Genomic DNA, 107567 nt, shown 5'->3' with positions numbered 1-107567 from the left:
TTCCATCTAAAAGATGTGTAAGCTTACTATTTTTCTTTTCATCATCTTTGCCATGATCAGCAACAAAAGCATTAGCTTCCTTGCTCCATAATAAGGCATCGCCTTGAACTTGTTGCGTAATATTCGTTATGTTTTGAGTAAAATCATTGAATTTATTCGTTATATCGTTGGTAATTTTGTTTTGAACATTCGTGATAGAAGTACCAACGCCTTCAAAAGCTTCCTCTACATTTTTATAAGCCTTATTTTCTTCCTTGCCATCATCAGTTACAGTTTTAACTGTAAAAGTTGGATCGATCCAACCGCCATCTTTATAACCAGCTCCACCGCCTAAGTAAGCAGCAACCTTATTATTTGTTTCGAAAAGCTGTGAACCATTAATAGCTTCTGTTGAAGCTGCAGAAATTTCTCCAGCAGCAAGAAATTTAACTTTACTATTCGTTTTTTGACCTTCTTTTTCATGCTGAGCGACAAAAGCATTGTCTTCATTGCTCCATAGCAAAGCATCGCCTTTAACTTCTTTGTTAATGTTGTCTACTTTTTTATTAAAGTCTTCAACAATGTTCGTCAGATGATTGTTTACATTTGTGAAATTTGCATCAATCCCTGCAAAGGCTGAACCAACATCATTATATGTCTTGTTTTCAACTTTCTTACCATCTTCACTGAAAGTTTTCAGCTTAAAGCTTGGAGCTGTCCAGTTTCCATCCTTATACTCAGCTCCACCACCTAAGTAAGTAGCAACCTTATTATTTGTCTCGAAAAGCTGTGAACCATTAATAGCTTCCGTCGAGTCTTTCGTAATATCTCCGGTAGCAAGGAATTTAATTTTGCTATTGGTTTTTTCTTCTTCACCATGTTGCGCACTAAAGGCATTGGCATCCTTGCTCCACGATAAAGAATCCTGCGCAACACCTTCAGAGACTTCTTTAATACGTTGATTCACATGCTTGATATTCGTATCAAGAGCTGCAAAAGCTGTTCCAACACCATCAAGAGAACTTTCTGTTACGACTCCATCCTTGGCAATGTACGATAATTTATAAGTTGGACCTGTAAAGGCTCCATTGTTAAAAGCTGCATTTCCACCCAAGGATTTCGCTATATCTTCGCCGATTTTATTAATCTGCTTACCATTGATTGCATCATGAGATTCTGAAGAAATCGTACCATCAGCAATATTGTGAAGTGCTGTGAGGGTTTTATCTTTCCCACCAAACGTTACACTCGCATAATCAATGGCTCCATTCTTTTGTTTATCATAATGAACAACCGCTGAATCATCTGATTGAAGATGATTAATCTGGTTGGTTATTTCATTGGTAATTTTATTCTGAACATTCGTGATAGACGTACCAACACCTTCAAAAGCAGCTGATACATTGCTATAGTTCTTCTCCTCAGAGTTACCATCAGCCTTAACTGTTTTTACCTTAAAGCTTGGCGCTTTCCAGTTTCCTTTTTCATCATAGCCAGCACCGCCACCTAAATAGGTCGCAAACTTCTCGTTCATCGAATAGAGTTGTTTACCCGTTATGGCATCCGTTGAATCTTTTGAAATAANATTTTCTCATCCACCTCATTATGAATATTCGTGAATGATTGATTTACACCTTCAAAGGCGTCAGCTACAGTTTTATATTCTTGCTCTGTTGCTTTGCCACTATCATCGAATTTCTTAACCTTAAAGACAGGAGCACTCCACTTGCCTTTCTCATCATAACCTGCTCCTCCACCTAAATAGCTCGCTAACGTATTGCTCATAGAATAAAGCTGGGAACCATTTACCGCTTCTGTCGATTTGGATGAAAGATTTCCTTCTTTAACTCCAGAAAGAACCCGTTCTGTACCATCAGTATTGGCAAAACTTACTTGAGTACCATTCGTTTCACCACCAACCGATATGACATGCGTCTTTTCATTTTGCTTAACAAGGCTGTCCCCTACAACTTGGTTAATTTTCTCATCCACCTCATTATGAATATTCGTGAATGATTGATTCACACCTTCAAAGGCGTCAGCTACAGTTTTATATTCTTGCTCTGTTGCTTTGCCACTATCATCGAACTTCTTAACCTTAAAGACAGGAGCACTCCATTTGCCTTTATCATCATAGCCTGCTCCACCGCCTAAATATTTTGCAAACTGATCCTGTAAGGAATAAAGCTGAGAACCATTGATCGCATCCGTGGAATCCACAGTAATGTCTCCGGCCTTAAGGTGCGTAATTTTGCGATCTGCCTTTTCATCACCTTCGCCATGCTGAGCACTAAAGGCTTTGTCAGTCTTGCTCCACAATAAAGCATCTCCTTGAACGTGTTGTGTAACATTTGTTATGTTTTCAGTCAGTTCGTTAAACTTATTCGTTAGATTATTATTTACTTCATTGATGTTTGTATCAAGCTGAGCTTTGTTAACAGCTTCATTATCATTGACTGCTGCCTTAACACCTGAAAGAGTGCGATCTGCTTTATCTTTGTTGGCAATATTGATTGCACCGCCCTCTTTTTCTGCACCTATCTTGATAAGACCTGTCTCATCCTGCTTGACAAGACTATCACTAATAATATTGGTGATTTGGTTATTCACCTCATTATGAACATCTGTAATAGAAGTGCTAATGCCTGCAAATGCATCCGCTACATTATTATAGGCAATTTCTTCAACTTCATTACTATCCTTTTTAACTGTTTTGACTTTAAAGGTAGGCGCTTTCCAGTTGCCTTGCGTATCATAGCCGGCGCCACCACCAAAATAGGTCGCAAACTTCTCGTTCATCGAATAGAGTTGTTTGCCCGTTATGGCATCCGTTGAATCTTTTGAAATAGTTCCATCTAAAAGAAACGTAATTTTACTGTTTTCTAGGATTTCTTTGCCTTTTTCTTCTTTGCTTTTTTCATGACGCGCTACAAACGCTTGCGCATCATCGTTCCATAACAAAGCATCTTTCTCAATATGTTGTGTAACTTCATTGTTATTTTTATTAATCTCTTCATGAAGTTTTGTAAAAGAACTATCAACACCTTCAAATGCTTCACCAACACTATGATAGTCCTTATTCTGGACCGAAAAAGTTGGTGCGATACCACTTAAAACATCAGCATTACCACCTAAGTACTGGGATGTATTATTAGAAACTGTATTTAAATCATTTTTTACTGCTGTAACATTTTTATTGGTTGCAAAAAGTTGAGCACCATTGATTGCATCCGTTGAATCCGCAGTAACGTCTCCAGCCTTAAGGTGCGTAATCTTGCTATCTACCTTTTCATCACCTTCGCTATGCTGAGCACTAAAGGCTTTGTCAGTCTTGCTCCACAGTAAAGCATCACCTTGAACGTGTTGTGTAACATTTGTTATGTTTTCAGTAAACTCGTTAACCGCATTCTTTAGTTGATCTTCAACTTTCTTGATATTTGTATCCAATTGCGCTTTGTTGACAGCTTCATTACCATTCACTGCTTCCTTAACACCTGAAAGAGTGCGATCTGCTTTATCTTTGTTGGCAATATTGATTGCACCACCCTCTTTTTCTGCACCTATCTTGATAAGACCTGTCTCATCCTGCTTGACAAGACTATCACTAACAATATTGGTGATTTGGTTATTCACCTCATTATGAACATCTGTAATAGAAGTGCTAATACCTGCAAATGCATCCGCTACATTATCATAGGCAATTTCTTCAACTTCATTACTATCCTTTTTAACTGTTTTGACTTTAAAGGTAGGCGCTTTCCAGTTGCCTTCTGTATCATAGCCGGCGCCACCACCAAAATAGGTCGCAAACTTCTCGTTCATCGAATAGAGTTGTCCACCTGTAACCGCATCCGTAGAACCAAAAGCAATATTTCCATCTAAAATGTGGGTAATTTTACTAGACCCTCTTTCCTGATCTGCTCCATGAAGAGCACTAAAGGCTTTATCCGTGTCACTCCATGATAAAGAATCCTGTGCAACGCCTTCTGATACTTCTTTAATACGTTGATTCACATTCTTGATATTTGTATCAAGTCCTGCAAAAGCCGTTCCAACACCTTGATAAGAGCTCTTGGTTACTTTTCCATCTGTAGCAACGTAAGATAATTTATAGGTTGGCTCTGTAAAAGCTCCATCTTTAAAGGATGCTTCTCCACCCAAGAACTTAGCAATATCCTCACCGATTTTGTTAATCTGACCACCATTGATTGCATCATGGGATTCTGAAGAAATCGCACCATCAGCAATATTGTGAAGCGCTGTGAGGGTCTTCTCTTTACCACCAAAAGTTACACTCGCATAATTAATGGTGCCATCTTCTTGTTTATCATAATGCACAACTGCAGAATCATCTGACTGAAGATCCTTAGAAAGACCTTTCAAACTGTCTTCGAGTTGTTTTTTATTAACTGCTTCATTATCATTGACTGCTGCCTTAACACCTGAAAGGGTACGTGCCTCATCCATGTTGTTGGCAATATTAATTTCATCGCCTCCTACTTCTTTACCAATGGTAATATGTTTCGTTACAGGATCTTGTTTCACAAAACTATTGGCCGCCACTTGCTTTTCGACTTCTTGAACCTGTTTTTGTATTTGTTCTTGGACTTCTTGCTTGGTTTTATTTAATTGTCCAAAATTTACTGCATCGGTCTCGTTAGTAGCCTCTAATATTCCTGTTATCTTTTTACCACCAGCATGAATACCATCAGTCGTTATTTGAGGACCATTCGCAATTTTCAAGCCCGTTGTATCTAAAGTATTCGTACCAGTCGTTACGCTACCCAGCGTAATGTCCTTTGCGAGATCAAATTTTACCTTATTGTCACCCTCACCTTTGGTAATTTCAAAATTTTTACTTCCAGCTGCAAAATCTACCGTATCCTTTATCCCTACAGCTTTAGCATTTTTACCGTCAACAGATAATTTCCAGCCTTGATCCACATATTTTCTCAAGTACTTCAACTGTGCAACATTCACCGCATCGGTATCTTGAAGACCAGCTGCTACCCCCGTAATCTGCCGAGAAAACTTATTAGTATTATCACCAAAACTAACGGCACCTAATGTACTTCTCCATTCATAAGTTATTTTATCTGTTGTATCATCTGAAAAAGGGTCATAACCACCTTTAGCACCTTCAATATCCGCTATAGAATACGCTCCTAGAGCAACTCCTTCATTCACTTTTGCTTGCGACTTCGCCCCCAAAGCTACAGTGTTAGGAGCAGATGCAGATGTAGATGCCCCAGAGCCTATAGCAAGTGAAGCCAACCCATCAGCTATAGCATCTTTGAAATCGCCGCCAGTCGTGTTAATTTTCCATCCTTCGGCCAATTCTTTTAGCTGTGCAAAATTTACAGCGTCGGTGCTTTTAGTACCAGCTTTTACACCAGAAAGGATTCGGGCCTCGTTCTCTCTATTGGTAATATTGATTTCACTGCCTGATACTTCTTTACCAATCGTGATGAGATTTGTTTCTTTATCTTTCTTAATAAGGCTATCACCTTGTACATTGGTAATCGCATTATTAATCTGATTGGTAATCTCCTTGGTAAATTTATTCTGAACGTTTGTAAAAGAAGTACCAACACCTTCAAAAGCAGCTGCGACATTCTTATAAGTCTTCTCTTCTTCCTCACCCTCTCCGTTAACAGTTTTCACTGTAAAAGTTGGCGCACTCCATTTGCCATTCTCATAACGAGCACCGCCACCGAAAGACTTGGCGACATTGTCACCTAAATTATAAAGCTGAGAGCCATTGATTGCATCGGTAGAGGTAGCGTTAATATCACCTTGTGAGAGAAAGGTGATCTTGCTTGCAGTTTTTGCTTTACCTTCTTCATCTCCTGCCTTTTTATGCTTAGCTACAAAAGCTTCGGCATCATCACTCCATAACAAGGAATCGTCCTGAGCCGTTTTGACGACATCTGCTACTTTTTTATCAAAATGGTTGAGAACATTTTCAAAGCTTTGACCAATCCCCTCAAGTGCAGACGAAACAGTTTGATAGCCAACTTTGGTTATATTTCCATCAGCGTCAACAACATTAGAATAGTAACCGCTGCTTACAGCAATCCCATTTTCATTGATCTGTACATTATCACTACCAAGAGTAGCAGCAATCGAATTAGCAAGAGTGTAAAGCTGGTAGCCATTGATTGCATCTTTTGAACTTGGAGAAATTTTTCCATCTGCAACAGCTGTGATTATTTTTTCTCCGGCATTAATACCATCAGTCGTTATTTGCGGACCATTCGCAATTTTGAAACCTGTTGCATCTAGAGTATTAGATCCTAGTGTTATCTTATTAAGTGCAATATCCTTCGCGAGATCAAATTTTACCTTATTGTCGCCCTCACCTTTGGTAATTTCAAAATTTTTACTTCCAGCTGCAAAATCTACCGTATCATCTATGCCCACAACCTTAGCATTTTTACCGTCAACAGATAGTTTCCAACCTTTGTCTACATAGGTTTGTAATGACTTTAGCTGCGCAACATTCACTGCATCAGTATTCGCACTACCCGCCGCGACTCCTCCAATTTGTCGTGTTTTACTGTTAGCAAGATCACCAACACTCACGGCACCATAAGTACTTTTCCATGTAAAATGAGTACTTGTTGCTTGCCCTTTCAAAGAAGGAGCATAACCCGCAACACCAGCAGCAACGTTTGCTATAGAATCAGCACCTAAAGCAATAGCATGATCTGTATTTGCTCTCGAATAAAACCCTATAGAAACTGCGTCTTTTTCTGTTGCATAGGCACGATGACCAACTGCCGTTGAACCATACCCCAAAGCTTTAGAAATAGCACCTACAGCTGTTGAATAATCACCCTTGGCGGTTGTATAATCTTCCTTGCCACTTGCATTATATTCGGAACCGATTGCAGTACTGCTTTTCCCCAAAGCATGTGCCATATGGCCTATGGCTATGCCGTCTTCTCTTGCCACCTGTGCCTGAGGACCAAAAGCTATAGCGTAATTTCCATTCACTTGTGTATTAGAACCTACAGCTATAGATGCCATATTATTCGTCTTAGCACGACGTCCAATAGCAATAGATTCTTCGCCACCTGCTATTGTACGCGCGCCCGGAGGAAGTGGATTATCACCTTTCCTACCTTCGCTACCTATTGCAATGCTGCCTTTACCTACACTATGAGCCAAATGGCCGACAGCAACAGAAAATTCTTTTTCTGTCTCCGAACCATAACCAACTGCAACTGAATCTACAGCTTTTACTTTTACATCGTGACCAACAGCAACAACATCAGTTTGTGTACCGCTTATTTGGGGGATTGTCCCATTACCAACCACAACACTCGTTCCATCTGTGTTGCGTGGCAATCCCGCATTACGCGGCATTCTCGTGATTAAATTATTTCGCGAAAAATCAGATACATCAATGACCTCTGTATCTTTATTATTATCTACAAAAGGCTGTGAACTGATAAGAGATTTCTTATATTGCTTCTCGGAATCTAATGTTTTTTCCGTTAGATTTGTACTCTCTGCTACCGAAACATTCACTTTTTCTGCTTTTACTGTATTCAGCGCCGTGAGATTATTTGCCTTGGATAAATGAGAACCATGAGAATTGCTACGACTATCATAAGCAGAAACAATCGTTTTATCCTTACCTTGAGAATAAACTGCTGTTGCTTTCTCTATACTTTGGAGGACTTGTTCTATTATATCAAAACTTTTCGCATAAACAGGCGAACTATTTGATAAAAATGTAGCCGCTGCGGCTAATGAAAGCGCTTTAACAAAAGAAAAACGAGAAACTTTTAAATGACTCGCTCTTTGTGTGGCATATAATTTTTTCATAACAAACTCTCCAATGAAAAAATCTGAAAACACATCCAAAACATAAAAAAGACATATTTTTCTGTTAGCCACTCGGTTGGGTATAATTGGAAGTTGAGAGTGCCTCTTTGAATAAAGACGTTTTGAGTGTTTTGTGTGTGCTTTCTGTAATGAAGTCTAAATGAGAAGTTTGGGAAATATGTTTATAAAAACATAAAAAGGCACATTTAGATTCTAATGGAATTGGACCTGTGGTTTATCACCTAGGCTTTTAAAAGAAATCTTTAAGAAATTTAAATATTACAGGCGTTTTATTTTTTAGATGATTAATCACGTGATAAGACCACAAAGGATGCTGTTTTCTGTAAATTTCTTCATATTTAGAAGTGTTTTTTTTGTGATTTATAAATAAAGAGCCGCAATACTTAAGAGAATCCTAGATTATGTAAAAAGATGGGAATCTTTTAGCTAGTATGCTCTTTTATTCAGCATAATGCAGTAATATAAATATTGTTTTTTTATATATTTCTGATCTTTACGCATTACTTCCCCCCTTTTGAATTGTTTTAATCAAAATGAGTCTTACTAATATACCTTATGAGTCATATTCTTTCTGTAATAAAATAGCAACAAAAAAATAACAATTTTTATCTATTTAAATATTTTTTACAGAAATATGTGATCTTTTTTCAACAATTTAAGTAAAAAATTTTAGAAAAATAATGAGAATTCATAAGTATGTTGCTCTATAAAGCTCATTCTAAAGCTAAAATATTCCTTATTTTGCATAAGTGTAAATTTAGAACGCATCAGAAATCTTAACTTATCATTATCAATTCAGTTTCACTCTTAAATCTTCTCCTATACCCTATGCCTACTAGAACTCATTACGGATATATTAGAGTGCATTCTGCCATTTTCAGACATATAACCTGCTCCAACAGTAAAAGCTGATTGATTGCGCCATGTCCCCGTTCCTATCGATAAACTTAAAGAACCTAGCGTATCTTCATAACTCAAATTCGATGCCGTTAAACCTATCGCTGCTGTCCGCCTAGATTCTTTGCGAACTTCCTTAATTTCATACCTTAACGCTTCAAACTTTACATCGGTATAAGATTTTACCTCATTAATAATATTATTGACCGTATTATTGACAATATCGTTAAAGCATTCATCCGTATAATCATACAAAGGATCTCGAGTGAAAATAGCAACTGATAATACTTGCCCCCTGTAATTTAACCATTAGCAACATTATAAATAACGTATTGCATATTTTTATCAGCAAAAATTATACCCTTATGATTAAGGGCACTATTTTATTTCTTTCTTTGTTATAAAGAAAATATTTGACAAAAAGACAACCTTTAAAGTTCCAAGGAATACTCTTTATACAACAATAAAAGTCAGAGAAAATACAGCATACTCAAATCGCTCCACTTTAATATGATAATTGATTTTTTCACAACGCACTTACCAGTGAAAAAGTAAAATAAGCATATCTGTTGATAATACTCCTTTATTCTCTATCGGTATTCGTAAGTATTTAAAGAAATTTCCCTTCATCTTAGTTTTAAAAGAAGGGAAATTTATTTTTGAGTTTTTTACTGTTAGTTCAATGTGATCCTAAATCCAGCACCTACACCCCAATGACCCCCAGCACTCGTTGCTGACACATTAGAACGAATTTTTCCATTTTCAGACATATAACCAGCACCGATGGCAAAGGCAGATTGGCTGCGCCATACACCCGTACCAAATGAAAAGCTTAATTTTCCTGGCGTATCATCATAACTCAAATTAGATACCGCCAAACCAATAGCTGCCGATTGTCTTGCTTCCTTGCGGACATCCTCAACGGCATAATTTAACGTCTCAAACTTCATATCTGTATAAGCTTTGGACTCACTAACACCATTGTTGACTATATCAGTAACATGTTCATCCGTATACTTCTTCGCATCTTCAAGAACTAGCTTCATCTGCTGTTCCGTGTAATCATGCAATTGACCGCCATTGATCGCTTCCTTCGAACCACTCTCAATCCGACCTTCCGCTACATTATCTATCAATACAGGATCACTTTCATTGCCTCCAACTAATGTGATTTTGTTCGTCTTATTACCAGCCTCGTCCTTATCATACTTAACTGAGCCATCCGTTGCTAGCGCAATATCTTGTACCTGCTTGTCAATACCATCTACACGCTTCTCAACCGCTGATACTTTCTGCTCCGTCTTCCAAAGCTGACCCCCATTCACAACTTCCTTCGAACCTTTCGATACATCTCCATCCTCTACATGCGTAATCTTACTGTCCTTACCATCATGACGACCATCATAGCCTCCTAAATCATCATTCCAGTTCAAACTGTTCGAGCTAACATTCTGCGCTACATTATTAATCCGATCGTTAATACCTGACAAACTTCCATTAACCCCTTCAAATGCACCAGCTACATTATCATAGCTCTTACTCTCTGAAGAACTGCCATCACTCTTGAACTGCGTTATTTGGAATTGAGGTGCTGTCCATTGTCCTCCCTGATAGCTCGCGCCTCCTCCTAAATAAGCCGCTAACGTCTGATTCAACTGATACAATTGGTTACCCGTAATCGCTTCTGTCGAACCCGCAGAAATATCTCCATCAACAAGATGGCTCAGCTTGCTATTGTGCTTCTCTGAACCTTTGCCATGAAGGGCAACAAAGGATTCATCCGCATCACTCCATAACAACGCATTCTGCTCAACAGTCTCTGAAAGCTCATGATGAAGCTTCGTGAATGATTGATTCACACCCGCAAAAGCTGCAGAAACATTATTATAACTCGTTTCTTCAGAACTTCCATCATCGTTAAAGCTCAATATCTTAAAGCTTGGAGCAATCCACTGACCATTCTCAAACTTAGCACCACCACCAAAATAGCTCGCAAGTGTATTGTTCATCGAATATAGCTGAGAACCATTTACAGCTTCTGTTGAATCTGCTGAAAGGGTCCCTGCTTTTACACCAGAAAGACTACGTACTGCACCATCACTATTGGCTATGGTGATTTCTGTTCCCTCTTTTTCTGCACCGATCTTAATAACCTTACTCTCTTCATCCTGCTTAACAAGACTATCACTGACAACTTGGCTAATCTGATTGTTAATATTCGTAACAGCATTCGTCATTTCATTATGAAGATTGCTGAAAGATGTACCAACACTCGCAAAGGCTTTTGCTACATCATCATAGCTCTTCTCTTCAACCTTGCTACCATCCTCGCTGACAGTGTTAACCTTAAAGCTTGGAGCAATCCACTGACCATTCTCAAACTTAGCACCACCACCAAAATAGGTCGCAAGCGTATTGTTCATCGAATAAAGTTGAGAACCATTGATCGCATCCGTGGAGTTTGCAGTAATATCTCCATTCGCAAGAGATGTGATCTTACTATTCTTCTTCTCAGCATCAATGCCATGGGTCGCTACAAATGCCTCTTTATCTTCACTCCACAACAACGCATCACCTTTAACCTCTTGAGTAATATCCGTGATTTGTTGAGTAAAGTCTTGAACAACATTCGTGAGATGATTGTTCACATTCTTGATATTCGTATCAAGACCAGTAAACGCAGAACCTACATCTTTAAACTCTGCCTGCTTCGCTTCTCCCTTTTCATCAACCTGAGATAACTTATAGGTTGGTCCTGTAAAGGTACCATCTTTAAAGGATGTTTCTCCACCTAAGAACTTTGCAACATCTTGAGAGAGGGTATTAATCTGACCTCCCGTAACCGCATCATGCGAATTCTTTGCAATCTGACCATCTGCAACATTATGCAATGCAACAGGGGCTGCATTTGAGCCTTTTCCAAGCGTTACATTTGTATAATCAGTCTCACCATTTTCCTTCTTATCGTAAAGAACAACCGCTGAATCATCTGACTGAAGACTGTTAGAAAGCTGATCCAAACTTTGATCAAGCTGAGCTTTATTAACCGCTTCATTATCATTTACGGCTGCCTTAACACCAGAAAGTGTACGATCCTTACTATCCTTGTTGGCAATATTGATTTCAGTGCCGGCTACTTCTTTACCAATGTTGATGAGGCTCGTTGTAGCATCCTGCTTAACAAGACTATCACTGACAACTTGGCTAATCTGATTGTTAATATTCGTAACAGCATTCGTCATTTCATTATGAAGATTGCTGAAAGATGTACCAACACTCGCAAAGGCTTTTGCTACATCATCATAGCTCTTCTCTTCAACCTTGCTACCATCCTCGCTGACAGTGTTAACCTTAAAGCTTGGAGCAATCCACTGACCATTCTCAAACTTAGCACCACCACCAAAATAGGTCGCAAGCGTATTGTTCATCGAATAAAGTTGAGAACCATTGATCGCATCCGTGGAATCTTCAGTAACACTACCATTCGCAAGTGAAGTGATCTTGCTAGAGGTTCTGTCTTTGCCTTCTCCATGCTGAGCACTAAAGGCTTTGTCAGATTCACTCCATAACAACGCATTCTGCTTAATATTTTCACTAACCTCATTCGTATTCTTTGAAATCTCTTCATGAAGCTGTGTGAATGAACGATCAACACCACCAAATGCTTCCGCTACACTCTGATAACTCTTATCCTGAACCGTATAAGTCGGTGCAACACCTTTCAATACATCGGCTCCACCTCCTAAGTACTTCGAAGTATTCTCAGAAACTGTTTTAAGATCATTCCTTACTGTCGTAACGTTCTGATTGGTCGCAAAAAGCTGACTACCATTTACTGCGTCTGTCGATGTTTCGGTGAGCACTCCGGCTTTTACACCTGTGAGGCTCCGTGACGCTCCATCGGTATTCGCAAACGTAACTTCAGTTCCGCTCTTTTCACCTCCAACCGCAATAACATGGGTCTTCTCATCTTGCTTAACAAGACTGTCTCCAACAACTTGGTTAATCTCATTCTTAAGCTCTTTATGAATATTCGTGAAAGAACTTCCAACTCCAGCAAACGCTTCCGCTACTGTCTTATAGCTATGCTCTTCAACCTTGCTACCATCAGAACTTACTGTATGAACCTTGAAGCTTGGAGCTACCCAGTTGCCTTCTTTATATTCAGCACCGCCACCTAAATAGCTCGCTAACGTATTATTCATCGAATAAAGCTGAGAGCCATTCACAGCATCGGTCGATGCTTCTGTAAGCGATCCGGCTTTTACGCCTGTGAGGGTCCGAGCGGCATCACCACTGTTGGCAATGTTAATGCTGGTACCACCTCTTTCCGCACCGATCTTGATCACCTTGCTCTCAGTATCCTGCTTAACAAGACTATCACTCACAACATTGTTAATATGATTGTTAATATTCGTAACGGCATTCGTCACTTCATTATGAAGATTCGTGAAAGAACTTCCTACTCCTTCAAAAGCTGCTGCAACATTATCATAGCTCTTCTCTTCAACCTTATCACCAGCAGTATTAACTGTATTAACTTTGAAGCTTGGAGCTACCCAGTTGCCTTCTTTGTATTCAGCTCCACCACCCAAATAGCTCGCCAATGTATTGTTCATTGAATAAAGTTGGGAACCATTAACTGCATCCGTAGAGCCCTTAGTAACATTACCATCCAAAATGTGGGTAATCTTGCTGGCTGTTCTGTCTTTGCCTTCTCCATGTTGCGCACTAAAGGCATTGTCATCTTGGCTCCATGATAAAGAATCTTGAGCAACTCCCTCTGAGACTTCCTTAATTCGATCATTCACATTCTTGATATTCGTATCAAGACCTGAAAAGGCTGAACCTACATCTTTAAACTCTGTCGATTTTACCTGACCATGTCTATCAACACTCGATAATTTATAGCTTGGTCCTGTAAAGACACCTTTCTCAAAACTTGTATCTCCACCTAAGAACTTTGCAACATCTTGAGAGATCGTGTTAATCTGACCTCCGGTAACCGCATCATGTGATTTGTCAGCAATCTGACCATCTGCAACATTATGAAGACCAACAGCTGTAGAATTCTTACCTTTACCGAAAGTTACACTCGTATAATCAATTTCATCTTTTTCTTTTTTATCATAATGAACAACCGCTGAATCATCTGACTGAAGATGATTAATCTGATTGGTGATCTCATTCTTAATATTCGTGAAAGAAGTGCCAACTCCTGTCAAAGCTTCTGCTACATTCTTATACTCTTGCTCTTCAGATTCACCATTATCCTTAACTGTTTTAACTTTAAAGCTTGGTGCTTTCCAGTTGCCTTCCTTATACTCAGCGCCACCACCAAAGTACTGTGCAACATTGCGACCCAAAGCATAAACCTGAGAACCATTTACCGCATCCGTGGAATCCGCAGTAATGTCTCCATTCGCCAGAAAGGTGATCTTACTATTTTCTTTTTTACCTTCTTTTTCTCCATGTTGGGCGATAAAGGCTTTACTTTCCTTATCCCACAACAGCGCATCACCTTGAACTTCTTGAGTAATATTCGTAACTTGCTCAGTAAAGTTATTAACGACATTTGTAAAATTAGAATCAATATCGGAAAATGCATCCGCTACATTATGATAAGTCTTTGTTCCATTTTCCTTACCATCTTTGAAACTTTTAAGCGTAAAGCTCGGAGCTGTCCAGTTGCCATTTTCATACTTAGTACCACCGCCAAAGTACTGCGCAACCGTTTGATTTAATGAATAAAGTTGGGAACCATTTACTGCTTCTGTTGAAGCAGTAGAAATATCTCCTGCAGCAAGAGACTTAATCTTGCTATTCGTTTTTTTGCCGTCTTTTTCACCATGCTGCGCTACAAATGCACCTTCAGTACTACTCCAATTTAAAGAATCTTGTGCTACTCCCTCTGAGACTTCCTTAATACGATCATTTACATTCTTGATATTCTTATCAAGACCAGTAAACGCTGAACCAACATCGGTAAACGTCTTATCCGTTACCTTACCTTCTGTAGAAACATCAGATAATTTATAGGTTGGCTGTGTAAGACCGCCATCTTTAAAGGATGCTTCACCTCCTAAAAACTTAGCGATACTCTCACCAATGGTATTGATCTGACCTCCAGTGATTGCATCATGTGAACCATTGGCAATCTGACCATTTGCAACATTATGAAGACCAACAGCTGTAGAATTCTTACCCTTACCTAAAGTTACACTCGTATAATCAATTTCATCTTTTTCTTTTTTATCATAATGAACAACCGCTGAATCATCTGACTGAAGATGATTAATCTGATTGGTTATTTCATTTTTTATATTTGTGAAAGAAGTACCGACGCCAGTTAAAGCTTCTGCTACATTCTTATACTCGTGTTCTTCAGATTCACCATTATCCTTAACTGTTTTAACTTTAAAGCTCGGAGCTGTCCAGTTGCCATCCTTATATTCAGCGCCACCACCAAAGTACTGTGCAACATTGCTACCCAAAGCATAAACCTGAGAACCATTTACCGCTTCTTTTGATTTGGCTGAAAGATCACCTGCTTTTACTCCAGAAAGGACACGCTCTATACCATCACTGTTGGCAAAACTTACTTGTATACCGTTCGTTTCACCACCAACTGATATGACATGTGTCTTTTCATTTTGTTTAACAAGGCTGTCCCCTACAACTTGGTTAATTTTCTCATCCACCTCATTATGAATATTCGTGAATGATTGATTTACACCTTCAAAGGCGTCAGCTACAGTTTTATATTCTTGCTCTGTTGCTTTGCCACTATCATCGAATTTCTTAACCTTAAAGACAGGAGCACTCCACTTGCCTTTCTCATCATAACCTGCTCCTCCACCTAAATAGCTCGCTAACGTATTGCTCATAGAATAAAGCTGGGAACCATTTACTGCTTCTGTTGAAGCAGTAGAAATATCTCCTGCAGCAAGAGACTTAATCTTGCTATTCGTTTTTTTGCCGTCTTTTTCACCATGCTGCGCTACAAAAGCACCCTCAGTATTACTCCAATTTAAAGAATCTTGTGCAACACCCTCTGAGACTTCCTTAATACGATCATTTACATTCTTAATATTCTTATCAAGACCTGCAAAGGCTGAACCAACATCATTGAAAGACTTATCTGTGACCTGTCCTGCTTTAGAAACTTCAGATAATTGATAAATAGGACCTGTAAAGGCTCCATTGTTAATGGCTGCTTTCCCACCCAAAAATTTAGCTATATCATCACCAATTTTATAAATCTGTCCGCCAGTGATTGCTTCATGCGACTTATCAGAAATACTACCATCAGCAACATTGCGGAGAGTTGTAGGAGTTTGATCTTTACCGCCAAAAGTGACACTTGCATAATTAATAGTGTCATCCTTCTGTTTATCATAATGAACAACCGCTGAATCATCTGACTGAAGATGATTAATCTGGTTGGTAATCTCATTGGTGATTGTGTTTTGAACATTCGTAATAGAAGTTCCAACACCTTCAAAAGCTTCTGCTACATTCTGATAAGTCTTATCTTCTTTACCACCATCAGCATTAACTGTTTTAACCTTAAAGCTTGGTGCTTTCAAGTTTCCTTTTTCATCATAGCCAGCACCGCCACCAAAATAGGTCGCAAAGGTATTGCTCATAGAATAGAGTTGTTTACCCGTTATGGCATCCGTTGAATCTTTTGAAATAGTTCCATCTAAAAGATGTGTAAGCTTACTATTTTTCTTTTCATCATCTTTGCCATGATCAGCAACAAAAGCATTAGCTTCCTTGCTCCATAATAAGGCATCGCCTTGAACTTGTTGCGTAATATTCGTTATGTTTTGAGTAAAATCATTGAATTTATTCGTTATATCGTTGGTAATTTTGTTTTGAACATTCGTGATAGAAGTACCAACGCCTTCAAAAGCTTCCTCTACATTTTTATAAGCCTTATTTTCTTCCTTGCCATCATTAGTTACAGTTTTAACTGTAAAAGTTGGATCGATCCAACCGCCATCTTTATAACCAGCTCCACCACCTAAGTAAGTAGCAACCTTATTATTTGTCTCGAAAAGCTGTGAACCATTAATAGCTTCCGTCGAGTCTTTCGTAATATCTCCGGTAGCAAGGAATTTAATTTTGCTATTGGTTTTTTCTTCTTCGCCATGTTGCGCACTAAAGGCATTGGCATCCTTGCTCCACGATAAAGAATCCTGCGCAACACCTTCAGAGACTTCTTTAATACGTTGATTCACATGCTTGATATTCGTATCAAGAGCTGCAAAAGCTGTTCCAACACCATCAAGAGAACTTTCTGTTACGACTCCATCCTTGGCAATGTACGATAATTTATAAGTTGGACCTGTAAAGGCTCCATTGTTAAAAGCTGCATTTCCACCCAAGGATTTCGCTATATCTTCGCCGATTTTATTAATCTGCTTACCATTGATTGCATCGTGAGATTCTGAAGAAATCGTACCATCAGCAATATTGTGAAGTGCTGTGAGGGTTTTATCTTTCCCACCAAACGTTACACTCGCATAATCAATGGCTCCATTCTTTTGTTTATCATAATGAACAACCGCTGAATCATCTGATTGAAGATGATTAATCTGGTTGGTTATTTCATTGGTAATTTTATTCTGAACATTCGTGATAGACGTACCAACACCTTCAAAAGCAGCTGATACATTGCTATAGTTCTTCTCCTCAGAGTTACCATCAGCCTTAACTGTTTTTACCTTAAAGCTTGGCGCTTTCCAGTTTCCTTTTTCATCATAGCCAGCACCGCCACCTAAATAGGTCGCAAGCTGCTCGTTCATCGAATAAAGTTGTCCACCTGTAACTGCATCTGTAGAGCCAGAAGCAATATTACCGTCCGAAAGATGGGTAATCTTACTCTTTGTTTTTGCTCCATCCTTCTTATGATCGGCAACAAATGCGTTATCAGTACTGCTCCACAATAAAGCATCGCCTTGAACTTGTTGTGTCACATTACCAACTGCCTCTGCTAATTTCTCCTCAACTTTCTTGATATTTGTATCAAGCTGAGCTTTGTTAACAGCTTCATTATTCTTTGTCGCTTCCTTCACACCGGAAAGTGCACGATCTTCATTATTCTTGTTGGCAATATTGATTTCACTGCCTTCTTCTTTTGCTCCAATGGTTATACGCTTTGTTGTATCATCTTGTTGTACAAAGCTATTGGCGGCAACTTGAGAAACCACATTATTAATCTGTTCAGTAACTTTATTTTGAACGTTCGTGATAGACGTACCAACTCCCGTTAAAGCTTCGGATACATTATGATAAGTCTCTTCTTTTTCCTCACCCTCTCCGTTAACAGTTTTAATTTTAAACGTTGGAGATGTCCATTCACCATTCTCATAACGAGCATCGCCACCGAAAGACTGAGCAACCTTATCACCCAAAGTGTAAAGCTGTTTACCTGTAATGGCATCTGTTGAGTCAGAAGCAATATTACCATCTAAAAGATGTGTAATTTTGCTATTGGTCTTTGCATCATCCTTGCCATGATCTGCTACAAAGGCATTGGCTTCCTCATTCCATAATAAGGCATCGCCTTGAACTTGTTGCGTAACATTCGTTATGTTTTCAGTAAATTCGTTGAATTTATTCGTGATGTCTTTACTGACATTTTCGATACCTTTATCAAACTGCCCCTTGTTGACAGCTTCATTATTTTTCACCGCATCCTTCACACCGGAAAGGGTTCGTGCTTCGTTTGCGTTGTTGGCAATATTGATTTCACCACCAGCTACTTCTTTACCAATCGTGATGTAATTTGTCTTTGGGTCTTTCTTAATAAGGCTATCACCTTGTACATTGGTAATCGCATTATTAATCTGGTTGGTCATTTCATTTTTTATATTCGTGAAAGCAGTACCAACACCTTCAAAAGCTGCGGCTACATTCGTATAGCTTTGCTCTTCCTCTTCACCATCAGCTTTAACGCGTTTAATTTTAAAGGTTGGACCGTTTGAATTTCCATTTCCAAAGTCAGCACCACCACCCAGATAATTAGCAAAATTGGTACCCAATGTGTATATTTGACCACCATTGACAGCTTCTTCTGAGTTAGCCAATAAATCTCCACCAGAAACAAACTTAATTTTGCTACTTCTTCTGTCTTTTCCTTCTCCATGCTGAGCACTAAAGGCTTGATCATCTGTACTCCACAATAAGGAATCGCCTTTAACAGTGTTAATCGTATTATTAACCTCTTTGGTAATCTCATTTTTAACATTCGTAATAGACGTTCCAACCCCTGTTAAAGCTTCAGCTACATTATGATAAGTTGCATTCTCTTCTTTGCCTTCATCGGTAACAGTTTTCACTGTAAAAGTTGGATCGGTCCATTTGCCATCTTTATATCCAGCCCCACCACCAAAGGACTTGGCTATATCTGTGGCAGCAGTTTGGAGATTACTGGAAACAGTATTTACATTTTGATTTGTCTCAAAAAGCTGTGAACCAGTGACAGCTTCTTTTGAATCTTTTGAGATATCACCATTCTTTATACCCGTAAGCGTACGTGTCTCTTTGTTATTATTGGTAATATCAATTTTATCACCACCTGTATCTTTACCAATGGTGATGTGTTGTGTCTCAGCATCTTGTTTTACAAAGCTATTGGCAGCAACTTGTTCTGTAACTTCTTTTTGAATTTTCTGCAGCTGTCCAAAGTTGACTGCATCAGTTTCTTCAGTACCAGCGTTCACACCAGAAATAGTCCGAGCACTACCATCTTTATTGGTAATATCAATTTTATCACCACCTGTATCTTTACCAATGGTGATGTGTTGTGTCACAGTATCCTGTTTTACAAAGCTATTGGCAGCGACTTGCTCAGTAACTTCTTTTTGAATTTTCTGCAGCTGTCCAAAATTCACCGCATCAGTTTCTTCAGTACCAGCGTTCACACCAGAAATAGTCCGAGCACCACCATCTTTATTGGTAATATCAATTTTATCACCGTCTGTTTCCTTACCAATGGTGATGTGCCTTGTTTCGGAATTTTGTTTTACAAAACTATTGGATGCAATTTGCTTTTCGACTTCTTGAACTTGTTTTTCTACTTGTTCTTGAACTTCTTTTTTTGCTTTGTCTAATTGTCCAAAATTCACCGCATCGGTCGTATTTGTACCATCGGCTACATTGATAATCTTTTCACTGCCTGCATCAATACCAGAAGTAGTGATTTGGGGACCATCTGCAATTTTCAAGCCCGTAGTATCAAAAATGTTCTGTCCTGCTTTTACACTATCTAGCGTAATTCCTCTCGCCAGATCAAACTTAACCTCATTCTCTTTATCACCTTTTGTAACATTAAAATTATCACTTCCAGCAGAAAATTTCATTTCACTGTCATAAGAGAAAGTTATAGGATCATCTTTGTCAAAAGCCACACGCCAAGCATGTTTTCTTACAAAGACCTCTAAATCTTTTAACTGTGCAACATTTACCGCATCAGTAGCTGCACTACCTGCTGCGACTCCCCCAATTTGTCGTGTTCTATTATTAGCAATATCACCAACACTCACAGCGCCGTAAGTGCTTTTCCATGTAGAACTAGTATTTGTCGCTGCCCCATTCAAAGAAGGAGCATAACCTGCAACACCAGCAGCAACATTTGCTATAGAATTAGCACCTAAAGCAATAGCATGATCTGCATTTGCTCTTGAATAAAATCCTATAGAAACAGCATCTTTTTGCGTTGCATAGGCACGATGACCAACGGCCGTTGAACCATACCCCAAAGCTTTAGAAACAGCACCCAAAGCTGTTGAATAATCACCCTGAGCAGTGGTATAATCATTATCCCCATGTTCACTCTTTACGTTATATTCGGAACCTAGTGCGGTGCTACTTTTCCCCAAAGCATGCGCCATGCGACCTATAGCCAAGCTATCTTCTTTTGTCGCCTGCGCCTGATCACCCATAGTGATGGCGAATTTTCCTGTTGATTGAGCCTTATGACCAATAGCAACACTTATCTCCCCTGCTGCATTTGCCAGCCCACCTAAAGCAACAGAAGAATCTCCTTTTGCTTCCGATCCTACGCCCACAGCAATGCTCACCTTTCCAGCGGCAAGCGACGCAACACCAAAGGCTAGTGACCCTCCCGTACGGGCCGTTGCATTTGCACCAAATGCTGTTGAATAACTCCCCTGTGCCGAAGATCCACAACCGGTGGCAAAAGAATAAACACCAAAAGCCTCAGGCAATATATTCGTATCACCACTAGTCAAACCTCCCATATAACCAATATTCCCACTGGTTTGCCCATTACCAGTCCAAACTTGTTGCTTATCGCTGTGACTATAAGGAGAAAAATTTCCAAACTTTACTTCTTCGAGAAATCTCCGATATTCTTCTTCTGCAGTTATTTTCTTCCCACCACGACCAGCGGTTCCTCCCCGATCAATAACATTATCCGCACCGCAAAAATCATCATCACCAGAAAGAACAACACTGCCATGACTGCCTTTAGGATAAGCTACCGCTGGATCATCTTTACTCAAAATCTTTGCTCCTGTTATTGCAAGATTCGAAGCAAATACAGGCGAAATATTTGATAAAAATGTAGTCGCTGTGGCTAATGAAAGCGCTTTCACAAAAGAAAAACGAAAAACTTTCAAAGTACGCGCTCTTTGTGTGGCATATAATTTTTTCATAACAAACTCTCCAATGAAAAAATCTGAAAACCCATCCAAAACATAAAAAAGACATATTTTTCTGTTAGCCACTCGCTCAGGTAGATTTGGAAATTGAGAGCGGCTCTTTGAATAAAGACGTTTTGAGTCTTTTGTTGTGTTTTGTGTGTGCTTTCTGTAACGAGATCTAAATAAGAAATTTTGGAAATATGTTTATAAGGACATAAAAAAGACACATTTAGACTCTAATAAAAATTTGGTTGCGATTTACTGTATAGACTTGGAAAAAGATCTTTGAGGGTTTTAAACATTAGGAGCATTTTATTTAGTAGGTGTTTGGTTATACTCAATAAAATTTTTAGCAATATTTTTATTGCTGGGGTTTTTGCCTTTTTTTATTAAGGAACGCTATTTTTTTCGTATTCAATAAATGAAAAGCTAAATATTTAAAAAAACCTTAAATTTCTTTAGAAATATGAAATTTTTCTAGCTGGGTTATTGTTTTGTTAAATGTAATGCAGTGATGTAAATTCGTTTTTCGGGTATTTACAATTTATACACTACCTCTTCCCCCCTTTTGAATTGTTATTTCGATCAAAATGAGTCTTACTAATATACTTTATGTTGCACTACCCCCTCTATAATAAAATAGCAACAAAAAAATAAAAATTTTTATCTATTTAAATATTTTTTACAGAAATATGTGATCTTTTTTCAACAATTTAAGTAAAAAATTTTAGGAAAATAATTGAAAATTTATAACTATGTTGCTCTATAAAGCTTGTGGGAGCAATAAAGTATTCCTCATTCTTTATAAAAAAGTATAAATGCAGAACGCAGCAATAATCTTAACGACTTTCTATCAATTCAATTTTACTCTTAAACCCGCTCCTATGCCCCAATGCCTACCAGAACTCGTAGCGGATATATTAGAACGAATTCTGCCATCTTCAGACATATAACCTGCTCCAACAGCAAAAGCGGATTGATTACGCCATGTCCCCGTTCCTATCGATAAACTTAAAGAACCTGGCGTATCTTCATAACTCAAATTCGATACCGCTAAACCTACCGCTGCTGCTTTTTTGGATTCTTTGCGAACTTCCTTAATTTCATACCTTAACGCTTCAAACTTTACATCTGTATAAGATTTTGTCTCATGAATAACATTGTGGACCGTGTTATTGACAATGTCCTTGAAACGCTCATCCGTATATCTCTTCGCATCAGAAAGAACGAGATTCATCTGCTTATTCGTATAATCATGCAATTGACCGCCTGTGACAGCTTCTTTTGAGTCACTTTCAATGCGACCATCCGCTACATTGTCTATCAATACTGGATCACTCTCACTCATACCAATTAATGTTACTTTATTCGTTTTCTTGCCATCATTCCCTTTATCATACTTAACAGCAATATCTGCCACACTAGCAATATCTTTTACTTGCTTATCAATCATATTGACATGGCTTTCAACCTCTTTAACTTTCTTATTCGTCTGCCAAAGTTGTCTGCCATTAACAGCCTCTTTCGAGCCTTCTGATATTTCACCATCCGCTACATGCTTAATCTTACTGTCTTGACCTTTATGACGCGCATCAAAAGCTTTTTCTGTCTCACTCCAATTTAAACCACCCGAGAAAATACTCTGTTCAACATCATGAATACGATTGTTGATATTGGTCATGCTTTCGTTAACAGCTTCAATCGCCGACGCAATATTGGTATATTCCTCCCTTTTACTCACAACACCAGCAGCAGTAAATTGTGCCACCTTAAAGTTTGGCGCGAGCCATTTTCCATCCTTATATCCCGCATCCCCACTAAAATATCTAGAAAGTACATTGATTACCGAATAAAGCTGAGAACCATTGATCGCTTCCGTGGATTCTTCTGTCAGAAGCCCTGCCTTTACACCAGAAAGGCTACGTACACCATTCGCACTATTTGCAATACTGATTTCACTCCCGTCCTTCTCTCCACCAATCGTGATACGCTTTGTCTTTTCATCCTGCTTAACAAGATTCTCACTTTCTATTTTGTTTATCTCATGGGTAATTCTATGCTGAATATTCGTGAAAGAATTTCCAACCCCACTCAACGCATCAGCAATATTGCTATAGCTCTTTTCTTCAGAGCCTCCATCTTCACCAAACTGCTTAATCTTAAAATTTGGAGCTTGCCAATTTCCTTGCTGATCATAACCAGCGCCACCACCTAAATAGCTTGCTAGTTGCTCGTTTAAAGAATAAAGCTGAGACCCATTTACTGCATCACTTGAGCTTGCTGTAACATCACCAGCCTTCAGATAAGTAATTTTGCTGTTTGTTCTTGTTTTGCCCTCCCCATGAAGAGCAACAAAGGCTTCGTTATCCTTATCCCATAACAAAGAATCATCGCTAATGCCTTGCGAAACTTCCTTAATACGCTTGTTGACATTCTTTATATTTGTATCAAGACCTTCAAAGGCTGAAACAATATTATCATGCGCTTTTTGTCCTACCTCCCCATCTTCAGAAATACTAAGTAATTTATAAATTGGTCCTGTAAAAATACCCTCTTTAAAAGCTGCACTGCCACCAAAATACTTCACTACCTGCTGGAATATTTTTGTAATTTGACCACCATTCATTGCATCGTGCGATTCTTGCGTAAGTTCACCATCAGCAACATTATGCAAAGCAACGGGTTCTTTATTTTTACCACCAAAAGTTACACTCTTATAATTAACAGTACCATCCGACTGTTTATCATAAAAAACTGCAAAAGAATCCGTAGACTCAATTTTCTTATCCAACTTATCAAGCTGTGCTTTGTTAACCGCCTCATTATCTTGTGTCGCCGCCTTTACACCAGAAAGTGTTCTATCCTCTTTATCCTTGTTGGCTATATTAATTTCACTTCCGTCCTTCTCTCCACCAACCGTGATAAGCTTTGTCTTGTCATCTTGTTTGACAAGACTATCACTAACAATATTGGTGATTTGGTTATTCATCTCATTATGAATATTCGTGAGAGAATTACTTAAACCTAACAAAGCATCCGAAACAGTTTTATAATCTTCTTGCGTTGTATTACCTTTAATATCAAAATTGTTCACTGTAAAAGTTGGAGTAGTCCAGCGTCCCTCTTCATAGCTTGCTCCACCGCCTAAAGAAGCAGAAACCCCGCTCCCCATTGAATAAAGCTGTCTGCCCGTAATCGCATCCGTAGAATCAGAAGAAATAGCGCCATCTAAAAGGTGAGTGATTTTGCTGTTTGTTTTTGAACTCCCCTCTCCATGATCAGCAGTAAACGCTTTATCAGCCTCACTCCACAATAAAGCATCGCCTTTAACTTGTTGCGTAATATTCGTTATGTTTTTGGTAAAATCGTTAAACTTATTTGTTATTTTGTTATTTGCATCTTTAATACTTGTATCAAGCTGACTTTTGTTAACCGCTTCATTATCTTTTGTTGCTGTCTTCACACCAGAAAGCGTCCGAGCTTCATCATTTTTGTTGGCAATATTGATTTCAATACCGTCTGTTGCTTTACCAATGGTGATCAGATCTGTTGCTTTTTCTTGCTTTACAAGACTATCTCTTACTACTTGGCTAATCTGATTCGTAATTTTATCATGCATATTCGTGACAGAATTATTTACACCTTCAAAAGCAGCCGCAACATCATGATACGTCTTCTCCTCAGACTTGCCATTCTCACCAAATTGCTGAATTTTGAAATCTGGAGCCTTCCATCCTTTATCTTTATTATACTCAGAACCACCACCTAAATACGTCGCTAACGTCTGATGCAGTTCATAAAGCTGTTTGCCAATGACTGCATCCGTAGAAACAGCCGTAATATCTCCAGCTGAAATATGCGTAATCTTGCTATCTTTTCTCGTATCACCTGCCCCATGAGAAGCTACAAAAGCACCATCCTGTTTACTCCATAATAAAGAATCTTGGGCAATTTCCTGAGATACTTCCTTAATCCGGTCATTCACATTCTTGATATTGCTATCAAGACCTGCAAAGGCTTTACCAACATCACTAAAGGACTTATCTGTAACCTGTCCTGCTTCAGAAACTTCAGATAATGCATAGGTTGGTCCTGTAAAAGCTCCATTGTTAAAGGCTGCATCTCCACCCAAGAATTTAGCTATATCTCCACCAATTTTATAAATCTGTCCACCAGTAATTGCATCATGCGACTTATCAGAAATAATCCCATTCGCAACATTGTGGAGAGCTGTAGGAGTGTTATTTTTACCCAAGGTGATATTCGTATAGTCCGCCTCTTCCTCATTATCTGTGGATTTTTTATCGTAGTGAACAGCAAAAGAACTCTCAAACTTAAGATCTTCTGTGAGCCCTTTCACAGCTTTATCAAGTTGTCCTTTGTTAATAGCCTCATCAACCTCCATTGCCTCCTTCACACCAGAAAGTGTCCGAGCCTCACCATTTTTGTTGACGATATTGATGACACTGCCTTCTACTTCTTGACCAATGTTGATATTATTTGTTGATTCATCTTTCTTAATAAGGCTTTCACCTTTTATAGTGGTAATGGCATTATTAATCTGGTTGGTAATCTCCTTGGTCATTTTATTTTGAACATTTATGAAAGAAGTTCCAACTCCTGTTAAAGCTTCCGCTATATTGGTATAATTCTTATCTTCTTCTTTTCCTTCACCATTAACAGTTTTTATCTGAAAGCTGGGGTCCTTCCAGTTTCCTTGCTCATCATAACCAGCACCTTTATCCAAATAGGTCGCAAAGGTGTTACTCGTAGAATAAAGCTGCTTACCGGTAATGGCATCTGTTGAATCTTTAGAAACAGCACCATCTAAAAGAAAGGTAATTTTGCTATTTTCTTGTGCTCCCGTTGTTTTGTTTTGTTCTTCTGCTTTCTTTTTATGACGCGCAGCAAATGCCTGAGCTTCATCATCCCATAATAAGGCATCACCTGTAACTTGTTGCGTAATATTTGTTATGTTTTGATTAAGTTCACTGAACTTATTTGTTATATCATTGGTAACTTTATTCTGAACATTCGTGATAGACGTACCAACGCCTTCAAAAGCAGCAGCAACATCCGTATAAGATTCATCTTTTTTATTGCCTTGATCGTCAACAGTTTGAACCTTAAATGTTGGTGCACTCCATTTGCCATCTTTATAACTAGCTCCACCCCCTAAGTAAGTAGAAACTTTATTATTTGTCTCAAAAAGCTGTGAACCTATAACGGCTTCATTTGAATCTTCTAAGAGAACACCAGCTTTTATGCCTGTAAGAGTACGCTTTTCCTTATTCTTGTTAGCAATATCGATTTTATCACCCTCTGTATCCTTACCAATAGTGATGTGTTGTGTTGCTTTATCCTGTTGTACAAGGCTTTCACCTTCCACTTTTTGGATAACATTATTAACCTGTTCAGTCACGTTATTCTGAATATTCGTAAGAGAAGTACCAACTCCTGCAAAAGCTTCCGCTACATTGCTATAACTCGTCTCTTCAGGGTTGCCATCAGCTTTAACTATCTTTACTGTAAATTCTGGATCAGTCCATTTGCCATCTTCATATTTAGCATTTCCTCCAAAATACTTGGCTATATTCGAGGCAGCCGTTTGGAGATTAGTAGAGACAGTATTCACTTTCTGATTTGTCTCAAAAAGCTGTGAACCAGTAACGGCTTCCTTCGACTCCGCTGAGAGTGCGCCATCCTTGATACCGGTCAGAGTCCGCTTTTCATTTTTATTATTGGTAATATCGATTTTATCTCCACCTATATCCTTACCAATGGTGATATGTTGCGTTTCTTTATCTTGCTGTACAAGACTTTCACTCACCACATTTTTAATTTGATTTTCGACATTTGTGATAGTGTTATTCACATTCGTAATTTGTTGCTTTACCTCTGTAAAAAAACTACTCACACCAGAAAAAGCACTCGCAACATCATTATAAGATTTTCCTTCAACAGTATAAGTAGGCACCTTACCATTCACCACATCAGAGCCACCACCCAAATATTGCGATGTATTTTTAGCTATTGCTGATAGGTTAGTTTGCACCCCCGTTACATTCGTCTGTATCTCAGAAAAGTTTTTTTGAAGAATTGTAACATCATTATTTGTAGAAAAAAGCTGTGAACCAGTAACGGCTTCCTTAGATTCCGCTGAGAGTGCAGCATCCTTTATACCCGTAAGAGTACGCTTATCACCATTCTTGTTAGCAATATCAATTTTATCACCCTCTGTATCCTTACCAATAGTGATATGTTTTGTTTCAGCTTCTTGTTTTACAAAGCTACTGGCTACGACTTGTTGTTCGACTTCTTTTTCAATTTTCTGCAATTGTCCAAAATTCACAGCGTCAGTCGCTTCAGTACCCTCTGCTAAGTTTGTTATTTTTTTATTGCCAGCATCAATACCAGCCGTCATTATTTTGGGACCATTGGTAATGATTAAGCCTGTTGCATCTAAAGTTACTGAATTTGCTGCATTTTCTAAAGATTCTCCCCCCAATTTTATGCTATTTAACGTGAGATCTTTTGCTAAATCAAATGTTACCTTCTTCTCTTCTGCATTGCTTGTAATGCTAAAATTTGCACTTCCAGTTGCTAAATTTAATTTGTCTCCGGCACCAATAGCTGTATTCTTATCACCAACAGAAAGCTCCCAACTTCCTTGTCTTGTAATCAGTCCTCTTAAGGATTTTAACTGTGCAACGTTTACGGCATCAGTATCATTCGTGCCAGCTGCGACACCTACAATCTGCCGTGTTGAGGTAATTTTACGAGTATTACGATTTTCAACACCAATACCGAGAGCACCATATCCAGATTTCCATGCAGGTTCAGTTAATGTTGAGGTTTGTCCAGTTTTAGGATCATAGCCAGAAATTCCTTCTTTGACGCTCGTAACAGTGCTGGAACCTAAAGCAATAGCTCCCTTAGCATGAGGTTGCACTTTTGCAAAATAACCAATAGCAATTGCCTCGTCAGCACTACTATCAACGTAAGAGGTTGTGCCTATGGCTATTGCAAAATCGGAGTTTGCTATTGGACCTTGGAAGACAACAGCACCATCACCACGCTTTTCCTCCCAGTGTGCTCCTATCACAACACTTCCTCTTTTGGTCCAGCTATCAGGCACACCTAGTCTTACTTTGTTCTTAGACCATTCAGAAAGATTGTCTCTAGACACAGATACAGCTTTTTTTAACTGGGAAAAATTTACAGCGTCGGTATCATCTGTACCATCGACGACATTTGTAATCTTTTTACTGCCTGCATTAATACCAGCAGTGGTGATTTGGAGACCATTCGCAATTTTTAAGCCTGTAGCATCAAAAATGTTCTGTCCTGCTTTTACACTCTCTAGTGTAATGTTCTTTGCTAAATCAAATGTTACCTTATTATCTTTTTCGCCTTTGGTAATGTTAAAGTTGTTACTTCCTGTTGCGAAATCTATCGATCCATCTATCCCCACAGCTTTAGCATTTTTACCGTCAACAGACAGTTTCCAGCCTTTGTCTACGTAGGCTTGTAATGACTTTAACTGCGCAATATTCACGGCATCAGTATCTTGAGTACCAGCAGCTACTTTTGTAATCTGTCTTGTCTTGTCTAAAGTACCAACACTTACCGCACCGCGTCCACTTTTCCATGCTGCATTCCCATCAGTTGTAGCCTTCTTAAGGAGAGGATCGAATCCAAAAATTTGAGAAGCTGTATCCGCTACAGAAGAATCGCCTAAAGCAACAGAATCTTTTTTTTCTGCTTTTGCATCTGCCCCCAAAACAACACTCCCTTCTACATTTGCTCTCGAATAAAATCCTATAGAAATAGCATTTTTACCCGTTGCATAGGCACGATGACCAACGGCCGTTGTACCATATTCTAGAGCTTTAGAAACAGCACCCAAAGCTGTTGAATAATCACCCTTGGCGGTTGTATAGTCATCCTGATTCTTTTCATTATATTCAGAGCCTAGTGCAGTGCTGCTTTTCCCCAAAGCATGCGCCATATGACCTATAGCAATACTATCTTCTTTTGTCGCCTGTGCCTGATCTCCCATAGTAATGGCGAATTTTCCTGTTGCTTGAGCCTTATGACCAATAGCAACACTTTCCTGCCCTGCTGCATTCGCTCCTTGCCCCAAATTAGTAGCATTTGATCCACCTCTTGCGCTTACAAACGTCCTTCCACCCACTTGTATTGGATATCTCTCCTCTGATGAACTAGGTGTATTTAAGAGAGCTATGCCATTTCCATGATTATCATCAACCGAAGACTCTAAATTTTTTTGTGTAGAACTGCTATCTTTGTCCAAAACATTCACAGCAGTCTTCCCTTTTTCAGACAGCATAGTGATTAAAAAATCTACGTAACTACTAGACGTACTCACGCTTGACATTATGGCTGTAGTGAGCACTGTTAAGTAACTTGATTTTGATAAACTTATATCGTCAAAGAAACCCGTATGAGGGTTATAACGATTATAATCAGAAAAGACGTTTCTATTGTTTTTTTGAGAATAAACCGCTGTTGCCTTCTCTAGAACTTGAAGAAGCTGTTCTGTTCTATCAAAATTTTTTGCATAAACGGGGGAAGTATTTGATAAAAATGCGACGATTATGGTTCCCAACAAAAGCTTTTTAAACAAATGTCGAGAGAAATGCCTGTAATCCCAATCATTCCTCTTTGATATGATAGATAATTCTTTCATCACAAGTGCCCTAATGAAAAAAAATCAAATCAATCATATTTATGACATAAAAAAGACATATTTCAATTTATATTTTTCATTGAATTATCTTTTAAAAACTGCTGGGAGAGTTTTTTTGCATGAAACTAATTTAAAAACGAAGGTTTTTGGCAGTTTTATTTTTGCAGCGATGTATTATTTGGATAATAGCTTTATTTAGATAAATGTACACAAGAATATTTTCTTATTAGGTTAATGAGTTTTTACCTATAAAGTAGTTAACATATTGATTTTATGCTCTTTTGAATTGCTTTTTCGTGAAAAGTAGAAACATTTAGTATGTGGTAATCTGCATTCGTATTAAATTATAAATTGAGATTAAAACAGTGCTTTAGCATTAATGGTACATTTTATTTCATTACTTATCTGCTTTGCATGTTTTTCTTTAAAAATCTCATTTGTTTACTTTATTGATTTCTTCTTAAAATAAACTTTCGCCCTTGTCCTCATTTAAGACAAGAGCGAAAGTATTTTACTCAATGTATTCTGTTGATTATTAGTTCAATGTCATATTAAATCCCGCACCTACACCCCAGTGACCACCAGAATTGGTAACAGATACATTAGACAGAACAGATCCACTTTCAGATGTATAACCAGCACCAAAGGCAAATGCTGATTTGTTACGCCATAAGCCCGTACCAAATCCAACACTTAATTTTCCAGGTGTTTCATTATAGCGTAAGTTCGCTACTGCTATACCAATAGCCGCTGCTTGTCTTGCTTCTTTTCGCACACCCTCAATGCTGTAATTTAAAGCATCAAACTTCATATCCGTATAAGATTTCGCTTCATTAATAACATCACCCATTTGGTGATTGATAATGTCGTTGAAACGCTCATCCGTATATTTTTTTGCCTTATCAAGGACTACATCTATCTTCTGGTTTGTCTCCCAAAGTTGGCTACCATTCACAGCTTCTTTCGAATCCTTGTCTATTTTACCAGCCGCTACATTGTCTAACACTACTGGATCACTTTCACTCACACCAGCTAATGTAACTTTATTTATCTTATCACCCTTTTCATTTTTATCATACTTAACCACGCCATTTGTAACCGTATTTTCAATATTTTCTATCTGTTGATCAATATTGTTTACACGGTTTTCAACTTTAGTAACCCTATTATTTGTCTCAAAAAGTTGGCTACCATTAACGGCCTCTTTTGAATCTTTGGATAATTCACCATCCGCTACATGTTTAATCTTACTTGGCTCTCCATTGTGACGAGCGTCGAAAGCTTTTTCTTCCTCGTTCCAATTTAAACCACTCGATGAGACACTCTGGGTAACGTTGTTAATACGCTCGTTGATACTTTCCATGCTTTTATTAACACCTTCAAACGCATCTACGACATTATCATAGCTCTTCTTGTTATCACCATTTCCATCATTCTTGAATTGTGAAACATAGAATGTGGGAGCTTTCCATTCCCCATTCTGATAACCCGCATCACCACCAAAATAATGAGCTATTTGATTTTTCAGAGCATAAATTTGAGACCCATTTATAGCATCGGTTGATTCAGCAGTAATGTCTCCAGCCTTAAGGTGCATAATCTTGCTATCTGCTTTTTTATCGCCTTCACCATGTTGAGCGACAAATGCTTCTTTCTCATTATCCCACAATAAGGCATCACCTTTTGTTTTATTGATCTCATTAGTAATTTCATTGGTGATCTTATTCTGAATATTCGTGAAAGATGTACCAACAGCAGAAAGCGCTTTTTCTACAGTATCATAGCTTTCTTCACCTGCTGTACCATCCTCCTTAACTGTCTTAAGCGTAAAAGTAGGTGCTTTCCATTCGCCATTCTCATCATAACCAGCGCCACTACCAAAATATCCTGCAAGATTATTACTCATCGAATAAAGCTGAGAACCATTAACCGCATCCGTTGATTCAGCCGTAATGTCTCCATTTAAAAGGTACTTAAGCTTGCTCTTTGCTTTTTCTTCGCCATGTTGAGCAACAAATGCCTTATCAGCCTCGCTCCACAATAAAGCATCACCCTGAACCTGTTGCGTAATATTCGTTATGCTTTGCGTAAAATCGTTAAACTTGTTCGTAATGTCTTTACTGACATTTTCGATACCTTTATCAAGCTGACCTTTATTAACGGCCTCATTGCTGTTCTTTGCATCTGCCACACCAGAAATGATCCGACTTGCACCACTTGCGTTGGCAATATTGATTTCTGTGCCTTCTGTTTTAGCACCAATCGTGAGACGATTTGTTTCCTTATCCTGCTGAATAAAATTCTCACCCTCCACTTTGGTAATCGCATTATTAATCTGGTTGGTAATCTCATTGGTGATTTTATTCTGAACGTTTGTAATAGAACTACCAACACCACTCAAAGCCTCAGCTACATTATGATAAGTTTCATCTTTTTCCTCACCATCAGTGTTAACCGTTTTAAGTGTAAAAGTTGGTGCGGTCCATTTGCCATCCTTATATTCAGCTCCACCTCCAAATGACTTGGCTATATCCGTGGCAACAGTTTGGAGATTATTTGATACCGTTGCTACATTTTGATTTGTCGCAAAAAGTTGTGAGCCATTGATTGCATCTGTTGAGTCTTCGGTAACGTCACCATTTGCAAGAAATTTGATCTTGCTATTCGTTTTTTCTTTACCATGCTGAGCAACAAATGCCCCATCACTCTCACTCCATAATAAGGTATCGCCTTGAACTTGTTGCGTAATATGCGTTATGTTTTGCGTAAAATCGTTGAACTTATTGGTGATGTCTTTACTGACGTTTTCGATACCTTTATCAAGCTGACCTTTGTTAACGGCATCATTATTGTTCTTTGCATCTTCCACACCAGAAATGATCCGATTTGCACCGCTTGTGTTGGTAATATCGATCTTATCGCCATCTGTATCCTTCCCAATGGTTATGTATCTCGTTTTATCATCTTGTTTTACAAAACTATTGGCAGCTACCTGTTCTTTGACATCTTTTTCAACTTTTTGCAGCTGTGCAAAATTCACCGCATCGGTTTCTGCAGTTCCAGCTTTCACACCAGAAAGAGTCCGAGCCCCACCAGTCTTATTGATAAGATCGATTCTCTCACCATCTGTATCCTTCCCAATAGTGATAGATCTCGTTTCATCATCCTGTTTCACAAAGCTATTGGCCGCGACTTGCTTTTCGACTTCTTGAACCTGTTTTTGTATTTGTTCTTGGACTTCTTGCTTGGTTTTATTTAATTGTCCAAAATTCACTGCATCGGTCTCATTAGTAGCCTCTAATACTCCTGTGATCTTTTTACCACCAGCATGAATACCATCAATCGTTATTTGAGGACCATTCGCAATTTTCAAGCCCGTTGTATCTAAAGTATTCGTACCAGTTGTTACGCTACCCAGCGTAATGTCCTTTGCGAGATCAAATTTTACCTTATTGTCACCCTCACCTTTGGTAATTTCAAAATTTTTACTTCCAGCTGCAAAATCTACTGTATCATCTATCCCCACAGCTTTAGCATTTTTACCGTCAACAGACAGTTTCCAGCCTTTATCTACATATTTTCTCAAGTACTTCAACTGTGCAACATTCACCGCATCGGTATCTTGAGTACCAGCAGCTACCCCCGTAATCTGCCGAGAAAACTTATTAGTATTATCACCAACACTAACGGCACCTAATGTACTTCTCCATTCATAAGTTATTTTATCTGTTGCTCTATCTTTAAAAGGGTCATAACCACCTTTAGTACCACCAATATCCGCTACAGAATACGCTCCTAGAGCAACTCCTTCATTCACTTTTGCTTGCGAGTTCACCCCCAAAGCTATAGTGTTAGGAAAAGATGCAGATGCCCCAGAGCCTATAGCAAGTGAAGCCAACCCATCAGCTATAGCATCTTTGAAATCGCCGCCAGTCGTGTTAATTTTTAAACCTTTTATAGCCGCTGCTGCTTGCATTGCTTTTAGCTGTGCAAAATTCACAGCGTCAGTATCTGCACTCCCATCTGCGACGCCTGTTATCTTTTTACCACCAGCATTAATACCATCAGTCGTTATTTGAGGTCCATTCGCAATGACTAAACCCGTTGCATTTAAGGTATTCGCACCTGCCATTACGCTCTCCAGCGTAATATTTTTTGCGAGATCAAATTTTATGTTATTGTCTTTTTCACCTTTGGTAATTTCAAGATTTTTACTTCCAGCTGCAAAATCTACCGTATCATTTATCCCCACAGCTTTAGCATCTTTACCATTAACAGATAGATTCCAGCCCTTATCTACATAGGTTTGCAATGACTTCAACTGCGCAATATTGACCGCATCAGTCTCTTCTGTACCTGCTGCTATGCCCCCAATTTGCCGTGTTTTACCTTGCTTAATATCACCAACACTCACAGCACCTTGTGTACTTTTCCATACAAAATCAGCACCTTCTCCCTTCTTCCCAAGAGAACTATAACCCTCAACACCAGCTCCAACATTGGATACAGAAGCACTCCCTAAAGCAACTCCTCCTGCTACTTCAGTTACAGCATAATCCCCAAGCGTAACGCTTTTCTCTTCATTCGCTTTCGAATAAAATCCCACAGAAATAGATTGTTTACCTTTTGCTAATGCACGATGACCAACAGCAGTTGCACCATTTTCCATAGCCTTAGAAACAGAACCCAAAGCTGTTGAATAATCACCCTGAGCAGTGGTATAATCATTCTCCCCATGTTCACTTTTTACATTATATTCAGAACCTAATGCAGTACTGCTTTTCCCTAAAGCATGTGCCATGCGGCCTATAGCCATACTATCTTCTTTTGTGGCTTCTGCTTGATCACCCAAAGTTATGGCGAATTTCCCTGCTGCTTTTGCATTCGCACCAATAGCAATCCCTTCTACCGCCTGCTCTATTACATATGCATTGTAACCAATAGCAATTGCGTCATTCGCATAACTATGTGCTTTACTCCCGAAAGCTATTGAAAAATCACCAACTGAAACTGTTCTCTCCTCTTCAATATCTTTATCATTTAGAGAAGAGCCGATTGCAATACTATTTTTAGTATTTCTATTTTTACCAGCTAAAGCAGTTAAGCCGATTGCTATTCCTTGATCAGCATTCGTTTCCGCGACTTGCCCGTAAACAATAGCATCATGAGAATTTCCCTTAGCCCGTTCCCCATGGACAAGAGGATTACCTAGTCCCCCATCCCTAGCTATTTGATCTTCTTCCCCTACAGTTTTTGGAGTTAACCCTGCTCTCGTTGTTGTTTTACTGCCTATATTCATATCAATTGAACGTATAAAATCGCTGGCTTCTGCCAAAACACTAGCATTTAATGTCAATGCCGTATGTGGTACTGTTATATAATTGTCTTTTGATACATCATGAAGCCCCAAATAACTGGGAACTTCATCATAAACAGAAATAACACTTTGGGGATATGCCACAGCAACAGTTTTTATATCTGTAGAATCCCCTTCTCTTGAATCAAGATTTTTTGCCAATACAGGAGAAACACTCGACAAAAGTGCAGCGATTGAAGTCAATGATAAAACTTTAATAAAAGGAAAACGAGAAAATTTTAAATCACTCCCCGCTAATTTTGTATATAATTTGTTCATAACAAATTCCCCAATGAAAAAAATTTAACTGTAAACACAAAAAAAGGCACACTTAAACGCCATGTAGGTGTCTGGATCTAGTTTTTTCTAACATCAAAATTTATGTGATTAAAAAAATAGAAAAATTGCGTATTTAGATGTCATACTGAATATCCCCGCTTTTTGTGTTACTCTGAGAAAATAAGGTCTATACTTTTGTAGATTAGTTAATATTTTTTTAATTTCTAGAATGTTTGGTCGTTTTTTGCAAGGGTAATATTATTTTTCTAGCTTTTCGTTTATCACTTTTATTCATAAAGAAAGTGCTAATATCTTGAAGAGAAAGGGGAGTTTTTCTTTTTAACAAAGTGTTAAGCAGAGATATTTTTTGTGTAGAATAAGTGAATAAAGTCTACGACTTTTCTTCAAAAATGCGTAAAGAGGGGTATTTTTAGCTTCATTGTTATCCTTGAAAATAATCTCTTAACAAGCTCTAACAAATGATGAAAATAGACATGGTTTAAGTTACCGCAGACTCATTAGCATATCATTTTTATCACCTCTCCCGTCAAACTCAATCTGTTTTTTACCCGAAGGTGAATCGTAAATTTACAGTTTTGTAAAGAGTCAGACTAATTCATCTTTTCTTTTGAAAAAGGTGCAGACTTTGCCAAAATCGTAAAAGTTTTTCTGTTTGTAAAACCTGTCCGTTATCATTATATCCCTTATCAATCTCTCTATGCATATCTTTTATAGACGTAAAAAATAATTCACCCCTGCCTCATGCGACAAGGGTGAAAAGAATTTTTTATTTGGTTTGTTGATTATCAATTCAATGTCATATTGAATCCCGCACCTACACCCCAATGACCACCAGAAGTAGTAACAGATACATTAGACCTAATATTTCCATTCTCTGAAGTATAACCAGCACCAAAAGCAAATGCAGACTGACTACGCCATAAACCAGTACCAAATCCAACGCTTAATTTTCCAGGTGTATCATTGTAGCGTAAATTAGACACTGCTAAACCAATAGCTGCTGCTTGTCTTGCTTCTTTTTTCACATTTTCTATGCTGTAATTTAAAGCATCAAACTTCATATCTGTATATTGTTTGGACTTATCAACAGCTTCGTCAATCGCATCAATCCTAATATTATTGATCTTTTGATCCGTATACTGCTTAGATTCATCAAGAACAATCTTCATCTGCTCTTGGGTATAGTCATGGAGTTGACCACCATTTACAGCTTCTTTTGATCCTTTCTCAATTTTACCATCAGCGACATTATCAATCACAACAGGTTCACTAGCATCCCCCCCCGCTAATGTGATTTTATTGGTCTTTTTGCCGTTTTCATCTCTGTCATAGCGAACTGCATCCTCAGCAATATCGTTAACCTTATTATCAATATTATCAACTTTAACATTAATATTGGTAACTATGCCCCCAATATCTTCAATGGTATTGGTAATGTTATCAACTTTTTTGTCGATGATCTCAACGTGATTTTCAACATCCGTAACACGATTTTCAACCTTTGCAACACGCTCATTGGTTTGCCAAAGTTGTCCACCATTAACCGCATCTTTGGAACCTTTTTCAATTTTACCATCGGCTACATTGATAATTTTACTCGGTGTTCCATCATGAGTAGCATCATAGGCTTTTTTATCACTATTCCACTTTAACGCATCGGAATCGACCTTCTTGATGACATCATCAATACGGTTATTAATATTCGACATATTTTTATTGACGTCACCAAAAGCATCAGCAACATTATGGTGCTCTTTCTCAACAGTTTGACCATTCTCTTTGACTTGAACAATCTTGAAAGTAGGATCTGTCCATTTGCCATTCTCATATTTAGCACCACCACCAAAATAATTTGCAAGCTTATTGCTCATGAAATAAAGCTGGTTACCCGTAATGGCATCCGTTGAACCATCCGCAATCTCACCATCTACGAGATATTTAAGCTTGCTGTTTGTCTTCTTGCCATTTTTTTCATGACGTGCAACAAACGCGTTGTCTTCTTCGCTCCACAGTAAAGCATCTTTTGAGATACCTTCAATTTTTTGATCAAACTTATTGGATACATTCGTTAAGCGCTTATTCACATCTTGAACATTCTTATCAAGACCTGTTAAAGCTGAGCCAACGTCATAAAAATTAGCCTTTCCTACCGTACCATCTACAATAGCGGATAAAGTATATTTCAGACCTTCAAAAGCACCATTAACAAATTTTGCGCCACCACCAAAAAACTTTGCAATATCGCTTCCCATAGAATGAATTTGAGAACCATTAATGGCATCGTGAGAATCTTCAGAAATATCTCCATCCTTTACACCTGCAATAATCCGTTCTCCATCAGTACCTGTGATATCAATTTTCATACCACCTTTTTTAGCCCCAACGGTGATAAGCTGCTTGTCTTCATCCCATTTAACTAGACTATTTTCTGTTATATCAGAGATTTGATTGTGAATATTTGTGAAAGTATTGTTCACACCGTCAAAAGCATCAGCGACATTACTGTAATTTTTCTTAGAGGAAGTTCCATCAGCTTTGAATTGGATAACCTTGAAAGTAGGAGCATGCCATTCTTTTTTATCATCATATCCAGCACCACCACCAAAATAAGATGCAACATCATTCATCGCATAAATAAGGTGTTGATTAACCTGTCTGATATTAGTATCAAGCCCCGATAAAGCTGAACCAACATCATTATATTCCTTCCCTTTTACGTCGCCGTTTTTATCAATGGTGGTTAAATTATACCTAGGTTTTTTAAAAACACCATTTTCAAATTTTGTGCCACCACCAAAAAATTCTGCAATATCTCCAGATATTTGATTAATTTGACTGCCGTTTATTGCGTCTGTTGAATTTTCTGAAAGTTCTCCTTTTTTCACACCTGCAATAGTCCGCACTCCATCAGTACCTGTGATATCAATTTTTGTACCGCCTTTTTCCCTGCCAATGGTAATAAGCTTTTCGCTCTTATCCCATTTAACAAGACTATTTTCAGTTACATTATTAATCTGGTTATAAATATCCGTGATAGAAGTATCAACAGCAGCGAAAGCATCAGTAACATTACGATATTCTTTATTATAAACAGTAAAAGTTGGCTTGATACCATTGTATATATCTGTCTCCTCACCACCAAAAAAATCCGCTATAGTCTCTGTAATACTTAAAAGCTGATCACCATTGATTGCCTCTCTTGAATCATGGCTGATTTTTCCAGCTCTAACACCATCAATAACCCGCTCTTGACCTTTACTATTAGTAATATTTATTTCAACACCTTCTTTTTCGGCACCAATGGTAATGCGCTTCCCATCTTCATTCCATTTAACAAGACTATCTTCTGCTATTTGACCTTTTATTTCTTTCAACTGTTTATAATTTACAGCATCTGTGTCATCAGTCCCCTCTAACACATTTGTAATTTTTTTACTGCCAGCATCAATACCACGCGAAGTTATGCTTGGTCCCCCATTAATAAACGCAAAGCCATCATTACTCATAATGCTGTTGCCTGTCATAACACTACTTAGCGCAATATGATCCTTTAAAGAAAATATAACTTTATTATTTTCGCCTTTTTCAATTTGGATATTTTTACCGCCACTCTTAGTAGCTCCAGCAATAAGATCTACTGTACTCCCTGCCCCAACATCTGTAGCATTGTTACCATCAACAGAAAGCTTCCAACCTTTTATTACAAGTTGTTTTACATCTTTCAACTGACTATAATTTACTGCATCAGTATCATGTTCTCCGGCCTTCACGTTTATAATTTTTTTATTGTCAGCATCGATACCATTCGCTTTTATGCTTGGACCACCATCAATAAACTCAAAGCCTTCATTACTTATCTTGCTATTGCCTGTCGTGACACTCGTCAACTTAAGATCATCATTCAAAGTAAATGTAACTTTATTGTCGTTATCTTTTTTAATTTTGACATTTTGGCTACCATACTCATTCTCACCGGCAACAAGATCTACTGTACTACCAGCCTTAACATCTGTAGCATTTTTACCATCAACAGAAAGTTTCCAGCCATTTTCTGCAATTTTTTGTACATCTTGTAACTGCTTATAATTTACTGCATCAGTATCATGTTCTCCGGCCTTCACGTTTATAATTTTTTTATTGTCAGCATCGATACCATTCGCTTTTATGCTTGGACCACCATCAATAAACTCAAAGCCTTCATTACTTATCTTGCTATTGCCTGTCGTGACACTCGTCAACTTAAGATCATTATTCAAAGAAAATGTAACTTTATTTCCATCGCTTTTAGCAATTTGGATATTTTTGTGACCTCCATTACCTTCAGCAGCAACAAGATTTACTGTACTCCCGGCTTTAACATCTGTAGCTGCTTCATCTTCAACAGAAAGCTTCCAGCTGCCCCCGTTCTTTTCTACATATTTTTTCAGCTGCCCAAAATTCACTGCATCGGTATCTCCTTCCCCTGCTGCTACTCCTTTGATCGTTTTATTACCAGCGTGAATGCCTTTAACAGTTATGCTAGGCCCATCACCACCGTTAAATCTGAAGCCTGCAGCATCCATAACGCTGTCTCCTGCTGTGACAGACATTACATTAATATCATTAGCTAAATCAAAAGAGACGTTTTTCCCATTTGTATTTGCAATTTTTATGTTTTTATTACCAGTATGATTATTCGTAGCAGCAAAAAAATGAACTGTATTGCCTGTCTCAACATTTGTAGCCTCTCCACTTTCAACAGAAAGCTTCCAACCGCCCCCATTCTCTTTTACATATTTTTCCAACTGCCCAAAATTCACTGCATCGTTAGGTCTAGCTCCATCTGCAACGTTTGTGATTCGTTTATTACCAGCATCAATACCCTCCACAGTCATACTTGGAGTATCATAACCATTCACATAAAAGCCATCAACAGTCATGCTTGAACCGTTTGTATCACCATCCACAAAAAAACCATCATCACTCATAGAGCTTTGACCTGTGGTGACGCTTTTTAACTTAAGAGTATCACTTAAAGTAAATTCAATTTTATGCTTATTGTCTTCATTGCTTTTTGTAATCTTTAAGTTATCTTTTCCTTCCGCATTTTTATTATTATTCACTGAAAAATCTACGGTATCGCCTGCATTAACATCTGTAGGAGCTGTGTTGTTAGCAGAAATTTGCCAACCCCCTCCTCCTCCTTCTCCTATAATACCTCTTAGAGCTTTTAACTGTGCCACATTAACTGCATCGGTATCTTCTTTACCAGCAGCCACACCGGTAATTTGCCGTGTTAATTTACCTTTGCCATCATTACCCTCAGCCCCTACTTCACCAATACTAAAAGCACCTGCCGTACTTTTCCATGCAAGATCGTTTTTTTTGTTCGAGACTGTACCTGTTGCAGGATCATAAGCCTCGGCACCTTTGTCTCTTCTAGAAACAGAGCCACCACCTATAGCAACACCGTCCTTAAAAAACACTTGCGCATTTACACCAATGGCAACCGAATCCTCCATTTTAGCATAAGCATAGGTACCTATAGCAATCGCATTTTCTGCCTCCGCTACTACTTTTCTATTAGGATCATTTTCTTCAGTTCTGTCAGAGCGCCTACCCCCTATTGCAATAGAACCTGAACCTAAAGCTTCAGCATCTACACCTATAGCAATCGCATAATTCTTTTCCGCCTTTACTTTTGTCCCCAAAGCAACACTACTTTTACCTAATGCAGTTGCCAGCCCTCCAATAGCAACCGCTGAATCACCTTTTGCCTCTGAATCAACACCTATAGCAACACTTGCTATACCCTCTGCAAGCGCAGAAACACCAAAAGCTTGCGCTCCACCAGCTTTTGCAGTTGCGCCAGCACCAAATACCGTGGAATAATTTCCTGTTGCCGCAGAACCACAGCCCGTTGCAAAAGAATAAACACCATAAGCCTCAGGCATAGCATCCGCAATACCACCTGTGTTCGTTCCCATATAACCATTAGTACTATCACTTACCGTCCCTTCCCCAGTCCAAGTAACCTTTTCAGTAGTCGTGCCATAAGGCTTACGACCTGAAAAAGGTTTTCCATCAATAAACCTCTCATATTGTTCCTTCGCAGTTATTCGTCGATTATCACCAATCGCTTCCTGTTGTTTGCCACCACGACCGATGACGTTGTCTGCACCACAGTAATTATCATCACCAGCCAAGACAATACTGCCATGGCTACCACGTGGATATACAACATCGGTCAAATTCGTACTTAAATTACTCTGTCCTGTTATCGCGAGATTGGCAGCGAAAACAGGGGAAACACTCGACAAAAGTGTCGCCATTGCCGCGCTGAGCGAGACAGCTTTAATTAAATTTGGTGTGGAATATTTTTTTTTCATAAGAACCTCCTCCAACAGAGCTCAACATCATTACAACGCGCAAAAAACCTCATGGCAAAACCCTCGTTTGCGCACCTCAAAAAAACAATAAATCAATATAAAACTCCCCCTCTGATACCGATATTCACCCAGCATCAGCCTAAAATCTTTGCAACAACATCGAATCTAGAAAAGTCCCCAACCCTTTTAGCTAGAGGGATTCAAGCTAAAAAATAAATAAAAACACAAGACTTTGAAAATATACCTTTATCTCCATTCAAAAACACTGCGATTTATCTCTTAACAAAAATATAGTTTCACTAAAGAGCAATTCCACCTTTCAGATAAAGCGCAGCAGCAGAATGGCAAGAGTGTAAAAAATAATTTTTTATAAATTTGCAAAAATACTTCTTATGAAAGACAAAAAGTGTTTTTTTATAACAGTTGTGCTTATCTGTATGAAAATTATAACTTTTTAGACTTATTTTATAATCTAGTAGATTATGCCCCTTATGAAACCTCATTCTTTGTTATGAGATAACCTATTTTAAAGGATTGTTATTTTCATAAGAAATATAGAATATTGAAAAAATTAAAAAGAAAATATTGTATAACTTATTGCTTTTTATATATTTTTATCACTCAATGCGTTTTTCTTCAAACTGATTTTATAGCAGAAGAGAATTTTATTTTAGAAGGCTGTAATTCATATGCCTTGGGGCATTTTATGTGCCTTTTCAGCTTCAATTTTGCGCTTTAAATGCAATTTTAAAAGTGGCAAAGTGGCTTCGACTTCTTCCATATCATTGAGGTTTTCAATAAGCTCTTGCAATTTTCCGTAAAGCTCTGCTGCTAATTCCGCAACATCTTCAGGAGAAAGTGTTATGTTTGCATCATGATACGTTGTGTAAGCTAAATATCCAAGTTTTTTCATCAAACCAGCAGGTATCGCTTGCAGTTTTAAACCAGCCGCTTTCGCTTTTGCCATATCTGAAAACATCTCGCCATCGCCCGTTACAAGCCAATTTAAATTTACTTGTAATTTCTGTGATAAAACAGCCAAAAACTCTACATTAGGAAAGGTCGTGCCTCTTTCAGCGTGGTCATAAATGGCTTTATTAATACCTAAACGGGTTGCTATTTGATGCCTACTAAGCAGCAAACTTTCTCGTATCAAACGTAATCGCTTTGCCTGTTCTGTTTTGGGTTCAATCTCTTTTTTTGCCAAATTACACAATAATACAAATATTGCGTTGACTTAATGCAATATTTATATTATACCTCTTATTACTGCCCCTTATGTTGGGCAAAGTTTTACATACATAACCCCACAAAAATGGATGTTACAGCATCCATTTCAGCAGGAGCGAAAATTATGACAATTACACAAAAAATGCGACCGCCATAGTATTTTGCCAAGCCCTCATGCTCATCTCCCTAAGCAAAACGCGTGAAAGTTTACCAAATATCGACCTTCAGTGTCAAAAACATTTGGGCACCCTCTCATGAAAAAACAACACCTGCCATGGCCAATTGCATGCCCGTTGAGCAAAATTCTTATCAACGGCTCTCTCAAAAAGCGCAATCATATGTCTCACAGTAGCAAAAACCCATGTGGTTCTCTTCATTGCGTACTGTGCAATATATCACTGAAATCTTATTACAAAAACATGCGAATGCACTTCTCATAGCTTTTTATAAGACAAAAGGTTTATTAATGTCTAAAATTCAATATAAAAAAGGCAAAATAATTTCACTTCTGCAAAAAATGAGATTATTACACATTCTTAAAAAGCTGAACGTTTACAAACCATGCCTGCTTATTGTAGATATTAATGGTATTGATTTAGCTATGATTAGCAATAAAAAGGGTATTTTGTGTATTGCCAAAATATTCTTTTTATGCGCAAATTAAAAGCCTTTTTGCAATGTATTTTAAATGCTATAAGTTCTATAATAAACGCATTGCCATCCATATTTACAATTGGGCACTTCAAAGTCTTGGAGTGACAAAGTTTTTAATAGACATTGATTTAGAAGTGCGTATTTTGCAGAAAATTGACAAAACCATGAGGCTCGTATATATGGAAACTCTGAGTGATGATAGTGGAGTGATCCTTAAACAAATCAAAACTGTACAAAAAACCGTAACGTGGAGGAATTTGGCATGACCTCTTTATGCGGTAAGGAGTTATCCGATACACTGGTTGGTCTTTATGATGACTACCAACGTGGTTTTGACATTGGAGAAGAGCTTAAATTGTGTGTAGATTTAGCTTTATCTCTTGAATTGGAACTCAGTATTCTCCGTTTAAGTGAAACAGATACGCTTTTAAAAAAAGAGATTGTGCAAACCTTGAATCGTCGCAGAAGTGCTCATTCCAATGAAGATGAAATTGATGCAATTTTTCGTATGGATTTTGAAAAACAAAAATAATGTAATATTCTTCCCGTATGATAGAGCACTTTGACCTTCTGCTGTGCTTAAACAAAAAAACTTTTAAGAAGCTTTAAAGTGTTGCACCATTGTCTCTTTACTAAAGTCCGGTGAATTAAAAAACCGCATAAACCCTTGTTGGTCATCATCAAAAAATAAAGAGTATTTTATAACAAAATAAACCTATGCTTGCTTCATTAAAAGCAGCCACACTTTCGCATTTGCTCACCCCCCCTTTAAAAGCAAAATATGAAATATGCCCCCTCGTAAATGTTTATAAAATAGCATATAGCTTTACTGCACTTCAATGTAATTTATCATTTTTCATGTTTATAAAACAGTACGATAAGCATCCCAATAAGCGCAACAATACTTTGAAGAAAATATATCAATTGAGGTGATATGCTGCTGCTATCGCTTGCCATAATGAGATAGACTCCGAGGATAAAGCATCCAGACAAACCATTAAAACTTGCCTGCAATCTTCCTTGGTATTCAGGATCACAAGAGAGTTGCGATAAAGAAATTGAAAGAGCCCAACTCGAAAGTCCAAATCCAATCATAAAGTAAATAGGAAAAACAACAAAAATGTGTGTATTAACAGACAAAATAGCAAGTCCAATAGCCATAACAGCTAATAAAAATGCCAAGGTTTTCCTTATGGATAAAATTTTGCAAAGAAGTGGCGAAAGAAGCGCTCCTGTCAATACGCCCATAGAATAAAGCACCTCAAATATTGCAAAGGTTCCGCTATCCCTGCTTAAAACCTCTTGTGTATAAGGAACCAGAATAACAGGGATGGTCATTAAAAGCGTCGTAATAATCATCTGGCTTATATAAGGCATAAAAAGAACCGGATTCTGCTTAAAATAATGAAGGGATGCTGTATAATTTTCCCACCAGTTTTGCTTACTTTGATTTTTAGATCTACGGTTTTTAGGTACCTTCATTGCAAAGTTAAACAAACCAGCAATAATAAAAAATATACCACCTATTAGAAAAGTTCCTTTTGTTCCTACCCAGGAAAGTATGAATCCACTAAACCCCATACCGATAATCATTCCAAGTTCATAGACCATATCAATGGTTGCATTTGCATTGATAAGCTGTTTTTGGGGAATAATACTTTGGATTAAAGGAACAGCTGATGGCATATAAAAAGAAATAAAAATACCCAACAAAGCAGATAAGATCATCAAATCAATTTCTATACCCAATTGCCAAAGTATACTCCACCCAACAATCACCAAACCTCTGACAAGATTTGAAATGATAATCTGCGCTTTACGATTATATTTATCTGCCAATACGCCTAAAATAGGTGCAAAAATAATGCTCGGCATCCAGAGAAAAAACATTGAAAGCGCTACACCACGAATCGAACTTGTCTGATTGTAAGCAAGCCACGATAATGCAATATAATTGAGCCCATTTCCAAATGTAGCAAACAAACTGCTCAAGGTAAAATAGAGGAAAGTTCTGTTCTCGAATAGAGCAGCGCGTTCTTTCAAATTTACGATGAACATAAATCATCCCCTCATACACACGTCATTCACGATGCTGTATAATCACATTTGAAAACATATATTTAGCTCTTATTGTGATTCATTAAATTTAAGAAAAAACTCTAGGCATCATGTAGGGTAATTTTAAAATATTGAAGATTCATAAATATTTCTATTCTCATTAAGAATTACATTTGCGCCATAGAGGTAAAATAGTAGCACTGAAATGTGTTGTTTTAACTGTAACAGTTACAAAGCGAATAGATGATCTCATTTTTATGATAGAGGATTTGGGATTGATCGTTTCCGCAAGCAGGTTATAAATTTGATACTCATAAAAGACATTTAAGAGGTAATCGCACCAGAAGTGAGACAGATTTTTAGAGGAATATATAAAATCTCAGCGTGATATACGTAAAAAATAATTGGCTTTCAAAATGCATTATTTGAGACAACAGAAGAAAAAGTAAATATCAGCCCTATAGAAGGGGACAAAGAGCAGCTTCCATTCAGCTTTCTTTTAAAATTTATATTTGACATAATGGACAAAGGAGAGCTTCTTTATGTACAGTGCAATTCGTGAGGGGAGGACCAGACCACATGCTAAAGACCATTCAACCGCAAAGTGAAAAATTTGATGGATTGGCTGGTGATTATGATCGCTATCGTCCACGCTATCCCCTCAGCTTATTTAAAATCATGCTGCTTCCTTTTAAAGATAAAAAACATTTGTCCATTGTGGATGTAGGAGCTGGAACAGGCATCGCATTAGAGGGAATTGTCAAACTTCTAGGCAATGAACATCAATATCATGCGATCGATGTCTCAGTAGATATGATTAAGCAGGGGAAAAGAAAATTTCCTTTTGTGCAGTGGTATCACGGTAAAGCAGAAAGCCTCTTGCCTCAAATCGGCAAGGTTGATCTTGTTGTTGCGGCACAAGCGTTTCAGTGGATGGATCGCCCTCTATTGCTTAGCACTGTCTCAAGCCAACTTCGCGCTGGAGGCGTCATGGCAGTTATTCAAAACAATCGCGATTTTCAAAATAGTCAATTTCTAGCTGCTTATGAAACATTATTAGAGGAGATGAGCCCTCACTATTCCCGTTATTATCGTAATTTTGATTTTTTACAAGAAATGCGTGATGGCCTTGGAGCCAATCCAGAAAAGGTTGCTTTACATACACACAATTGGACGATGACAATCCCATCCGAAGCTTTTATAGGTATGAGCCGCTCTTCAACGCAAGCGCAACGCGCCATTGCTAAACACGGAGAAGAATATTTGCAGCAATTGGTTACACTGACAAAACAATATGAAATGCAGGGAAATTTGGAACTTTTATATCGAAGTGAACTCTACATCTATACAAAATAATCTTACATCTATGGTTCTCTCCATTATCTTTTAACGCGTTATAATATTCTAAAACAATGGAGTCATCCTCCCCCAATTGGTTGTATAAAAAGCCACCTAAAGTTGCACTCACGTACCTTAATCTAAGACCATCATTAATTTCTGTCCGATAATGAGGGGTTTTTGCCATCTTAAAATCCAAGCTTATCGTGGTAATGATCAAGAATAACCCCGCAACCTTGCATTAAACAGAGATACTCTTGAGAATACAAAATATAGCTCTCAGAAATAGTTGTGCTTATCATCCAGTAAAGTAACCCTTTATCAGAAGAGTACAACTGCAAAAGACGTAGTAAAAATACTAGCCGCCCCCGCTAATCAAATTTCTGAAAATGACTATCATTACAGTAAATATCAGCGTTCAACTGTATATCATGCCCCTATCGAAACAACTTGACCTGTCCAATAATAGATGTACTAACTGTTTATGAACATGTGTACCGATTATAATATTGCGTGTTTTTAAGAGATAGCAACATGGGGGGGTGATGTGCGCAAACAGCTGATGTTTCGGTTTTATGGGCTTGTTGTTCTGCTCTATTTTTCTGATATGGTGCTCTTCTTAAGTAACCTTTGGAATGCTTATCGCATAACATCCTCATCGATTTTTTTAGGGATAACCATGGCTTTGGGGACCCTTACACCTTATCTTTTGAAAAAAAGTGGTCTTGTACACATTAAAGCCTCGCTGCGATTGAGAGATTTATACAAAAGACGGATTGTCATCTATAGCCTTCTTTTGTTGATCGCTCTGTTTCATTATGTCGACTCCCCTTTGGGTTTTATTGCGGTCTCTATCTCTATTGGTTATCTCTCGTTGATCACCTTAAGTACGCTGGAAACTTATAATACTAAACTCGCGCTTAGTGGTTATATTAGCGCCCAAAAAGCTTCCCGCATTATGCAAACAGTGGTGCAGATTGGTGCCTTTTTGGGAGCAGCATTGAGTGGTTATCTCTTAGAAGCCACCAGCCCACGAGGAGCAGCAGCTGAAATCGGCTATAATGGTTTGATTGCAGCTATTTGTGTGTTTGACATTATTATAAGCCTTGTTGCTGGATATATCATCTTTCGCGATGAATATAGTACCGAGTGCACTACAAATGGCTTGCCACCTGCCACCGATAAAGAACCAACGCTTATACCGAAAGCAGATAAGCTTTCCCTAGAACTTAAATTTTTATGCATCTGTATAGGCCTTATTGGCTTTCACATTTGCGCCTATAATACACTGGCAACCATTCTTTTTCAGAGTGTGAAAGATTTTGGCTCTGAATATTATGGACTGTGCAGTGCAGTTGCGGGTGTGGGCGCTTTTTTGGCTGCTTTTATCAAAATCCCGCGCTTTGAATTCATCTTCCCAGCCCTTATGTTGGGTATAGCTGATCTTATTTTTAGCACCACACAATCACCTTATTTGGCTGTGGCCTTTTGCTTTTTTATTGGCTTTTCTATGAATACCATGCGGATTAACGCCCGCAAACATATGATTGAAGCAACAAAAACAGAAACTCAAGCAGAGCTGGTGGGAAGCTATAGTGGCATGCTTTATACGCTCTCCCAATCGGCGGGTTATGTTATTCTTGGTCTTCTTACAAGCCTTGCTCTTATGGGCCCCCAAGCAGCCATTTATCTTCTCCCCCTTATCGGGCTGATAATCTTTATCTATGTTCTTTTTCTTTCATCACAGCGGGGCAAAGCATGAGCAAAACCATTCTTATTGTCGATCCTTTCTCCACGGGTGCTCTCTATGCCCCTGCTTTGCAAAAATTGGGCTATGTCTGTTACGGTGTTATCTCTCAACCAGCTCCCTTTTCACACTTTATGCTCTCTTATCAAGGTGAGGGCATGGCAGAAGCAAAACTTCATAGTATCGATGAGATAAAACAACGCTTTCCTATCGGCACAATAAAAGCTGTAGTAGCAGGTGCTGAACGAGGGATTTATTGTGCAGAGCAATTGGCTGCTTACTATGGTTGTCCTGGAAATACCCCCTTGACCACCGATTGGCGACGGAAAAAAGCGGCAATGCAAAGGCGCCTTTATGAAAATGGTTTATCTTATATAAGGTCAAAGATTCTTACAAAAGGCGATTGTACTCTTGATGATTTTGAAAGCCCCAGCGGCTATGTGATAAAGCCAAACGATTCTGCTGGGAGTGATGGTGTTTTGTTTTTCTCTAGCCATGAAGAAGTGGCAGCGTGGATTTCTGAGATTGATTGGACGCAGAAAAATATTTTTGGCACACCTAACGAGGCTTATTTGCTTCAAGAAAGATTGGAAGGAGAAGAATACATCGTAGATGCCATTGTAAAGGGAGAGGCTATAAAAATATGCGCTTTATCGCGATATAAAAAGGGTATCCATAATGGAAGTGCTTTTGTTTATGAATCGCTTGATGTGCTTGATGCTCAAGATCCCCTTTATACCGCTCTGATCTCTTATGCAAAAAAGTGCATTCGCGCGGTAGGGATTGAATATGGACCTGTGCATATGGAAATCATGCAAACCGCCCACGGCCCAGTGATGATCGAAGTAGGAGCTCGCCTCCACGGAGGGATTGCACCCACTTTGTTTGCGCATTGCTATGAAGACGATTTACTTGACAGCTCCGTTAACCTTATTGCAGGAAATTTTTCGCCAACACCAAGCCGTTTTAAGAAAAAAGGGCGTATTATTTTTCTTATCAACAAGATCGATGGTCATATTATAAAAGATGTTAACCTGTGGAAGCAAAAGCTTCATTCTTGGGGAAATGTGGTTCATTTTATGCTCTTTTTTAAAGAAAACGAGCCTCTACCCTTAACCATCGATTTAAATACCTGCCCAGCCATTATAGCAATTTGGGGACAGAGTGATGATGAATTATCGACTCTGGAAAGGATAATTCGTAGTAATTTTTTATAGAGAAAACAGCAATTGGAAATAATAAAAAAGCCTAAAAATGCTAAATTTACAGAGCTATGCCTTACAGATTATGAAAATCTATTTAAGGTGACAAGATAAATAAAAAAATATATCAATAAAATCAAAGCAAAAAAACTTGAACTTTTATATATCCCATTGATTTTACGATTAATGGCGGAGAGAGAGGGATTCGAACCCTCGATATGGTTTCCCATATACACGCGTTCCAGGCGTGCGCCTTCAACCACTCGGCCACCTCTCCAGAAGTCTCGCACTATACCCAGAAAGAAATAACGTGCAAGCCTAAATTATACATTCAAAATTCAAAAAACGATTTTATCCATAAAAATAAAATGTGATACTTATTGATAACAACTCCCCCCTCTTTTTTAAAGAAGAAAAATTTTTGAAATCACAAGCATACCTGCTCTCTCACGGAAAAATACTCTCTTCAAATTGAAGATGCTACCCATTTTTTTAAAATAAAGTATTACGCACCATCACTAACCCGTTATCACTCATTGTATCTAACAATCAACAGGAATAATAACTGTACAATTCTCTTTTACTCCTTAATATTAAAGCATAGGATAGAATAAACTTTCTTCTAACAAAAACGATTTATAACATGGTTTTTGAGCGAAACTGCTAAGATTGTACGCGCTTTCTTCCCCTTAAAGCTCTCCTATCACCTTATATCATCTTTAAGAGCGCGTACAGCGCGTGCAGTTTCACATTGTAGTGCTTTTTGTGCTAAAATTTTCATCTCTTTAAAACTATGAGTTTGCAAACACGCCTTTACTGGAGAAATATCGCAAGATATCATAGAAAGCTCATTAATTCCCAATCCAGTCAAAATCATTGCACCAAAAGGATCTCCAGCGACACCACCGCATACACTAACCCAACATTTATGTTGTGCAGCTCCCTGAATAGTCTGATAAATCATACGCAAAACTGCTGGATCAAGACTATCAGATTCAGACACAAGATACGGATTTTGCCGATCAACTGCCATTGTATACTGTGTTAAGTCGTTGGTTCCAATTGAGAAAAAATCAACATGAGCACCAAATACATCTGCCATAATAGCTGCTGCTGGAACTTCGATCATAATACCAAGTTTTAATTTTGGTGCATCAATATCATTGCGGATTTCTTCTGCAATCTTTTTTATGGTAACAATCTCTGAAACAGACATCACCATCGGAAACACAATCCATAAATCTCCGCCCTCTTTTGCTGCTCGATACAAAGCACGTAATTGCGGAACCAAAAGATCGCGCCGACGTAACAAAAGCCGTGTTCCTCGAACACCTAAAAAAGGATTATCTTCCTTAGATAAATGTAAATGCGTAACCTGTTTATCCCCACCAATATCAAGCGCCCGAATAATTAATGGCTTATCTCCTACAGCTGTAATCATCGCCCGATATATATCAAATTGGACCTCTTCATCCGGAATATGCGGGTTCTCTAAAAATAAAAATTCTGTACGCATCAGTCCAATACCTTCAGCCCCCGAATCAAACGCAACAGGAACCTGATTTGCATAATTGACATTAGCCATGATACGAATTCTTTGACCATCTGTCGTTTGTACTGGTAATCGAGACGCACTTATCTCACTAACACGCTTTTGTGCAACACTATCAATATGCCTTTGAGCATCTTCAACATCTTCATGCGTAGGATCAAGGTAAATGAACCCGTTATCACCATCAATAATAGCCTGAATATCAGACTGAACCGTTAAAATATCATCACCTACAGCAACAACCATCGGAATACCAAGAGTACGCGCCAAAATAGCTGTATGAGAGAGTGGACCTCCCCATGCTGTTACTAATCCTTTTACTTTTATACCATCAAGTTGTGCGACATCAGAAGGAGAAAGATCATTTGTAACCAGAATAACACCACTTGGAATATCATTTAAAAAGAAGGATCTATAGGATGGATTTATTTCACCTAAAACACGACGACCAACATCAATTAAATTAACCGCACGTGCTGCTAATAAAGGATTATCCACCTTAGAAAACATATCTGAAAATTGCCGAACCGCTCTATCCCAAGACCAAGCAACACCATGACCTTCTGCTATAAAACGACAAGCTTGAGCTATGAGGTTTTCATCTTCCAGCAAAACCATTTGCGCAGAAAAAATCGCAGCAGAATCCGCTCCCATACGCACTGTAATATCAGAAATCACCGATGCCAATTTATGTTTTGTTTTTGTAAGAGCATTTTCAAGACATGCTGCACCAACTGCAAAATCAATTGGCTGGTCTATTATGGAAATATCATTTTGCCTTAAAACAAAAATCTTACCAAACGCTAACCCTGAACTTGCTCCAACACCAGAAATGCCTTTTTGCATGGAACGTGGATACCAACCATGAAAAGTCTTTGTTTGAGATTCTATTTCTCTTACCACGCATTTTTCACTAATACTCACCTTTTTTACAATAGCAATGGCATCATTGAGAAGTTGTGCTCCTTCTACAGCATCTGTAGAAAAAATCAGAACATCACCATTTTTTGCACCTAACTGTAATAACCCAACCAAATTTTTCATTTCAACGGCATATTGACCATGGCGAACTCTGATAGAATTTTGAATTTTTTTAGCAAAATCAACCCAAAGAGAAGCTGGTCGTGCATGCAGACCACTTGGATAATCTAAAGTCCATTCCTGACACACCGAAAGATCACCAAGAAAAGTGTTTTCTTGCTTTATATCCTGATAAAACAAAGTTGTAACAATTTGCTGTTTGTCCGTAGTTGTCGCAAGTACTTCAAGTTGTTTTTTATCAAATAAAAGAGACGTCAATTTTTTGCAAATGTCTCTATAACGATCTGGACACGCTGCAATGGCAATAATCAAATGTGCTTTCTTTCCATCCTGCCACTCAACACCAGCAGGAACCTGTATAACAGCAACAGCATCTTTGATGATTAAATCACAATTTTCAACCAAGCCATGAGGAATGGCTATACCATTCCCAAGCCAAGTATTCGTTATTTCTTCACGTGCAAGCATGCTTTCCAGATAGCACTTGTCAACTGCGCCAATCTGCACAAGCAACTCAGCAGCAGCATAAATTGCATCATTTTTATGATTAAAAGCAGCTGCAAGTTGTACAGATTTGATAGACAAGATTTCACCCTCGGTCAAATCTACATTCATTGCTTCTGCTTTCTCAAATCCCATCATGAATTCAAACTGCCTCACACTCGAATACAAATACCCCTGATAAATTTCATTTCAAAGCCCCATTTTCAAAAATAAAAGAGGTACACATCATCACGATTTTTTGTTTCACGTAATTCAATAGAGCTAAGTGAGGTGCTTAAATACCTCAATATAACCGATAAAACAATTGGATATTTCCCACGGGTAGCTTAAACTATCATAAGTAAATTTGACTCTTAACTCTTACTTTATAAGGACAAAACCTCAATTTTTACATCCCCAATTACCTGAAAAACTATGTTTTAAAAACGCCCTCTTTCTCCCAAGTTATTCAACATAACTTGCCATTATTCTCCCTATAAAAAAGCATCCTTACCAATTATCTGTAACTCAGCTAACATTTTAACTCTTCCTCCAAGTTGATTTAACCTACTGCCCCCTTTTATCAATTTATTACATTATTAAAAACTGCCCCGCACCTTACTATCTTTAAAATTCTGAGCAGCTCATCCTACAATACGAACCCCTCAATCATACAACATTGATACATTTTAAGCTAATCCTTTGCTTCAATCAATATCGCAAACACATAATGCTCTCTGTTACACATTTGCAAAGAACGCACATCCCCCAACACCATTCTCAACCACTAAAACTAAGAAAAATTCTAATAAATAATCTTATTTTCTAGGTAATATTTCGACAAATGAGATAAATAAAGCACAAAAATTAAAAACAATTACTGCCTTAACCTTAGCTCTTATGCTGATTTATTTTCAACTATACGCAATAAAGAGTGAACTTAGAACTAAATACTCTCGAAGATAACTGATTGCATATTGGTTGTTTTTATATCTTCAGCCCTTCTTAAAAATATAAATTTCACCCTCGATTGACTGAAACGCTTTAATACATATTCCCTTTAAAGCAGCTTTAATCATTCAGCCTTATAGATTTTTATTCCTTCTTTTTTTAAAAAATAATCTCACCTGCCCCCATCACCAGCACACATGCCTATAAAAGATTTATCTTTATCAAAATAATTGCATTAAATTTCTCAATAATTTTTCAAAAACAAATTGCTTCTTTTATAAAATAAATCACTCAGCACTTCTTTATGCATAAAAAGAAAGTAAACTCTTCTCGCTCTTATCATACACAAATTTATCAATAAATTCCATCATAGTATCAATACCTTCAATGCAAACACAACACAGCAAAAATTTTTCCCTCATAGAGAAAATTCATTTCCTCAATTCTACCTTTTTCGTTTTTCGTATACTTTTTAGATTCATCATAGTACCAATGCAAAAAGGGAAAGATAACATTCTATCTTTCCCTTTTAATGCTTAAAAACTACAACTGCAATTCAATGAAATTCCAAAATCCAATGACGCCCCAGTTGCTTCCTAGAGAAAATGCTACAGATTATTCTGCTGCCTCCACCATAGGGATAACTGAAACATAGGAACGGTTACCTGCTTTGCGTTGAAAAGAAACCTTTCCTTTTGATAAAGCAAAAAGCGTATGATCTTTTCCCATGCCGACATTGTCGCCGGGATGCCAACGTGTACCACGCTGACGGATGATAATATTCCCAGCAATAACGGTTTCACCACCAAATTTTTTAACGCCTAGACGTTTCGATTCTGAATCGCGACCATTACGCGAGGAACCACCAGCTTTTTTATGTGCCATAGACGCTCTCCTTTAATCTTTCTTACTTTTTGATGCTACAGCCGCTTTCTTCTGCGATGCAGCCTTTTTTTCAACCGTTTTCTCAGCCTTCTTCTCAACAGCGGCATTTTTTGTTTCTTTTGCTGCCGTTGCTTCCTCTTTTATGGGTTTTGCAGCTGCTTTTTTAGGCTTTGAACCACCCATTAAAATTTCTAAAACACGCAGTGTTGTAAATTCTTGACGATGACCACGCGTGCGTTTAGAATTTTGACGGCGGCGTTTCTTAAATGCGATAACCTTGCGTCCACGTGCCTGCTCTAAAATCTCAGCTGTCACCAGCGCATCAGCAACAACAGGGGTCCCGATAACTGCATTACCTTCTTGCCCAACCATCAGAACATCGTTGAATTCAACAACATCACCCGCATTTCCAATAACTTTTTCAACTTTTACCACTTGGTTAGCAACAATGCGGTATTGCTTACCACCGGTTTTAATGACTGCGAACATTTTTTATCCTTCCGTTCACTCCAGCTCTTATTTAATTTTTACCTTGAAATAAGGGAAAATAGGCTGCTTTTTATCAGTCGTAATCAACTTTAAAGAAGGATAAAACCTTCCCTAACACAAATATGCGCAGATTCCTCCACGCTGATATTCTACCTATATGAAGGAATTTCTATTCTCTGTCAATAAAGTCCCATAAAAAAGAAAAAAAGGTTGTACCCAAAACAATTGAAGGTTATCTACCCATCATAGGCACTACTTAAATAGTGCGCATTTTGTTGCACTTCATATGGAGAGGTGGCTGAGTGGTTGAAAGCACCGCACTCGAAATGCGGCATAGGGGTAACTCTATCGAGGGTTCAAATCCCTCTCTCTCCGCCATTGATTTAAAACGATCTTGTCTATGCTCAGTATAGTATAATTTAAAGCTTAGCACTTGCAGGATTTTTTGTTTGTAATTGACCAGTTCGCGCCAGTCTATATGCATCCCTAGAAATAGATATTAGATTCCCACGAGTATTATAATTTCTAGGCTTCTTCTCTTTCAATCTTCAGATTACCTAAACTGACATAAAATATCTCTTTAAATATTATTAAAGGATTTTTGCCAATCACTAACCTTTGATAGAGTTTTAGAAACAATAGTGATTATAGAGCTCTTTGCAATTCCGTTGATTAACAGGCTCAATGCGTTTTATCCGCATCAGAGGTTTTTATAGTAACAAGCCCCCTCAGCTTTTTTCATACAATGTGCGCACTTAGAATTAATATTATGAGTATTTATTCAAAAAATTTTATCTCTTCCTGTAAGCACAAAAAGGAGTGTAATAATTGAATATTGTTTATACAGCTCTTCCTTTTATTTCTAAGCCTTTTAAGTAAACAGATAGCCCCTGTAAAATAAATAAAGGAGCGCTAAAACCTATAAATATACAGAAGCTCTATAATGTAGAAAATGAAAAAAGTTTGATGCATATATGATGCACACACTGGCATCGCCTGCTAAAATCACCTCAGCTAAATTTTCAACTTTTGATTTTCTATTGCCAAAATCCAGTTCGAAAAATAAGGAAGCGTAGAATAAAATAGAGAATTGTCTTATTATTTCTCTCTTATTCTACTTTTGCTTAAGTTCGTACAAAATTTCTTATAAAATTATACTTATTTTGCGCGTCTTGCTTGAATATGGGCAAGCAACCCTAATGTTGAACTATCGCGATTATTCGCTTTACTTTCTCCACGAAGAATAGGAAGTAACTCATTTGCTAATTCTTTACCAAGCTCAACACCCCATTGATCAAATGAATTAATATTCATTAAAATACCTTCAACAAAAATACGATGTTCATAAAGCGCAATAAGACGACCAAGTGCAAAAGGCGTTAATAAATCTTGAACCAGCGTAATGCTGGGACGATTTCCTCTAAAACTTCTATGAAGTGCTAAATGATCTGCTTCACGCTCATCAACACCATTTTTTATCAAGATATGCCGAGCATCTTCAATACTACGTCCCTTCATCAAGGCTTTTGATTGTGCTAAACCGTTTGCCAACAACATCTCATACATAGAATGTAAATTTTTCTCATGCCCTTTTATAAATAAAATAAACTCTACAGGAATAACATCTGTTCCTTGATGCAGAAGCTGAAAAAAAGCATGTTGGCTATTTGTTCCTGAATCACCCCAAACAATTGGACCACTTGAAAAATTTAATGGTTTTCCATCCAACGAGACTTGCTTCCCATTTGATTCCATATCAAGCTGTTGTAAATAAGCTGGAAAATGTATTAAGCGCTGTGCATAGGGAATGATAGAGCGTGATGAATAACCACAAATAACACGATGCCAGAACCCTAAAAGAGCAAATCGAATAGGAATATTTTTATGCAAGGGCATGGTTTTAAAATGTTGGTCCATTTGTAAAGCACCATTGAGAAATTGGCGAAAGTTTTGCCCCCCTATGGCAAACATAACAACAAGTCCAATGGCAGACCAAATTGAATAACGTCCTCCAACCCAATTCCAAAATTTAAAAACTCTTGTGAAATCTATGCCAAATTCTGCTACTTTATCAAGCGCACTCGAAACAGCAACAAAATGCGTGTGAATAGCTTCTTCCCCTAAATGTGAACAAATCCACTGACGTGCAACTTGAGCATTGACCATTGTTTCAGCTGTTGTAAAAGTTTTAGAAGCAATGACAAAAAGCGTTGTTGCTGGATTCAAAAGAGAGAGTGTATCAGAAATATGAGCACTGTCAGCGTTAGAAACAAAATGGCAACGTGGACCATCATGATAAGGTTTTAAAGCATAGGTGACCATTGCAGGACCAAGATCAGAGCCCCCAATACCAATATTAACAATATCCCTTATTCTCTTTCCACTACTTCCCTTATAGCTGCCATCACGCACCTTTTCAGAAAATCTCTCCATATCTTTAAGGACGTCTTGAATATCGCCAATAAGATTATGACCATCCAGCATGAAAATTTCGTCAGCAGGTAAACGTAATGCAATATGAAGAACAGAGCGTTTTTCAGTTGTATTAATGGCTTGGCCCGAAAACATTGCATCACGCCGACCCAACACATCTGCTGCGACAGCTAAATCATCTAGAAGTTGCAATGTTTTAAATGTTACACCACATTTTGAAAAATCGAAAAGAAGATCATCAAGTCTGAGAGAAAAATGAGAAAAACGCTGGTCATCCTCTATAAAATGCTGACGAATATCATAGACTCCATCCTTTGCAGCATGTTTTTTTAAAGCTCTTAATGCGGCTTCAAAAGCCTTTTCATTTCGAATCGAAAAGCTATCTCCCATAAGCTTATCCTATACGATTATTGATAATGAAATCTCTATCCAAACAATAACAAAGCAAAAAACGTCTCCTCGATTGCTCGCTCTTTTCACTGCTCACACAAAAATGAAGGAATATAAAAGTAAAAAATAAAATCCAAAAGTGATACTTTTATAAAAATAAACTTTCAAATCTTCTCTACTCGAACCATCATTTAACTTGATTGAGTTCTTTTGTTAAGCGCAAATCTTCTTCTGCTTTTGATCTTATAAAACGCCCTAAAAAAAGATAAACAACCGGTGTAACGTAAAGCGTAAAAATTGTTGCTAAACCTAAACCACCAACGATAACCCAGCCTAAAGCTATACGAGCTTCTGCACCAGCACCTTTGGCTAAAACCAAAGGAATACCGCCTAAAATGGCACAAATCATTGTCATACAAACCGGACGCAGACGAATATTGGCTGCTTCTTCTACAGCTTCACGCACACTTCTTCCCTGATCACGTAATTGATCTGCAAATTCAACAATCAGAATACCATTCTTTGCCATAACGCCAATTAACAAAATTAATCCAATTTGACTGTAAATATTAAGACTCACACCACTCAAAAGCATAGCAATTACAGCACAACCAATCCCTAATGGAACAGTGGCCATGATAATGAATCCTGAAATAAAGCTTTCAAACTGAGCCGCTAAAACCAATAAAATAATCAAAAAGGCAATGCCGAAAACAATCATAAAATTGGAAGATGTTTCATGAAGTGTTTCGGCTTCTCCCAAAGGGACCACATAGGTTCCTTTCGATAACAAAGGAGAAGCAATTTTCTGCACAGTTTGGTAAGCTTCCCCTAAAGTGATACTTGGAGCAAGATTTGCACTTAAAATGACAGCACTCATGCGCTTTTCCCGTTTTAATTGGGGGGCGATAGCTTTTTCATGTAAACGCGCAATAACCGATAAAGGAACATATCGATTGTCTTTGGTCTTTAAAAAAATATTTTCTAAATCACTAGGACTTTTCATAGGATTTTTACGCGATATCAATTTAACATCGTAAGAATGATCATCCACGTTGATGGAACCAATCTTTTTACCATCCAACATTGCTTGTAATGTATCGCCCAAATTGGTGATATCAATCCCTAAATCAGAGGCTTTTTTTCGATTGATTTCAATAAAAAATTGCGGTTGTGTAGCATCAACAGTAAGACGTGGGCGAATAAAACGCGGATCTGCTTGTAAAGCACGTACCAACTGATCAGCAATAGGTTGTAATGTCGCATAATCATTGCCAAGAATTGCAAACTGTAACCCTTGCCCCGTTCCTCTCACACCTAGAGAATTTCCCTGTGCAGCAAACACAAAAACTGCTGGAAATTGCCTAACCTTCGCATTAACATCTTTCACAATTTCTTGCTGACTGCGTAAACGTTTATCCCAAGATGAAAGCAATAAAACCAAAAAAGCAGTATTGGGTGAACCGCCAATACCTGCAATAGAGTAATTATTAGCAATCTCACCTGCATCACGTAATGGCTGTAAACTTTCTTCAATTTGCTCTACCTGTTCGTTCAAATATTGTGTTGAAATACCTTGTGGTCCATTAATGACCAAAAAGATAAGGGCTCTGTCTTCTGCTGGCGTTAATTCCTGTTGCAACTTCGTATAGCCTCCAACGCAAAGCGCTGCAAAAACAAATGAAGCAAAAACAACAGTCCAAGGCTTTTCTAAACACTTATGCAAACTGTACGTATAGGCCTTATGAAACAAAGAACCCCATTTATATAAAAAAGTAAAATGATGATGGGCTTTTTCCTCTTGCTCCTCAGTATGTTCTTTAAGAAAACGTGAAGCCAACATAGGACAAAGCGTTAAGGCAACGATTGAAGAAAGCAAAATAGAAATTGCCAAAACAAAACCAAATTCTCTAAAAAGTCCTCCAACTTGTCCAGGAAGAAAAGAAATAGGGACAAACACAGCAACGAGAGTCAATGTTGTTGCGATAACAGCAAAAAAGACTTCACGAGTTCCTAACACCGCTGCGGCCCTAGAACCGATCCCCATATTGCGCCATCGAACAATATTTTCCAGAACAACAATGGCATCATCCACAACAAGCCCTGTTGCCAAAACAAGCCCTAAAAATGTGAGAATATTCAATGAAAACCCTACAAGGTAAATAGCGGCAATAGTACCAATCAAAGCGACAGGAAGAGATAAAGCAGGTATCAGCGTTACACGAATGTCTCTGAGAAAGAGAAAAATAACCAAGATAACGCTCAAAATAGCTATGACCAATGCAACCTCAACCTCATGAAGGGCGCTTTTAATAAAAATTGCATCGTCACTAATAACGTCTATATGTACAGAAGAAGGAACGACACTTTTTAGGTTATCAACAACAGCTCTTACGCCTGCAGAAATGTTAAGCGTGTTGGATTGTGCTTTACGCACAATACCTAACCCAATCCCTGTCTTTCCGTTGATACGAAGAATAACGTTTTCTATATCGGGTGATAAAGTTACATGCGCAACATCACCAAGATGTACACGAGGCTTTAAAACAACTTGTTCAAAAGATTCTGGTGTTGTTAAACGTGCGGTGGCGCGAACAACTAAAGTTTGCTTAGAATTGCGTAATGATCCTACTGGCACATCCGTTGTCATATCAGCAAGAACACGTGAAATGTCTGCAACAGTTAATCCATAACTTGCAAGTTTTGCTTGATCTATATCAATCTGAAAAATCTTTGTGCGCGCACTTGCGATCTGGACATCACCAACACCATCAACAGCAGAAATTGCATCAACAATCTGATCGTCTACAACCGCGGTTAAATCATCAATACTCATTGTTGGGGATGTCACAACCAAATACATCATGGCAGCAGCATTCGAATCTGCTTTAATGATCAAAGGGACATCTGCATTTTTGGGTAAAGAATAAGCAATGCGAGACAGAGCATCTCGAATATCAGATGCTGCTACATTCAAATCAACACCGACATTAAAATTAATCTGCACACGGGAGCGTCCAAAAGAAGACGTTGAAGAAATCGTCTTAACACCTGAAACGCGAGAAACAGCATCTTCTATAACTTTTGTCACTTCACGATCAATTGTTTCCGCCGACGCACCAGAAAACATCGTCACAACCGTTGTTACTGGCGTATCAACATCGGGTAATTCTCGCACATCAACATTCAACCATGCGGCAAATCCTGCAATGATGATCATGGCATTTAAAACAAAAGTAAAAACTGGTCTGCGAATAAATAAGGCAATGAGACCACCTTGCTCCGCTTGTGACATTGGCTGTTTTGTGCTCAATTCTTGGCTCATTGTATATCCGTTCCATAAACTACTGATAATTACTGTTGATGGGACTTTGGATCATCAATAATTACTTTACTTCCTGGATAAAGCATTTGCACCCCTTGAATGACAACTTGATCACCATTTGCTAAAGAGGCTTTCACGAAAACTTGATCTGCTTTATGCTGAATAATCGATACGGGTATAGGCTCTACTTTCCCTTCTCTCACACGCCAAACGAATGATCCTTTACTGTTCCATTGAATCGCAAGGGGATTAACAACAGGGAAAGAACCACCATGAAATTGCAAGGCAACAGAAAAGGACATACCAGACATGAGCGTGTCTTTTTCATTATTAATTTCAACCTGAGCATGAAGTGTGCGACTTTCTGGATCAACAACATTATCAATTGCATAAATATGACCAACAAAAGGCTTATCTGGCTGTGCTGTTAATGTTGCCATGACCTCATCTCCTTTATGGATACGCGATACATATCGTTCAGGGACCCATATATTGACTAAAATACGTTCCCTATTCTCAATACGTCCTATTACAGTATTAAGGGTCACGTTATTTCCCACATCAACAGGTAGAATACCAACAACTCCAGCGATTGGTGCATGAATTGTTCTCCGGTCGAGATCTACCTCAGCATTCCGTAAAACCAAATTTGCATTATCTAGCTCTAAGCGTGCCGTAAGTTCTTGCACTTCTGTTGCTGTATTGCTAGCTCGTAATTTAAGAATCCGCGAAAGCGTTAATGCGTTATTATCGCGTTGTACTTTTGCTTTTGCAGCCGCTATTTCTTCCTTTTTAGAATCAAGCTTTGCAATCACGTCTCCCACTTGTACTTTTGTACCAGCAGACACAAAAAGCTTATCAATAACACCTGATGATAAAGGGGTTAAATCTACTTCAGCAAGTGCTTTTCCACTCCCAATAACGTTAAGGTGTTCATAAAAATCTTGCGTTTTTACAAAATCGACGACAACATTTGTCGGTGGTCTTCCTATTTTTCCCTTTGAAGCTTTATGTGATATACTTGTTTTATCCACCATAGAAATAGGTTGCTCTGCACTCTGTTTTCCAGCCCAATAAACAACCGTTAAAACGATAATTAATAACATCAATGGAAAGATCTTTTTTAATAACGCCATACATCTACCCTTGCTGTATCATGCTTACCTGAAATAGTTTTCAACAGTCGTATCGGCGTTTTACACAAAAAACCAAACAGCAGGTATATATCGTACCCCCCACCGCAAAAACATATATCATCTCTGTCTGACTATCGTTCATAGACTAAAACGTCAAATTAACTATCGTTCATATTGCGTGGTAAGGTCACAGCAGAAAAATGACCCTATCAAAAATCCAACTGCATCCATAATATATTATAAGTTTTTTTTAATATCTCATAAAAAAGAGATTTTTTTTATTACGCAACCCAAGTTTCACTTGCATTTCTTTAATGAAACGATTAGGAACCCATTGTCTTAGACATATAAAAAATTGAAATGTGTGCACCCGTAGCTCAGCTGGATAGAGCACCAGACTACGAATCTGGGGGTCAGGAGTTCGAATCTCTTCGGGTGCGCCATCTATCAATAAGTTCAATATCTTACTCACAAACTCAAGCTCTTTAAATTCTTTTAATACGTGATTTATTTTTTGCTTGTCTTTAGTCTTCTTATGGCTTGTTGTTCCATTCTGTTATGAGTCGTTTCTTTAATCCTTTTGATAGAATGGGGTGTTTGTTGCCTTTAATTTAATCCAAAGGTGTTTTCATTAGCAATAATCGTAGTGATTGTATGAGTTGGTGGGTGTTGTTGCTTTTTTTTGCAATCTATGCGCTTGTTTTTGATTTCTTCTGGGTTATACTTTTTAACCAGTTGGGTAATTTTTTACGTGCTTATTTCTATCGTTTCCAGTAAGAAATCTTTCTGAACATTTCATTTTTGTTCTCCCTATTTTTAAGAGAAACTTTAGGTATGTCTCCATAAATTGCAGTTTTTACCGCCTTCTAAAATTCTTCCAGCAGGCTATCCAGAATAACAAATATAAGATATCAATATCGCTGCGTAAAAAGTTTTTAAATTAATATCGCCCAAAGACTTTTTTCTGATGTTCATCATGAGCTCATGTTGAGAATGATATTGCAGGCTGGCTAAAAACTTATCGAAACTGAAAATACAGAGTTTTTTCCCCAAAAAACGCTAAAACTCTTCTTGTGCTCTTTTAGCATTATCTCTTGCGCGATACATCATTGATCTCTATGCTATATCTTACGCTTTCTATTCTCTATGGTTTTTTTTCATTAATCCATAAAGTACAGATTCCAAATGTTAATAAAAGCTCCATTTAAAGAATTTTTCCATGCCTAAAACAGATATTGAAATTGCTCGCACTGCTAAAAAGCAGCATATTACTGAAATTGCACAAAAAATTGGTATCGCCCATGAAAACCTCATTCCCTATGGACATGATAAAGCTAAAATTTCTTCCTCCTACATAAAATCGCTTAAAAATCCAGATGGTAAACTTATCCTCGTCACAGCCATCAATCCCACACCTGCTGGAGAAGGAAAAACAACAACAACTGTTGGACTGAATGACGCTCTTAATCTCATTGGCAAAAAAACAATAGCCACTTTGAGAGAACCATCTTTAGGCCCCTGTTTTGGTGTAAAAGGTGGTGCCGCTGGTGGTGGGTATGCACAAGTCGTCCCAATGGATGACCTTAATTTACATTTTACTGGTGATTTTCATGCTATTACAGCAGCGCATAATCTTCTTGCTGCAATGATCGATAATCATATCTATTGGGGAAATACTCTAAACATTGACCCACGTCGCATTGTTTGGAAGCGCGTTCTTGATATGAATGACCGAGCATTGCGCGATATCGTTATTTCATTGGGAGGCATAACAAATGGTTTTCCACGCCAAACAGGTTTTGATATTACTGTTGCATCAGAAATTATGGCACTCCTTTGTCTTTCTGAAAATTTAGAAAACCTTACACAAAGACTCAAAAAAATTATTGTTGCCTATCGTTATGATAAAACACCCGTAACAGTGGCTGATCTTAATGCAGAAGGCGCAATGGCAGCTCTTCTTAAAGACGCCATACAACCCAATCTTGTACAAACAATTGAAAATAATCCTGTTCTCGTTCATGGAGGGCCTTTTGCCAATATTGCTCATGGTTGCAACTCAGTTATAGCAACAAAAACCGCTTTAAAACTCGCTGATTATGTTGTCACAGAAGCAGGATTTGGAGCCGATCTTGGCGCAGAAAAATTCTTCAACATCAAATGTCGGCAAGCAGGTATTGTACCAAATGCAACAGTGATTGTCGCAACGATTCGTGCATTAAAAATGAATGGTGGTATGGATAAAAATAACCTGACAGAAGAAAATATCACCGCTTTAGAAAAGGGAGCCGCTAATCTTTTACGACATATCAAAAATATGGAGCTCTACGGTATCCCTTGTGTTGTAGCGATTAATCATTTTGGCAGCGATAGCGATGCTGAAATAAGAACACTACAAGAAATAGTTGCAACAACTGGACACAAAGCTATTATTTGTAAGCATTGGGAACAAGGTGGAAAAGGCGCCGTAGCACTTGCACAAGAACTTGTTGCCTTAATTGAAAAGCAAGATTCCCATTTTAAAGTTCTCTATCAAGATGATATTCCCCTCATTCAAAAAATTAATTGTATTATAACAAAGCTATACGGTGGGCGTGGCGCCATCATCTCAGTTCCTATTCTTAAACAACTTGAATCTTGGGAAAAAGAAGGTTTTGGCACCTACCCTATTTGTATGGCAAAAACACCTTATTCTTTTTCTGCTGACCCCAAGCAATATGGTGCTCCTGTCGATTTTGAAATTCCTGTACGAGAAGTTCGTCTCTGTGCAGGAGCTGGCTTTATTGTTGTCATTTGTGGAGATGTTATGACCATGCCCGGCTTACCGCATTATCCTGCTGCTGAAAAAATTCATCTTGACAAAAATGATCAAATACAAGGGCTTTCATAAGTTTATAGCCGTAAACTCTACCCTTTATTATAAAAAGCATTTTATTACAAAAAGAATAGAATTTTAAAAAGCTATATAGACAAATGTCTTATTTGTATGATATAAGCCTCTGTCCTTTTAGATATGCCTTTAAAAGGACGTAGGTTTTCCTATCATTTATGACACTGAAAAAAGCAGGATAAATAGTGCAAGTACTCGTTCGTGATAATAATGTTGACCAAGCGCTGCGCGCGTTGAAAAAAAAGATGCAGCGTGAAGGTATCTTCCGTGAAATGAAAATGCGTAGTTATTATGAAAAGCCATCTGAAAGGCGTGCTCGTGAAAAAGCTGAGGCTATTCGTCGTACACGTAAGCTTGCTCGTAAACGTGCGCAAAGAGAAGGTTTTGTGAGTAACGGGCGAGCTGGTGCGATGAAGTGATGTGCTTTTGATGCATCATAGAATGACATAAGAAATAGAAAATAAGCTGCCAAAAGGCTTTATCTTTATAGGCAATTGATAGATTGCAGGGGATTATGGTTTTTTGTGTGATGTTGTCTAGGACTTTAGTTATATAAATTGAGTGTGTTAATTATCTACAAAGTGATAATTTTTTTATCATAGAGATGGAGTTTACTTCACTTTGTAATTTTTAATAATAGATAACAAACGGCACTTTCTTTAGAGATTTAAGCAATTTTTTCCTATGTAAAATGCGGGTTGAGTGCAAGATATTTTATTATCACTTTTCGCTATAACTCTTCTTCTTCTTTTTATCTCTTAAAAATTGTTTCTTATATGCACATCTGATGATGATTTTTTTTGTCCTTAAATATTCTGCATCTTTCGAAGATTTTAGTTCCGTTTGCAAAACATAAATGATTATCGCAATATGCGATTGTGTGTGTAAGAATATGAAAACACATAGTTCTTTTTCCCTTCACTTATGGTAATTAACCTCATAAAGCGTATTGAATAGTCCCTCTTCTTTCATCAAACTTTTTATACTGAGTTGAAACAAACGAAATTTGATAAATTATTGATTTATCATCATAAGTAATCGTCTTTCATATCAGCTAATAACTTCGCATGCAGCAAATTCCTTCAATATCCTCTCATATTGAATCAACTTTTTTGCTTGTACATCGACAAGCGGGGGTTGTCTGCAAATAAAAATGCTTTTTATAAACGCTCTAAATAATAGGAACGGTATAACATTGAGACCTGTGAAATAGAATGATGGTGTACCTGCTTATTCATGTACGGATAAACAATATCATTGTATAAGATCTTATATATCAACCTATTCTATAATGTTGCTCATATTTTTAAACTTAAATGCTTCATTCAGCGTATTCTTTTGTCCATTCAAAACCGTCTTCTCAAGCCAAATCATAATCCCTTTACTGAACAGTTTTCGTGTTCATAAAATGCATAATTGTACTTTTATTTCAAGAAACACTCTTGGAAAAAAGAAACAACATTGTAGCTCTTATTTCCTGTACAAAAACTGCTCTAACCACGATATATTTTGCTGTTTTAATATTTTTCTCACGCATACAACTCGCCAAAAATCCAATACTTATTTACAACTATCCCCTCATCAACACCCTAAGCACTCAGAAATTCAAACTTTTATTTGCCTCTTCTCGTAACAATTTTTTCATTGTTTAGATCTCGTTAACGGGCAATATGGCATAATTTTTATCAGCCTCCAATCTTATCTTCCAGATTTTAAATTACCCATATATGACGAAATAAAGGAGTTCAGTGTGCAAAATTCTCGTTGGTTTCGCGTTTTAATGCTTGCATGTATCTTAACAAAAGTCATTGTATTGAGTTCACCACGTTTGTTGCACGCACAAACCCTTAATCAAAATTTAGGACCTAGTGGTTTACCGCTTCCGCGATTTGCTTCGATTAAACCTACTCGTGTTAATGTCCGTGTTGGGCCAGGAAGCAACTATTCCATCATTTTTACCTACAAAAAGAAGGGACTACCTATTGAAATCATCCAAGAATATGATCAATGGCGCAAAATTCGTGATGCAGAAGGCGATGAAGGGTGGGTATATCAATCGCTTTTATCAGGAAAGCGAACGGCTATAACTATTCCATGGCAAAAAGATAAAACAAAAAGGCTAATGCTACGAAAAAAACCCACCGATAACTCAGAACTTGTTGCAGAAGTAGAGCCTAATGTCATTGGCAATATCCACCAATGTGATGGACAATGGTGCGAAATCACTCTTAATAATGCCCATGGATGGCTTCATCAACCTCAATTATGGGGGATTTATCCTGATGAAAAAATAAAAGGCTGGTGAATGCTCAAACGCATCAAATTTAATTTTTATTCCTTATTGAATATCCCTACTCCCTACCACAAGATTGACTTTTTGGTTTTAATCGCACGATTAAATCAACATGTGAAATTTCCATACCTTCTGGTGGTGTAGGCAAATTTCCAATAATGGGCAATTCTTCTAAATTGCAAGGAATATCAAGAATATGATTTTCACCTTCTATATAAAAATGGTAGTGATCAGAGGTATTCGTATCAAACCAAGTCTTCGAACCCTCTACGGCAATAATCCGTAACAATCCCGCTTCGGTAAATTGATGAAGCGTATTGTAGACCGTTGCTAAGGATACGGGAACACCCGCCCTCACCGCTTCCTCATAGAGCTCTTCAGCCGTAATATGACGATTTCCTTCAGAAAAAATCATATGTGCAAGTTCTAATCTCTGACGCGTTGGACGCAAACCATTTTCACGCAAACGTTTTTCTATCATAGAAGCGGAATAATACTGGACACTTTCTCCACATTCTTTTGTGGACTGTTTCTCTTCATTCATATCTAAATTGTCTGCATTCCCTGACATATTACAAACCAAAATATCTTCCTGCTTCAATAAGATAAAAATATAAAAAAATGGGAACAGTACGGTGCAATCTTGTATTCCATTTTTAAATAATTATCTATCTAGAATACATAAAAAAGGGCTTTTGTCATTAAAAATGATATAAAATCATTTCCCTCTCTTTAAAATTTGCTCTAAAAGTAGGTCGGGGAAAAGCGCAGAAATAAAGATATATGCAAATAAATGGAGTAACCATGGCTGAACAAAAGTCTCGCTACACTTATGAAGAGCTTCTAAGCTGCGCTCGCGGCGAAATGTTTGGTAAGGGTAATGCGCAATTGCCGGCACCGCCAATGTTGATGATTGATCGAATCACTCAAATCAGTGAAACTGGTGGAAAATACGATAAAGGAATGGTTCGTGCCGAATTTGATATTACGCCAGACCATTGGTTCTTTAGTTGTCACTTTATAGGTGATCCCGTTATGCCAGGATGTCTTGGATTGGATGGTATGTGGCAATTAACAGGTTTTTTTCTTGGTTGGTTGGGAGAACCAGGGAAAGGGAGAGCGATATCAACAGGTGAAGTAAAATTATCAGGTATGGTAACGCCACAAACCAAACTTCTTGAATATGGAATAGATTTTAAGCGTATTCGACGTGGAAATTTAGTCTTAGGAATAGCTGATGGATGGCTCAAAGCAGATGGAGAAACTATTTATAAGGCGAATGATTTGCGCGTTGCTTTATTCAAAGAAGATTGAATGTTATTTTCAGCAGAAAGAATTTTTTACTATTCTGTATGGAATAAGGAGGTATGAATGCGTCGTGTTGTTGTAACCGGAATGGGAATTGTTTCCGCAATTGGAAATAATCCAGAGGTCGTTTTAACCAGTTTACGTGAAGCAAAATCCGGAATTTCTTACGCACCTCAATATGCTGAGTTAGGCTTTCGTAGCAGAGTTTATGGTAAACCTGATATTAATATAGAAGAACTCGTAGACCGACGCGCTTTACGTTTTCATGGACGTGGAACAGCATGGAATCATATTGCCATGGATCAAGCAATTGCTGATGCAGGTTTAGAGCCTCATGAAGTATCAAACGAACACACAGGTATTATTATGGGCTCTGGAGGGGCTTCAACACAGTCAATCGTCGAAGCTGCTGACATTACACGCCAAAAGGGTCCAAAACGTGTTGGGCCTTTTGTTGTGCCTAAAGCAATGAGTTCTACAGCATCTGCAACACTGGCAACTTTTTTTAAAATAAAAGGGGTCAATTATTCAATCTCTTCAGCTTGTGCTACCTCCAATCATTGTATTGGGAATGCGTATGAAATGATCCAATATGGTAAACAGGATCGCGTCTTTGCCGGTGGCTGCGAAGATTTGGATTGGACACTCTCTGTTTTATTTGATGCTATGGGTGCTATGTCTAGCAGATATAATGATATCCCTCATAAAGCTTCACGGGCCTATGATGTCAATCGTGATGGATTTGTTATTGCTGGAGGTGCTGGCGTTTTAGTCCTTGAAGAACTAGAACTTGCTAAAGCACGTGGAGCAAAAATCTACGGAGAAATCGTTGGATATGGTGCGACATCCGATGGACATGATATGGTTGCTCCATCAGGAGAGGGAGCAGAACGGTGCATGCGCATGGCTCTTGCAACAGTCCACGATAAAATTGATTATATCAATCCCCATGCAACAGCAACGCCTGTTGGGGATCCTCCTGAAATAGAAGCTATCCGCCGTATTTTTGGAGCAGGTGATCAATGCCCCCCCATTTCTGCTACCAAATCTCTAACAGGGCATTCCTTAGGAGCCGCAGGTGTTCACGAAGCAATCTATACATTGCTCATGATGAACCATAATTTTATCTGTGAAAGTGCCCATATTGAAGAACTTGATCCAGCTTTTGCGGATATGCCAATTGTTCGTGAACGACGCGATCATCAACAACTGAATACCGTATTGTCAAATACTTTTGGCTTTGGCGGTACCAATGCAACGCTTATTTTTCAACGCTATGTATAAATGAAAGTTCTTAGTAATTGAAAAAAAATACGGTCTTACGGAGAATAATATGAAAGGTTTGATGGAGGGCAAACGTGGCCTTATTATGGGAATTGCGAATGACCATTCAATTGCTTGGGGAATTGCCTGTCAACTCGCACAAGCAGGAGCTGAATTAGCCTTAACTTATCAAGGAGATGCTTTCGGAAAACGTGTGCAGCCTCTAGCTGATAAGCTTGGCTGCAAATTAGTTCTAGAGTGTGATGTTGAAAAAATTGAAAATGTCGACGACGTCTTTGAGAAACTTGAAAAAGAATGGAAAACGATTGATTTTATTGTCCATGCTATTGGTTTTTCAGATAAAAATCAACTAAAAGGGCGTTACGTTGATGTTACAACACGTGAAAATTTTCAACGTACAATGGTTATTTCAGCTTATTCCTTTACTGAAATTGCTCAGCGTGCGGAGAAGCTTATGCCTCATGGAGGGGCACTTTTAACCCTTACCTATGGCGCTTCACAGCAAGTTGTTCCTAATTATAATATCATGGGGGTTGCTAAAGCTGCTTTAGAAGCTATGGTCCGTTATTTAGCGGCAGACTTTGGTCCGCAAAATATCCGCGTCAATGCAATTTCAGCTGGTCCTGTTAGAACCTTAGCGGGGAATGGTATTGCAGCTGCGCGTGCAATATTTTCACACCAACGACGTAATGCCCCATTACGTCGTACCGTGAATATTCATGAAATTGGAAAGTCTGCTCTCTACCTACTCTCTGACTTGTCATCAGGCGTTACAGGTGAAATCCACTATGTTGATTCAGGCTATAATATCATGTCTATGCCAATACTTGAAGAACTGAAAAAAACTGAAGATTCCCAAGAAGGATAAAAAAATATCCAACTAAAAAATAAAATCGATTATCTGTAGAGTGCTTTAGTCGCATAATGATGAGTGTACTAGATTGAATCTCATGAAGACCAATCTATTATATATGATGACATACAATTCTTACTAAGGGAACATGAGCGATTGCAGAAAAAATCATGACGAGATAGCAAATGGCTTGTTTCAAAAATTTTTAATACCTCTAATGGCAGGGGTATTGCAGTTATTGCGCGTTCCTTTCAACTTTTCGAGCCAAGAATAATCCATATATTTCTCTCAAGCTAACCTTTATGAATATAACGCAAAGAACGTGTATACTCCTCTAGAAGGATAAGCAAACACAAAGCCAATTGGGTTATTATTATTGTTTTGCAAAGTGTTTTATAAAAAAACTGATCTATCTCTCCAATTCATTTTTCTGGAAAATTTTGTGTTTTATGGTGTTGTTTTTCTAACAAAGCCCATGTTTTTTCTACAGCTTGTAAATCAACATCAACCTCAAAGCCGCAACATATTGAGGGCAAAATTAAGGCATTTCGAGCTTTCTCTGCTGTTACAGCTTCTGTATGCTAGATACGTAATACCCTCCCCCCTATCTAGTATACAAAAGCTATTAAACGCACAAATAATATCGGAAATTGGATAATAGCAATGATATTTCTAGCTTAACTTTATATAAATAAGGTGCTACTCTCCCATGGATTTTCTACTATTCTTCAAATATTATTGTGAGAGGCGTTTAAGAAAAAATTAAAATTTCTCTTTCATTACATTAGACAAATATATGTAAGTAGAAATGATAGTTTATTTTCAAAGAGTTACTTAATAAGAGCCAAAACTTTTATATTTCAACTCTACTTCATAGAGAATCGAATGATATGAATCTGTAATTTTCTCAGATATAATAGTCTTATACAATCATCAATACAATCTATTTTATATTTCTATTTTTTACGATTGAAGTTATTTAAAAATACAGGATAACACTATATTTCGTCCTTGAGAGTGCGACTTAGTAATGTGTCAGCTGCTTCAGTTATGTCTTTACCACTATAGAGAATTTGATAGATTTGTTCTACAATAGGCATTTCTACCCCAATACGTTGCGCTAACGTATGGACTTCCTTGGTATTCAAATACCCTTCCACAACCTGACCAATTTGTCTTTCCGCTTCTTTTATATCTATTCCTTTACCAAGAAGTAGCCCAAAACGACGATTACGTGACTGATTATCAGTACATGTCAAAACCAGATCACCTAAGCCTGTCATCCCCATAAATGTGGAAAGCTCAGCCCCCATAGCACCCCCTAAACGACTAATTTCAGCGAGTCCTCGTGTGATAAGAGCTATTCGTGCATTTGCCCCAAATCCCATGCCATCTGATATTCCTGCACCAATAGCAATAACATTTTTGACAGCTCCCCCTAATTGAACACCAATCATATCTGAACTTTTATAAACTCTAAAACTTTTGTCACAATGAAAAAGTTGCTGCAATTCTTCAGCAAACCCAACATCAGAAGCAGCTATCGTCATTGCAGTAGGCCAACCAATAGCGAGTTCTTTAGCAAAAGTTGGTCCAGAAAAAACAGCTAAAGGGATTTTTTCACCTAAAATCTCACGAGCGACATCTTGTAAGAGACGTCCTGTACCACGTTCTAAACCTTTCGTTGCCCAAATAACGCGTGAATATTGATCCAAATAAGGCTGAATATTATACAACACTTGATGAAATACATGGCTTGGAACAGCGATTAGTATATTATCACTTGCCGTTATCGCAGTTTTAAGCGAAGCTTCAAGGAATAAATTTTCAGGAAATCGAATATCAGGTAAATATACTTGATTACAACGTTCTTCTTGTAATTTTTTGATGTGTTGAGAATTATATCCCCAAAGTAAAACATTATGACCGTTACGAGCAAGAGCAATCGCTAATGCAGTACCAAAAGAACCAGCACCAATAACTGTCATTGCAACGGTTTTCATTAAGTTTTCTGTTTATTTTCTAAATTGCCGATTTAAATCACACGTTATTATTATAAATAACCTCAATGCTCTCTTTAATATAAATCCTGTAAAATTAAAACGTTACTTCTCCGTAGCTTTATTTACACAACATAAAAACTGTTTTCCACACCCCCTTTCTTTGTATTGAATTGTACAAAGACCATCCTTTATATTTTTTACAAATAGCCATTTGTTTCAAAAATTAAAGCTTGATTAAATAACTCAAGGGACCGTCTTGTTAAAAATACAAGTGTATTCAAAACCATGATACGCATTCCCCTGATATCTTACACTTAGCCTCTTCTTCATACCCTACGATTTTTTTCGACAACACCTGTAGAGCTGATATATGCCGCATCAGCTCTACAGGTATTTTTTACAACTATTCTACAGGAGAGTGCATACTTGGAGTTTGCTCCATAGGCACTTCTGAACTAGGTGCTTGATCCACGGGAGTCTGCATACTTGGAACTTGCTCCATGGGTACTTCTGAACCAGGTGCTTGATCCACGGGAGTCTGCATATTTGGAACTTGCTCCATAGGAACTTCTGAACCAGGTGCTTGATCCACGGGAGTCTGCATATTTGGAACTTGCTCCATAGGAACTTCTGAACCAGGTGCTTGATCCACGGGAGTCTGCATATTTGGAACTTGCTCCATAGGGACTTCTGAACCAGGTGCTTGATCCACGGGAGTCTGCATATTTGGAACTTGCTCCATAGGCACTTCTGAACCAGGTGCTTGATCTACGGGAGTCTGCATATTTGGAACTTGCTCCATAGGAACTTCTGAACCAGGTGCTTGATCTACGGGAGTCTGCATACTTGGAACTTGTTCCATGGGCACTTCTGAACCAGGTGCTTGATCTACAGGAGTCTGCATACTTGGAACTTGCTCCATGGATATTTCTGAGTCCAGCATATTTTCTGACTGTTTTCTTACAGATATATCTTTGTTTGATAACTGCTCAGATACTGAAGAATCATCCATTCTTGATATTTCTGGTTCAATAACACGTCCCGAGCCACCCATCATATTATAATTCAAATGGGAAATAGCCCACCACGTACCTCCAATAATAACAAAAACGCAAATAGCAGCAAACCATAAAGCGCTTAAATTCCATTTGGCATCTGGACCAGAGTTCAAGTGTAAAAAGAAAACAATTTGTACTATAATCTGAATAATTGCCATCCCAATAAGATACGCAACCTTTGTACTAATTGCCCAACTTTCCATCATTCCATACATTACAGGAACAAAAGAACCCAGGGTAAAAAATACAGCCAGAATAAAACCAACCAAATAGGAACCAGTACTGGGACCATGTGTTTCATTTTGCATGCTCATCACAACGCTCCTAATAGATAAACCATGGTGAAAACACCAACCCATACAATATCAAGTAAATGCCAAAAAATCGAAAGGCATGCTAAACGTGTTTTATTATTCTGATCCAAGCCATTACGACGAAGATGAAAAAACATCACAACCATCCAAAGAAGACCAACACTTACGTGAAGTCCATGGGTGCCAACCAAAGCAAAAAATGCTGACCAATAAGCAGAGAGAATTTCTCGTCCAAAAAGCTGTAAACCTGTTGCAGGATCGATACCCGCATAAGCATTTGGATCATAATAAAAAACCTCACCCAACAATTCATGGAATTCGTAAAGTTCCATACCAATGAAGCAGCACCCCAATACAAAGGTAATAGCCATCCATAAACGCACACCACCAATGTTGTTTTTATGTGCTTGTACCATTGCAAAACCATAAGTGACGGATGAAAACAACAAAAAAGCAGTCTCAACTAAAACAAACTTTAAATCTATAAATTCATTACCCGCTTTACCGCCCCCATAAGAAGCAGAAAAGACAGCAAAACTTGAAAAAAGTGTCGAAAACAGGATCAAGTCTGAAAGAATATAGACCCAAAAACCAAACGTCATGACCGAGCTACTATCGTGGTGAAGTTCATCCACAGTATTCGCATTATTCATTGTTACTGCACTCATACTGTCACTCCTTGTTCTTTAAGAACAGCTGTAAAGGCATCTTCAGTTTTTTGTACTTCTTCAGCTGGAATATAATAACCATGGTGATCACCTGTTAATGAATGACACACAAGCGTTGCAACAAAACCAACTAGTCCGATCGCAACAAGCCACCAAATATGCCAAACAAGCGCAAAACCAACAACTAATGAGAAGAAGCCAGCAATAATTCCAGCTGATGTATTTGATGGCATATGAATTTTTGTAAATCCACTTGTCGGGCGTTGATAACCACTTTTCTTCATATTCCAATAAGCATCATCAGACTGTATCTTTGGGAGAAGAGCAAAATTATAGGAAGGAGGTGGTGAAGAGGTAAACCATTCAAGTGTACGTGCATCACCCCAAGAATCATTTAACGTTACCGGTAAGTGACCTTTATGCTTAATACCGTACCAAATTGCCAAAACAACCTGTAACACAAAACAAAGGATACCAAGTAAGATAATAAGAGCACCTAGAGCAGCAATAATAAACATTGGTTGCCAACTAGGTTCCATATAATGCTGAAGACGACGCGTCGCTCCCATTAAACCAAGAGCATAAACAGGGAAAAAGGCAAGATAAAAACCAATAAACCAACACCAGAAAGATGCAATCCCTAGTATGCGATTTGGTTTATAACCAAAAACTTTTGGAAACCAAAAAGCAAGCCCAGCTAGATAAGCAAAAACAACGCCTCCGATAATCGTATGGTGAAAATGCGCTATCAAAAACAGCGAATTATGAAACTGCCAATCAGCAGGAACAATAGATAAGAGAACTCCCGTTAATCCACCACCAACGAACGTAAAGATCATGCCCATGCACCAAAGCATTGGAGGTTCAAAGCGTATCCTTCCTTTATACATTGTGAGCAACCAATTGAAAACTTTTACACCTGTTGGAACGGCAATAATCATCGTTGCGATACTAAAGAAGGTATTTACAGCTTCACCGCCACCCATTGTGAAGAAATGATGTCCCCAAACAAGAAGCGAAAGAATCAAAATAACCACCATAGCCCATATCATGGAAGTGTAACCAAAAAGGCGTTTCGAGGAAAAAGTTGACACAACCTCAGAAACAATCCCAAAAGCAGGAACAACCAAAACATAAACCTCAGGATGACCAAAAACCCAAACATAGTTAATCCATACCATTGGATTTCCGCCACCAACATTGGTAAAGAAATTCATGCTCAGATAACGATCACAGGCCAAAAGTGCAAAGGCTACGGTTAAGACAGGATAAATCACTAAAATAAGGACATTACTGACAAAAGCGCTCCAACAAAAAACAGGCATTCTCATCATTGTCATTCCAGGAGCACGCATCTTAATCATTGTTGCAACGAAATTGACTGCCCCCATAGTTGTTGCAATACCAGAAAGCTGAAGTGACCATAAATAATAGTCTACCCCTGTATCTGGACTCGTTTGCAACTCTGTAAAAGGTGGGTACATAAGCCAACCACCACGGCCAAAATTACCAACACCTAGTGATATATTAATCAAAATGGCTCCTGCAGCCGTAATCCAAAAACCTAGATTATTCGCAAAGGGAAAAGCAACATCACGCGCACCAATTTGAAGCGGTATAAGATAATTAAAAAGACCAAATAAAATAGGCGTGGCCATGAAAAAAATCATGATCGTACCATGCGCCGAAAAAATTTGATCAAAATGCTCAGGGGGCAAATAACCTGCTGTCTCACTCCCAAGAGCTAAAGCTTGATGCGTCCGCATCATAAGCGCGTCCGCAAAACCGCGAACAAGCATAATAATTCCAAGTACTATATACATAATACCGATGCGTTTATGGTCAACAGTTGTAATCCAATTTCGCCATAAAATCCCCCACCACCCAAGCGCCGTTAAAGCAAGAACAGCAACTAAACCAATTACAACAATCGCGATACATGTATACAAAACGATCGGCTCATGTGCAAGCGCATGAAAAGCACCTGCCGTAGGATCTGTAAGTCTTCCAAACATTTCTCAACCCATTTCAAATGAAATTCAAGTTTAAAAGAAACCTTATGTTAAAAGGGCCCTTTCTCTATTGATCCTTTAAATAACATCAGGATCAAATACTGAACACAGTGCACCCCACAGTGTCTGAGCAGCAGCACGTTTCATTAAATCTTCATTACATACCGTATTTTCATCGACACATCGATTAACAACACGATAGTAAAGCCGCTTCTCAACAGGTGCAAAATAACGAACCTCAGCATCTTTCTCTTTCGCAGCAATATCACCCATACGAGGCGCAATAGAAAGTTGACGATAAGACTTACGATCAAGTTCTCGACCATTAGCCCGAGCTTTCACAATCCAATCTTCAAAATCCTGCGAAGACACAGAATGCCACTTAAACCGCATCCCTGAAAAACCATCGCCGCTGTAATTTGCTGAGGTCCCCTTGAATACGCCTTGTTCTTCAGCGATCAAATGCAACTTAGCATTCATCTGCGGCATAGCGTAAAGAACTGTACCCAATTTAGGGACCCAAAAGGCATTGACAGAATTTTCCGACGTCAATTGCAATAAAACTTGACGTCCTTTAGGCGCGTAAATTTCATTGACCGATGCAACACCATATTGAGGATAAATAAAAACCCATTTCCAATCAAGAGATATAGCATCAATCTGCAATGGCTCTCCTTCACCCACAACCTCTATTGGAAGAGGCTTAGCAGGCTCAAGCTTATAGGTATAATAAGCCGTTAGTGAACCTAAAACCATTACAATTACAATCGGGATACCCCACATTACAGCTTCAATTTTATTTGAATGCGCCCAATCAGGAGAATAGTTCGCTTTCGTATTCGATGCACGATATTTTATCGCTAAAAATACCACACTCACCATAACTGGAATGACAACGCAAAGCATAACAAGCACACAAACAACAATCAAAATGAGCTGCTGACGCGCCACATAACCTGATGGCTGAAGGACATCCATTTTACAACCAGACAAAAGCAGTGCTCCCCCTAAAATCACAAGCATTCCTAATTGTCGAACAAAGCTTTTCATCTTTTTTTACCCCCGTCATATGCACTAAAAATTGCCATAAATATAATACCTCATATTGTACAGATTTGAAAATAATTATCAAGTGAATTCAATGCCTATATTACTCTTATCCAACACTTAACTCTTTACCTTTACAACTTATTAATTGTTTTGCAATATACTCAAGCGCAAACCGATATCCATCACTTCCAAACCCACTTATGATAGCGTCTACACCCGCAGATGTATAAGAATGATGACGAAAAGCTTCACGTCGATAAATATGGGATAAATGAACTTCTACTTTTGGCCCTGAAAACATTTTTAGAGCATCAAGAAGAGCAACAGATGTATGGCTGTAAGCCGCTGGGTTGATGATTAATCCAGAACTTAATCCTATTGCTTCTTGTATCCATTCTACTAGCTGACCCTCATAGTTACTTTGATAAAAATTTACGATAACATCAGCTCTTTTTGCCCATTCTCTGCAGTTTTTTTCTATATCTTCTAGAGTTTCAGTTCCATAAATTTTTGGCTCACGTTGACCCAGAAAATTTAAATTAGGACCATTTAAAATCGTTATCATCACAGACATAGCAAGCCTTTTCTTCTCGACCATCACTTAATTAAAAAAATATTTAGCATGTTTTTTACAGTAATAAAGCGCCATTCTTAATCTCAAAAAATTCTGCACGTCCTTTTAAGTCATCAAATAAAAGACGATCTGTTCCTGTCATAAATGTTTGCACAGCTAAATCATCAAGAATATCAAATAAAGCAGCACGTCGATGTGAATCAAGATGAGCAGCCATTTCATCGAGAAGAAGAATGGGAGCCCTTTCCGATATCATACCCGTTAGACGAGCATGACACAAAACCAGACCTGTCAGAAGTGCTTTTTGTTCACCTGTTGAACAAGATGTTGCTGCTCTATTTTTATCTGCATAAAAAACTTGTAAATCTGTGCGATGGGGGCCCTCTAATGTTCGCCCAACAGAACGATCCATTGCGCGATTACGCCGCAACAAATCACAAAATTGCTCTTCAACTTCGGTGGCTGATAGTCTCCTTAGAGCTGTTTCCAAAAAACCATCAATTTGCAAAAAAGCCCGTGGAAAAGGTATCTGAGATGGCATTTGTGTAAACATGTCATTTACAAGCCGAATAACATCAATACGCGCCGCAGAAATAGCTGTCGCCAATTCCGCCATCTGCTTTTCTAATGCATCAAACCAAGCAGTATCTTCATTGCCATCCAAAAACAAACGATTACGTGCGCGCATCGCTCTATCATAATCGGATATACGGCGACTATGCAAAGGATCAATCGCCAAAACCATACGATCCAAAAAACGCCGGCGTTCAAGCGAAGGGCCGGTAAAAAGACTATCCATAGAAGGTGTTAGGATACTAATATGACAGTAATCTGTTAAGCAATCACTTGGCTCATTCACACCATTAATATGGACCTTTCGACTGTTATCGCTAACCTCCAAAGCTGTACCAATCTTCACTTCACCATAAAGAGCACATTCAAGACAGGCAAAGATAACAAATCCTTCACCGCCACCCTCTATAAAGCTAACATCAGAATATGCAGCCCGTCGCAAACCACGACCCGGAGAAAGAAAAGATAACGCCTCTAAAAGATTCGTCTTCCCCGCACCGTTGTGGCCCGTAAAAACCACATGCTGACCCGAAAAATCAATATTTAAAAAAGGATAATTGCGATAACGTAAAAGCTTTAGCTGCCTCACGGACACTTTATGCACATGACTTGCCATGCATTGCAAAACAATCGCCCCTAAACACGAATAGGCATCAGTACATAGAGCACATCCGCATCATCATTATCACGAATCAGAGCTGGTGCTCCAGCTTCAGCCAACATAAAAACCATCTCATCGCTTGAAAGCTGCCCAGCAATATCCAAAAGATACCGTGAATTAAATCCTATCTCAAGTGGTTCAGATGTGTAAGTTACGGATAATTGATCTTCCGCACTGCCCGAATCAGGACTATTCACAACAAGCCTTAACTGTCCATGCTCAATCGTTAACTTAACTGCACGCCCCCGATCACTTGAAATCGTTGAAACACGATCAACTGCTGAAGAAAAATCCTGTCTATTAACAACTAATTCTTTATCATTTCCAAGAGGGATAACACGTTGATAGTCTGGAAATGTTCCATCAATTAACTTTGATGTAAAAATCACAGAACCTACAGAAAAACGAATTTTTGTCTCTGAAAGCTCTATACATACATCACCATCATTTTCTTCTGAAAGAAGTTTTTGCAACTCTCCCACAGCTTTACGAGGAACAATAACACCAGGCATGCCTTCAACTCCTGAAGGCGCTTCCATCTCAACTTGTGCCAAACGATGACCATCCGTTGCCACCAAACGCAGTTTTAAAACATCATCATGAATAACATGGAAGTAAATACCATTAAGATAATAGCGGGTTTCTTCAGTAGAAATAGCAAATTGCGTACAATCAAGTAAATGTTTCAACCCTGAAGCCGATAGAGAAAAGCGATAACCAAACTGTCCAGGAAGTGACTCTGGAAAATCTGCCTTTGGAAGACATTGAAGCTGAAAATGTGCACAACCTGAAACAACGGACATTGTACTTGATTGATTCTCATCAACGGATAATGCAACTTCATTGCCATCAGGAAGTTTTCGTATGATATCATAGAGCAAATGTGCCGGAACAGTTGTTGCTCCAGCTTGTTCCACATTAACTGTAAAAGATTCCGTAACCTCTAAATCAAGATCTGTTGTCTTTAACTGTACACGACCATTTTCTGCATCAATCAGAACATTCGATAAAATAGGAACAGTATTACGGCGCTCTACCACACGGTGAACACGACCAAGAGACTTGAGAAATTGATTGCGATCCACTGTAATACGCATAAAAGCCCCGTATGATTTACCAAAAACGATAAGAATTTCTTCGAATTAAAATAACAGATCCTTTTTAAAGAATCGCCTGCTAGAGTTTATTAAACCTCTTTTGAAATGGCAAGTCACTCCTGCATAAGAAAAAAAAATCCTTCCACAAAATCCCTTAAAGTTTCTTCAAAAAAGAAATGATAAACACTATACAGCCTGTTCTCCAATCAATCGCTTCAGCAATTCAAGTTCCTTGGCCAAGGTCTGATCACCACAAACTAAATCTTCAATTTTACGTACAGCGTGTAAAACTGTTGTATGATCACGTCCACCAAAACGGCGTCCTATTTCTGGCAATGAGCGAGGCGTTAATACTTTCGCTAAATACATCGCAACTTGTCGTGGCTTTACAACCGTCCGTGTTCGACGATTAGACAACAAGTCCTGTTTAGAAACATTATAATGGCGTGCCACCGTACGCTGAATTTCTTCAATCCGAATGCGCTTAGGTTCACCTGGACGTGTCAAGTGACCTAATAACTCGTCAATCCGTTCTAAAGATAAATCAGACTCAAAAGATTGACGAAATAAGAGCTGGTTAAATGCGCCTTCAATATCGCGCCCTGACCCTAAAACCGTTTTTGCAATATATTCCAAAACATCATCAGAAATTGATATCATGCTATCATCTCGCTGTGCCACCTTCAACCGCTGGCGTAACATTTGCAAACGCATTTCATAATCTGGAGCCTCAATTTCAAGGGCAACCCCTCCCTGAAGACGAGACCGAACACGAAGATCAAGAGATTCTAATTCCGCTGGTGGACGATCTGCAGCGACAACAACCTGTTTTGCACTATCAAGCAACATATTAAGTAAATGGCAAAATTCATGTTGTATCGACTTACCTTGCAAAAACTGCATATCATCAATAATCAAAAGGTCGATATCGCGAAGCTGTTCTTTAAAAGAAAGAGCATCATTATCACGAATAGCTGTTGCAAAACGCCACATAAAATATTCAGCCGTTAAATAAATAACACGCGCAGATGTTAAACGCTTCAATGCAGAAGCGGCAATCGCTTGAAGCAAATGTGTTTTTCCTAAACCAACTGACGCGTGAATAAAAAGAGGATTAAAACGCAAAGCACTTTTATGCCCTTCTGCAATTGAACGCGCTGCCGCTAAAGCAACGCGATTAGATGCTCCCTCAACAAAGCTTTCAAAAGTATAGCGAGAATCAAGGGGAGACCCAAAAACTCCTGCTTGAGAACTTTTGGCTGAGTGCTCTGCACAATTCTCAACAAAAGATGAAGTTGTCGGCTCCTCCAGCACAACAGAAGGCGCACTTGTTTTACAAACAACATCTCTTGAAACGCGCTCCATACCGCGAACAATGACTTCAACACGAAGAATTGCTGAGTTCTCTTGTTTCCATAAATGAGTCAAAAGAGAACCATAGTGATTATTAATCCATGAACGTAAAAAAGCGGTAGGAACAGAAAGCTTTACAAGAGTATGACTATACTCAGCAAGTTTCACACGACCAAACCAACTGGTATAAGCTTCAACACCAACCTGCGCCTTTAACTGTGCCATAACACGTACAAAAGCCGCCGCACTCTCTTCCTCTGAAACAATAGAATGCCCTATAGAAGCACTTCTACAAACAACCTCATTACTCTCTGTCATTCTATTCTTTATTATATTCTCTGCCGACAGGATATTCACCGAAACCCTTTTAAAGGAACTAGCTTTAGAGTTCAATTTATCCACCATCTTCCATCCTGATAAAAATAAAATTTTGTCCTGCCAAACAGCTAAAATAAACCTAGCGAAGGCAAAACGCCCTACCCCAAATAAGATTACTCACCCTCCCCTAGGATAGCCTCATCACAACCCCACTAACAAAGATGACCAATAAGATTTACTTGCACTCATGATATGACCCACCCTTCTAAAATGGTAAACATACCAACGAAGAGAACTAAAAAACCATCAAAAAAACCTATCCAACACAAAAGCTTTTCAAAAGCCTAAACCAAAGATGTTATATTCAACAAAATACAGGATAATGTGCTGATGTGACCCCTTCATGCTTTTTAGTCTTCATTAAGAACCATACAAAACAGCAGAGGTAAAATGCAAGAGGTCAAAATAAAATCAAAAGCTCTCAAAAAATGCTGTAAAAATGCTTATTTCAATGAGGAATGAGAAAAATTATTGATTCAATTCATTTTTTTTCTCTGAATTTACCAATCATTAAAGAATCTCTTCAGATTAAAAAAAAAAAATAAAATGCTTGACAAAAAAGACTCTGTAAAAATCCACAAAGCTTGTGGATAACCATACTCCCCCCCTATAAACTTTCTCTCTTTTTTCAAGAGAAGAATCGTTATCGATTCTTGTCTTCAATAGAAACTTTTTGAAACAATAAATAAAAAGCCAGTACCCTTACAGATACTGGCTTGTTTCTTAATAAAATAGAAAAAGCTTAAACGCTGAGATCCTTTAAACGCTTCGCTAAACGCGATACTTTCCTCGCAGCAGTATTTTTATGAAAAACGCCTTTAGAAACCGCACGCATAATCTCAGGCTCAAAATTTTTAAATGCAACTTCTGCAGACGCCTTATCGCCCCCTGCTATAGCATCATCAAACTTACGCATAAAAGTACGAACGCGTGAACGGCGGGCCCTATTAACCTGTGTGCGTGCTGCAACCTTGCGCACCGCTTTTCGAGCAGAAGGTGTATTCGCCATAAATATAATCTCTCTTTCAACACCTTGGTAAAATGAGCCTTAATAATAACTCTACCAATGTAAACAAACCTAACTCAAGCAAAACTATAAAGCTGCCTATAATTCATGTGGCTTATAGCGCAATGTCAAAGCCAACGTCAATTAAATTTTCAAAGACAAACATAAAAAACGAAACCAAATTCTTTGATCTGCAACTTTATAGCTTAATCGTTTAAAGATATTCCTCAACGAACAAAGGCATTTAAACAGCTAGCTTACGCAAAACATATTGTAAAATTCCACCATGATGCAAATAATCTAGCTCATCTTCAGTATCAACACGGCATAATAATGGAACAGTTTTTACTGTACCATCAGAAAAAGTAATTGTCGCCACTGTCTTTTGGCGAGGTTTCAAGTTATGAATCCCTTCAATTGTTACCTTTTCATCTCCCTTTAAGCCTAAAGATTTCCAACTTAACCCTTCCTCAAAGACAAAAGGAACAATCCCCATACCAACAAGATTAGAGCGATGAATCCTTTCAAAAGATTGCACAATCACCGCTTTGATACCAAGAAGATTAGTTCCCTTGGCGGCCCAATCGCGTGATGATCCATTGCCATATTCAATCCCCGCAAAAACAACGAGCGGAATACCTTCTTGTTTATACGCCATCGCTGCATCGTAAATGGTTTGTTCTACTGCTGAGGGATAGTGAACCGTATAACCACCTTCTCGACCATTTTCTCCTAACATGAAATTACGAATGCGAATATTAGCAAAGGTTCCACGCACCATAACTTCGTGATTCCCACGGCGCGTCCCGTATTGATTAAAATCAGCCACTGCAACACCATGATCCATTAAATATTTTCCAGCAGGAGAAGCTGCCTTAATAGAACCAGCAGGAGAAATATGATCTGTCGTGATTTTATCACCAAACAAACCTAAAATCCGCGCATCCTTAATATCTGGTAAGACATCAGGATTTTTCTGCATATCATCGAAATAAGGTGGATTACGGACATAGGTGGATTGCTCATCCCAAGAATAGGTAGACCCTGTAGGGATCTGAACTTTTTGCCAATTTTCATCTCCCTTAAAGACATCTGCATATTTTTCAGCAAAAACCTTACGCGTGACATTTTCTTCGATAAATGCCTGTATTTCTTGAGAAGTTGGCCAAATATCTCTCAAATAAATCGGTTGACCATTTGAATCTTCACCAAGAGGCTCTTTGGTTAAATCTTTACACACCGTCCCAACAAGCGCATGTGCAACAACTAATGGGGGTGAAGCTAAATAATTTGCTTGCACATCAGGGGAAACACGCCCTTCAAAATTACGATTTCCTGAAAGAACTGCAGCTGCAATAATGCCATTGTCATTAATCGTTTTGGAAATAGCTGGGTGCAAAGGACCAGAATTCCCAATACATGTTGTGCATCCAAACCCCACTAAGTTAAATCCTAATGCATCTAAATCTTTTTGCAGACCCGAATTTTTAAGGTAAGCTTCAACAACTTGTGAACCAGGTGCAAGAGAAGTTTTTACCCATGGTTTGCTTTTGAGACCCTTTGCCACCGCATTTCGTGCTAAAAGACCTGCTGCAATAAGAACACTTGGATTCGATGTATTTGTACAGGAAGTAATCGCAGCGATCACCACATCACCGTGACTGAGCGTATATTCTTCACCTTCAACCGGATAATACTCATCTTGTCCTGAAGTTTTCTTATAATCTTCAACCAATGCCTTCTTAAAACCTTGTCCAACATTTTCCAATGCAATACGCCCTTCCGGACGTTTAGGACCAGCCATAGAAGGAACAACAGTTCCCATATCTAATTCAATTGTATCACTAAAAACGGGATGCGCCACCCTTTCGTCATGCCACATCCCTTGTGCTTTGGAGTAAGCCTCGACTAAGGCAATCCGATTTTCATCACGCCCTGTCATGTTGAGATAACGCACTGTCTCCTTATCAATTGGAAAAAAGCCACAGGTTGCTCCATATTCAGGTGCCATATTCCCAATCGTCGCCCGATCAGCAAGCGTCATATGCTCCAAACCAGGGCCAAAAAATTCAACAAATTTACCAACAACGCCCTTTTGGCGGAGCATTTGAGTCACCGTTAAAACGAGATCGGTGGCTGTGACACCTTCTTTAAGTCTCCCTGTTAGGCGAAAACCAATCACTTCAGGTAATAACATAGAGACAGGTTGGCCTAACATTGCCGCTTCAGCTTCAATGCCACCAACCCCCCAACCTAACACACCCAAACCATTGACCATCGTCGTATGCGAATCAGTTCCCACACAGGTATCAGGATAAACCGTCTCTCCCCCCTCTTCATTCTTCATCCATACACATTGTGCTAAATATTCAAGGTTAACTTGATGACAAATCCCTGTGCCTGGAGGAACGACACGAAAATTTTGAAAGGCTTGTTGCCCCCATTTCAGAAAACGATAACGCTCACCATTGCGTTCATATTCATGCTCAACATTTTCCTTAAAGGCCATGGGAGTGCCAAAATCATCAACAATAACTGAGTGATCAATCACGAGATCAACTGGGATGAGAGGATTAATTTTTTCAGCGTTCCCACCAAGTTTGACCATAGCATCACGCATTGCAGAAAGATCAACAACTGCGGGAACACCCGTAAAGTCTTGCATAAGAACACGTGCAGGACGGTAGGCGATCTCTGCCCCTGCGCTCCCTTTATCATTTAACCACTTAGCAACATTGAGGATATCCTCTTTTTTAACTGTGCGACCATCTTCAAAGCGCAATAAATTTTCGAGAATAACTTTCATCGAAAACGGCAAACGCGAAATGCCTGCAAGTCCATTCTTCTCGGCTTCGATTAAGCTATAATAAGTATATTCTTTGCCACCAACCTTTAATATTCTGCGACAATTAAAGCTATCAATGTGAGTCATGACTGTCCACCCTCATACTATAAACCACCCAATTTCCAGGAATGAACAACACAAACTACGAGTCAAGGTCGCAGCTTGAGCGCAGACGCAATTACCTCCGCCATCCATTTCCCCCTCTACCTTTCATAGGTAAATGCGGAAATTAGCGCCAAAAACCATTCTACACCAGATCTTGATGTAACGCCTCTCTTATAGAACTATTTCTAGAACTATTCTAGGGACAATTGCATAAAAAAACGTGTTTTTTTATGCAATAATGCAATAAAGAATAGGAAAATATAAAAATAGGCAATCATCATGGTGTTATCAGGCAAAGATTTAGCAGCTTACAGAAACGGGGACATTCTGTTCAAAGGTCTTTCTTTTTGTTTATTTCCACAGCAACTGATGACTATCACCGGACCAAATGGCATCGGAAAATCTACATTACTGCGAATCATTGTCGGTCTTATTGAAGCTGCTGAAGGCTATATCGTCCTTAAAGACAATGAACAAAGATACCCTGTTGCCACTGCGTGCCATTATCTCGGGTCTCAAAATGCCATGAAACCTCCTCTATCTGTCATTGATAATTTGCAATTTTGGGCAGAGTTTTATAGACAGCCTCTGTACTCCCCCTATGAAGCCCTTACCGATATTGGTCTTGCTGATCTTGAATATTTACCCTTTAACGCTCTGTCAACTGGGCAACAAAGGCGTGTTGCTTTTGCTCGTCTTTTGCTCTCCTATCGTCCTATTTGGATTTTAGATGAACCGATATCAGGACTTGATAGCTATGCTCAAAAACGCTTTGCTCGTATTTTTCAGCGTCATCTCAATCAAGGGGGTATGATTATCGCCGCAACCCATAATTCCTTAGGTATTCCAGAAAACCATACAATCGCTCTGGAAAAATTTTTACCTCTCTAGGAGAGAATAAAATGAAAGCACTGTTCTGGCGTGATCTTAAACTACTATTAGAGCCACAAACCTCTTCGCTCACAGGACTATTGTTTTTCATCGCTGTTGTGATTATAACTCCCTTTGCCATTGGACCAGATCCAAGAATTCTTGCACAAATAGGACCAGGGATATTGTGGTTTGGAGCCCTTCTCGCAGGACTTCTGAATCTAAACAAACTTTTTCAAATCGATCGCGATGATGGCAATCTTGACCAATTTATCCTTTCAGGACAAAGACAAAGTTTTATGCTGATCGTCTTTACCAAATGCATCGCCCATTGGGTAGGTACGATGCTTCCTCTCATTTTTACCACGCCTATTTTAGCTCTTATGCTCCACTTAGATGTCACGATAACTTTTACAACAATACTTACCCTTTTATGCGGAACACCAGCTATTATTTTTATTGGCGCCATAGGAGCGGCACTTGCAAGCTCACTGTTACATAGCACTCTTCTTATTTTTATCATTATCTTGCCGTGGATCATTCCAATTATGATTTTTGGCGTTTCAGCGGCGACAGCTCCAACAAATCCAAATGCCTCTTTTCTCTCTTCCTTGGCTCTTCTTAGCGCTTTTTCACTTTTTTTGAGTCTCTTCAGCTCTTTTGTTGCCTCTCTAACGCTCAAGCTTTTATCCGAATAGTAAAAGATGATTGCCGCATAGCAAAATTCTGCCTATTATGAATTTCATGAATGAACTATCTCACGCATATAAAATGAGATCACTCCCTGCAAGTTTTTCCCGTTTTATGAAAATAAGTAAAATCATTTTACCATGGCTCGCCAGCATAACGTTATGTCTTCTGATCTTAGGGCTGATTCTAGTGATGTATTCACCAGACGACTATCAACAGGGTATGACTGTTAAGATTATGTATCTCCATGTCCCTTTCGCGTGGTTGTCTACATTCTGTTATATAACGATGAGTGCAGCAGCATTGGGAAATTTGATTTGGAAATATCATCTTGCTGATGTGGCTCTCAAATGCGGGGCACCCATAGGAGCAATTTTTACTGCCTTGGCTCTCATGACAGGAGCACTTTGGGGACGCCCTACCTGGGGAACATGGTGGGTATGGGATGCACGATTAACATCGGTTTTAATTCTGCTTTTTATCTACCTTGCCATTATCCTGCTTGGACGTGCTTTTGACAATCAAGTAAAAGCTGCTCGCGCGACTGCAATTCTTACCCTTGTTGGTTTTGTTAATATCCCTATTATTAAGTTTTCCGTTAATTGGTGGAATACATTGCATCAACCAGCCTCCTTGTTACGTGCTGGAGGACCAACAATCGATAGTGCTATGTTATGGCCCCTTATAACCATGTTATTTTGTTTCGTCTTTATGTTTATTGCGCTCTATTTGATGGCTATGCGAAATGAAATCAATAGCCGTTATATCAAAATACTTCAGATTAAAAAATCCCGTCGTGCACAACAACAGGACTCTTCATCATGCTTGACCTAAATGGCATCCACAGCGGACTTTTAGGAAACTTATCTTTGAAAATTGATTTTTTCCTTGGTACCCTTAAACATGAGCAAATTGTTGTTTTAAGCTATACACTTTCTGCAATATCCCTCCTCTGTCTTATTGGCTATATTCTTTGCAAAGCCTTCTACCAAAAAAAAATTCTCCAACAATTGAACAAAAAAGAACGGTCACAAAAAGAAAAATATAATGAAGAACATCCCTCCAAAACTTAAAAAAAATACATCTTTGCCTGTTTTGTTTGTTCTTTTTGGACCATTTGTGCTTTTTCTTCTTCTTATGGTGTTTTTTTTCAACTTTATGCATAAAAAATACCCGCAAGATCCTTCTCTTCTTCCAAATGCATTGGCTGGGAAACCGGCCCCTGAGATACACCTTCCTCTTCTTGATCAAGAAAATTATCTTCATTCAAAACAGTTTAAAGGACGTGTCACATTGGTCAATTTTTGGGGTTCTTGGTGTTTACCCTGTCGCAAAGAGCATCCTCTTCTTATGAAAATTGCACAAGATAAACGTTTTGATCTAATTGGTATTAATTATAAGGATAACAAAGCAAACGCCCTGCGCTTTTTAAATCGTTTTGGTAATCCTTTTAAATTGATTGGCTTTGATGTTTCAGGATATACAGCCATTGACTGGGGCGTATATGGACCACCAGAAACCTTTCTCTTAAATAAAGAGAGCATCATTATTGCCAAACATGTTGGTCCCTTAACATGGCAAATTTATCAAAAAAAGATCCTTCCAAAAATTGAACAAGCAATCATGACAGAAGAAAAAATAAAATATCTTAGAAAAGACTGAAAATGCCTTTTTGTACATTTTTCAAATAGAAGTGTCATGAACAACGTTTTAAATTGAAAAATACGGTCATGCAGATTTATAAAAAGATAAAATTTTATAACAGGATTACTATTATTGATTCAAACACACATGTGAAAAGATATCTGTAGAAAAAACACCTAAAAAATGACAAATCTATTCCCTTGCAGTGTCATTTTTCTATTTATGCCCTATACAGCCTCTGTTTGTAAGAGTTTTCACAAGGTTCATATTGAGTCTTTTTTATACTTTCTTATTCTCTCGATAAATTTTCTTATGATCATAACCAATGATCTTTTTTGGCCTCTTAAGTTAAGACAAATTCGAGTAAGAAAATATGACTATAGTCAAAAAGAAGCCCTTTCGAGAGAAGAAAGTATCTTTTACAGGGCTCTCTTTTAAAAAAAGCATATCGAGTAAATAGTGATTTCAACAGAAAGATCATTGGCATACCTCGAAAAATGCTAAGGAAAGAAATATTCAAGAGCTTCATATGAGCTTATGCTTTAAGTTTTTATAGCGCGAATAAAATGGGCTTTTGTTGCAATCATCATTTTTATGAAGTTGATTATATTTTTTCTTCCAAAAATTCTTGCGGTGTAAAATGATACGTTTTTGAGCAAAATTCACATGTCACTGAAATATGTTTATTTTCAACCATTTTATTGCGTTCATCAATTGGAAAACCTTCTAGGATTCCTTTAATTTTTTCGCGCGAACAAGAACATTGATCAACAAGAGAAAAAGGATTAAAAACTCTCACACCTTGTTCATGAAAAAGACGGTATAAGAGCTGTTTACTCCCAACTTGGGGATCTGTTAATTCTGAACTTTCAATCGTTGCCATGAGTATTTTAGCTTCCTGCCACTGGTTATCCAATTGGGTTTGGTTTTTTGTTTCTTCTCGCTTTTGATGAAGGTCATCTATTTTATGATGGGACGATGCTTGAGGCAAAAATTGAGTCAAAATACCTCCAGCTCGCCAGCTTTTCTGCGGTTTTCCTTGGTTGTCACGATTGATTAATATAGCAACAGCCAAACGGATATCGGTAGGAATTTGCTCTGATTGATCAAAATAAGTACGAGCAGCTTCTTGTAAATTTGATCCATCTAATGCAACTATCCCTTGATAGGGTTGCATGTGAAGACCTTGATCAATCGTGAAAGCTAAAGTGCCCTTTCCTAAAAGTGTTTCTGAAGAGATTTGATCATTATCTATAGCTTGTTTAAGCTGTTCTTTATCAAAGCGAGCGTATCCCCGTAAACTGGAAGGAGGTGAAAAATCGCACACCAGCATATTAACTGGTCCATCTGAATGGGTTTGTAAAATAAATTTTCCCGTAAGCTTGAGAGAAGTTCCAAGTAGAACAGTTAAAAGTAAAGCTTCTGCCAGAAGATAAGAAACTGGTTCAGGATATTGATGTCTGTTAAGAATAGAATTTAAAGTTTCCCCAATTTGTACGACACGTCCACGGATATCAAGTTCTTCAACTTGAAAGGGAATAACACAATCATCTTCATGCAAGGAGATATTGTTGAGAGAAGCTTCATCTTTAGCTTGTTCATGCATGACTTTACCTTTTATTATACTTTGTTGTAGAGAGGCTATTGTGGAGAGAAAAACGCATCTTGTAAATACCAAGAAAGGATTGCTTTTTGAGTATGAAGACGATTTTCAGCTTCATCAAAAACAACTGAATGCTGTTCATCAATCATAGTATCGGCAACTTCTTCACAATGACGAGCAGGAAGAATGCATAAAAGAACATCAGGTTTTGCTCATTTCATGAAAGCTTCCTTGTCTTGATAAGGCTGAAAATAGAATGACTGTGAATATGAAATTCTTATCCCATGGAAGCCCGATGGATCGGCCATAATACAATCAGCATCTCGCGCCACTTTTTGCGGATTATCGATAAGCCTACGATGCGCTCCTCGTTCACGCGCCCAATTGTATAAATTGTCCTGTTCGCTGCCCTTTAAAATGACCATACGCAAATGAAAATAAAAAAGAACCACAGCTTCAATCAATGAATGAAGCACTTCATTATTCCCATCTCCCATCCATGCAACTATTTTGTCAATCATTGGCTCTCGATGTTCCTCATAGGTTTATATATCTGCTAGAATTTGGTAAAGATGTGTATCATCTATAAGGGCATTAATAAGAGGGATTGGTGCATATTGAGCCAATTCAAACATACGTTTATATTTTGTTATTCGCAGTATTACGATATCCACAAAACGCGATAAAACGCGTGTACTGTGTCGGCTATGATTTCACTATGAACACGCTGCATCTCTGACCCTATGAGCCTAGATTGTATCTCCGCCAAAGCTGGTGCACACTGATATCGAATGAAATATGGGTTCGTGTGGATGATTTTTCAAAAATCATCGCACATGTTTTCCCATAAAAGATTTTGAATTTCTCCCTACTTTAAAAGATGCTTTAAGGATTTTCGCATAATCGAGCAACGTACGTGTTATTGCTAGCGGTAAAATGATAAATCTGTGACATGACGAAGAACTTTTGTCAGGAGTGCGCTATTTGTTTTTCTTTATTTACTTGCGAAAGATAAGCTATTGCTTTTTCAATACGATACAAACTTTCATCTATTTCTTCTTCCCTAATGATAAGAGGAGGCAATAAACGCACAACATTGTTGTTGGCTGCAACACTTAAGAGATATTCATTTTCCAAAGCATTCACGACAAGATTTGCAGGAACAACACATTGAATGCCCACCATAAGACCCATCCCCTGAACGGCGCAAATAATATCAGGATAGATATTGAGAATATGCAAAAGTCCACTTTTCAGCCTATCCCCCATGTTTTGCACATGGTTCAGAAAACTTGGCTCTAATAGAACATCAAGAACACTATTTCCTACAGCCATTCCAAGAAGATTTCCTCCAAAGGTTGAACCATGGGTTCCAGGTGTCATACTTTTTGCCACTTTATCCGTTGCAAGGCAAGCGCCTAAGGGGAATCCTCCTCCAACCCCCTTTGCGAGAGTAAGAATATCAGGTATGACACCACTCCATTCATAAGCAAAAAGCTTTCCTGTTCGTCCCATGCCCGTTTGGACTTCATCAAAAATCAATAACAGACCATTATCATCGCATATTTTACGCAAAAATCTTAAATATTCATGAGAAACCGTTCGTATTCCTCCTTCTCCTTGTATAGGTTCAATGAGGATAGCGGCAGTATTTTGATGAATAGCGTTACGCAAAGCGATTTCATCACAAAAAGGGACTTGAATAAATCCACCCGCTTTAGGTCCAAAACCTTCAAGATATTTTTCATGCCCAGTCGCAGCAAGTGCTGCAAGTGTTCGTCCATGAAATGCCCCTTCAAAAGTAATTATTTCAATGCGTGATGGATAACCCGCAGCATAATAATAATGACGTGCCGTTTTAAAGGCGCATTCCAATGCTTCAGTGCCTGAATTGCAGAAAAAAACCTTATCCGCAAAACTATTTGCACAAAGCCGCGTAGCAAGAGCTATTTGTTCAGGAGACTGAAAAAGATTGGAAACATGCCAAAGTTTTTCAGCTTGCCCTTTGAGCGTATTAACCAATTTAGGATGGGCATACCCTAATGCATTAACAGCAATGCCAGATGTGAAATCGAGATAATGTTCTCCTTTATCCGAAATAAGCCATACCCCACGCCCCTGTTCAAAATGCAAATTTCGTCGCGCAAAACATTCATAAAGTGGTTGTATAGAGATGGCATCCATCATAATTCCCTTTATATTTTAACCTTTTCAATATATATACAAAGCAACACGACAAATAAAACAATATGATACATTTCATCTCGATGCTTTCAACATTTCACTCGATTAATGGTTGCACCTATGGAATAGATCATTACACCAATTGAAAAAAAGTCAATGAAGGTTCTACAAATAAGTATTTTGGGAAAAAAACCTTAAACAAAAGAGAATGTTTAACCTATGATTGATTTGCAAGTTGGGGAAAACATTCTAAATAAACTCTTTGAGAGGCAAAGACTCTTGTCATAGAGTGAGTGCATATTGTAATTTACACTATCGTTAAGCAAGATGATGTGTTTTGATTTGTAAGTTCCACAAGGTTGGATGATTTTCTTATGCTCACTTAGAGTGTAAAATTCTTTCATTCAGCGCATTGAAAACATTATTGAAACATTTGAAGATGCAAAGGGGAAGCATCTCAGTGGCGTTATCGGAATGGAGTGCTGATATGGGTTGGACATGTGAACGCGTTGAGCTTCTTAAAAAGCTTTGGAGTGAAGGGTTAAGTGCAAGTCAAATTGCTGCCCAATTAGGTGGGGTCAGCAGAAATGCAGTCATCGGCAAAGTACATCGATTGAAGTTGCCAGGGCGTGGTAAGACAGCACAAGGAAGCACGCGTACGCAAAAAACTTCCGCAAACAGCCCATCATCTCCACGTGTGCGTCGCAACACATCCACAGTATCGCCAGTAAACACATCATCTATAAACGTTGAAGAAACAGCTTTAAAGACAGAGTTTGTAGCAGAAGATGTTAAAGAAGTTGATATGTCCGCAAAATCTAATGTCGTGGTGCCTATATCACGGCAACTTAATCTGCTGCAATTGAGTGAAAATACATGTAGATGGCCGGTTGGCGATCCTTTATCAGCCGATTTTCATTTTTGTGGGGCCGATTCTGATGAAAATAGTCCCTATTGTGCTTTTCATGCTAAGCTAGCATTTCAGCCTATATCTGAAAGACGGCGAATAAGGGTATAATATCTGCCGATATAATTTCATATTTTACACCTTCTGCGCCTCATTACTAAATTTCAATGCTCGAATTATTATGAGAAAGAAATTTGATAAGACTTTTAATGAATGAGAACGTTTCTTCATGAAAATATTTAACGATTATAAATCTATGCTCTTCTTTATTTTCACGATTCTCTTTAATTTAGTTGTATCGTTTTTAAAACTATCCATAGGAATATGTTTTGAATAATGAATTTCCCAATCTATCATGTTTTTATTCCTCGTGCCTTAATAGCGTACTATCGTGGTTGATAAAATAATTTATCGTTTAGCAACCTGAGTAAAATCCACGAATATATATCTCTTATTTTAAACTCTCTTATATTGAATCAATCAGTATCTTTCTTTCACAAGCGAGAAAGAATCCTGTGTAGCGTAAAAATACTTAAAGAAAAGCGTGCCATCCCCTCTCAAGTATCAAGGTTTTTGCAATATTAGGAGCTAACAAAGTGTGTAATGGCGCCGCCCTGCATTTTTATTAAGCATAAAAATGAGGGTTATATAATCAATTTATACGTTTCATGGAAATCTCTAGTTTACGCGCCCTATCACAGAATAAGCTTAAAAGTATTAAAAGATATTTCTCTAAAATAAGCACGTGAATATGTACCATAAGCGTATTTTGTTTGAGGCGTTCCTGTTTTGCTATGAGGAACCTGCCCTCAAAAGATATGCGATAAACAAAAGCGTGAAACAATGCGTAGCGCGTAAGACGAATAGTCTTTATAAAAAATTAAAATAAGGAAATATTGTATTCAAGTCTCTTATGCAATAGACGGAAATTATAAATTAATATGTTATCATGCCTCTTCTACGATCTATAATACACGGGATCTTTTGAAACTAATATTGAACCTGCAACAACTACAAATAGCATCACATTTCTTTATCCCGACACAAAACGACGCAACCAAACATATAGCGCACCTTCACCGCCATGCTGGCGCGCTGCTTGCTCAAATGCATGAACATAATATCGAAAAGCTGGTGTTGATAACCAATAAGGAACAAATCTATACAAAGCCCCATCACTCCCAATGGATCGGCCTTTCCCTGTAATCACAAGGACGTAACGCAATCCACTCTGTTGAGAGGATTGTAAAAAATTTTTTAAGAAAAAATAAGCTTCTTCCTGCATATAACCGTGAAGATCAAGACGCGCCTCAAGAGGATAACGACCTTGGGAAATTTTACGATGTGCAACACGATCAAAGAAATGAATCTTATGCGCTTGTGTAAGGGCTCTCTTTTCTTTTTTAATCATTGTTGAACGTTGTTGATTTTCCTGAATCCCCAGAGAGGCTTGAGTTATGCACTGTTTCTTATCAGTAATATTTGCAATATCTTCTGAAATAGAAGAGAGCCTCTTATTATGAAGCGGTGTTATTGTGCGACAAACCCTCTCCCATAAAAGGCGATCTTGTGAAGTTAATAAATCTCTTTTTTGTCTCCATTTACTTGAGGACATTTCAATTTCTCATAAATTATTGAGTAATTAATAGAAGAAAAAATACGTTAATTTTCATCCTCTGTAGCAAAAAGCTTCCAGTTTGGGTCCGATGATAGGCTATTGCGAACAAAAGTCCAAATATCTCTAATTTCTACGATAGCATCGGGATCACCGTCTATACACTCGCCCTGTTCATTATAAGTAACAGAAATCATCTCACTGATAATACGTACTGTTAAAAGCTCGTCCTTTTCTTGTATTGCTGCCGCAACAAACTCGATTTTATTAATTCCAACAAAAGTAAACTCTATTCTTTCTTTGTTTTTTTCTCGCTGTTCAATAGCAAAACAAAAGCTCTCAAAAACATCCTGACAAAGCAAGCTTTTAAGTTGATTGCGATCACCTTTAGCAAAAGCTGTTACAATCATTTCATAAGCAATCCCTGCACCTTTTATAAAAGATTGAGGAGAAAAATGACGATCAATTCTACGCAGTGCGCGCAAATTTTCATTCAAAATACTCCCCTCTGGTGCAATCTCATCAATTTCACTAAAATCACCTTTTTGTAAATTTTTTTGATGAGGGAACGAAACAATATTATCCGTCGTTTCTGCCTCAGCTTGTTTTTTAGAGCGACGTGAATAAGGATCAAAAGGAGGCTTTTCAAACCCAATTCGCTTCCCTAATACACTACGGAGTTGCACAAAAATAACAACCATAACAACAAGAGCGATGACAAGTATAACGTCAAATTCCATGGGCGCTGTCAATCTCCAAGCTTTAAGTTTGTAATAAACATTGCAGTCAATATCATTTATCAATAAATATGTAAAATAGGGAATCCTACCATTCAGATATTTTTATAGATTTTATTAAGGAGTGCTCTTAAGAATTTCTCCCCGCCTCTTCCAGAAGGAAATTTTCATGTGATAAAACTTTATTCTATAAATCCTCGTTTTTTTGTCGTTGTCTTTCTCTGCATTCTTTTAATTGAGATCGCTGGTTTTATTTTTGTTGGTCAAGAAATTGGCATTTTGGCAACTTTGAGTTTGGTTATTCTCACAACCATAGTTGGGGTTGTTTTATTGCGAATTCAAGGGATTAGCCTTTTAAAAAACATACAAAGTGAACTTATCCAAGGACGCACATTAGAAAACAATATTATTCATGATGCTTTCATCATGTTGAGTGCGATTTTGCTTATTCTCCCCGGTTTTGTAAGTGATCTCTTGGGGATATTACTTCTTATTAAACCAATTCGCTCTGTTGTTTGGCGTTTCCTTTCATCATTAAAAAACACAATGAATCCCAATACAAAAAACAAAAATAACTCTGAAAAAATAATTGATCTTAATGCTGAAGATTACAAAGTTCATGATACGACAGAATCTCCATGGCGCAAAAATGATGATCACCATTGAAAGTCTTAAAAAATCTGTAACAAACGAAAAAAAATAATGAAGATAAAGAGCGCATTCCTTGCAACCTTTTGCAAGGCGTGATAACCAATTCGATCTTTAGATCTAAAATAAATATACATATTATAATGAGAGAGGTTCGTCGTATGGCCGAAGGTGAAATGAACAACAGTGGTGTAGAGCCGGTTTTTGCTGTATTAACGCAATATTTAAAAGATTTATCATTCGAGAACCCAGGTGCTCCTCATTCATTACGTGCGCGTGAAAAATCACCACAAATTGATATCAATATTAATGTCAATGCTAATCCAATTGGTGATGATAATTATGATGTGGTCTTGTCTCTCTCCGTCAAAGCCAATGATAACACTGAAACTTTATTTCATGTAGAACTGATTTACGGGGGGGTTTTTCACCTTAAAAACATTCCACAAGAACATGTTATGCCACTGGTTTTTATTGAATGTCCCCGTCTTTTATTTCCATTTGCTCGCCAAATTATATCTGATGCTACTCAAAACGGTGGTTTTCCACCTTTGTGGATTGATCCTATTGATTTTGCAGCCCTCTTCCAAAAGCGTCTCGCTGAAGAACAAAAGGACAATCAAATACAGCCTTCTTAAAAATTCGTTCTTTTGCTATCGTGAAGCCCTTTAATATATTATTGATCTATTAGGGGCTTTTTTCCTTTAGACGACTTTTGCCGCATGATAAGCTGCAAGCATTGCAATGTTAACAACATCTGTATCGCTTCCACTAAACGGTACAATTTGAACAGATTTTTCCAGTCCAATTAAAATAGGTCCGATGATGGTTGCTGCTCCAAGTTCTTGTAACATTTTGCTTGCAATAGAAGATGCGTGATAGCTAGGCATAACCAAAATATTAGCGGGTTCTGTTAATCCCATAAATGGATATTGCTGCATCAATTTGGAATTAAGCGCTACATCAGCACTCATTTCTCCATCAAACTCAAAATCAACTTTGCGTTCATGCAAAATATTAATTGCATCCTGAATTTGCTGTGTAACCTTCCCTTTCATATAACCAAACGTAGAAAACGCTAAAAATGCAACCCTTGGCTGATGCCCAAATCCACGCACAAACGAAGCAGTTTGTTCCGCTATATCCGCTAATTCTTTAGCATTCGGATTTTCATAAACCGCAGTATCTGCAATAAACACAGTTCGTCCACGGCAAATAGCCATTGAAATACCAATCAATCGTTCTTTTGGTTTGTCATCAATTGCCCGACGGATATCAACCAGCGCTGTTTCATAATTGCGTGTCACCCCTGTAACCATTGCATCCGCATCTCCTAGTGCCACCATACACGCAGCAAAATAATTTCGATCATTATTGATACGGCGATGACAATCACGCAACAGCCAGCCTTGACGCTGCATCTTTTTATAAAGATAATTCGCATAAGCATCTGTACGACAGGAAAGCTTCGCATTCATCACTGAAATACCTTCACGCTCCAAATCAATTCCAGCGATAACAGCCGTTTCTCTCACTTGCTCTTCGCGACCAACCAAAATTGCTTGTCCTAATTTTTGATGAACGTAGGAAACAGCAGCCCGCATGACTTGCTCTTCTTCCCCTTCTGCAAAAACAATTTGTTTTGGTTCTTGACGAACATGGTTATACACTCCACGCATCACTGAAGAAGTAGGATTACGCCTTGCATTCAAATCGCGCTCATAGGCCTCTAAATCATCTATGTTCTTTTGCGCAACACCGCTTTCCATTGCTGCTTTTGCTACCGCACTTGAAACAACCGTCAACAAACGCGGATCAAAAGGAACAGGAATGATATAATTAGGACCAAATTTTAATCGCTTTCCACGATAGGCTTCTGCAACACTGTCAGGAACTTCCTCATGCGCTAAATTAGCAAGGGCCCTTGCCGCAGCAATCTTCATATCCTCATTAATAACCGTTGCACGTACATCAAGTGCACCACGAAATATATAAGGAAAACAGAGAACATTATTAATCTGATTTGGATAATCGGAACGCCCTGTTGCGACAATGGCATCCTGACGCACTTGCATAACCTCTTCCGGCGTAATTTCTGGATCAGGATTGGCCATAGCAAAAATAATTGGCTGCGGCGCCATAGATTTTACCATTTCAGGAGTCAGTGCACCTTTAGCAGAAACCCCGAAAAATATATCTGCCCCTTCCATTGCTTCCATAAGCGTACGTTTGTCCGTTCGAACAGCATGCGCCGATTTCCACTGATTCATGCCCTCTTTACGACCTTCATAAACCACACCTTTGGTATCACAGAGGATGATATTTTCAGAACGAAAGCCCATCGCTTTAATCAGTTCAATACAAGCAATCCCAGCAGAACCAGCACCATTACAGACTAACCGCGTATTTTGCATATCGCGTCCTGTTAAAGCCAAAGCATTGAGAACACCAGCAGCAACAATGATTGCTGTACCATGTTGATCATCATGAAAAACAGGAATATTCATCACTTCGCGTAGGCGACTTTCAATCATAAAGCATTCAGGCGCCTTAATGTCCTCAAGATTAATTCCACCAAAAGAGGGTTCTAAATGACGCACCAAATTGATAAAATTTTCCGTATCGTTGATATTAATTTCTAAATCTATGGAATCAATATCCGCAAAACGCTTAAACAGCACTGCTTTGCCTTCCATAACCGGCTTAGAGGCAAGAGCACCTAAATTGCCTAACCCTAAGATAGCGGTTCCATTTGAAATAACAGCAACAAGATTGCCTTTTGCTGTATAATCATAAGCGAGCGCTGGATTTTGAGCAATTGCCTTAACGGGAACAGCAACGCCTGGTGAATAAGCAAGAGCTAAATCATGCTGTGTTGCCATAGACTTTGTTGCAACAATCTCAAGCTTTCCTGGTCGGCCACGACTATGAAAATCAAGAGCTTCTCGTTCGCTCGCACTGTAAACCGTTTGAGACATTTTCTGATCCTGCTCGCTCTTTTTCATCTCACTTTATTTTCTCCAAAAACAGTGTAAATTTTGCTTGATAATACTTATAGTTATTCAATTTGATTCATATGTTAAAAATCGCTATGCTTTAGCCTTAGCAAATCTAATGATGTGTTTCAATTTAGAGATAAATAAATATCGAAGTAAACAGAAAAAGAGTAAAAGCTTCACTGAAAAGGAACAGGCCACGTAGAAATGGATAAAAAAAACGACCATAAAAATAATTTAATTCCACAGCCTGCTTCCTCTCAAGAACGTCTTACTCCTATGATGGAGCAATATATAGAAATCAAAGCCGTCCATCATGATTCTCTTCTTTTTTACCGAATGGGGGATTTTTATGAACTCTTTTTTAATGATGCAATTGAAGCTGCTCAGGCTTTAGGAATCACTCTCACAGCACGCGGAAAACATTTAGGGCAAGATATTCCTATGTGTGGTGTTCCCGTTCATGCTGCAGATGATTATTTACAAAAATTGATTGCTTGTGGTTATCGCGTTGCTGTTTGTGAACAAACAGAAGATCCTGCTGAGGCAAAAAAACGCGGCTCAAAATCTGTTGTTCGGCGTGATGTTGTTCGCCTTGTAACCCCTGGAACAATAACAGAAGAAAAACTCCTTGATCCAACACGCGCAAATTATTTGATGACACTTTCTCGTATAAAAACCAGTGATGGAGAAGAATTTGCCCTTTCTTGGATTGATATCTCAACAGGCATATTTCGTGTAACTGAAAGCCGCCAAGAAAAACTTTTAGCCGATATTATGCGTGTCGATCCACAAGAGATCATTGTTGCTGATTCCTTTTTTCATGATCAATCGCACAAATCACTTTTTAATGTTCTTGATCGTATCGTTTCACCTCAACCGGCGTGTCTTTTTGATACCCTCACTGCTGAACGCGATATTTGCACTTATTTTAAACTTTCAACGCTTGAAGGTGTTGCCGATTATTCACGCTGTGAACTCTCTGCCATCATAGCTGCTATTCGTTATATCGAAAAAACACAAATCACGCATCGTCCTCCCCTCATGCAACCTGAGCGCCAAAATGAAAGCGCTACCCTTTTTATTGATGCTGCAACCAGACTAAGCCTTGAGCTTATTCGAACAACATCAGGTCAACGGGATGGAAGCTTATTAAAAGCTATTGATCGCACTGTAACAGGAGGAGGCTCTCGCCTTCTCATTGATCGCCTTATTGCTCCTCTTACCACCCCTTCAGCTATTGATACCCGTTTGGATTCTATCGATTTTTTTCTCCGTAATCCTTCTCTTGCAGAAGCGATAAAACTCACTTTAAAAGGGGGACCAGATATGCCGCGGGCTGTTTCACGTTTGGCTCTTGGACGAGGAGGTCCCCGTGATATGGCAACGATTCAACGCGGCTTTGAAATCATTCATGAAATTCATCAGCTTCTTAATCATGAGCTCTTACCTCAAGAAATAAGTGATATACAACAGGTGTTTTCAAATCTACCCGTTGCTTTACATTGCCATTTAGACCAAGCATTGGCTGATGATCTGCCTCTGCTTAAACGTGATGGTGGTTTTGTTCGTTCCAATTATCATCAAGAGCTCGATGAAATGCGTGCCTTACGGGATGAATCACGCCGTGTCATTGCTGAACTTCAAGCGCAATATGCCCAAGAAACAGATATTAAGACGCTTAAAATAAAGCATAATAATATTCTAGGCTATTTCATTGAAGTCACCAGTATACAAGCATCTGCCCTTACAAATAATCCACAAGCCAAAGCACGTTTTATTCATCGGCAAACAATGGCAAATGCTATGCGTTTTACGACAACAGAACTTGCTGATCTTGAAAGCCGTATTGCTCATGCTGCCAATCACGCATTGACGCTTGAACTGGAGATCTTTGATACGCTTGTTCAAGAAATTATCGAACACGTTGATTTTATCCGTAAAGCCGCTGAAGCCCTTGCTATTTTAGATGTTTCTGTCGCTTTAGCGCATCTTGCTGAAGAACAAGGATATTGCCGCCCTAAAATTGATCATTCACTAACCTTTCATATCACCGCAGGTCGCCATCCAGTTGTAGAACAAGCACTCCGCAAACAAGCAGCCGAGCCCTTTGTTGCCAATCATTGTGATCTCTCTGTGCAAGAAAATCAGCAATATGCAGCAATCTGGCTTTTGACAGGACCGAATATGGGAGGAAAATCAACTTTTTTGCGGCAAAATGCGCTTATTGCGATTATGGCACAAATGGGATCCTTTGTTCCAGCAACTTCAGCGCATATTGGCGTTGTTGATCGTCTGTTTAGTCGTGTTGGGGCTTCCGATGATCTTGCTCGGGGGCGCTCAACCTTTATGATGGAAATGGTTGAAACAGCAACGATTCTCAATCATGCAAGTCACCATTCTCTTGTTATTCTTGATGAAATAGGACGTGGAACATCAACCTTTGATGGACTTTCCATTGCTTGGGCAGCCGTTGAATATCTCCATGAAGTTAACCATTGTCGTGCTATTCTCGCTACCCATTTTCATGAAATGACTGCTCTTACCGAAAAACTTGACAGACTGCATAATGTAACCATGAAAGTTAAAAATTGGAATGGTGATGTGGTTTTTCTCCATGAGGTCGCACCAGGAGCTGCTGACCGATCCTATGGTGTACAAGTTGCAAAGCTTGCTGGGCTTCCTCCAGCTGTTATTACACGAGCAACAGATGTCCTCCATCAACTCGAACAAGGTGAAATGGCGGGAAAAGGACATAAACTCATTGATGACTTACCGCTCTTTTCTCTTAAAGCAACCTCTCCTCTCAACGAAAAAAGCAACAAACACGATGCACTTCACGAAGCTTTAAAAAATATTCATCCCGATGAGCTCTCTCCTAAACAAGCTTTAGAAGCAATTTATCACCTCAAACAACTGGAAAAAAATAATCTTTTATAGGCCAACACTTTATTTTTTCTTGATTGTTCTCATGCATATTAGATTTTGCACGCTATTATCAGCGTTTTCATGTAAAATCTGTTAAAAAGCATTAAACGCATACAAAGAAAGCAAGTGTATAGATATTTCCTCAAACCAATTGTTTATTTTCTTGTAAAATCCAACAATCATAGCACTGTATTTTTACTTCTCTCTCAAAACCTTATGTACCCTATGCTCCCTAGTTTAAAATATTTTTCCAGAGCAAGGTAAAATAATCAGCTTGGAATATTAGGAAAAAAACTTACTCAATCTTTTATCACACCGTTCATTTTCCATAAACCGGACCTTTCACGTAATCATATGCTACGAACTGCACCCTTTGCAGCAGATGTTGTCATTGCAGCATAAGCTTTGAGAGCCTTTGAAACTTTGCGCTGGCGCTTCTCAATCGGTTGCCAAGCATCTTTTCCTTTTGCTTCCATGTTAGCACGACGCTTCTTCATCTCAACGTCATCAACCAACATATGAATACTCCGGTTTGGAATGTCAATTTCTATGATATCCCCTTCTTCCACCAACGCAATTTCTCCTCCTTCAGCCGCTTCTGGTGAAACATGTCCTATCGAAAGCCCTGAGCTTCCCCCTGAAAAACGTCCATCTGTCACAAGTGCACAAACCTTACCCAATCCTTTAGACTTAAGATAACTGGTTGGATAAAGCATTTCTTGCATTCCAGGTCCCCCACGTGGTCCTTCATAACGGATTAAAACAATTTCACCTGATTTAACTTTATCATTTAAGATTGCTGAAACAGCTGAATCTTGACTTTCAAAAATTCTTGCTGGACCTTTAAAAGTCAAAATTGATTGATCAACACCTGCTGTTTTTACAATACAGCCATCTTTGGCAAGATTTCCATAAAGAACTGCCAATCCTCCATCTTGTGAATAGGCATGTTCCCTATCGCGAATCACACCTTTTTCACGATCAAGATCAAGAGTCTCATAGCGACAAGATTGGCTAAAAGCTGTCTGTGTTGGAATCCCCCCTGGAGCAGCACGATAAAATGCACAAACTGTTGATTCATTGGTTTGTTTTACATCCCAATGCTCAAGAGCTTCTTTCATCGTTTTTGCGTGAACCGTATAAACTGAGGTATCAATGAGTCCCGCCGCATCCAATTCGCCTAAAAGCCCCATAATACCACCCGCGCGATGAACATCTTCCATATGGACATTTGCAACAGCAGGAGCAACCTTGCATAAAACTGGAACACGACGTGAAAGGTGATCAATATCCGTCATGGTAAAATCCACCTCACCTTCTTGCGCCGCGGCTAAAAGATGCAGTACCGTATTGGTTGATCCCCCCATGGCAATATCAACGGTCATAGCATTTTCAAAAGCCTTGCGTGAAGCAATAGAGCGTGGCAAAACTGTTTCATCATTTCTTTCGTAGTAACGCTTGGTCAATACAATAATCTGCCTTCCAGCTTCTTCAAAAAGCATCCGTCGATCTGCATGCGTTGCGAGCACTGATCCATTTCCGGGAAGAGAAAGCCCTAAGGCTTCTGTTAAGCAATTCATGGAATTGGCCGTAAACATTCCTGAACAAGAACCACATGTAGGACAAGCAGCACGTTCCATTTCAGCAACTTCTTCTTCTGAGTTCTGTTCTGAAGCGGCTGCAACCATGGCATCAACCAAATCAACCCTTAAATCTTGATCTTTCCATTTAATCTTACCGGCTTCCATAGGACCACCTGAAACAAAGATTGTTGGAATATTCAACCGTAAAGCAGCCATTAACATTCCAGGTGTAATTTTGTCACAATTAGAAATGCAGACAAGAGCATCCGCACAATGGGCGTTGACCATATATTCTACAGAATCAGCAATGATTTCACGTGAAGGTAAAGAATAGAGCATTCCATCGTGTCCCATGGCAATTCCATCATCGACAGCAATGGTGTTAAACTCTTTTGCTACACCACCGGCAATGGCTATCTGTTGTGCAACCAATTGTCCAAGATCTTTTAAATGGACGTGCCCTGGTACAAATTGTGTAAAAGAATTTGCAATCGCAATAATCGGTTTACCGAAATCCGCATCTTTCATCCCTGTTGCACGCCAAAGACCGCGAGCTCCTGCCATATTACGCCCGTGTGTCGATATTCTTGAACGATAAGAAGGCATTATTTTTCCCCTCAAATAATTTCATTTTGCTTGTTGTGCTGTAACTTCACTATAAAAACAAGAGCTTTAATATTCAAAAAAGAAAAATACCTTGTACTGAAGCATTTGAAGCACAAAATTAGAAGCCCTGCATAAACTTCCTCATAAAGACACAAAGCTTTTATTTTTCTATGACCTGTTAATCAACATCTAATCCCAGCATAAATGCATGTTTGAAACAAGTGTCAAAACGATTCAACGCAGCACAAATTCTTCCAGACTTTTATATGCTAGATTTAGCGCGTATATTGGCATCTATCTGTTTGCGTAACTTCTGGTATCAGAGAACAACCTAATGGGTGAAGAATATGAAGGCCTAATGGTAAAACTTACCATATCCTTACACTTTAAGCTTTATGACTTTTAAAAGCCTCCATAGTGATATTCCAAATCAAACCGGTGAATGGTATCAAAGCCCCATAAATGAATACACTTATAGAGCACCACTCCCTTTACACTTACTTTAAAGAGAAATACAGCTCAATGCCCTTTAATTGAGAAAAAACGGACAGAATTTAAAAGAGCTTAAGTTTTTTCTCGTAAAGCGCAATCTAGTGTAGAGTGACAATTTGGAGTTCGTGCTCATTGGCTCCAGCAAGAGCAATAGAGCGCTCATCGGATAAAATGATCGGATAACCTGTTTCACCAAAAAGCGCCCATATGGTAATGCCTGGGGTCATAGGTGGAAGATCTGGAAAGTTTTTAGCCAGATCATCTGTACAAACCTTTTTTAAATAAGCAATCTGTCCCGCATCAGAGTAGGACGTGTTCTGAAACGATAAGCTTTGTTTATGTTCTCCCATTTCACTGTTCCTTTACGCCTTAAATTTTATGACTCACCACTACTGACTTTAATTGGAATCTGTTTTATTTCTTTTTTTAGTTTTGGTTGATACAGATTAATTGATAAAAGACCATTTTTCAACTCAGCATTTGTCACATTCATCCCTTCCGCAAGAACAAAGGTCCGCTGGAATTGCCGCGCGGCTATACCGCGATATAAATATTGATGATTTTGATTGTCTGTTTGTTTACCATGAATAACCAATTGATTATCATCGAGCAAAATATTAAGATGATTAATCTTAAATCCAGCAACAGCTAAAGTTATCCGGATATGATTTGCATCAT

At 38.4% G+C, this 107567-nt stretch carries 53 protein-coding genes, 3 tRNA genes and 2 pseudogenes (1 of these 58 cut by a window edge); 21 read left to right on the top strand and 37 right to left on the bottom strand.

Features of this window, described 5'->3' with window-relative positions; translation table 11 throughout:
* The 8 genes and pseudogenes from FJG96_RS03300 to FJG96_RS03255 all read right to left on the bottom strand — a co-directional run.
* Positions 1–1537: pseudogene (locus FJG96_RS03300) on the bottom strand (hypothetical protein); the annotation flags it as partial.
* Positions 1534–7350 (bottom strand): hypothetical protein, encoded by a 5817-nt coding sequence (locus tag FJG96_RS08830; RefSeq protein ID WP_425456566.1) that lies wholly within the window; start codon positions 7348–7350, stop codon positions 1534–1536. The gene FJG96_RS08830 and the pseudogene FJG96_RS03300, both read right to left, overlap by 4 nt.
* Before the next feature lie 1305 nt (positions 7351–8655).
* Entirely contained in the window at positions 8656–8988 is a 333-nt protein-coding gene (locus tag FJG96_RS03290) for a YadA-like family protein (protein ID WP_180338229.1), read from the bottom strand.
* A 419-nt stretch (positions 8989–9407) separates the two neighbouring features.
* Entirely contained in the window at positions 9408–21422 is a 12015-nt protein-coding gene (locus FJG96_RS03285; protein WP_139412710.1) for a Vomp family autotransporter, read from the bottom strand.
* A gap of 841 nt (positions 21423–22263) precedes the next feature.
* Positions 22264–30123, bottom strand: a complete 7860-nt coding sequence (locus FJG96_RS08985; protein WP_246046887.1) for a Vomp family autotransporter — start codon at positions 30121–30123, stop codon at positions 22264–22266.
* Positions 30124–30658: 535 nt separating this feature from the next.
* Positions 30659–35758, bottom strand: a complete 5100-nt coding sequence (locus FJG96_RS03265) for a Vomp family autotransporter (RefSeq protein ID WP_139412709.1) — start codon at positions 35756–35758, stop codon at positions 30659–30661.
* A gap of 806 nt (positions 35759–36564) precedes the next feature.
* A complete protein-coding gene (locus tag FJG96_RS03260; protein ID WP_139412708.1) occupies positions 36565–42147 on the bottom strand; it encodes a Vomp family autotransporter in 5583 nt (1860 codons plus the stop codon).
* 685 nt (positions 42148–42832) lie between these two features.
* Positions 42833–43354 (bottom strand): helix-turn-helix domain-containing protein, encoded by a 522-nt coding sequence (locus FJG96_RS03255; protein ID WP_139412707.1) that lies wholly within the window; start codon positions 43352–43354, stop codon positions 42833–42835.
* Positions 43355–44293: 939 nt separating this feature from the next.
* On the opposite strand from FJG96_RS03255, the gene FJG96_RS03245 reads away from it, so the two are divergent.
* Positions 44294–44563 (top strand): hypothetical protein, encoded by a 270-nt coding sequence (locus FJG96_RS03245; protein WP_139412706.1) that lies wholly within the window; start codon positions 44294–44296, stop codon positions 44561–44563.
* 317 nt (positions 44564–44880) lie between these two features.
* Here the strand turns inward: FJG96_RS03245 and FJG96_RS03240 are convergent, their stop codons facing one another.
* A complete protein-coding gene (locus FJG96_RS03240; RefSeq protein ID WP_139412705.1) occupies positions 44881–46089 on the bottom strand; it encodes an MFS transporter in 1209 nt (402 codons plus the stop codon).
* A gap of 579 nt (positions 46090–46668) precedes the next feature.
* Between FJG96_RS03240 and FJG96_RS03235 the strand changes: the two genes are divergently transcribed.
* The 3 genes from FJG96_RS03235 to FJG96_RS03225 all read left to right on the top strand — a co-directional run bounded on the left by FJG96_RS03235 (position 46669) and on the right by FJG96_RS03225 (position 50391).
* The gene (locus FJG96_RS03235) at positions 46669–47445 is read left to right on the top strand and encodes a class I SAM-dependent methyltransferase (protein ID WP_139412704.1); all 777 of its coding nucleotides are present in this window, start codon (positions 46669–46671) and stop codon (positions 47443–47445) included.
* 529 nt (positions 47446–47974) lie between these two features.
* Positions 47975–49189 (top strand): MFS transporter, encoded by a 1215-nt coding sequence (locus FJG96_RS03230; protein ID WP_246046886.1) that lies wholly within the window; start codon positions 47975–47977, stop codon positions 49187–49189.
* Entirely contained in the window at positions 49186–50391 is a 1206-nt protein-coding gene (locus FJG96_RS03225) for an ATP-grasp domain-containing protein (RefSeq protein ID WP_139412702.1), read from the top strand. Before FJG96_RS03230 ends, FJG96_RS03225 begins: the two co-directional genes overlap by 4 nt.
* Positions 50392–50563: 172 nt before the next feature.
* Here FJG96_RS03225 and FJG96_RS03220 read toward each other — a convergent pair.
* From FJG96_RS03220 to rplU, 4 genes are all read right to left on the bottom strand, one after another.
* A tRNA-Ser gene (locus FJG96_RS03220) sits at positions 50564–50653 on the bottom strand.
* Between the two features lie 426 nt (positions 50654–51079).
* A complete protein-coding gene (gene ptsP / locus FJG96_RS03215; RefSeq protein ID WP_139412701.1) occupies positions 51080–53611 on the bottom strand; it encodes a phosphoenolpyruvate--protein phosphotransferase in 2532 nt (843 codons plus the stop codon).
* A gap of 1407 nt (positions 53612–55018) precedes the next feature.
* A complete protein-coding gene (gene rpmA, locus FJG96_RS03210; protein WP_139412700.1) occupies positions 55019–55288 on the bottom strand; it encodes a 50S ribosomal protein L27 in 270 nt (89 codons plus the stop codon).
* Between the two features lie 12 nt (positions 55289–55300).
* The gene (gene rplU, locus FJG96_RS03205; protein ID WP_139412699.1) at positions 55301–55777 is read right to left on the bottom strand and encodes a 50S ribosomal protein L21; all 477 of its coding nucleotides are present in this window, start codon (positions 55775–55777) and stop codon (positions 55301–55303) included.
* Positions 55778–56065: 288 nt separating this feature from the next.
* Between rplU and FJG96_RS03200 the strand changes: the two genes are divergently transcribed.
* Positions 56066–56155: transfer RNA gene (locus tag FJG96_RS03200), tRNA-Ser, on the top strand.
* A 780-nt stretch (positions 56156–56935) separates the two neighbouring features.
* Here FJG96_RS03200 and pgi read toward each other — a convergent pair.
* The 3 genes from pgi to FJG96_RS03180 form a co-directional block, all read right to left on the bottom strand.
* Positions 56936–58600: a glucose-6-phosphate isomerase gene (gene pgi / locus FJG96_RS03190; RefSeq protein ID WP_139412698.1), complete on the bottom strand. Its 1665-nt coding sequence runs from the start codon at positions 58598–58600 to the stop codon at positions 56936–56938.
* 187 nt (positions 58601–58787) lie between these two features.
* Positions 58788–61925, bottom strand: a complete 3138-nt coding sequence (locus FJG96_RS03185; RefSeq protein WP_139412697.1) for an efflux RND transporter permease subunit — start codon at positions 61923–61925, stop codon at positions 58788–58790.
* Positions 61926–61954: 29 nt separating this feature from the next.
* Positions 61955–63061, bottom strand: coding sequence for an efflux RND transporter periplasmic adaptor subunit (locus tag FJG96_RS03180; protein ID WP_139412696.1), 1107 nt, complete (start codon positions 63059–63061; stop codon positions 61955–61957).
* A gap of 366 nt (positions 63062–63427) precedes the next feature.
* On the opposite strand from FJG96_RS03180, the gene FJG96_RS03175 reads away from it, so the two are divergent.
* From FJG96_RS03175 to FJG96_RS03160, 4 genes are all read left to right on the top strand, one after another.
* Positions 63428–63504 (top strand) — tRNA-Arg (locus tag FJG96_RS03175).
* A gap of 776 nt (positions 63505–64280) precedes the next feature.
* Positions 64281–65951, top strand: coding sequence for a formate--tetrahydrofolate ligase (locus tag FJG96_RS03170; RefSeq protein WP_139412695.1), 1671 nt, complete (start codon positions 64281–64283; stop codon positions 65949–65951).
* A 185-nt stretch (positions 65952–66136) separates the two neighbouring features.
* Positions 66137–66370 carry a 30S ribosomal protein S21 gene (gene rpsU / locus FJG96_RS03165; RefSeq protein WP_005774473.1) on the top strand — a complete coding sequence of 78 codons (234 nt, stop codon included), beginning with the start codon at positions 66137–66139 and terminating at the stop codon, positions 66368–66370.
* Between the two features lie 1331 nt (positions 66371–67701).
* Positions 67702–68256: an SH3 domain-containing protein gene (locus FJG96_RS03160; RefSeq protein WP_139412694.1), complete on the top strand. Its 555-nt coding sequence runs from the start codon at positions 67702–67704 to the stop codon at positions 68254–68256.
* A 46-nt stretch (positions 68257–68302) separates the two neighbouring features.
* Here FJG96_RS03160 and irrA read toward each other — a convergent pair whose 3' ends face one another.
* Positions 68303–68815 carry an iron response transcriptional regulator IrrA gene (gene irrA / locus FJG96_RS03155; protein WP_139412693.1) on the bottom strand — a complete coding sequence of 171 codons (513 nt, stop codon included), beginning with the start codon at positions 68813–68815 and terminating at the stop codon, positions 68303–68305.
* A gap of 233 nt (positions 68816–69048) precedes the next feature.
* Between irrA and fabA the strand changes: the two genes are divergently transcribed.
* Genes fabA through fabI form a run of 3 tightly spaced genes read left to right on the top strand, consistent with a single transcriptional unit; the run spans position 69049 to position 71704 of the window.
* A complete protein-coding gene (fabA, locus tag FJG96_RS03150; RefSeq protein ID WP_139412692.1) occupies positions 69049–69558 on the top strand; it encodes a 3-hydroxyacyl-[acyl-carrier-protein] dehydratase FabA in 510 nt (169 codons plus the stop codon).
* Positions 69559–69615: 57 nt separating this feature from the next.
* The gene (fabB, locus tag FJG96_RS03145) at positions 69616–70836 is read left to right on the top strand and encodes a beta-ketoacyl-ACP synthase I (RefSeq protein ID WP_139412691.1); all 1221 of its coding nucleotides are present in this window, start codon (positions 69616–69618) and stop codon (positions 70834–70836) included.
* Positions 70837–70885: 49 nt separating this feature from the next.
* Entirely contained in the window at positions 70886–71704 is an 819-nt protein-coding gene (fabI, locus tag FJG96_RS03140) for an enoyl-ACP reductase FabI (protein ID WP_005774468.1), read from the top strand.
* Between the two features lie 983 nt (positions 71705–72687).
* On the opposite strand, the gene gpsA is transcribed toward fabI, so the two are convergent.
* The 11 genes from gpsA to acnA all read right to left on the bottom strand — a co-directional run bounded on the left by gpsA (position 72688) and on the right by acnA (position 87368).
* Positions 72688–73692 (bottom strand): NAD(P)H-dependent glycerol-3-phosphate dehydrogenase, encoded by a 1005-nt coding sequence (gene gpsA, locus FJG96_RS03135; protein ID WP_139412690.1) that lies wholly within the window; start codon positions 73690–73692, stop codon positions 72688–72690.
* A gap of 403 nt (positions 73693–74095) precedes the next feature.
* Entirely contained in the window at positions 74096–75064 is a 969-nt protein-coding gene (cyoD, locus tag FJG96_RS03130; RefSeq protein WP_139412689.1) for a cytochrome o ubiquinol oxidase subunit IV, read from the bottom strand.
* On the bottom strand, positions 75064–75732 hold the full coding sequence (locus tag FJG96_RS03125; protein WP_139412688.1) for a cytochrome (ubi)quinol oxidase subunit III: 669 nt from the start codon (positions 75730–75732) through the stop codon (positions 75064–75066). The genes cyoD and FJG96_RS03125 overlap by 1 nt, the downstream gene beginning before the upstream one ends.
* Positions 75729–77747, bottom strand: coding sequence for a cytochrome o ubiquinol oxidase subunit I (cyoB, locus tag FJG96_RS03120; protein WP_139412687.1), 2019 nt, complete (start codon positions 77745–77747; stop codon positions 75729–75731). The genes FJG96_RS03125 and cyoB overlap by 4 nt, the downstream gene beginning before the upstream one ends.
* Before the next feature lie 75 nt (positions 77748–77822).
* Positions 77823–78794 (bottom strand): ubiquinol oxidase subunit II, encoded by a 972-nt coding sequence (gene cyoA / locus FJG96_RS03115; RefSeq protein ID WP_139412686.1) that lies wholly within the window; start codon positions 78792–78794, stop codon positions 77823–77825.
* A 106-nt stretch (positions 78795–78900) separates the two neighbouring features.
* Entirely contained in the window at positions 78901–79368 is a 468-nt protein-coding gene (gene aroQ / locus FJG96_RS03110) for a type II 3-dehydroquinate dehydratase (protein WP_139412685.1), read from the bottom strand.
* Between the two features lie 55 nt (positions 79369–79423).
* Positions 79424–80557: a DNA replication/repair protein RecF gene (gene recF, locus FJG96_RS03105; protein ID WP_139412684.1), complete on the bottom strand. Its 1134-nt coding sequence runs from the start codon at positions 80555–80557 to the stop codon at positions 79424–79426.
* 20 nt (positions 80558–80577) lie between these two features.
* Positions 80578–81699, bottom strand: coding sequence for a DNA polymerase III subunit beta (dnaN, locus tag FJG96_RS03100; protein ID WP_139412683.1), 1122 nt, complete (start codon positions 81697–81699; stop codon positions 80578–80580).
* 186 nt (positions 81700–81885) lie between these two features.
* Positions 81886–83457, bottom strand: coding sequence for a chromosomal replication initiator protein DnaA (dnaA, locus tag FJG96_RS03095; protein ID WP_139412682.1), 1572 nt, complete (start codon positions 83455–83457; stop codon positions 81886–81888).
* A 715-nt stretch (positions 83458–84172) separates the two neighbouring features.
* Positions 84173–84439 (bottom strand): 30S ribosomal protein S20, encoded by a 267-nt coding sequence (rpsT, locus tag FJG96_RS03090; protein WP_139412681.1) that lies wholly within the window; start codon positions 84437–84439, stop codon positions 84173–84175.
* Positions 84440–84680: 241 nt separating this feature from the next.
* Positions 84681–87368 (bottom strand): aconitate hydratase AcnA, encoded by a 2688-nt coding sequence (acnA, locus tag FJG96_RS03085; RefSeq protein WP_139412680.1) that lies wholly within the window; start codon positions 87366–87368, stop codon positions 84681–84683.
* Between the two features lie 297 nt (positions 87369–87665).
* On the opposite strand from acnA, the gene ccmA reads away from it, so the two are divergent.
* The 5 genes from ccmA to FJG96_RS03060 are packed head-to-tail and all read left to right on the top strand — an operon-like array spanning position 87666 to position 90608.
* Positions 87666–88277: a heme ABC exporter ATP-binding protein CcmA gene (ccmA, locus tag FJG96_RS03080; RefSeq protein WP_139412679.1), complete on the top strand. Its 612-nt coding sequence runs from the start codon at positions 87666–87668 to the stop codon at positions 88275–88277.
* A gap of 11 nt (positions 88278–88288) precedes the next feature.
* On the top strand, positions 88289–88954 hold the full coding sequence (gene ccmB, locus FJG96_RS03075) for a heme exporter protein CcmB (protein ID WP_139412678.1): 666 nt from the start codon (positions 88289–88291) through the stop codon (positions 88952–88954).
* Positions 88955–89000: 46 nt separating this feature from the next.
* Positions 89001–89780, top strand: coding sequence for a heme ABC transporter permease (locus FJG96_RS03070; protein ID WP_139412677.1), 780 nt, complete (start codon positions 89001–89003; stop codon positions 89778–89780).
* Positions 89768–90019, top strand: a complete 252-nt coding sequence (locus FJG96_RS08980) for a heme exporter protein CcmD (RefSeq protein WP_139412676.1) — start codon at positions 89768–89770, stop codon at positions 90017–90019. Before FJG96_RS03070 ends, FJG96_RS08980 begins: the two co-directional genes overlap by 13 nt.
* A complete protein-coding gene (locus FJG96_RS03060; RefSeq protein ID WP_139412675.1) occupies positions 89994–90608 on the top strand; it encodes a DsbE family thiol:disulfide interchange protein in 615 nt (204 codons plus the stop codon). The genes FJG96_RS08980 and FJG96_RS03060 overlap by 26 nt, the downstream gene beginning before the upstream one ends.
* Positions 90609–91194: 586 nt before the next feature.
* Here FJG96_RS03060 and FJG96_RS03055 read toward each other — a convergent pair.
* The 3 genes and pseudogenes from FJG96_RS03055 to FJG96_RS03045 all read right to left on the bottom strand — a co-directional run bounded on the left by FJG96_RS03055 (position 91195) and on the right by FJG96_RS03045 (position 94377).
* Positions 91195–92196 (bottom strand): Hsp33 family molecular chaperone, encoded by a 1002-nt coding sequence (locus FJG96_RS03055; protein WP_139412674.1) that lies wholly within the window; start codon positions 92194–92196, stop codon positions 91195–91197.
* A 35-nt stretch (positions 92197–92231) separates the two neighbouring features.
* Positions 92232–93166, bottom strand: a pseudogene (locus tag FJG96_RS09295) (Rossmann-fold NAD(P)-binding domain-containing protein).
* The gene (locus tag FJG96_RS03045; RefSeq protein ID WP_139412733.1) at positions 93163–94377 is read right to left on the bottom strand and encodes an aspartate aminotransferase family protein; all 1215 of its coding nucleotides are present in this window, start codon (positions 94375–94377) and stop codon (positions 93163–93165) included. The pseudogene FJG96_RS09295 and the gene FJG96_RS03045 overlap by 4 nt, the downstream one beginning before the upstream one ends.
* Positions 94378–94864: 487 nt before the next feature.
* On the opposite strand from FJG96_RS03045, the gene FJG96_RS03040 reads away from it, so the two are divergent.
* Positions 94865–95395, top strand: coding sequence for a GcrA family cell cycle regulator (locus FJG96_RS03040; protein ID WP_139412732.1), 531 nt, complete (start codon positions 94865–94867; stop codon positions 95393–95395).
* A gap of 922 nt (positions 95396–96317) precedes the next feature.
* On the opposite strand, the gene FJG96_RS03035 is transcribed toward FJG96_RS03040, so the two are convergent.
* Together FJG96_RS03035 and FJG96_RS03030 are read right to left on the bottom strand one after the other, a co-directional pair.
* Positions 96318–96899, bottom strand: coding sequence for a Smr/MutS family protein (locus tag FJG96_RS03035; RefSeq protein ID WP_139412673.1), 582 nt, complete (start codon positions 96897–96899; stop codon positions 96318–96320).
* A 47-nt stretch (positions 96900–96946) separates the two neighbouring features.
* A complete protein-coding gene (locus FJG96_RS03030; RefSeq protein WP_139412731.1) occupies positions 96947–97639 on the bottom strand; it encodes a Tim44/TimA family putative adaptor protein in 693 nt (230 codons plus the stop codon).
* Between the two features lie 168 nt (positions 97640–97807).
* Between FJG96_RS03030 and FJG96_RS03025 the strand changes: the two genes are divergently transcribed.
* Positions 97808–98302: an FxsA family protein gene (locus tag FJG96_RS03025; RefSeq protein ID WP_139412672.1), complete on the top strand. Its 495-nt coding sequence runs from the start codon at positions 97808–97810 to the stop codon at positions 98300–98302.
* Positions 98303–98445: 143 nt separating this feature from the next.
* Positions 98446–98922, top strand: a complete 477-nt coding sequence (secB, locus tag FJG96_RS03020; protein ID WP_139412671.1) for a protein-export chaperone SecB — start codon at positions 98446–98448, stop codon at positions 98920–98922.
* Between the two features lie 66 nt (positions 98923–98988).
* Here the strand turns inward: secB and FJG96_RS03015 are convergent, their stop codons facing one another.
* Entirely contained in the window at positions 98989–101289 is a 2301-nt protein-coding gene (locus tag FJG96_RS03015; RefSeq protein ID WP_139412670.1) for an NADP-dependent malic enzyme, read from the bottom strand.
* Between the two features lie 198 nt (positions 101290–101487).
* Here FJG96_RS03015 and mutS point away from each other — a divergent pair, with 198 nt between their 5' ends.
* On the top strand, positions 101488–104220 hold the full coding sequence (gene mutS, locus FJG96_RS03010) for a DNA mismatch repair protein MutS (protein WP_139412669.1): 2733 nt from the start codon (positions 101488–101490) through the stop codon (positions 104218–104220).
* 338 nt (positions 104221–104558) lie between these two features.
* Here mutS and ilvD read toward each other — a convergent pair whose 3' ends face one another.
* The 3 genes from ilvD to FJG96_RS02995 all read right to left on the bottom strand — a co-directional run.
* Positions 104559–106397 (bottom strand): dihydroxy-acid dehydratase, encoded by a 1839-nt coding sequence (gene ilvD / locus FJG96_RS03005; protein WP_139412668.1) that lies wholly within the window; start codon positions 106395–106397, stop codon positions 104559–104561.
* Positions 106398–106987: 590 nt separating this feature from the next.
* Positions 106988–107239, bottom strand: a complete 252-nt coding sequence (locus FJG96_RS03000; protein ID WP_005774433.1) for a BQ00720 family protein — start codon at positions 107237–107239, stop codon at positions 106988–106990.
* Between the two features lie 26 nt (positions 107240–107265).
* Positions 107266–107567, bottom strand: the 3' portion of a protein-coding gene (locus tag FJG96_RS02995; protein ID WP_139412667.1) for an Hsp20 family protein. 130 nt of this gene lie beyond the right edge of the window; only the last 302 of its 432 coding nucleotides appear in the window; the start codon falls outside the window, past its right edge; the stop codon is at positions 107266–107268.

The sequence above is a fragment of the Bartonella mastomydis genome (assembly GCF_900185775.1).
Classification (GTDB): Bacteria; Pseudomonadota; Alphaproteobacteria; order Rhizobiales; family Rhizobiaceae; genus Bartonella; species Bartonella elizabethae.
This window is presented reverse-complemented; position numbering and strand designations above follow the sequence as displayed.

Bases quoted from the DNA above. Each gene is read 5' to 3' on its own strand.
- FJG96_RS03285 (WP_139412710.1), bottom strand. From the start codon at position 21,422: ATGAAAAAATTATATGCCACACAAAGAGCGCGTACTTTGAAAGTTTTT.
- FJG96_RS08985 (WP_246046887.1), bottom strand. From the start codon at position 30,123: ATGAAAGAATTATCTATCATATCAAAGAGGAATGATTGGGATTACAGG.
- FJG96_RS03265 (WP_139412709.1), bottom strand. From the start codon at position 35,758: ATGAACAAATTATATACAAAATTAGCGGGGAGTGATTTAAAATTTTCT.
- FJG96_RS03260 (WP_139412708.1), bottom strand. From the start codon at position 42,147: ATGAAAAAAAAATATTCCACACCAAATTTAATTAAAGCTGTCTCGCTC.
- FJG96_RS03245 (WP_139412706.1), top strand. From the start codon at position 44,294: ATGACCTCTTTATGCGGTAAGGAGTTATCCGATACACTGGTTGGTCTT.
- FJG96_RS03240 (WP_139412705.1), bottom strand. From the start codon at position 46,089: ATGTTCATCGTAAATTTGAAAGAACGCGCTGCTCTATTCGAGAACAGA.
- FJG96_RS03235 (WP_139412704.1), top strand. From the start codon at position 46,669: ATGCTAAAGACCATTCAACCGCAAAGTGAAAAATTTGATGGATTGGCT.
- FJG96_RS03225 (WP_139412702.1), top strand. From the start codon at position 49,186: ATGAGCAAAACCATTCTTATTGTCGATCCTTTCTCCACGGGTGCTCTC.
- ptsP (WP_139412701.1), bottom strand. From the start codon at position 53,611: ATGATGGGATTTGAGAAAGCAGAAGCAATGAATGTAGATTTGACCGAG.
- rpmA (WP_139412700.1), bottom strand. From the start codon at position 55,288: ATGGCACATAAAAAAGCTGGTGGTTCCTCGCGTAATGGTCGCGATTCA.
- rplU (WP_139412699.1), bottom strand. From the start codon at position 55,777: ATGTTCGCAGTCATTAAAACCGGTGGTAAGCAATACCGCATTGTTGCT.
- pgi (WP_139412698.1), bottom strand. From the start codon at position 58,600: ATGGGAGATAGCTTTTCGATTCGAAATGAAAAGGCTTTTGAAGCCGCA.
- FJG96_RS03185 (WP_139412697.1), bottom strand. From the start codon at position 61,925: ATGAGCCAAGAATTGAGCACAAAACAGCCAATGTCACAAGCGGAGCAA.
- FJG96_RS03180 (WP_139412696.1), bottom strand. From the start codon at position 63,061: ATGGCGTTATTAAAAAAGATCTTTCCATTGATGTTATTAATTATCGTT.
- FJG96_RS03170 (WP_139412695.1), top strand. From the start codon at position 64,281: ATGCCTAAAACAGATATTGAAATTGCTCGCACTGCTAAAAAGCAGCAT.
- irrA (WP_139412693.1), bottom strand. From the start codon at position 68,815: ATGTCAGGGAATGCAGACAATTTAGATATGAATGAAGAGAAACAGTCC.
- fabA (WP_139412692.1), top strand. From the start codon at position 69,049: ATGGCTGAACAAAAGTCTCGCTACACTTATGAAGAGCTTCTAAGCTGC.
- fabB (WP_139412691.1), top strand. From the start codon at position 69,616: ATGCGTCGTGTTGTTGTAACCGGAATGGGAATTGTTTCCGCAATTGGA.
- fabI (WP_005774468.1), top strand. From the start codon at position 70,886: ATGAAAGGTTTGATGGAGGGCAAACGTGGCCTTATTATGGGAATTGCG.
- gpsA (WP_139412690.1), bottom strand. From the start codon at position 73,692: ATGAAAACCGTTGCAATGACAGTTATTGGTGCTGGTTCTTTTGGTACT.
- cyoD (WP_139412689.1), bottom strand. From the start codon at position 75,064: ATGAGCATGCAAAATGAAACACATGGTCCCAGTACTGGTTCCTATTTG.
- FJG96_RS03125 (WP_139412688.1), bottom strand. From the start codon at position 75,732: ATGAGTGCAGTAACAATGAATAATGCGAATACTGTGGATGAACTTCAC.
- cyoB (WP_139412687.1), bottom strand. From the start codon at position 77,747: ATGTTTGGAAGACTTACAGATCCTACGGCAGGTGCTTTTCATGCGCTT.
- cyoA (WP_139412686.1), bottom strand. From the start codon at position 78,794: ATGAAAAGCTTTGTTCGACAATTAGGAATGCTTGTGATTTTAGGGGGA.
- aroQ (WP_139412685.1), bottom strand. From the start codon at position 79,368: ATGTCTGTGATGATAACGATTTTAAATGGTCCTAATTTAAATTTTCTG.
- recF (WP_139412684.1), bottom strand. From the start codon at position 80,557: ATGGCAAGTCATGTGCATAAAGTGTCCGTGAGGCAGCTAAAGCTTTTA.
- dnaN (WP_139412683.1), bottom strand. From the start codon at position 81,699: ATGCGTATTACAGTGGATCGCAATCAATTTCTCAAGTCTCTTGGTCGT.
- dnaA (WP_139412682.1), bottom strand. From the start codon at position 83,457: ATGGTGGATAAATTGAACTCTAAAGCTAGTTCCTTTAAAAGGGTTTCG.
- rpsT (WP_139412681.1), bottom strand. From the start codon at position 84,439: ATGGCGAATACACCTTCTGCTCGAAAAGCGGTGCGCAAGGTTGCAGCA.
- acnA (WP_139412680.1), bottom strand. From the start codon at position 87,368: ATGACTCACATTGATAGCTTTAATTGTCGCAGAATATTAAAGGTTGGT.
- ccmA (WP_139412679.1), top strand. From the start codon at position 87,666: ATGGTGTTATCAGGCAAAGATTTAGCAGCTTACAGAAACGGGGACATT.
- ccmB (WP_139412678.1), top strand. From the start codon at position 88,289: ATGAAAGCACTGTTCTGGCGTGATCTTAAACTACTATTAGAGCCACAA.
- FJG96_RS03070 (WP_139412677.1), top strand. From the start codon at position 89,001: ATGAATGAACTATCTCACGCATATAAAATGAGATCACTCCCTGCAAGT.
- FJG96_RS08980 (WP_139412676.1), top strand. From the start codon at position 89,768: ATGCTTGACCTAAATGGCATCCACAGCGGACTTTTAGGAAACTTATCT.
- FJG96_RS03060 (WP_139412675.1), top strand. From the start codon at position 89,994: ATGAAGAACATCCCTCCAAAACTTAAAAAAAATACATCTTTGCCTGTT.
- FJG96_RS03055 (WP_139412674.1), bottom strand. From the start codon at position 92,196: ATGCATGAACAAGCTAAAGATGAAGCTTCTCTCAACAATATCTCCTTG.
- FJG96_RS03045 (WP_139412733.1), bottom strand. From the start codon at position 94,377: ATGGATGCCATCTCTATACAACCACTTTATGAATGTTTTGCGCGACGA.
- FJG96_RS03040 (WP_139412732.1), top strand. From the start codon at position 94,865: ATGGGTTGGACATGTGAACGCGTTGAGCTTCTTAAAAAGCTTTGGAGT.
- FJG96_RS03035 (WP_139412673.1), bottom strand. From the start codon at position 96,899: ATGTCCTCAAGTAAATGGAGACAAAAAAGAGATTTATTAACTTCACAA.
- FJG96_RS03030 (WP_139412731.1), bottom strand. From the start codon at position 97,639: ATGGAATTTGACGTTATACTTGTCATCGCTCTTGTTGTTATGGTTGTT.
- secB (WP_139412671.1), top strand. From the start codon at position 98,446: ATGGCCGAAGGTGAAATGAACAACAGTGGTGTAGAGCCGGTTTTTGCT.
- FJG96_RS03015 (WP_139412670.1), bottom strand. From the start codon at position 101,289: ATGAAAAAGAGCGAGCAGGATCAGAAAATGTCTCAAACGGTTTACAGT.
- mutS (WP_139412669.1), top strand. From the start codon at position 101,488: ATGGATAAAAAAAACGACCATAAAAATAATTTAATTCCACAGCCTGCT.
- ilvD (WP_139412668.1), bottom strand. From the start codon at position 106,397: ATGCCTTCTTATCGTTCAAGAATATCGACACACGGGCGTAATATGGCA.
- FJG96_RS03000 (WP_005774433.1), bottom strand. From the start codon at position 107,239: ATGGGAGAACATAAACAAAGCTTATCGTTTCAGAACACGTCCTACTCT.